The following is a 115343-nucleotide window of genomic DNA, read 5'->3' on the forward strand; positions in this document are numbered from 1 at the left end:
CATAGCAGAGAGTTCAGGTAAATCAGTAATGGAAGTAATGTACGATGAGTTGCTCAAGAATGAAGGAAAAACTTTTGTTTGGGCACCCTTTTCTCCTTATCCCGACCATAATCTAGATACATACAAAATGATGATGGAGTTTGAAAGTTCTGTTGCTGGCCTTAGCGATGGAGGAGCTCACTGTGGCCTTATATGCGATGCAAGTATGCCGACATGGAATATAGCTCACTACACAAGAGATAGAGTAAAAGGAGATAAGATTCCTCTGGAATTTCTCATAAGGAAACAAACTAAAGAGACAGCAGAGACCTTTGGTTTAATGGATAGAGGACAAATCAAAGAAGGTTATCTAGCTGATATTAATATCATTGATCATGAAAATTTATGTGTATACAAGCCTGAGATGGTTCATGACTTACCAACCGGCAGCAGAAGAATTATTCAAAAGGCGGGGGGATATATAGCAACTATCAAGAGTGGAGTTGTAACTTTTAAGAATGATCAAGCTACTGGCGAGCTTCCTGGAACCGTTTTAAGAGGCGAAAGAACTGCTGAAGCAATTAGCGCATAAATCTGACTTTCCATGTCATTTAGCACCCCCGACTTGTCTGATGCAAATCCAGAGGCTCAGGCCCTTTCCCCTATTCTTAAAAACTTAGGAGGTAAGGAAATTTTCTGGGGGAAAATTGAAACGCTTCGATGTCCTGATGACAATTCCTTTGTTAAAGAGCTTTTAAATTCTGAGGGTGGAGGAAAAATTCTTGTTGTGGATGCAGATGCTATAACTACAGTCGCATTAATAGGAGATATGATCGCAGAAGCTGGAGTGAAGAATAATTGGAGTGGAATTGTGATAAATGGCTACGTCAGAGATATAGATGTCCTGAGTAAGCTTAATTTCGGTGTTCAAGCTCTTGGTACAATGCCAGTCAGGAGTGAAAAGAAAAACCAAGGGAAAATAGGGGTAGATATTTCCTTTGGCGGGTTAACTTTTTCAAGCGGTGATTATGTCTATGCAGACAATAATGGACTTTTGCTTAGTAAAAAAGAGTTAAATCTTTCTTAGATTGATCTTAACGCTTCAGTAATATCTCTTCTAGCGGCATTCCATGCGGGGAACACCCCACCTATAAAACCTACAAGTAATGCCAAGGTGAGTCCTTGTTGAATGATCTCTCCTGTAACTGCAAAGGCAAATGCGGTCTGGGAGAAAGAAGCGCCAGCTAGCGTTGAAACAGTGTATCCGTTGAATAATATATAGGCTATAGCACCTCCTAATAAACCACCAATCGTGGCAAGTAATAAAGCCTCTATCAGTAGCGCAAGTAGAACGGTAGTGCCCTTAAATCCCAGAGCTCGGAGCGTTCCTATCTCGACCAATCTTGTAGATACAGCACTATACATGGTATTTAAAGCTGCAAAAACTGCACCGATTGCCATTATGTAACCTACTACTTGGCCAAAAACCTTAATCAAATCTGCTCCAGAGGACTGATTTTCATAAAAGTCACTTTCAGACTGAACTTTGAGCTCTAAGTTTGGGTAACTTTCCACAAATAATCCAACCTCATTGAATGAATCTGGAGAATCTAATTTTAAGATCATGCTTGATGCCGAGGCTCCCCTTCTGAAAAGGCCTTGAGCGGTTGCTAAATCAGCCCAGATTTCTGACTCGTGAACATCACCATTACTTGAAAAAATTCCTACAACTGTGGCAAAACTATCTCTTACTTTAATCTGATCTCCAATCTCAAGTCCTTCGTATTGATTATTAGCTCCTTTTCCAACTATTATTTCTGCTGTTCCAGTAGTAAAGTTTCTACCCTCGATGATATTAACTTCAGGACGAATTCTAAAACTTGCAGGTTGAACCCCTCTGATTGGTAAGTTTGATGTCGATTCCGCACCTTTTTTCTTAAGGTCTATAATTGCAAATAACTCGGCCGCAATCATTGGCTCGCCATCTATAGATTTAATACCTGGAGAACTAGAGACAGTATCAAGCTCTGTCATAGCAACTCCACTGCTCAACTCCGAACTTGATCCATCTCTTAGAATAATTACTCTATCCTTTTCTCCTGTACTAGAAATTGTAGAACTTAGGCCCTCAGCCATGGCTAACAAGGAAACCATGACAGCTACCGACCCAGCTATCCCCACAATGATCACTAGTGAAGAACCTGATCTTTCTAGAACAGAGCGTAAATTCATATTTGTAACCAATAATACTTGCCTAATAAAACTCATATTAATTTTTCCTCAAAGCATCGACCACGTTTAATCTCATAGCCGAAAGAGCCGGTAAAACTCCTGATATTAAAGCAGTGATAAAAGCAACTAAGATTGCACTTATTACAATAGATATAGAAAACTCTATCTCTCCTGAAAAACCTATGGCCACTCCAGAAAACATAGGGAACAATAGATAAGCTATCAAAACTCCTATTATCGCTCCAGCTACACACAACAAGAAAGACTCTGCTAAGACAAAGAGCATTATTAATCGATCAGGAAAACCGACTGCCTTCAATGCACCTAGTTCGGGAGTTCTCTCTCTAACTGCCTGGCTCATAGTATTTCCTGTTAATAAAAGGATTGTGAAAAAAGAAGCAGCCAAAACTGAATTAATAATTAAGCCTATATTTCCAATTTGTTCAGCAAACATACGACTGAAAGCTTCCTCTGTAGACGTCTTTGTTTCATCTAAAGAGTTCTTAAATAGCTCATCTATCTCCTTTGCAATAGATTCAGCCTGCTCTGGATTTTTTATTTTCACTATATAGTTACCAGGTCTACCCGTTTCGTAAAGTCTAGCCTCATCAAAATATTTCCAATTAATAAATGCTTCATCTTGTTCGCCACTGGTGTTATTTATATATGTGCCCACAAGATCAAACTCCCAAACACCTCCGCCCTTCTTAGGCCATATGTCAGCAATAATAGGAATCCTATCTCCTATTTTCCATCCAAACTGATCAGCTAAATCTTTCCCGACGATCATCCCTGTAATGTTTCGTGAAAAGGCTTCTTGCGCTCCTTCACTCAACTCCCATTCAGGATAAACATCAAAATAATTATCTGGAACAGGCCATTTTGGAAAAAAGTTTTGTCTTTCTTTGTAAGTACCTCCAAACCATTGACGCCAAACAACAGTATCTACACCTTCTACCATTTCTATTCTATTTTTATGAGCCATTGGAAGAGATTCAGTAAAAGCAAGCCGAGACACAACTATGAGTCTATCTTGTCCGGCAAAATCTACCTCACTATTAAAAGCTACGGCAACTGATCTTCCCAAAGAAAACAACAAGAATGCAGTGGCGATTGAAAAAATAGTCATAAAAGTTCTAATCTTTTTACGATTTATGCCTGATTTAACGATCATCCAATATTTCATTATCCCTCCCTAAGTGCATCTACAACTCTTAAGCGCAAGGCTTGATAAGCTGGAACAACAGCAGACATGAGTGCAATTAATAATCCTATCAGGAAACCACCTAAAACTATTTCTAGCGATATAGAAACTGTATCTTCCAATATACCACCCGACATTATTTCTATGGCCGGAATAATTAAAGCTGTAACCAATAAACCCATCAGTACAGCAGAGAAACAAATTGTGACAGCTTCTAAAATGACCGAGATAAAAATAATATTGTCTTTATAACCAAGGCACTTAAGCACTCCTATGTCGCTTGTTCTTTCTCTTATAGATTGAGCAAGCGTATTTGAGGAAACCAGCAATATGGTAAAAAATACAGATAACAGTATTGAATTCACAATTAATTCAACATCTGCAATTTCTCCTGCCATTTCGACTGCAATCATTGATTCAGGACCTGATCTTGTAGCATAAGAAGAATTCATGAACTGCTCATCAATTTGTTTGGAAATTTTTTCACCCACTTCAGGGGAAGTAGCTTTGACCATAATCGTGCCTAAAGTTCCCTTTTCACTCATTCTAGCTTCATCAAAAGCAGGCCAATTAATTATCGCTCCTAACTCATCTCCTTTAATTTGTTTTGCTGTGTAAAATCCCACAACCTCAAAGGACCAATTGTAAGTTCCATCTATATTTAGCGATGATGATTCTGTGTTTAATCTATCTCCTATTTTTAGACCCTTCTGATCTGCCATCAACTGACCAACTATTGTGGCATTTGGATTACTTTTTAAAGCAAGTATGGCTTGTTCCGTTGCTTCAAATCTATCATATACATCGAAAAAATTTGGGCTAACGGCATAAGCGACTCCTTCCATCATACTTTCTATGCTATCTGATATAAGAAAATCCATGTACATCACTTCCTCAACGCCTTCTAGTGTTTCTATGTAATTAACGTGAGAATAAGGCAGTTTTCCAAGCATATTGTATCTAGGCATAACTATTATGTTATCCGCAGAAAGGCCCTCTATAGAACCTGTAAAAAGGCCAGAAAGGGTATTTAAGGATCCGTACAGTACGAATGCAATAAACATAGACATTATTGTCAAAAAAGTTCTTAGTCTTTTTCTTATTAATCCTATCTTTACTAAGGTCCAATACATTAAGATGTCAGTTTTCCTTTGTCTAAATGTAAAGTCCTCTTGGCGGATTCAGCAGCTACTGGATCATGAGTCACCATTAAGATGGTTTTGCCATGGTCGCGGTTTAATATCTGCAAGAGTTCTAATATTTCAGTAGCAGTATCTCGGTCCAGGTCACCTGTTGGCTCGTCACAAACCAATATGCCAGGATCTGAAACAAGCGCTCTAGCAATTGCCACTCTTTGTTGTTGCCCGCCAGAAAGCTCATTAGGCTTATGACCTCCTCTATCAGAAAGACCGACAACATCAAGAGCTGTAGTCACATGTTCCTTTCTTTGAGAGCTAGAAAGATTGGTTAAGAGAAGAGGGATCTCTATATTTTTATTGGCAGTTAAAACTGGAAGAAGATTATAGAATTGAAAAATAAAACCTATATTAGTTGCTCTCCAGTCACTTAAGCCAGATGGGCTCATTTGTTCGAGGTGCTCTCCATTGACAACAACCTGTCCAGAAGTGGGTGAATCAAGTCCACCTATAAGGTTTAAAAGGGTTGATTTTCCCGAACCAGAAGGCCCCATAAGAGCAAGAAAATCCCCTTTGGGTACCTCTAAGCTAAGGTCGTCTAATACAACAAGCGTTTCTCTTCCTCTTTCGTATGTTTTATTTACGGACTGAACCTCAATTAAGTTAGACATGATTACCTCTTTTTTATTTTATTATTACTTGTTGATTGTTTTCTAATTCATTATCAAATATCGCTACCACAGTCATTCCTGATTTCAGACCATCTATTACTCTTGCATAATTTGCAGTTTCTTCGGCAACCTCTACTTTTGTGAGCCGAATTTTTGATCCTTCGAGCGCTTGAACAACTGACTGATCATCTTTAATAGCCACAGCTGCTAAAGGAATCATTACACCCTCTTTAACAATTTCAGGGCTTTTATTTTCTACTTTCCTCAAGAAAGACACTCTACTGCCCATATCGGGGAGAACCCTTTCATCCTTTTCAAGAAGAGCAATTCTAACTTTTACGGTTGCTTTGTTTCTATCAGCCGTAGGAATAATTGCTATAACTTCAGATGGTATGTCCCATTTAGGATATGCATTTAAATTTGTTATGACAGGTTGGCCTGGCTTTACTCGATTTATGAAGGCTTCATTTACATCTACTTCAACTTCAAGAGAATCCATGTCAACAATTGTACAGATACCTGTATTAGTAAATCCGCCTCCAGCTGAGACTGGAGATATCATTTCGCCTGGCTGAGCTGCTTTGTATACAACCACTCCACTAAATGGAGCTAATATTTTCATATCTTGCACAACTTGCTTCCTAATAGCATTCAAGGCCTCTAAACCCTCTACAGAAGCCCTAGCTGCATCTAAAGCGGCTTGACTAGCTAGCTCATCTTTTGCCAATTCCTGAGTTCGATTAAATATTCGCTTAGCTTCATTGAGTTGCGACTGTGAGTAATTCAAATCAGCTTGCATTGTACTATCGTCGAGTTGAGCTAATATTTGACCTTCCTCAACATACATACCTTCCTCAATAAATACCTTCATAACCTTTCCAGTCATTTTAGAAGAAACTGTTGCCCTCCTTCTAGCGACTACATAGCCTGAGGCATCAAGAATACTTGTAGCTGAAGCATCTGACATTTCAAGAGACTTAACTGTGAAAGTAGTCACTTCTTTAAGTTCATCATCTGATAAAAATAACCACCAAAAAAGGCCTACGATCAGAACAGATATGGCAAGTAAATATAGTTTACTAGACTGTTGTCCTCCAGCTGCAGGAGGAGCAGATCTATCTATCTTTAAGTTATTGAGTAAATTTTCTCTATCACTCATCTAAGTATCCATATTATCAATCCACTTCTCTATGAGCTCAACAGCCTCATGATGCATTAAGGATCTACCAGACTCTGGCATCATGACTCCGGGATCAGTTGAAATCATTCTATGCAAAAGTATAGATTCTCTAGAATTTCCAGGTGCAATGGAAAACTTATGTCCTCCACTTCCCCTTCCTGTAGCAACTGGCTTTTTATTAATTCCTAAATGCTTAGGTCGACTTTCAGTTAAATCTAAGTAAAGTCCAGTAGAGTTAGCCCCTCCCGTTGAAATATGACAATGGCCACAATTAATATCTAAATAAGATCTAACTCTGTCGTCCAAAGAATAAGTTTGGTCACTCCAATCTACAGGTGTATTAAGATCAATTTCAATACCATCTATGTAATCAAGTCTCATCCATTTAGTTAATTGATTAATTGATCCGTCTTGATAATCAAATACTTTATTGAGATTCCTTGCTTTTGGTCCAATTGGCATTACGGCATCATTATAAGAATGACATTCTTTACACTGATTTTTATTAGGTACTCTGTATCTTACTGATCGCTTCTCCCCTTCAAAATCTATCCATTCATTAAGGATTGTTTTGCCGGCTTTTTTTATAAATGCCTCATTTTGTTCATCATTCCAAGCGTAAGATACAGCTTCCCAGCCTGTTTGCTTTCTAAGTAACAATCTTGTCTCCATAAGTCTCTTTCCAAGGGATAAATTTCTTTCATCAACTGGATAATAAAAGGTTTTGATCAAAGCTGATCCTACAGGAAAGTTAAATACCTGATCTTTTCTAAAGGATGCCTTTTTACCCTCTGGTATATATACCCATCTTTGTTTATATGAGTAGTCAGAAAAAAGTGAAGAAATTAACTCATATGGAACAACTCTTTCAGACGGGATTTGAGCTTGAGAATCTTTAAAGAATGAAAATTCTGATAGTTTTTTAGGAAATTTTTCCTGCAAAATTATTTCATTTTCAATAGCATACAGAAAATTTATAGTAAAAGTTATTAGAAAAAATAATGTCAATTTTTTCATAGCTCTTAATTCAAAATCACCTCTGGTAAGGGCCTAACTTTCCCTTCATAGGCTTTTATATCTCTCTCTACTGGATCAAAAAAAGGAAGGATATATTTGATTGGATTAAGTGTTAAAAAAGTTGCATCTCCATTATTTGAAATAACAAGTCGTTCATCATCGGGTTGTCCGAATATGATTTGGTTCATTGGCAGGATCCCATCCCAAAATATATCGGGCATGTTTCCATCAGAGAGTTCAAATAGTATTGCTGCAAGTTCTCCCGTATCTATATCTGGATCAAAACCGCCGTCACCAAATCTATTTCCGTGAATCTGAATGGACTTAGGGTGAGGATTATAGTTTTCATCGTCAGTTGCATAACCATAAGTGACTATCGAGAGATTCACAGTGCCATTTCCGTATATGTCATTATCAAATACTTCAACATCAGAATTAGCTTGAATTATTATTCCAGTGCCCCTTGGCACTTCTCCGACTATGTTGCCTTCTGGAGCAAAGTTATCTGTATCATTATTAATAGCTTTATTTCTAAAGACTCTTACATTATGACCACCTTGTTGGGGTAAATCAGGAAGATCAAACACCAAGATCCCTCCTGTATTATGTGAAGCTAAATTATCAAATACATCCGCGTAATAAGAATTTTCTATCTCTATTCCAGCCACATTATATTGTGCAATACTATTTTTGACGATTATGTTCCTAGACTGTCCAACGTAAATGCCCGCATCTGAGGCCCCTATGGCCACACAACCGTCTATAAGGACATTTTGCGACTCGACAGGATAAAACCCATAGGCTCCATTAGTTTCCTTTGGTCCGCCAGTCCATTCCGTTCGTAGACGAATCATATTTATTCCGTCAGCTCCAATTACCTTAATAGCATCTCCTGTAGCATCCAAAATGGCAAAGTCTCGAAGAGTAACTCTGTCAGAAGTAACTAAAAGACCTTGAGCTCCAGATATTTGATTTCCAAAGTTTAATATTGTGTCGTTTATTCCAGATCCCTCAAAAATAACATCATCAATATCTAAAGAAATACCATCCTCAAAAAAATATTCTCCAGGCTCCAAGGTAAGCACATCACCAGGTTGCATTTCTATGAGCGCTTCTTGTATTTTCTCGGAAGAATTCTCGCTTGGACCAAGCAAAAGTTGTCTTGCTTCCAAGGCAAAAGAAGAGACACTAAGTAAGAAGAATAGAAAGAAATTTTGCATTTTTCCCCATTTTTACAATATTTATATGTTAATTATAGTAGATTTATATAAAAGTTATGAGTTATAAAATTTACAGAACTTTTTTATTTCTATTTTCCTGATAAAGTTTGTAAAAGTAAGGATTAGATAATATGAACTTTGAGACAATAATAATAATTTTGCAAACTGTTGGACCATTTACAGTATTAGTTACTGTCTACTTTCTTGTAACAGAGTTAAAAGAGCAAAATAGAGTAGCTAGAGCAAATGCAAGGCAGAATATTGCAGATAGCCACCAAAAACTTACATTAGCGGGCCTGAATAAAAGACTAATTGAAATTAAAGTAAAACTGAGAAAAGGAGAAGAGCTCACTGAAGAAGAAGATGCAGCTTACTTAACCCACTTTTCAGCGATACTTAGAGCAAGACAAAGCCAACACTATCAATACACTATTGGAATGCTCGATGAATCAGAATGGTCAGCAATGCTCTCCTCTTTTAGAACGCTTTTAAAAGATCAAAAAAATTTAGAGATATGGACATGGGTATCGCCCACCTTTCCAGAAGACTTTGTTGAGTTGGTAGAAAAAGAAAGAATGAAAATATAGGTAACGCAAATAATGAAGAATGAACATCTGGATTACTTATTTAGATCCTTAAAGCATCATCCAAGCCCTTATATAATTTACGATCTCGATGGCTCTATTAGATGGATAAATTTAGCTGCTGAGTATATTTTTAGAACAGAAGATATTTCTGAAATAGGAATAAAAAAGATTAACCTCGAAGAAAATGAGGTCAGTAAAGATCTTATTGCTCAATCTTATTCTACTCCTGTTGAAGTCAGACTGAGAGAGATTGAGTTTTTTATGAAGACAAGAGTTCACTTAATACCCTCTGAATCTTCTAAAGACTTTATGTTGGTTGAAGTTTTATGTAATTCAAGACTAGGTTTAGAAGCTCTTAGGCAAACAATTTCTTGTATAGAGTATGACAGAATCGATCTAGCTTATCAGAAGCAATATGACTTAAAAACTGGCCAAATTACTGGTGTGGAGGCCCTACTCCGATTAAGAGATGAAGAAGGTCAAATTATTCCAAATGATGTGATCATTCCTGAAATAGAAGGGGAAAGTTTATTTTCATTAGTTGTAAAGTCTTCGTTAGAAAAACTCAAAGAGATATTTGCTATCAAATCAGAGATAGGACTAGAAAACGCAACCATTTACCTCAATGTCTCTGCTCATACAATAATGCATCCTGAATTTAGTTCTATTTTTTCTAATTTTGTAGACGAAATGGGATTTAAAAAGAATGATTTTGGCCTTGAGGTTACAGAAACAGCTGAATTAAGTAGCACTGAACAAGCCGGGTTATACCTTCAAAGATTGAAGGATAGTGGGATCAAAATAGCACTAGATGACTTTGGTGCAGGCTATGCGTCTTTGAGGTATGTAAAGGATTTACCTCTAGACGTTATAAAATTGGATAAACACTTCACAAATGGTTTAGATGACCAAGCAACAGCGAAATTAATTGGTTTTGTTGTAGAAGTTTGCAACTCCCTTTCTTTAGAAATGATAGGAGAAGGTATTGAAACCGAGGAGCAAAAAAAACAAATGCTTGAAATAGGATGTGCTATAGGACAAGGATATCTGATGCACAAACCTGAATTTATTGAAACACTTAAGAATCAGAATGGATAAGATATCAAAAAATAAAACCTCTAAAGGTGCAGAAGAAATTTTACTAGCACAAATAAAACAGGAATTTACTACACCTGCAGACGCGATTTCTGATTATCTAGAACTTGTAGAAAAAACACTCCTTGAAGCTCAAATCTCAATGGAAGACGAGATTGAGCAAATAAAATCAGGCTGCAAAAGATTAATTGATCAATACGAAGAAGCATTTACAGAAAATACTGGCCCAAATGCAACTACTGTAAAGAAGACCCCCGAAGAATATTCTGAATTGAGACACAATTTAAGAACTCCTTTAAATGCAATTATCGGTTATAGCGAAATACTCATAGAGGACTTAGAAGATGACTTGAGCGAAGAATCTTTAAAAGATTTACAAAGTATTATCGAGTTATCAAGAGAAACAGAAACGGCAATTGAAAACTTTGTTGATTATATTCGTGGAGAAGCCATTAAGACTTCGGAAGGAGATTCTCAGCTTGAATCTGCTGAGTCACTATTTAAGTCTTTAGGAGATATTAACTATTCTCTTGAACTAGATGAAAGCCTCGAAGGGGCTGACATTTTAATCGTCGATGATAATAAAACAAATTGTGAGGTTCTTGAAAGACGTCTAACAATGCAAGGTTTACAATGCAGAACTGCCTATGACGGAACAACAGCCATCAAGAAAGTGGAGGAAAAATTACCAGACTTAATTCTTCTTGATGTTATCCTTCCTGATATAAATGGACTTGAGCTTCTTAAGAAATTTAGAAGCGAGAATACCAGCGAGAATCTCCCCATCATAATGGTTTCGGCATTCAATGATGTAGATGGTATTGCAAAATGCATTCAGCTAGGTGCACAAGACTATCTTCCAAAACCGCTTAATGGAACTATCTTACTTGCAAAGGTAATTTCGTCTTTAGAAAGAAAATTTTTTAGAGAAAGAGAGAAAGAGTTAGTAAATAAATTACACATACAGGCTACTACAGATCAATTGACAGGTATTTCAAATAGAAGAGTAGTCTTTGAAGAGCTCGAGAATTCATATGCTGAGTTACAATCTGGGCATAAAAAGGATTTCTCCGTAATAATGATTGATATTGATTTCTTCAAATCGGTTAATGACACATACGGACACTCAGGAGGAGATGAAGTCCTCAAGGCTATGGCGAATGTTTTAAAAAATTATGTAAGTGAACCTAATATAGTTGGAAGAATTGGTGGTGAAGAATTCCTTGCGGTAATATTTGATCAAGAAGATATAGAAGCCTACTGTGATAACTTGCGTAGGGAGATTCATACCATAAAAGTTTTCTATGAAGATCATGAAATCTCCATAACTGCTAGTGGAGGCGTCGCAATTACTTCAGAGTCTGGAAACGCGTCAGATGTTATAAACAAAGCTGATGAAAGGCTGTATGATGCTAAGAAATCAGGAAGAGATAAATTTGTTATTAGTTAAGAGTGGAGATGTAGATGGCAAAAATTTTGTATGTTGAAGATAACGAAATGAATAGAGATATGTTGTCAAGAAGATTACAGAGAAGAGATCACGAGATATTACTAGCATTTGATGGAAAAGAAGGGCTCGATATGATGAAATCTGAAAAGCCTGATTTAGTCCTTATGGACATGGGTCTTCCCGTGATGGATGGATGGGAAGCAACAACAACAGCCAAAGGGGATCCAGAAATAAAAGATATACCAATAATAGCTCTAACCGCACATGCCTTGGAATCTGATAGAGTCAAAGCCTTAGATTGCGGTGCTGATGATTTCGATACTAAACCGGTAGACTTCAAAAGGTTGCTGGAAAAAATTGAAGGACTTCTAGGATAAGATTCTTATTGATTGTAGATATTAGTAACTATAGTTGAGAGTTCGTCCATAGAAACCTCGTCTTTCTTAACCATTCCTGCCACATTCTTTTCAAGCATCTCTCTTTGTACTTCTGTTAAATCTTTACCTGAATATACAAGCACAGGTGCCCTTTCCGTTTCATTAAATTCCTTCATATAATTCTCTAAGAACTCAAATCCATCCATTCGTGGCATCTCTAGATCAAGAACAATCAAGTTAGGATTTTTATTTAGTTTTTCTAAGCCTTCTTTACCATCTTTGGCAGTATCAAATTTAAAGCCAGCATCACTTAGCATTCGAGACAGTAAATCACGAACATCGGTATCATCATCAATAATTAGAACGGTTCCATCGTGATCAGTTAAAGAGATATGTTTAGATACCGTTTCCAAGAATAAATCTCTATTGATTGGTTTTGTTAAATAATCATCGGCTCCTAGTGATTGAGATAAAACATCTTGTGACAATTGGCTTACCATAACTACAGGCATTTCCTTTAGTTCAGGATCACTTTTACATTCCTTCAATATTGACCATCCATCTCTTCCGGGCATCAAAACATCCAAAAGAAGTAACTTTGGTTTCATCTCTCTTACAATCTGCATACCCTTTTCACTATCTACAGCGCCTACTAGCTTTAAACCAATTTTTGATAGGGTTCTACGTATAAGATCATGCATAGCGACATCATCATCAATCAGAACTACTATCTTTTCTTCTTCTGTAAGTTTGTCGATAGTATTACCTTGCTCTAATTCATCATAACCTTGAGGACATTCTCTTGGTACATATAATGTAAAGACTGATCCAACGCCGAGCTCACTGGTTACAATCACATCACCCCCCATCATCTCAGCTAATTTTTTAGTGATAGGCAGTCCAAGTCCTGTTCCGCCATGCTTCGCTGATGTTGATCTTTCAGCTTGTTCGTATTCTCTAAAGACTTTGCTTAAACCCTCTTCAGACATTCCTTCACCAGTATCTGATACAGAAAATCTGATCATCTCTACATCTTCCTCAAAAAAGGTATCTACATCTAGGGTAACAGTACCATTTGAAGTAAATTTAAATCCATTACTCAAAAAGTTAGTCAGACATTGTCGAATTTTTGTTTCATCTTGAGTCATGGACCCAAGAGCATCTTCTAAATTAACTTTGAAACCATTGTCATTTGTAGCAGCAAGAGGGCCTGTAACATCCTTTATCGTATCAACCATCCCCTCTATCTCGAAACTAGTCAAGTACAGCTCCATTCTTCCAGCTTCTATCTTAGAAATATCTAGAATGTTGTTAATAAGAGATAACAGGTGACTTCCGGCTGAAGTGATTTTTTTTAGATCAGGAAGTAAATCATCATAACCAAGGTCCTCACAATCCTCTGCTAACATTTCTCCATAACCTAGGATGGCATTTAAGGGTGTTCTGAGTTCGTGGCTCATGTTAGCAAAAAATCTAGTTTTTTCTGCATTTGCATCCCTTGCTTCATCCCTAGAAGTCTCCATTTCACTCGTACGGGCAGAAATTAAAGCATTCACCTCATCCGACATTCTTGAGAAGGCTAAAGACATTAATTCAACTGAAGCTTCTTCATTACCTGCTCCATCACCTTCTTTGGCTAACTCGGTCATTTTCTTGATATCTTCGAGAATAAGCTTCTGAGCATCACCTTCTAATTGATCGGCTAGGAAAGACATTTTTTCAATGATTACCCTATCTCTTTCTTTCCTTCTTTTTGCCTGTTGTTTTCTAATGTCTTCCATCTCCAAAAGATGACCTCTGTAACTGTGAAGAGCTGTAGAAAGGTGACCTACTTCATCATTTTTGGATGCTAAAAGTCCATGGCGTTCTGGCATCTTCTGAGAATGATCTCCTTGTGTTAAACCTTCTAAGACTGCAATTGCGCGTGTGATTCCTCCAAAAGTTCTATATGTAATGTAAGCAGTTAATCCGACAATGAATAAAATCATAAGAGCTGAAACAAAATAACTCCTTGCAAGAACTTCAGAAGCCCTTTCCATGGCTAACTTTTCATCTTTAAATATAAATAATTCTGCTTTATCTGACGATAAGTAAGTACTCAATGGAATTAAAGTAATAGAAGTTCCGAGATCAGAATCCTTCGAGCTGTGCCTGCTTCCATTTTCTGTCATCAACAAATTAGCTTTTTCTACGTTTTGAGAGTAATTCTCAATACCGAATCTTGACTCAGAGCTGAAATCATCTGATGAATAGTCTTCTTCAAGAGAAATCAGTCCTTCGGGAGTCTTGATACCTGTTCTGACCTCAAATTCATCTTCAAAAATCTCAATTGCCTTTCTCACATCCACTCCTAGAATTATGTTGGCAAAAGTTTCTTGATTAACTTTTATGGGAAATGAATAAGTTTGATTTAAAGTAGCCGTTTGTACATTATCAGCATCCAATATCTTTAAGGTCGATTGTCTTGGTCTCTCTGATATATCTTTTATGTGAGAATCTAAATAAGAAAAAAATTCAGGTCTGGCTTTAGGACTACAGGCATCTATGCCAAGTAAATCTAGTGCGCTTCCACAATAAAATCTTTGACCGTTTGGAAAGTAAGCCATTACAAAACTTAACTCGCCATCATCCAATTCCTCTTCAAATATATATTCAATTAAGTACTGAAGATCACCAAGAGATCGGTTTTCTATAGTGTTGAAAATTGGATTCAAATAGTTACCTGAAGAATCAACTTCATCTACGAAAGTTTCATCATCTGGATCCCAGATATCTCCTTTTTCTCCAAAACCCGGAAGCCAGCTTGCCATAGACTCGTAAGTACCATTGAAGGTTTGGTACCAAGCTGACTCATAAAGCACTACCAAGGATTCACCCGCAGCATCTTCTTGAATTGAGTCTCTACTGTCTGTAGAAAAATAGAAGACTACCGTTACTAGCAGATACCCTACTACCACGAACAGCAGAAGTTGCAGTCTAATTGACATATTTGAGAGAAATACTAGAAAACTTTATTGTAGGTCAAAATTTAATCTTACTTGAACGTTGTTAGCTTTGACAGATTGACCATTAAATGAAGGAGGCATATATACCCATTTTCGTACTGCTTTAATTGCAGATCTTTCAAAAACACCTTGAGGTGCGGCTTCAACAACATAAGGATCTAAGACTGCTCCATCTGTATCAACATCAAATTCGACAACTACATAACCTTCTTTGCCTAGCCTCAAAGCTTTTCTAGGGAAAGAAGGTAACTTTGCATAATTTCTCTCAACAGTTATCTCTGTTTCGTCTTCTCCAACATATCCTATATCTGTAATTGCGGAGATGCTTGAAGCAAATATTACTGCCATAAAAATAGCTAAGCCTCTTGCTGATAGTTTATAAACTTTATTTAAAGACATTATGGTTTACTCCTGTATATGTCTATATTATACACCTTTTATAAATCTTAAGATCACAATGAGTAAATCGAAGAAAGTAAAGCACTACTTAGCTGGACAGCGCTACTGGGAAGTGTTTGTAATTGATAAAGAGGAAACAGTAGGACATGCTTGCGAATTGATGGACAAAAATAGAATCGGAGCTTTGATCGTAGTTGATAAAAAAACTGATGTTGAACACAGTCATGTTATTGGAATAGTCACAGAAAGAGATATTGTCAAAACCATTTCGCATCATCTAGATAATATTGAAGATAGAACAGTTGATCAAATAATGACAAATTCTGTTGTCAGTACAACACCTGATGCAACATCTGAAGAAGCTGTAAATTTAATGGTTGAAAATCAAATTAGACATTTAGCTGTTATGGAAGAGGATATATTGTTGGGCGTTATTTCAATGCGTGATCTTTTCTATTCATTGAATTACCTAAATAAGGAATGAAAATTCTTTTTGCATGCATTGAAAACTCATGCAGAAGTCAAATAGCTGAAGCCTTAGCAAAAAATATTTCTCAAGGTGAGATTAAATTCTATAGTGCTGGCTCCAAACCTAGTGGTGTTGTAAATCCGATGGCAATAAAATTACTTCGCTCACAAGGGGTTCATTTATCAGATCACAAATCAAAACATGTTTCAGATTTTGAAGGTATAAAATTAGATTATCTAATTTTAATGGGGTGCGGAGACGAATGCCCTAATTTAGTTGCTGATGAGAGAATTGAGTGGGATATTCCTGATCCTAAAGACATGGAAGAATCTGAATTTCTTAGAGTAATAGAGCAAATAAGATGTGAAGTACAAAAATTAATTGAAACTATCTATATCGAACATTCTCTCTAGAGAGTTCTTTTACAGATTTTACTCCCATCAATCTCATGTCACGTTCAATTTCTTGTTTCATCAGTTCTAAAGCCCTTTCTACTCCTTCTTGTCCAGCGGCTGCTAAGGCATATAAATAAAATCTACCTCCACCGACTGCCTTTGCTCCAAGTGAGAGTGCTTTCAACACATGAGTGCCTCTTTGTATCCCGCTATCCATAATGACATCTATATCATCCCCTACTGCATCTACTATTTCTGCTAATTGATCAAAAGGTGACCTACTTCCATCTAATTGTCTTCCGCCATGATTAGAAATAACAATACCAGTACACCCTATTTCAACTGCTTTTCTTGCATCTTCGACACTCATGACACCTTTTAAGCAAAATTGTCCATTCCAATATTCAACCATTTTTGCCACATCATCCCAACTTAAATTGGGGTCTAACATTTCAGTAAAGTATCTTCCAATTGAAATAGGCCCATCAGACATATCTACATGATCGTCTAATTGAGGAAGTGAAAACTTCTCATGAGTTAAGTAATTTAAAGCCCACATTGGTTTAACTGCAAATTGAAAAATACCATTTAAGCTTAGCTTAAATGGAATAGAAAAGCCTGTTTTTAAATCTCTTTCTCTGTTTCCCCCTGTTATTGTATCGACAGTGAGCATCATGATATCGATATTCGCATTTTTGGCATTTTCCAACATCACTTTGTTAAGTTCTCTGTCTTTATGAAAGTAAAACTGGTAACACTGAGGTCCTGGGTATCTTTTCCTTACATCAGCGAGGCTCACAGTCCCAAGAGAGGAAACGCCAAATAGGGTTCCATATTTGTCTGCTGCAGCGGCTACTGCATTCTCTCCTTGATGATGGAATACTCTTTGCAATGCTGTTGGAGAGCAGTAAATTGGCATATCTAGTCTTTGACCCAAAATTTCAACTGACATGTCAATATCCTGAACACCTCGTAATACATTAGGAATTAGATCACAATCTTCAAAACTCTTTGTATTTCTATCATAGGTGCTCTCATCATCGGCTGCGCCGTCGATGTAATTGAAAATCGGACTGGGCAAGCGTCTACGCGCTAACTCTCTGAAGTCAGTGAAACTATGGCAATCTTTCAAACGCATAACATTTGGATGTAAAATCCTACAAAAAGCTATTTTATTTCTAGAGTATTATTTTTTGCTTTCTTGTATAAGGGTAAAAGCCTTCATTGATTGGTCGCCACCCTGATAACAAAGAGTTGCATCTGCCATATCAGAAATTTGATCCCAACTTGATTCAATATTTTCAGCTGTCAATTCATCCCCAGTACCTAGATAGACACCTTTAGTTTCATGAATCATTACTCTTGTAAATACACCTGCACCTGCAGCGATAATCACTCCAGTTGGGGCATCTTCGGAAACCATATAAGTTACAGCAGGAGTAACATATTCCGGCTTAATTTGTTCTATAACGTCTTCCGGCATCAAACTTTCCGTCATTCTTGTTCCCGCTAATGGCGCCAAAGTATTACACTTAACATTATACTTAGCTCCTTCAAGTTTAAGAGTATTCATTAGGCCAACTACACCCATCTTTGCAGATCCATAATTAGTTTGACCAAAGTTACCATAAAGTCCACTAGATGAAGATGTCATAACTATTCTTCCATAGTTCTGTTCTTTCATTATTTCCCAAACCGCTTTAGTACAATTTACACTTCCCATGAGATGAACTTCCACAACCATTCGAAAATCTTGGTCTTCAACCTTTGAAAAACTTTTATCTCTAAGAATACCAGCATTGTTAACCAAGATATCAATACGACCATAGGCATCCATGGCTTGGTCAACCATTGCTTTAACCTGGTCTGCATCAGTAACACTAGCTCCATTAGCTATTGCTTCACCACCGGCAGCCTTGATTTCTTCAACGACCATTTCTGCTGCAGTAGAGGAGCCATCATCAGATCCATCTACATTTCCACCCAAATCATTAACTACAACCTTGGCGCCTCTTCGTGCCAGGTCCAACGCATGACATTTTCCTAATCCTCCACCTGCACCAGTTACGATTGCAACACGATCATTAAATGTAATTGACATAATATCTCCTCTTTATAAATTTAAGGCGCACATATTAACTTAACCTAGTTTCTTTGTGAAAAGGCTTTTTCTATTCTATTTATAGCCTCTTCTAATATAGACTTAGGACATCCAAAGTTTAAACGCACGTAGTTTTTATCTCCAAACCAAGCGCCATCATAAACACCAACTCTTGCTTCATCTATAAAAAAATTGGCAGCATTATCTAATCCGGATTCGCTACAGTCTATCCATGCTAAGAATCCCGCCTCAGGTCCCTTTAAGGAGAGTCCATCTATATTATTTAATCTTTCCATTAATAAATTTCTATTGGTTTTTAAATACTGTAGCAATTCTAAATACCACTCTTGAGCATCTCTATAAGCTGCTTCTGCAGCTACAAATGCAATATTATCTATATGGGCAACAATACCTTTCGTATTCCTCTTGAAATCTTCTCTCAGTTCTGTATTGGGTATTATTGCAGCTGCAATGGGAAATCCTGCAAGATTAAAGGTTTTGCAAGGTCCCATGATAGTAATAGAGTTATCTTCATTATATTTATTTAAACTTGCATATGGAATGTGCTTTAAACCTTCCTCTAAAATTAAATCAGAATGTATTTCGTCGCTACAAACAATAATATTTCTATCTTCACAAACTTTAGAAATTTCTTTTAATTCGCCTTCACTGAAAACAGTTCCACCTGGATTTTGAGGATTACATAGAAAAAATAACTTAGTATCATCTGTTAGAAGCGTTTCGATAGCTTCCATATCAAATTCGAGCCTTCCTTGAGAATCAAATAAATGAGTTTTTATAAATCCCCTTTCCATATTTTCGGGTGCTTCAGTGAATGGAGCATAAATTGGAGAAGGAACCATAGCTATTTCTCCCGGTGCCAGAATAGTTTTACAAGTCACATTTAAACCCACAACTCCTCCTGGTATCCAGACAACCCAATCTTTTTGTATTGACCATCCAGAATTGTTTTTTACATTATCAACAAATACATCAGTCAAATTACTTGGAATTTCAGAATAACCAAAAATTCCTTGAGATATTCTGTCAGACATAGCACTAGTTATTTCAGGAGGACAAATAAAGTCCATATCTGCTATCCACATGGGTATTACGTCAGCATTAGAGAACTTCAGCCACTTAGTGCTATGAGTTTCTTTTCTCGATATTATCTGGTCAAAATCATATTTCATAAATAAAAATCATATTACTCTAAATTTTGGTTGATACCTATTGCTCAGTGCTGTCTCAGTGGTTAGACTGCGATTCCCAATATTCTAAATTATGACAGATATCTCATATTCAAACGTTAATGATAATACCCCAGTTTTAGTCGGGAATAGTCAACTCACTGATAAAAGAGGGATTAATGGTTTTAACTACTTAGAAATACTGAAAGAAGTTTCTGAAAAAGCTATTTTAGATTGTGGTGCTTCAATGCAACTCAATGAACATATTGATACCGTGGCGGTGATTAGATTTGTAGCAGATACACCTCATAGAGACTCAGCAACTTCTAACTTGTGGGGTTATCCAAATATGCCAAGAAGTTTGTCTAATTCATTAAATATACATGCCCAAAATGAAATTTACACTACAACAGGCGGTAACTCTCCTCAATTGGCGCTAAATGAATTAGCAACTAGAATAAAGGATGATCAAATAGAATGTGCTTTATTGGCAGGAGGTGAAGCTCTAGATACTTTTGTAGGTAGATTGAAGCAAGGATTAGAAGTAAATTGGTCAGACGATCCAGGAGGCAAACCTGAATTAATAGGAAAGTCTTTAGACGGAACAAATGATCATGAAAAACTTCATGGATTATTTGATCCTTCTTCTGTATACCCTCTTTTTGCTAATTCACTAAGGGGTAAGAATCACCAAACTATCAGAGAACATATGCAAGAAACGGGTAGATTGTTTGAAGAATTTTCAAGAGTAGCCTCAAAAAATAAACATGCTTGGTTCCCAATTCATCGTTCTGCTGAAGAAATTGCTGAAGTTAAACCTGAAAATAGAATGATTGGCCTTCCCTACACAAAGTACATGAATTCTATAATGCGAGTAAATCAATCTTGTGCATTGATTATGATGTCTGCCAAAAAAGCAAGAGAACTGCGTATTCCTGAATCTAAATGGATATTCATGTATTCAGGAGCATGTTTAAATGACATTTGGAATGTCTCTGAGAGAGTTGATTATCATTCCTCACCTGCTATCAAAGCATGTACCGATAGTGTCTTTGATTTAGCAAATATTTCAATTAATGAAGTCGATTTTATAGACTTATACTCTTGCTTTCCCTCTGCAGTGCAAATTGCCATGAAAGAACTATCTTTAGAGCCAAATGATCCAAGAGGCTTAACGGTTACCGGTGGACTTCCTTATTTTGGAGGTCCAGGAAATGCTTATGTTATGAACTCAATAGCAACTTTGATGGATAAGTTGAGATTAGAACCTGGAAAATTTGGTTTTGCGACTGCGAATGGTTGGTACATTACAAAGCATGGTGCAGGTATATTTTCCTCAAAGCCCTTTGAAGGCGAATGGAACCAAGTTGCTGATACTTCTCATATACAAAAGGCAATTGATTCAGCAGATAATCCTGACTTTACAGAGACTCCTCAAGGAGATTGTTCTATAGAAACTTATACAATCACCCATTCACGAAGTGGTCCAGATAAAGGAATTGTTATAGGTCGGCTTAAAAACGGAACAAGATTTATTGCAAACACTGAAAGGGATGCAGCTACTTTAGAATATATGTGTCGCGAAGAGATGCTAAATGCCTTTGGTACAGTTTCTAATGATGGAAAAAGAAATATTTTTAAGCCAAATTTATAAGGAGAAATATATGAAAGAAATCAATGTTGCAGTTACAGGTGGAGCAGGACAGATAGCTTATTCACTTTTGCCCAGATTAATAAGCGGTGAAACTTTTGGGCCTGATACAAAAGTAAATTTAAGACTCATCGAAATACCTCAAGTTGTAGATAAGTTGCAAGGCACAATTATGGAATTAATAGACTGTGGTTTTGAACAAACAGGTGAACTTGTCGCTACCTCTGACATCAAAGAAGGAGTAAAAGATGCTGATTGGATTCTTTTGGTAGGCAGTATTCCTAGAGGGATCGTTATAGATGGGAAGAAGATTGAAGAAAGAAGTGATCTTTTAAAAATAAATGGTGGAATCTTCACGGATCAAGGAGCAGCCATAGGAGAACTAGCTAAGTCGGATGCAAAGATATTAGTAGTGGGTAATCCAGCCAATACCAATGCACTTATAGGAATGAACTCAGCGAATAATTCTACACAACAGTGGTTTGCTATGACTGCTCTTGATGCTAATAGAGCCAAAGCACAATTAGCAGAAAAAGCAGCTGCCGAAATTTCATCTGTAAAAAATATGATCATATGGGGTAATCACAGTCCTACCATGTATCCCGATCCTTATAATGCAACTATTAATGGCGCTAGTGCTGTTGAAATTATTAATGATAACCAATGGATTGAAGATAGTTATTTACCTTTAGTTCAACAAAGGGGTAAGGCCGTAATAGATGCTAGAGGAGCATCATCTGCTGCTTCCGCTGCTAATGCTGCGATAGATACGGTCAAGGCAGTAATCAATCCTACCAAAGAAGGTGATTGTTTTAGCGCAGCTGTTGTTAGTGATGGAAGTTATGGAATTCCAAAGGGTTTAATATTTGGATTTCCTTTAAGAACTAATTCAAACGGAAAAATCGAGATAATTCAGGGGATAGAACTGAATGAGTTTGCTCAAACCAAGATAAAAGTCACTACCGAAGAATTAGAGTCTGAAAGAGAAGCTGTTTTAGATCTAATTGGCTAATTTTTAGGCTTCATTTGCGGGAATAGGAGTACATCCCTGATGGATTGAGCACCTGTCAGTAACATCACCAATCTATCAATACCGATACCAACCCCTGCACAGGGCGGTAAACCATACTCCAGAGCCTCGATGTAGTCAGAATCGAATTCCATAGCTTCTTCGTCACCCGCTGATTTTTGAGATACTTGATCTTGAAAACGATCTGCCTGATCATCAGGATCATTCAGTTCCGAGAATCCATTAGCTATTTCCTTGCCTCCAATAAATAACTCGAATCTATCTACTTCATGAGGGTTTTCATCCGAAGCTCTTGATAGAGGCGATACATCTTTGGGATATCCAGTAATGAATGTTGGGTTGATCAATTCTGATTCAACAAGCTCTTCAAATAATCCAAATAGAATTTTGCCATTTGACAGATTTTCTATATCTTCAAACTTATATTTTTTTCCTAAATCTAGAAGGAAACCTCTATCGTCAAATGAGATAGGGTCGATAGAAAGTTTCTTAGAAACTGTTTCTTTCAAACTAATCCTTTGAAATGGTTTAGAAAAATCATAGCTTATATTTTCAGTTTCCAATTTTGATGAGCCCCATACTTCTTCTGAAACAAATTTAAAAAGTCTCTCTAAAAAATCCATTTGATCATTAAAATCAGCGAAAGCGGTATAGTACTCTAGCATTGTAAATTCAGGATTATGTTTTGTAGATAACCCTTCATTTCTAAAATTTCTATTTATTTCAAAAACTTTTTCCATTCCGCCAACCACAAGTCTCTTCAAATATAATTCGGGTGCTATACGCAAATAAAGGTCCATATCCAATGCATTATGATGAGTTGTAAATGGTTTAGCTGCTGCGCCACCGAGAATCGAGTGCATCATTGGAGTTTCTACTTCCAAATATTCATGATTTATAAAAAACTCTCTTATTGAGCTTATTATTTGACTCCTTTTCTTGAAAATTTCTAAACTTTCTGAGTTTGTAATCAGATCTAAGTATCTTTTTCTATATCTTTGCTCCGTGTCAACAAGTCCTGAATGTTTTTCAGGTAATGGTCTTAAAGATTTAGTTAACATTTGTATTGAATCTGCATGAACAGTTAATTCTCCTGTTTTTGTTAGGAATAATTTTCCCTTTATTCCTACGATATCTCCAAGGTCCCATGTTTTAAATTCATCATATTGCCCTTCAGGAATATCATTCGATCGGATATAAGCTTGGATTTGTCCTTTCATATCTTGCAAAGTTATGAAACTAGCTTTACCCATAATCCTCTGCAACATAATCCTCCCGGCAATAGCAACTTCGTGAGATTGTTCTTCTAATTCTTCTTTAGATGTTCCGTCAAATTGAATTTTTAAATCTTGAGATAAAGAATCTCTTCTAAAGGAATTTGTGTAGGCAACCCCCCTCTTCCTTAGTGCATCAAGTTTTAATCTTCTCTGTTCGAGAAGCTCATTTTCCGTAAGTTTTTCTGTCATATTTGATACTTTAACTAAATATTTTCTTTTAAGCTTGCTTCGATGAAATAATCTAGCTCGCCATTAAGTACCGCTGAACAATTTGTGGTTTCTACCCCAGTTCTTAAATCTTTAATTCTTGAGGAATCAAGCACGTACGATCGTATTTGACTACCCCAACCAATGTCAGCTTTCGACTCTTCTAAAGATTGTTTTTCTTCATTACGCTTATTCATTTCTATCTCATATAGTTTAGCTCTTAGTTGAGCCATGGCTTTATCCTTATTCTGATGTTGAGATCTTTGTGACTGACATTGTGATACCACACCCGAAGGTTCATGAGTAATTCTTATAGCTGAGTCGGTTTTATTTACATGTTGCCCCCCTGCACCGCTGGCTCTATAAGTATCAATCCTTAAATCAGCAGGGTTTATTTCTATCTCTACTGTTTCATCAACCTCTGGTGAAATAAAAATAGATGCAAATGATGTGTGTCTTCTGCTTCCCGAGTCAAATGGAGATTTTCTGACTAATCTATGAACTCCCGTCTCTGTTCTCAACCATCCATATGCATAATCACCATTAAATTTTATTGCCGCACTCTTTATACCGGCCACTTCACCTGGAGAAACCTCTATTACTTCTGTTTCAAAACCTTTAGATTCACCCCATTTCAAATACATCCTCATGAGCATCTCTGCCCAGTCCTGTGCTTCTGTTCCGCCTGAACCTGACTGAATATCTAAATATGCATTATTCGGATCCATGTTATTTGAAAACATTCTTATAAATTCTAAATCACTTAATGCTAATTCATTTTTCTCTATTTCTTTAGAAATCTCTTCGAGCGCAGATGAGTCATCTTCTTCAATAGCGATTTCCGTTAGCTCTATAGAATCTTTAATAGCAATATCTAGATTGTTGAACTTCATTAATTCCTTTTCTAAATAGACCTTCTCCTTATTGATTTCTTGAGCTTTTTGAGGATCGTCCCATATTTTTGTGTCACTTAATTTAAGAATTAATTCTTCCAGTTTTAAGGTCTTATTTTCAACGTCAAAGATACCCCCTTAGATCTTCTATTCTTTGAGAGTGATCTTTTAGCTCTTCATTAAGTGATGTAATTTCTATCATGTATTAAAGTGCTTTAGAGAGAACGAAACTTTTAATCTCTTCGTAATTTTCTGCCAAAATATTGAATTGCTCTTCCTGTTGAAGTGTTTTTTCAACTTTCTTAGGAAGAGATGAATGATAATCTGGAATAGCTTTCTCAATAGCCTCTGAAAATTTAGCAGGATGTGCAGTTCCCATTGTTATGACAGGTTCATTTGAAGGTGATATTTCATTACTTGCCCTAACACCAGTGGCTGTGTGTGGATCAAGTAAGTAACCGATCTTTTGATGTGTATTGATAATTTGTTTAATTATCTCTTGATCATTGCTGCAATGACTTTTAAAAAAATTAGAAACTGCATCTATCTTACTATCAGGAATATCAATACTTTTTTCCGGAAAGGAGCGCATATTTTTTGCAAGTAACGATGAATCATTATCATATAAATTATATAGCAGTCTCTCAAAATTACTGGCAATAGAAATATCCATACTGGGAGCAAGGGTCTGAACAACATTTGTTTTGGCATAGAGGTTGTTAGAAAAAGTTTGATGCAAAACATCATTTTCATTTGTCGCTATGATAAGCCTTTTTATCGGCAATCCCATTTCTTTTGCAGTCCAGCCAGCATATGCATGACCAAAATTACCCGAAGGTATTGAAAAAGTAAGGTCTTCTTTTATTTCTTTTAGTCTTAGATAGGACCAAAAGAAGTATACTGATTGAGTCATACACCTTGCCCAATTTATAGAATTTGCAGCAATAAACCTTACTTTAGTATGTAGGAAATCCTCATCAAGAAACATTTTTTTAACTATGTTTTGGCAGCCATCAAAATCAGTTTCTATCGCTAGTGGGTAAACATTTTGAGATTGAGTTGTTGTCATTTGTTTCCTTTGAAACTCAGTTACCTTTTCATGCGGATAAAGAATGTAAACTTCAACATTTTCATGTCTCGCGCAAGCAGATATTGCTGCTGCTCCGGTATCTCCAGATGTAGCTCCAAGAACAACTATTTTTTCACCCTTCTCTTTTGCAAAGTGATTAAGTAAAACTCCCAATAGCTGCATAGCAACATCCTTGAAAGCTAATGTGGGACCATGAAATAATTCTAAGACCCAGTGATTCTCTTCAATCTCCTTTAACTTAACAACATCTTCTTCATCAAAAGATGTGTACGCCTCCTCTAATAGTTTTAAAAAACTACTTTCGTCTATTTCACTTTCTACATAGGGATGCAGAATTTTTGCAGCTAATTGGTAAAAAGGAAGATTTGACCAACTTTCAATTTCTTCAATAGAGAATTTAGGGAATGTTTGAGGCATATATAGGCCTCCGTCTGGGGCCAGTCCTCCCAATAGCACCTCTGAAAAAGGAACTATTGGGCTTTCTCCTCTTGTACTGTTATAAAGCATTGTAGATTCTGAACTGTTTGACTGAGCCTGATGTCTCTTCCATTAATTCCAAATTATTCTTTAACTGTATAGCTTCGATCTCTGTTAGGGGACCTGAAATTATAACTACTGGAACATATGTATTTTCTTTATTATTGGTTTTGGTTTCTTTCTGGATAAGAGCCTCAATACTAATTTGGCTATCCGCAAAAACTGAGGAAAGCTTAGCTATAGCTCCGGCTTGATTGATGACGTTTAAATTAAAATATCTTCCAAAATTCTGATTATCTTCCTGACCAAAATTATTTTTATTTCGCTTTTTATCAGATACAGGCCATCCTCCATTAGAAAGATCAACTAAATCAGCTATGACTGCAGATGCGGTAGGCTTAGGACCAGCTCCAGGACCATAGTAAACAGTGGAGCCGATTTCTTCACAAAAAATCTCCAATGCATTCATTTGTTGTCCTACTTGAGATAGTAACTGACCTTTAGGTACAAAGGTTGGAAATGCACTTACATTTACTTCACCATCTACCATAGACCCATAAGCTATATGTTTGACTGAATATTCCAACTGCTCCGCGTAAACAATATCTTCGGGAGATACATTTTCTATTCCTTCATAAGATACAGAGTTAAAATCATATAGAGTATTGAAAGCTAACGCAGACAGTATAGAAGCCTTTTGAGCTGCATCAGTTCCATCTACATCCATTGTTGGATCAGCTTCAGCAAGACCTAAGTCTTGTGCTTCTTTCAAGGCATCTTTAAAAGAGGATTGATTTTCAGACATTTTTGAAAGAATAAAATTGCTCGTACCATTTAATATACCTGCAAACCAGTTTACTTTGTTTGCAACCAAACCTTCTCTTAAGGCTTTTATGACCGGTGTACCACCAGCAACAGAGGCTTCAAATCCAATCTGTACCTTTTTTTCTTTTGCAAGCTCAAATAGTTCGTCTCCATGAGTTGCTATTAATGCCTTGTTGGCTGTAACAATGTGTTTTCCGTTTTTAATAGCTTCTTCAATCAAGTCTTTCGCTAGATCACATCCTCCAATCAACTCTACTAAAACATCTACCTTAGGGTTTCTAGCTACCTCCATAAGATCAGTCACAACATCTAGTTCATAAGGAACGACTGATTTACCTTTACGAGCGCCAACCTGTATGATTTCTATCCTTACTCCACCATTATCCTCAACTATATTGGGAGAATTGGAGAGGATCTCAAGAACTGCTCCGCCCACATTTCCGACGCCACAAACGCCAATCTTTAATGTTTTCATTAATTTATTGCTTGTACGTTAGATGAATTAGATAAAAATTTCTTTATATTTCTTATAGCCTGTCTCGATCTATGTTCATTTTCTATAAGTGAAAAACGTACGTATCCCTCACCATAACTCCCGAAACCAACTCCTGGTGAAACAGCGACCTTAGCGTGAGCGAGTAACTGTTTACTGAACTCCAAAGAACCGAGATGTTTATGAGTAATTGGTATCTTTGCCCAAACAAACATGGTTGCCTTTGGACTTTCCACATACCAACCAGCATTGTTCAAACCTTTAATCAAAACATCTCTTCTTGATTGATACATAGTTTTAATTTCATTTACATGCTCATCTCCTTGATCTAATGCTTTTATTGCAGCGACTTGTATCGGAGTGAATAATCCATAATCAAAATAAGACTTTATTCTTGAGAGAGCGGCTAAGAGTTCTTTGTTGCCACAGCAAAAACCAACTCTCCAACCTGGCATATTGTAACTTTTAGATAGAGTAAAAAACTCTACAGCAACATCTTTTGCACCTTTTACCTGCAGTATCGATGGCGCCTTATAATCATCAAAGCATATATCTGCATATGCAAGATCTTGAATTATCCAAATCTTATGTTCTTTAGCAAAATCTACTATTTTTTCAAAAAACTCAATATCTACGCATTCTGTGGAAGGATTGCTAGGAAAATTCAGAACTAACATCTTAGGTTTTGGGAAAGAATTAGTCATTGCTGACTCTAGTTCAGAAAAGAAATCTATATCATCGCCAATCGGAACATGCCTTATGTCAGCTCCAGCAATCACAAATCCATAAGGATGAATAGGATATGAGGGATTTGGCACTAAAACTGCGTCACCTTTATCTAACGTTGCCAAAGCAAGATGTCCAAGACCTTCTTTTGAACCCATAGTCACAACTGCTTCACTTGCTGGATCTAGAAAGACTTGATATCTCCTCTCATACCAATCACAAATTGATTTTCTCAGTCTTGGTATACCTTTGGATTGTGAATATCTGTGAGTGCTACCATCTAAAGCAGACTCTCTTAACTTATCTACTATTTCTGTTGGCGTTGATTGATCAGGATTGCCCATGCCGAAGTCGATGATATCTTCACCCCTCTTTCTTGCAGCAGCCTTCAAGTTTTGAATTTCATCAAATACATAAGGTGGCAATTGATTAATTCTAGGAAAATTACTGTCCATAGAGTAATTCTAGCTGTTAGTACCGAGAATATTAAGTAAATCTTGAGGAGGCAGATAACCAGGAATCATTTTTCCTTCATCAGTAATAATTGATGGAGTGCCTTGAACTCCTATTGTATTACCAAGATTGAAGTGCTTTTCGACTGGATTATCTTCACATAACTTCGTTTCAATATCTTTACCCTGCTTTAATAAAGTTAATGAAAAATTAGGATCTTCATTGCACCATGCTGAAGAGATTTTATTAAAAGAGTCTGACCCTATACCAGCTCTTGGATATGCAAGGTAATTAACTTTTATCCCTAATTCTAAATAATCATCAATTTGATTGTGAAATTGCCTGCAATATCCGCAATCAACATCTGTGAAAACGAATATATTATGATTTATTTTTCTAGGCTCAAAAGTTATAAGTTCACTTTCGCTCAAACCCCCAATTAAAGTTTTTCTTTGGTAGTCTCTTCTTGATTCAGATTTATTTACTAAGCCATCTTTTGTAATAAGATAAATATCTCCAGATACTAGATAATTACCATCAGATGAAACATAGAGAGGTTCTATTCCCTCAAAATTTACTTCAAAAAAGCCATTCAAATCTGTTTCCTGAATCGAAATCAAATTAATTTCATTGGGAAGAATGTCCGTGAGCTTTCTTTTTACTGCTTCAATTTCCTTTATGTCATCTGATGAGTTGGCCGAACAACCTGCCGAAAATATCAAAATTATGAAAAAAGTAAAAATTTTAAATTGCATTGGCATACTTAACCTCTAGGGTGATGCTCATTATGTAATTCTTTCATTCTATGTCTAGCAACTTCTGTATAAATTTGCGTCGTTGAAAGACTTGAGTGACCCAAAAGAAGCTGAACTGTTCTGAGGTCAGCGCCATGATTTATTAAATGTGTAGCAAAAGCATGTCTAAGGGTATGTGGTGAAAGGTCTTTTTTTATGGAAGCTTTTAGAGCATAGTCTTTAATTCTGTACCAAAAAGTTTGACGGGTCATGGATTTTCCTCTTTTACTTAAAAAAAGTTCGGAAACTTTGTTGTTTTCTTTCAGCAAGTTGGGGCGACTTTCGTTAATATACTTCTGTAACCAATAAAGAGCCTCCTCGCCCATAGGAACTAATCTTTCTTTCTGTCCCTTACCAATAACTCTGATAACTCCCTGTCTTATATTTATGTTTAAGATGTCTAAGTTTATTAACTCCGATACCCGCAAGCCACAAGCATAGATTAGTTCCAACATTGCTCTATCTCTTAAACCAATAACCTCATCAACATCTGGGGCATTTATAAGTTTTTCTACTTCATCTTCAGAAAGTGTCTTAGGGAGTGAATGACCTAACTTAGGGCTATCCACTCTAGAAGTGGGATTTTGAACTAAATTGTGTTTGATGGTCAGGTGTGAGTAGAAAGCTCTAAGGCTTGAGAGAGATCTTGCGGTTGATCTGCTGCTATAGCCCTCTTTTAGTCTTGCAGCTAAATATTCTAATAAATCTACCCTGCTGACATCTAATAGCGATGAACCTTTGTACCAATTAGAAAAGGAAATAATGTCATGTCTATAAGCCGATAAGGTATTCTTGCTCAAACCCTTCTCAAGCCATGAATCATCAATGAAAGTATCAATGAGAATTTTTGAATTTATATCTACAGTGCCCATAGCCGAAATGAGCAAGACAGCAATTAGCTTAGCTTCTCTTTAATCCTTGCTGATCTGCCGGTTCTTTCTCGCAGATAAAAAAGTTTTGCCTGCCTTACATCTCCACGTCTTTTAACCTTTATAGAGCTTATAATGGGACTGTGAGTTTGAAAAGTTCTTTCAACACCGACTCCGTTAGAGATCTTTCTCACAATAAATGATGACCCTAATCCTCTCTTTTTGATAGACAGAACAACGCCTTCAAATGGTTGAAGTCTCTCTCTGGTACCTTCAACGACTCTCACGTCCACAACAATCGTATCCCCAGGAGAAAAACTTGGAATATCATCTCTAAGTTGAGATGCCTCTACAGTTTGTATATATTTGTTCTTATTCACTATGAAATAACCTAATTAGGTTGCGCATTCTATCAGATAAATATTCGATTATTCATCATTAATTTCATTTAATAGTTCAATCTCCAAGTTAGACAGATCTTTACTTTTTATAAGATCGGGTCTATTTTTAAGTGTTATTCTTAGTGATTCTTTGAGTTTCCATCTATTAATTTTTTCATGATTTCCGCTGATTAATATTTCGGGCACATTACCATGAGGTGTTTTTTCAGGTCTTGTATACTGAGGATGTTCTAAAAGTCCATCACTGAAAGAATCATTTAAAGATTCCTCATTTCCAATGAAATCCTTATGTTGTCTTGCTATCGCCTCCATTAGAACTAGAGCTGCAAGCTCACCACCATTTAATACGTAATCTCCTATAGAAATTACTTCATCAATACAAGTTTCTTCAATTCTTTTGTCTATACCCTCATATCTACCGCAAACTATCGTTATATTTTCATTAGCTTTCAAGTCAATAACTTTTTTTTGGTCAAAGATAGTACCGTGAGGTGCAACGAATACGACATGCGTTTTATCGTGCTTTTTTATCTCATTAACAGTCTTGATGATTGGTTCTGCCTGAAAAAGCATACCTTGTCCTCCACCAAAGGGCTTATCATCTATTCTTCCATCCCTATTTCCGCTGAATTCTCTAGGATCCCAAGTCTTAACTTGAATCAAACTATTGTTAATAGCCTTAGCGAATAACCCATGTTCAATAAAATTATTAATTAAATCAGGAAAAATAGTAACTAAATTGAATTTCATCAGTTTAAAAGTTATCAGGCCAGTCGACTAATAGTATGCCATCTTCTAAAGAAATTTCTTTTACTACTTGAGGTTTTATATAAGGCAAAAGTCTTTCTTTATCATCTATACTTTCTTGAGTACTTTGAATAATCAGGACTTCATTAGATTTTGTGCCAAACGATCCCTGAACTATACCGAGAATTTTATTTTCTAGATTTCTTACTTTTAACCCTTCCAATTGATAAAGGTAATACTCTCCTTCTTTTAATGCAGGTAGATTTTCTTCATGAATATAAACTTCTTTATTTCTAAGTTGCTCTGCAAAATTGCGATCATCGCATCCCTCAAGTTTTATTATCAATCTATCTGATTTCTCAAGTGTCTTTTCTAGTTTGTAAGACTTTTCTTGTTCAACAATTAACTCTTCATAACTTAAAAGAGTAGATAAATCTTTTCCGTAATAATGAAAGTAAATGTAACCCTTTATTCCATGAGGCTTACCAAGTTTTCCTATAAGTATTTTTCGGCCTTCGGACCGCATGGATCAGTTAAGGATTATGAATCCTTTTCTTTATCTTCTACTGGAACTTCTTCTACTGGAACTTCTTCTGCTGGAGCTTCTTCTGTTGCAGCCTCTTCTGCTGGAGCTTCTTCTGCTGGAGCTTCTTCTGTTGCAGCCTCTTCTGCTGGAGCTTCTTCTGTTGCAGCTTCTTCTGCTGGAGCTTCTTCTGTTGCAGCCTCTTCTGCTGCTGCTGCTGGTGCTGGTGCTTCTTCTTCTGCTGCTGCTTCTTCTACTGCTGGTGCTTCTTCTGCTGCTGCTTCTTCTTCTACTGCTGGAGCTTCTTGTGCTGGAGCTTCTTCTAATGGTTCTTTATCAGCCAACTTCTTTGCAAGTTTTTTTTGTCTCTTGAGCTCTTTAGTAGCTAGTCTTTTTTCAGTTTGTTCTGGCGTCTCTTTATTTTGCTTAAGAAGATTCAGTACTCTACTGCTAGGTTGAGCACCTTGTCCTATCCAATAATCTATTCTTTCTAAATCTAACTTTAATCTAACCTCCTGACCTGAGGCTATTGGATTGTAATAACCAACTCTCTCCACAAATCTTCCGTCTCTAGGCATGCGAGAGTCTGCAACGCTTACATGAAAAAAGGGTCTTTTTTTTGCTCCAGATCGAGCTAGTCTAATTGTTAACATTTAATAAAATACATATTTATATTTAAAAAGGCGGTCATTCTAGTCCATAAGCTGACTCTTTCAAGCGAAATTTGTATGTTTATTTGCCTTCTGATGCCTACAAATGGTTATAATGCAAACTTTAGAGTAATATTTATATTTCTTGTACACACTTTTCACATCTAAAATCCTGATTAGGATATCTTAAATTGAACGAAATTCCCCTATGGATTCTTTTAGCATCAATAGCTTTTTTAGTATTGATGTCAGCTTTTTTTTCTGGTTCTGAAACCAGCATGATGGCCATCAATAGATATCGCTTAAAGCACTTGGTTAAGGAAAAAAATAAGTCTGCTAAGAGGGTTTCAAAATTATTAGAAAAAACAGATAGACTCTTGGGAGTTATTTTAATCGGAAATAATTTTACTCATACCTTATCTACAGCCTTAGCGACTGTAGTTGCCATAAGGATATGGAGTGATAATGCTGTTTTAGCTGTGACTGTGTTTATGACTATCATTATGATCATATTCGCTGAGGTAATGCCAAAAACAATTGCCGCGCTCAAACCAGAAAGTATTGCATTCCCATCTTCATACTTACTAAAACCTTTATCTAAAATCTTAAGTCCCTTAATTACCCTAGTTAGTTTTGTTTCCAATAATGTAACCAAGCTAATTGGGATAGATTTAGATAATGCAAATAAAGACGAATTAAAACCAGAAGAGTTGAGAACTTTACTACAAACTTCAGGTGTGCCAAAGAGACAGGAAGAAATGTTAATGGGCATTTTTGACATGGATAATCTATCTGTTAATGACGTGATGATTCCCAAAAATGAAATCATTGGTATTGATCTTAATGACGAAATAGAAGACATAGTGAAGCAATTGCAAGAAATTGATTTCACGTACATACCATGTTTCGAAGATACCATTGAAAATATTCAAGGTTTTTTGTCTTTAAATAAAAAGGCAGAGTTTCTAGGTAGCGAGGACAAATCAATTCGAAGTTTAAAAGACGAACTACGTGAACCTTTGTTTGTTCCTGAAAACACTCCTTTATACAAGCAACTTGCCAATTTTCAGTCTTCAGGTAGAAGAGTTGGATTAATTGTAGATGAATATGGAGATATCGAAGGGATAATCACCTTGAGATCTATTCTTGAAATAATAGTTGGAGAAATCACAACCGAATCTATAGAAAAGATGGATATCATGCCACAAGCAGATGGTAGTTATTTAGTGGATGGAAGCATGATGATTAGAGAGGTCAACAGAAGACTTAAATGGGAGTTACCCACCGAAGGACCAAAAACATTGAGTGGCTTAATACTTGAAGAAATTCAAACTATACCTGACACCAATGTTGGCTTGAGCATAGAAAACTATAAAATTGAAACAGTGCTTATCAAAGATAACGTTATAAAGCTGGCTAAAGTCAAAGTAATCAAAGAAATAGTTGAACAAAATGAGGAGCAAGAATGATTAATGAATTTTGGAACCTCGTTTTAGAGATCTGGCAACAAGGGATTAGAGGAATAGGTATTGATAATATAATTATCTGTTTGCTAATTATTTTGGGATCTTTAGTGGCAAGAGCCCTTATGAATACTTATCTTCTAGATAAGATAGCAAAACTGACTGAGAAATCAGAAACTACATTAGATGATGAAATTATAGAATCATTGAGAGGTCCTTTTGGGCTAATTCCTGTAGCTTTTGGACTTTATCTCATCACAGCCTACCTTCCATTAAGTGGGTCTTTAGATTTAATAGCAACAAATCTGGTAAAAATGCTTGTCATTTATACTATCTTCAGCGCACTAGCAAACCTAACTAAACCTTTATTAAACTTACTCAGTGATACTTCCTGGTTAACACCAGCTATGACAACTTGGCTAAGTCGAGTTGCAAGCGTACTTGTCTGGATAGTCGGTATAACAATGATGCTAGATATATGGGGAGTAGAAATCGGTCCAATTATCGCAGGACTAGGACTTTTTTCAGTAGCCGTGGCTCTCGGTGCACAAGATATGTTTAAAAATATCATTGCTGGTATATTTATTCTAAGCGAAAAAAGGTTCCAACCAGGAGATAGAATAAGGATTGGGGATGGGCTGCATGGAATTGTCGAGTCAATCGGCTTTCGTTCAACTCAAGTAAGGTTACTAGATACTTCTCCAGTATTTGTTCCAAATACAGACCTTTCTGATGCTCAGGTTATAAATCATCAAAATATGAATTATAGAAGGATATTTTGGACAGTAAATCTTGTATACAGTACTACAGCTCAACAGCTCGAAAGTATTTGCAAGGATGTAGAAGAATATATAAATACAAGCAAGAATTTTATTCAAAATCCCGGGCAAGAGAATTTTGTAAAAGTTACAGAGCTTGGTTCTAGTTCGATAGATTTAACAATTTTGTGTTACATGGATGTAATTGACTACACACAATTCTCGCAAGTGAAACAAGAGCTGATCTTTAAGATCATGGAAGTAGTAGATACTTATGAATCAGATTTTGCTTTCCCGAGCAGGTCGCTATATATAGAAAAACAAGACTAGCCTCCTATAAAGGAAATCTCAACATACTAGTAATAGGTCTTATAGAATCATTTTTATCTAAAATAAAGTTTTGGGCTGTTAAAAGCAATGCACGTTCATGATCTCCCATGAACTTTGAAACGAAACATTCTTCTACCTCCTCTTCATCAGCTAAACTCTCCAATTCTTCGTAAAGCGGGAGGTAATTATTCTTTATAGATTTCTCCATGTCTTTCATCAATTCTTTAAAGGGGACTTCTTTTAGTGAGTGTCCAATTTCAATTCCACGTTCGCGAGAAACAATCTCCTCTCCCATTGGTAAGTCTAGTTTGCAAAGCAAAGGTCTCATGACTGCTTTTGCTTCTGTTTCAAACTGTAACATCGAGCCATAGATATATCTCTCTTCTTTGTTTTTTGCATACTTAAGTAAATATTCAAATATAATTTCTCCTGTCTGCTCGCTGTGATAAACCTCCAACAGACATTCTTTAAATTTCTTATTCATAAATCTTATCTAAATTTATACTTTCAAAAGATAAAAAAAGGGAGAAAAAGCTCCCTTTTTTATACTCTAATTCTATAAGTAATAAGCAACGCTAGACAAAGCTATGCACAGAACAAAACTAGACACTATTACACTCCTTACTGAAGTGATAGCTGGTAGCATTTTCCCCCAAATTGCATTTGCTTGAATTGCAAAAATAATTGCCAAGCCTACTAGCAGTCCTGTCATTTCTAGATTGGCGCCTAAAATCTGACCAGAAGCTGGATAATGTGCAGATGCGACCATGAAATAAAGCATACCAACAGAAAAAAGTGTATTTGTCCTGGAGGCTAAGGCTGCTTTAGGACCAGCCACTGCAGCATCTCCTTCCTTTATACCAATTACTATTTTTTGATTAGGCCAAATGATACCCCAAACATTAAGCATCATCAGTGTTCCCATCGTTGCCCCTAGAATAATTTCGAGAGTTATTTTTACAGAAATATAGTGCAAGAGTGCTAACCCGGTTAAGAAAGTTAAAAATGCTGCCCACCTGAACCACCAAAGAGCTCTAGGTGCTAATTTTGCTACTGCATCCTTTCTTGCATCATCTTCAGCTTCCTTGAAATATTCTGTTTGTACGAAATTAAAATAGTACAAAAGGCCAATCCAAGCAATTCCGACCAGTATGTGACCGAATCTGAATAACATATTAAATAGTTCGTCCATAATCCCTCCCTTAAAAAAGTAAATGATACCTAATTAGCTAAGACTTATAAATTATTTCTTTCAAGCAAGAAAAAAGCCCCGAAGGGCTTTTTCTTTACATCATGCCGCCCATGCCGCCCATGTCCATTCCTGGAGGCATTCCGCCCGGCATACCACCAGCAGCTCCACCTTCATCTGGAGCATCAGCAATCATAGCTTCTGTAGTGATCATCAAACCGGCTACAGAGCCTGCAGCTTGAAGTGCAGTCCTCGTGACTTTTGCTGGATCAAGAATACCCATTTTGATCATATCACCATACTCACCAGATCCTGCATTAAAGCCGAAGTTTCCTTTTCCTTCCTTTATTTTATCGAGGACAACAGAGGCTTCTTCTCCAGCGTTATTTGTAATCTGTCTAATAGGTGCTTCCATTGCTCTAAGAGCAATGTTGATCCCTACATTCTGATCTTCGTTATCTCCTTCAAGGCCTAGTATCTTCTGTTGAGCCCTCACTAACGCTACACCACCACCAGCAACAACTCCCTCTTCGACGGCAGCTCTAGTTGAATGAAGTGCATCTTCTACTCTGGCTTTTTTCTCTTTCATTTCTATTTCAGATCCAGCTCCAACCTTAATAACAGCAACTCCACCAGCTAGTTTTGCTACTCTTTCTTGAAGCTTTTCTCTGTCATAGTCAGATGAAGTATCTTCTATCTGTGCCCTGATTTGATTAACTCTTCCAGAAATACCATCGGCAGAGCCTGCTCCGTCGATGATAGTAGTGTCCTCCTTATTTAGCTCCACTTTTTTAGCCTGACCTAAATCTTCTATGGTGGCTCCTTCTAGAGAGAGTCCGACTTCCTCTGATATAACTGTTCCACCAGTCAATATGGCAATGTCTTCAAGCATAGCTTTTCTTCTATCACCAAATCCAGGTGCCTTACAAGCAGCTACTTTAACTACGCCTCGCATATTATTCACAACTAAAGTAGCAAGCGCTTCACCTTCTACATCTTCAGCAAGGACGAGTAGTGGTCTTCCTGCTTTTGCAACAGCCTCAAGTAAAGGCAAAAGATCTCTAATATTTGAAATTTTCTTGTCATGCAAAAGGATATAAGGATCATCCAGATCTGCAGTCATTCTTTCTTGATTATTGATGAAGTAAGGAGACAAATAGCCTCTATCAAACTGCATACCTTCAACTACTTCTAATTCGTTTTCTATACCAGAACCTTCTTCAACGGTTATGACACCTTCTTTTCCAACTTTTTGCATTGCTTCAGCAATAATTTCACCTACGGCAGTGTCGCTATTCGCGGATATAGTTCCAACTTGAGCTATCGCTGTATCATCCTCACATGGCTCAGAGGCATCCTGAAGAGTTTCAACTGCAGCAGCTACCGCTTTGTCTATACCTCTTTTAAGGTCCATTGGGTTAAATCCAGCTTGAACAGATTTTAGCCCTTCATTGACTATAGACTGAGCTAATACTGTAGCTGTTGTTGTGCCATCACCAGCTTCATCTGACGTTTGAGATGCAACGGTCTTCACCATTTGTGCACCCATATTTTCAAATTTATCTTGAAGTTCGATTTCTTTGGCAACCGAAACACCGTCTTTTGTTACCGTGGGAGCCCCAAATGACTTATCTAAAATTACGTTTCTTCCTTTCGGACCTAATGTCACTTTTACCGCATCAGCGAGAATATTTACTCCTGCCAACATACCTTGGCGAGCGACATCACTAAATTTGACTTCTTTGGCCATTATATTCCTCTCTTTTTAAATTAATTTTCTAAAACACCAAGGATGTCTTGTTCATTAAGAATTACAAGTTCATCCCCATCTACCTTTACCGTATTGCTTCCGGCATACTGACCGAAAACAACTAAATCGCCCTCGCTCACTGAAACAGCTTGTGAATCACCGTTATCCAAAGTTTTTCCAGGCCCTACAGCTATTACTTCACCTTGAGACGGTTTTTCTGCTGCCGATCCAGGTAGAACAATACCACCTTCAGTAGTTTGCTCTTCATCAGTGCGTCTAACTAGGACACGATCTGCTAGTGGTCTAAATTTCATTTATTTTCTCCAAAAATTTAATAAAAATTTAAATTGTTATTATGAAAGGCTCGACATTCTAATCAGTTGAAAGCACACGTCAATGCTGAATTTTGAAAGTCCTAACCTCTCACATTGAATATCTTGGGGTTTTCAAAGATTTTTCAAGTTTTTTTTCTACTTATCTTTCCTATATTCACCTTCTATCCAGTCCCCATTATTTTTATTTGTACCATTTCCTTGCCCAATCGGCCTGAGATAACTGAAGAGAAGCCCTAAAATGAATATACGAGTTACAGGTAAAAGAACTAAAATACCGATAACATCTGTTATGAAGCCCGGAATTACAAGAAAAAACCCTCCTATAGGTGTAAAAATTGTCTTTAGAAAATTATCTGCGGTTGGCTCAAAAACAGATTTTTTTGATTGTATATCCAGCAGTTTCTTTAAGCCTTGATTACGCAATAAATACAATCCCATTATTCCCGAAAAGAAAATCCAGAGCATTGTGGTAAAAGCACCAATGCTTCCTCCAATAACTATAAGTGTATATATTTCTATTAAAGGAAATATTATTAAAAATAAAAAAAAGTATCTCATCACGTATGACTTATATTTATTTTTGGGGCGAAATATAAATAAACAAGTATACCTAGTAAATCTGAAATGAAATCGAAAAACTCTGCGGATCTATAAGGTAAAAAATATTGTGCTAATTCTATTAATAAAGCATAGAAGATAAGAAAGATTAATGCTGCTTTGCTCGATAATAGGGTTCTTTTTATTGAAAGGTCCAAAAAAAGGCTAAGTATTATGAAAGCAGAAAAATGAAATAGTTTATCAAGATATGGTACAGAAATATCACCTTGCGGAGTAAGTGCGGTATAACTGATTAATAAAACAAGGACCAGAAATACAATTCTATATATTCTTATCATTGAGATTATTACGTTTAATGTAATAAAACAGTAGCAACAAACTAGGTAATGTCAAAAAGGATGTGAAAATAAAAAAAGCCATCCATCCATTTACTTCACCAAATTCGTATTTAAAAAAATTCGCTAACATTCCTGAGAAACCACTAAATAATTTACCTGGTAACATCATGAAGGAAGTCAAGAGAGCATATTGAACAGCTGTATATTTTTTTGAGACTAGACTTGTGAGGAAAGTTATATTTGCCGTGCCTACAACTCCAGCTGCCAAACTATCCGCTCCAACGACCCAGCCAAGAAGATGTAAGTCCTTTTCAAGTATAGCTACCAAAGAGAAAGATAGATTAGTCATCAGTACAAGAAAAGCGCCGATAACAAGAGTGACTTTTACTCCTAGCCTTTTAACCAAGAGGCCCCCTAAAAAAAACCCAAAAATCGAAGCAATGACAGCAACAACCTTAACAATATAACCAATTTCCTTTAGTGAATAACCCTTTTCTAAATAGAACGGACTAGCCATTGGACCCATAACGATATCGGTCAGCCTATAGGTTGCAACAATCATTAGAAGAAAGGATGCAAAATATAGTCCAAATCGTGTAACAAAATCTTTCAGGGGTTCAACAATAGAATTCTGTAGCGTTAATCTTTTTAAATTCAGATTTACTTCTTCAGGACAAATCAAAACACCTATGATGCCGATTAACATCAAAAGAGACATTACTTGGTAAGTTAAAGTCCAACCATAGTCTGAAGCAAAAATTAATGCGAATGAGCTTGAAATTAGAATCGCCATTCTATAACCAAATTGATAACTAGCTGCTAAATTTCCTTGCTGATGTAAATCAGCAAGCTCAATTCTAAAAGCATCAATAGCAATATCTTGTATTGATCCTGAAAAGGCTATGAGAAACGCAATTAACGCAAACACCTGCAGACTATCAAGTGGGTTAACAATAGAAAGAAGCAGCAAGCAAATCGCTATAGATATTTGAGATAATAATATCCAACTCTTTCTATAGCCAAGTCTACTAAGAAAAGGAACTGAAAAATTGTCTACTAATGGTGCCCATAGAAACTTTAAGGAATATGTTAAGACTATCCATGCAAAAAACCCTATGAGGGAGAGGTCGATACCAATATCCGCTAACCAAACGCCCAATGTTGAAAAAATGAGAATATAAGGCAGGCCCGACGAGAAGCCTAAGCTACCTATAGTAAAAATCTTTAGCATTTAGAAATTTAATCTCTGAAGTTTACAAACTGCAAAGGAATATCATAATTCTGATCTTTTATGAGCTGGATGATAGCTTGTAGCTCATCTCTTTTTTTTCCAGTAATCCTTATGCTATCTCCCTGAATAGAGGCTTGAGTTTTTGACTTTGATTGCTTGACCAAAGAAGTTATTTTTTTTGCAAGCTCTTTATCAATCCCTTCTTGCAAGTCTATGATTTGTTGGGCTGATCCTCCAGAGACTTGAATTTCTCGGTGTTTTAAGCTTTTTAGATCTATTCCTCTTTTGGCAAGAGATTCGTTAAGTAGAGGAGACATTTGATGAATTTGGAATTCTTCATTTGCAGACAAATCTATCTGGTTTTCACTAAGACTAAACTCAGCTCCAGTACCTTTAAAGTCAAATCTATTTTGTAAAATTCTATTAGCCTGATCTACAGCATTAGTAATCTCATGATGATCAAGCTCAGATTTAATATCAAAAGAAGCCATAATGTTTACCTCCAAATTACTTTTAGTAAAAGTCTGCCAATCACATTTTGAAAATAATTAGCAAACTATCGAAGTGTAACACTCTCATGAGTTACCAAAAAGATTTAGTCAAGGTTAGACAAGTAATATTGCCAGTCAAATGCCTCTCCGGGATCCGTTTTTCTGCCAGGTGCAATATCAGAATGCCCAACAATGTTCTCTTTTTTTATATCTCGAAAAACAAACATTAACTCTTTAGTTACATCTATTAGGGCACGATACTGATCCTCTGTATATGTAGTCTCATCTGTACCCTCAAGCTCAATTCCTATGGAAAATTCATTACAATTTTCGCGACCTTTAAATGATGACACACCAGCATGCCAAGCTTTCTTATCGAATGGTACAAACTGAACAAGTGATCCATCTCGCTCTATTAGAAGATGACTAGATACCTTTAAATCATATATTTCACTAAAGTAAGGATGATCGTTTGGATCTAAATCATTAGTAAAAAGTTTTTGGATATGACCTCCTCCATATTCACCGGGAGGTAAGGTGATGTTATGAATTACAAGAAGTGAAATTTCTTGTGTCTCTCGCTCTGAGCAATTTTCAGACAAGCAGATTTTCGCTTCTTTTAAATAAAATGATTGATCAATATGCAAAGGAATTCCTCTATTGCTTTATGAAAGGTTTTGGCTGTTTTTTGCCTCTAACATCATTAGTCTTCTTATCTTTTCTGGCTTGCTTTAAACCTTTTCTTATTTCTCTTCTTTTGAGTACTCCATCAGAATTTAAATCCATTCTCTCAAAACGTAAATTGCTCGATGCAAGAAACTCATCTTTTGAAAGAGTTCCATCACTATCTAGATCCATCAAGCTAAAACGGTTTAAAGTATTTGAATTAAACTCTTCTAGACTGATGGACCCATCTTTATCAATATCCATTTCATTTAGTTGTCCTGACATATTGGAAGCTGTGCTGACCTTTAAAGAGAGCAGTCCAATTAATAATGTCCCAAAAAAATATTTTAATTTCATATTCTTCACCTCTTTAATTCTTAGGCACCTTATGTGCGAGAAAGTTCCAAGTAGCTTATCTTAAGCCTTTGGGTAATCTAAAAGATATTCCTTCGTCAGTTCTTTTTTTATTTCCTACCAAATTAAACCCATAAGATGAAGTAAGCTTATCTATAACTTCTGACACAAGATGTTCTGGAGCAGAAGCTCCTGAAGTAAGGCCAATTTTAGATTTGCCTTTTAAGCAATCTGAAGGTAAATCATAGATAGTATCAATTAGATAAGCTTCAACTCCTGATCGTTCAGCTATTTCTCTCAGTCTATTGGAATTAGAACTATTTTCAGAACCAATAACCAACACTAGATCCGACTCTAGAGCTAATTGCTTAATTGCATCCTGTCGATTTTGGGTTGCATAACAAATATCATCTTTTTTTGGGCCCTTGATATCTGGGAATCTATCAATCAGAAAATCTTTTATTTCTTTTGTATCATCTACAGATAAAGTGGTCTGCGTCACAAATGCCAAACGAGACGAATCTTTAAAATTGAGCTTTTTAGCATCTGATATATCTTCGATAAGAGTAATTGTTCCACCAAATGATGTATCAAACTGTCCCATCGTTCCCTCTACCTCGGGATGATTCTTATGACCGATTAGCAAACAATCAAACCCCATCTTCGCATAAGTATTAACTTCAGCATGTACCTTACTTACTAAAGGACATGTCGCATCAAATACATCTAGTTTTCTTACTTCAGATTCAAATTCAACTGCTTTTGAAATACCATGAGCACTATAAACAACGACCTCCCCTTCTGGTATCTCTTTAATATCTTCTACAAAAATTGCACCTAATCGCTTCAATTCTTCAACAACGGTTTTGTTATGGACTACCTCATGTTTTACATATACTGGAGCACCATGCATTTCGATAACCTTCTTAACGATCTCTATGGCTCTGTCAACTCCTGCACAGAAACCACGAGTATTAGCTAGTCTTATTTCCATTTAGTCTAAGTTTTGAAATTACTATATCAAGTATATAAATTATTACTCCAATTGTTATAAATGAATCCGCAAAATTAAAAATATAGAATGAGTAGTTTTCATAGTAAAAATTAATGAAATCAATTACATGACCTCTTAAGATACGATCTATTAAATTTCCAATCCCCCCTGATAGTATGAATAATAATGCTAAGGATTCATATTTATTTAAAGTTTCAAAAACCAAAATATAAACCAGATATAAACAAACAAATAAAACTAAAGTGACTAGAATCCATCTCCCTAAGTCTCCTCCATCATCAAATAAACTGAAAGCTATACCGGTATTGAATATTAAATAAATATCTAAAATGGGTAGCAAGTTTAAACTCTCTCCTATGGAAAAATTTTTTACTACAAGGTACTTACTGAGTTGATCTAAAAAAATGAGAGATACAAGGAAAATAATCTTTTTCATGTGAATAAGTCACAATTAGGCAAAAATCCTTATTTCACCATTTCCTTTGACATTGTCATAGCATCTCTGACAAATAGATTCATGTCCTTTAATAGTTCCAATTTCTGGTCTGCTATGCCAGCAACGAACACATTTTTGGTGATTAGTCCTCTTAACTTGAACCCTCATTCCTTGGATGGCTGAATCATTGCCTTCTTGTCCAATATCTGAGACTTTTGCTTCGGAAGTAATAAAAATAAACCTTAGTTCGCTAGAAAATTTATCAAGAAGATTTTTAATATCTTTTTCACAAAATAACTCCAACTCCACTTCTAATGAAGATCCAATGATTTCTTTATTTCTTGCATCTTCTATATGCTTATTCACTTCTGATCTAATTTCTAAAATCTTAGTCCATTCATCATTAGAGAACATTAAGTTACCTACCTCATCCCATTCCTCGAACCACTCAAGTAGATGCACTGATTTAGTATCATTATTCAATAGTTGCCATGCTTCTTCTGCAGTAAAAGAAAGAATTGGACTAATCCATCTTAATAATGCTTGCAAAATATTGGAAAGAGCAATCTGCGATGAGAGACGAGCATCTGAAGTTGATTTAGCTGTGTAAAGTCTATCTTTTAGTATGTCTAAATAAAAACCACCTAAATCATTGGCACAAAAATTATGGATTTTTTGAAACGCATGATGAAAGTCATAATTTAGATAATCTTCTATGATCTCCTCTTGAAGATTTTTAGTTTTGAGGATCATCCACTTATCTAATTCTGTAAGTTTTTCAGGGGCCAGTTTTTGGCCCGAATAATCACTTAAGTTCCCTAATAAAAATCTTATTGTATTTCTTATTCTCCTATAGGAATCAGATGATCTTTTTAAAATATCATCAGAAAGAACAATTTCTTTGGTGTAGTCAGTAGATGCTGCCCATGTTCTTAAAACGTCAGCACCCATTGTCTCCCATACTTTTTGAGGAGAAATGACATTTCCAAGAGATTTAGACATCTTCTTGCCCTCAGAATCAACTACAAAACCATGGGTCAAGACTGCCTTGTAAGGCGGAACCTCTTTCATCGCGATACTTGTAAGTAATGATGACTGAAACCAACCTCGGTGCTGATCAGAACCTTCTAGATATAGATCAGCAGGGAAATGTAAATCTTCATTTACATCTAATACACAAGCATGAGTAACTCCAGAATCAAACCAAACATCGAGGCAATCTGTTATTTTTTCGTAAGACTCATAATCGTTAGTTAGATCTTTGATTTCTATATCATGCCAGGCTTGGATGCCGTCTAATTCAACTAAATCAGCTACTTTTTCTATAATTTTTTCAGTTTCTGGATGTAGCTCTCCTGTATCTTTGTTTATCAGTAAAGCAATCGGTACACCCCAAGACCTTTGTCTAGAAATACACCAATCTGGACGTTCTTCCAACATTGAATTCATTCTGGCCTGACCCCAAGTTGGTGCCCAGTTTATTGAATCTATAGAATTTTGAGATTGTTTCAAGAGATCTTTTTCCTCCATAGAAATAAACCATTGTGGTGTTGCTCTAAACATGACAGGACTTTTATGCCTCCAACAATGGGGATAGCTATGTTCATAAGACGATTTCGATAATAAAACTCCTCTTTCTTTAAGGAGTGTTGTTATATTTTCATTTGCTTTGAAAACAAATTGCCCTGCAAAATGCTCCACATCTTCATTATAAGTTCCATTCCCTTTTACTGGATTCAGAACATCAATACCATTTTGGATGCTTACAGTATAATCTTCTAATCCATGACCTGGTGCGGTATGTACTATTCCCGTTCCTGCATCGGTTGTAACATGATCTCCAGATATTATTAACGAATTTCTATCAAGATATGGGTGAGTAGCCTCAAAACCGAGTAGATCAGAGCCTTTACAAGTTCCTAGGGAAATAAACTTTTCTACCTCAATTCTTTCTAAGGTCGAATCTATTAAATCTTCAGCGATAATTATATTTATTTTTCTTGTTTCATGAATTATCTCGATCAAAGCATAGGTAAATGATTCATTTATCGTCAAAGCCATGTTGCCGGGCAATGTCCATGGAGTAGTCGTCCAACTTGCTACATAGGATGGGTTCTTTAATGAGCATGAGAAAATCTTTGACACAATCTTATTATCTATGGGAAAAATAAAATCTATGGAAGTTGATATCTTGTCTTGATACTCTACTTCAGCTTCAGCTAGGGCTGAACCACAATCAACACACCAGTGAACAGGCTTATCTCCTCTTCGAAGATGTCCCTTTTTGATTATTTTGCCTAACGATCTGATTATGTTTGCTTCAAAAGTAAAGTCCATAGTTACATATGGATTTTCCCAATCTCCAATAATTCCCAATCGCTTAAAATCTTTCTTTTGCATATCAATCTGGGATTGAGCATATTCTCTACAAGCTTGTCTAAACTCGGATAGTGGAATCTTATGACCTGCTTTGCCCTTCTTCTTTTCAACGTTTAATTCAATAGGCAGTCCATGACAATCCCATCCAGGGACATAAGGAGCATATTTCCCACTAAGAGTTTGAGATTTAATCACTATATCTTTGAGAACTTTTTGCGCAGCATGTCCAATATGAATTTGTCCATTAGCATATGGCGGGCCATCATGAAGAATAAACTTTTCCCTACCTTGCCTTGCATTAGCTACTTCCTTGCGTAGATCTATTTCTTCCCAAAATTCGATCATTTTGGGCTCTTTTGAAGGCAAATTGGCCTTCATAGCAAATCCAGTATTGGGTAAATTCAGTGTATCTTTGTAATCAGACATGTTTTAAATTTTGGCACTTTAACTTAAAAATTCCTGCGCGTAAGAAATATCTTTAAAAATTTGCTCTTTCAAGGCATCCAATCCATCAAATTTCTTCTCCTCTCTTACTTTTTTTAAGAACTCAACCGTGATCTTTTCTCCGTACAAGTGACCTGAAAATTCAAAAATATGAACCTCTAAAACTGGATTCTGTCCATTGACTGTTGGCCTTGTGCCCATATTCGCAATGCCACCATAATGCTTACCTCCTAAATATACTTTAACAACATAGACTCCTGCTATTGGAAGCTTATTTTTTGGTAGCCATAAGTTTGCTGTAGGTACACCTAATTGAGTTCCAAGTTGTTGACCGTAAACTACATTTCCACTGAAAGTATAGGGCCTTCCCAAAAGTTCTTTTGCCTCTATAAAGTTTCCTGCGATAAGAGAATTTCTAATTCTTGTGCTACTTACTCTTTCTCCACTTACTTCGAAAGTTTCTGTATTTTCTACTAAAATATCATTTTCACTACCCCAGCTCTTTAAGAAATTAAAGTCACCCTCCCTATTGGCACCAAACCTAAAGTCATCCCCAATAACAATCTTCTTTATTGATAATCTTGATAAAACCTCTCTTATGAAAACTTCAGGAGTCATTTTTCTTAGCTGGTTGTTAAAGTTTAGGAAAAATGAAAACTCAACACCTAATTCTTTTAATCTTTTAACTTTTTCAGGCCAAGGAAAAATTCTAGGCGGTTTTTCTTCTTCGGTTCCTAAGGCCTCAGCAAAAAACTCTTTTGCATGTGGCTCAGTAAAAATTACAAGAGTCTGCCAATTATTCTGAGCAGCATCTTTTTTCATATTCTTAATGATGTGCTGATGGCCAAGATGAAGTCCATCAAAATTACCAATAGTTGCTATAAGATCAACTTCTTTATATTTAGAAAGATAAAGATCTATATTCTGTATTCCTCTTATTAGATACATGCTAATTCACAAAGCTCTTAATTTTTAATCCTGTTAATCTTAAAGCAATCAAATATAAACCTATACCAATGATGATCATCTTTAAAAGATAGAGTATTTGTTCAAAATCACTTGAGTTTCTTAAATAGGCAACTTCTTGACCAAAAAAATTTAAAAATAGAACTAGCAGCAGAGAGGCAAAAACCAATCTTAACCAAAATAAAAGCCACCCTTCTGAAGGCCTGTAAACATCATCGCGTTTAAGAAGAATTAATAAGGTTAATACAGTGAAAAAGGCTGATATGGAGCTTGCTAATGCAAGACCTACATGACCGTAGCTAAGATTAAAGCCTAAAAACCAGGCTAGAAATGCATTCAAAATCATTGAAGCCAAAGCGACATACATCGGTTTTTTAGGCTCTTGTCGAGCAAAAAAACTCGGTGTCAGGATTTTAATGAGCATAAATGCAACTAAACCAAATGCTAAAGCAATCAAGCTATATGAAGCTTGTAAAGTATCTTGAGAATTAAAAGCACCTCGTTCAAATAAAGTTAAGATTATCGGCTCTGCAAGCATAATTAAGCCTACAACTGCCGGTATCCCTATGAGCAATATTAATCTTATAGACCAATCTAAAGTATTAGAGAATGATGTTTTGTCTTCTGTCACAAACAATGATGATAGTCTAGGCAGAATCACTGTGCCTATAGCAATAGCAAATATTCCCAAAGGCAATTGCATTAGCCTATCAGAAACATAAAGCCAACTTGGGCTTCCTGTAGGTAGTAGTGAAGCCAGTATTGTGTCGACGAGCATATTTATTTGACTTACTCCTCCAGCAATTATTCCTGGAATCATCAAATACATCACCTTCCTTACACCCGGATGACTCATATTTAATTTGAATTTAGGCAATAAACCCATACTTACTAATGCAGGTATTTGAATGAAGACTTGAATGATACCCGCAGCAAATACTCCCCATGCAATAGCATAGATTGGAAGTTCAAATTTAGGCGCGAACCAAACGGTAGCTGCAATAAGACTGAGGTTATAAAATAAAGGTGTGAGCGCTGGTAGAGAAAATTTCTGATAAGAATTTAATATTGAGCCGGAAAAAGCTACTAAAGAAACCAAAAATAAATAAGGGAAAGTAATCTGAAGTATATCTATGGCCAAATCCTTTTTTAAAGGCTCCATATAAAAACCAGGTGCAAAGATCATTACAAAAATTGGTGCAAATAAAAGAGCTAAAGTTGTTACTAATAATAAAATGGCAGATAAAGCACCAAAGGTATTATCTATGAGGTTTTTGATCTGGCTGGGATTATCTTCTTTATATTCTGCAAGCACTGGAACAAATGCTTGATTAAAAGCTCCCTCAGCAAATAATCTCCTGAAAACACTTGGTATTTTCATGATGACCACAAAGGTGTCTAATGCCACTCCTGCTCCAAGCAAGCCGGTAATGACTATATCTCGAATCAATCCGAGTATTCTTGATACAAAAGTCCAGAATGAAACTAGTCCGCTGCTTGCTAAGAGCTTTAAAGATTTCTTTTGAGATGGGTCGTCTTGGCTCAGGCCTAATCCTCTTCGGAAGGTGTAAAATCCATTGAGACCGAATTGATACAATATCTTAGTCCTGTAGGCTGAGGCCCATCGGGAAAAACATGTCCAAGATGGGCCTTGCAATTATTGCAATGAACTTCTGTTCTAATCATCCCAGCTGAGCGGTCTTCTTGAGTTTCAATATTACTCTCAACCGAAGGCTGAAAAAAACTCGGCCAACCTGATCCAGAATCATATTTTTCTTTGGAACTGAAGATTTCTGCTCCGCATACCACGCAGTGATATGTACCGGGCATTTTATTAGAGTCATATTTTCCACTAAATGCAGGTTCAGTCCCATGATTTTGGGTTACGTAATACTCTTCAGGTGTTAGCTTATCTTTAAGATTATCTTTATTTTGACTCATAGTTAGGCACTCACTGCTTTCATTAAAACACTTCTGTAAGAATTTGCGATACACATTCTATCTTCATATCCATTTTCAATCATCATGGAATGTGCCTTCGGTAAGTTATACCAAGGACACATCATGAATAAGTGATGTTCAAGATGATAATTCACCCTATGCGGAGCCATTAAAAACCTCACCAAAGGGTTTGTTAATGTTGTTCTTGTATTATCAAAGTTATTATTACCAGGCGTTACGGAGTGTTCCGCGATATTTCTAATCCTGATTATTAAACTATAGTATGTAAATGCTGGAAGCCACCATAGTAAAAAAAATAAAGACCAGTGAAAGAAGATAGAAATCATGAAAAATATGATCGTGTTTGTAATCAAAAAACCATGTATTTTATGCCATACTCTATTTAGTTTTTCCTTAGAATTTTTAGCTTCAGTGTTCAAGATTGAATTCAGAGCTTGAGAGTATCTTTTGTATCCTGTTATTCCTGTTAAATCTCTAAAAATTTTTCTGTAGAAACTGTCTTTTTTTATCGGAAAAGGTGCGCTCAATGATAAATCTGGGTCATCTTTTGTTTCCGTAAACCTATGGTGCTTCAAATGATATGGCCTATAAACTCTATTATCTTGGAAAATGGGGTATGCACAAAACCATTGAGAAATGAAATCATTTACTTTTGGATCTGAGAATAAAAGATTATGTGCTCCATCATGGACAAGTACTGCTAAAGCAAACTGTCTCGAACCAATTATGATCAGGCTCACGATAAAAGTGATAAAGCCGGGGTATAAGTAAAAGAAAGCAAGAGAAGATACAATTAATCCCCAATCAAAAATTAGGGCGAAAACATTCTTCAGATCACTTTTTGATCTAATGATGGCTAACTGTTGTTCGTTAAGAAGATCAGAAGGCTTAATTCTGGAACTATCCATCTTCTAATTATAACTAAGGCTAGCGAGTCTTAGAAATATTTATACAAAGATAAATATCTGATAATTATGAATTTTCTAAATAATAGATTAAATTTAATAAAAAAACGGCCACCAAAGTGACCGTTTTATTCAATAAAAAGTATTAGTTCATTACTTTTATATTATTTGCTGCATAAACCCTAGGAGCATCACAATCAGCAATCTGTTCTGGTAAAGAACCATCAGACATAGCTTGTTTTCGAGCATCTCTGTATTTTCCATACTCATTCATGCTGCTAAAAGAGATATTGATATAGAAGTCGTTAGTAGCTGAAGTGTCTGATCCACCTGCAGCCCACCATCTCCAAGCTCCTCCTGAATGCCCAATACTATCAAAAAATGCATTCCATTCTTTATCATTATCTCTGAAGTCAGAAACACCTTTTCTTTTCTTGAAATTACAGCTATGAAAAGCCCAAATGTTTGTGTCCCCTTCTTCAAAAGTTGATGAAGGTTCTCTTGCTTCCCAGATGTCCCAATGACTCCAAGAGGCACATTCAACTAAATTCTCCCATTTACTGAAAACTTCTGTTCCATTTTCAAAAAACCAATCAAGAGAGGTGCCCATATCGGCATTATCTGCCGTAAATCCAACCCAAAATAAGTCATATCCACCGTCATTATCAGCAAATAATGTCGGAGTAGTAACCCAGCCATCGTATGGAATAGGATAATCTAACTCATACCAGTCTGTCCTGACCATATTCATTACATCCTCAACACTCTTTCCGTCCTTCAGATTACACTGTAGAACTTCTCCTGTATAAGTTGTCCATTCATGATCATCAGCAAAACTCATAAGGCTAAAAGAACTTAAGACAAAAATTTGTAGAATTTTTTTCATAATTTATCCTTTTAATTTATTCAACTAATCTTAGTCTTACATTAGTTGACTCATAAAGCCTCGGTGTATTGCAGTTATGCACTTCCTCTGGTCTCGTATTATTCATCATAGCTACCAGCCTGTTGTCTCTTGAAGCTCCATATTGCTCAATACTCGAAAAACTTACAGCAACTAAATAATCATAATCTGTCTCTGTTGGAGATCCAGTTTCGGGCCACCATCTCCAATAACCACCTTCAAATCCTGAGTCATCTAAATATTTATTCCAAACCTTATCATTAGATTCTAAGTCATCAACTGACTTGCCTTCTTTGAAAGAGCAAGATTGAATCATAGTATAACCAGTCGCACCTTCAACCCATTCGTTTTTGGGAGTTCTTCCTTCTACATTAAGATTAAGTGACATTCCAGAACAGTTAGTTACCCTTTCCCATTTTTCAGCAATCTTTTGGCCACCAGCCCTGAATTCATCTTCAGCTTTGCCAACACTAGCAAGAGTCTCAGCAAATCCTAGAAAAACAAAATCTAGATCAAAATCTGTATTTGACATGTATACCGGAGTCATAACCCAAGCACTAAAGGGTTCTGTAAAGTATTCATCACCATATTCATTCCATTCATCAAGCACTTTCATGACATCATCCATATCTTTACCATCTGTAAATTGACACTGTAATGCTGCCATACCACCTATCTCAACATGATCATCTGCATTAGCAAAGTTCAAAAAAGATAAGCATATTGATATTAAAATAATTTTAATTTTCATTTTTTTCCTCATTGGTTTAGTTAAAAGGTCTGTTTCTAGCATTCATTGCAGTATAAACTCGTGGTGTGTCGCAACTTAAAATGCTTTCTGGTTGAGATGCACTATTCCAAAATCTGTCATCTAATGATTCTCCGTACTCTTCCCATGTGTTGTAAGTAACATTTAGTAAGAAATCTATGTCCAAAGAATTGGAAGTTCCTGGACCCGGCCACCAGCGCCATACGCCTCCGGTGAATCCTCTCTTATCATTGTAATCATTCCAAGCTTCATCACTTGCTTTTAAATCTTCTACTGATTTACCTTCAATGAAAGAGCAACTTCTGATTTCCCAAAAAGTGGTTCCCCCTTCTTCAAAGGGGATTGTTGGAGCTCTAGCTTCAACAGCCATATAATATCCTTGAGAACCACAGTCAGAAATTGAATCCCATTTTGCAAATGTGCTAGCCGCTTCATCTGAGAACCATGAATCTTGAACAATGCCCATATCTTTATGAGAATTAGTGAAGCCAACCCATCCAAAATCAAAGTTAGATTCATTAGCAGATCTCAGAAATGGTGTTAATACAAATCCGCTGTAAGCAGCTTTCCAGCTCTTATCAGCATAGGGATTCAAATCTTCAGAAATGAAATCAATCACATCATCCATGTTCATGTCTTCTTCAAAATTACATTGGTAACCTTCCATTCCATAACTCACCGGCATGTGGTCATCGGCCAGAAGATTATTCAATCCAAAAAATATCAGCGATATTAGTAAATACTTATTCATATTTCTTCTCGTTCTCAAAAATTAGTTACTTGGAGATCTAACATTATTGATCTGATAGAGTCTTGGTGAATCACATGAGAGCATTTCGCCATATATCTCTAATTGCGCTAGCAAGCCTCCTTCATTGATGATTGATCCCATTCCATCACCCCATTCATTCATTGAAGAGGCAGTAAATACATTTTTAAAATCATAATCGGCCTCAATTGAATCACCAACAGCCGGATACCATCTAAATATGCTTCCTTTCCCCTCATTTGAATCAAGATAGGCATTCCATTTAGCATCAGCCATAGCAAGATCAACCGGAGTAATTCCTTCAGATACCGAGCAATTACTTACCATCATTACACCTTCTGAATCTTGATCAGGAATTGATTGTCTTATTACTTGAGCAGCAAATATTGTTTGCGTATTGCAAGTTCTAATTTTGTCAAACTTTGCACCCAGAGCAGCAGCTTCTTCAAACCAGATATCATAAATTTTTCCAAAGCTCGACCAGGAGTTTGATCCACCTAGCCATCCAAAATCAAAAGAATTATCACTTGCTGATCTGTAGTGAGGTGTAACAACCCAACCTGCGTAAGGATATTCACTGTGTTCATTCAGGAAGTCGTTCCATTCATCAATATGCCTCATGAAATCTTCCATGTCATTGTTGCCATTGAAATTACATTGCTGAATTTCAATGGGGAAAAAATTAGGCATTTCAGGAGTATGATCATCAGAATATAGCCAGAAAGATGCCGAAAGTGCAAAAAGTAAAGTTAAAGTTTTATTCATAATATTTCCTAATTATTTGACCTGACCTGAAGAACGTCATAAACAGCTCTGTTATCACAAGTCATAAGATCTCCGTAAATTGATTGCATGGCTTGATTGCCACCACCGTTGACAGCCATGTCAACTGCTTTACCCCACTCTACGAGGTTATCTGCAGTTTGACTCCACAAGAAATCAGCCGTGAAACGAGAAGGCAAACCAGATCCAGGCCACCAGCGTCCAGCTCCTCCTGTCATGCCCTGAGAATCTGAATAATCATTGTATTTTTTGTCAGCAGCTAAGACCTGATCATAAGTTGTCCCTTCTGTAAGAGTACACCAAACAATAGTTGATACTCCTGTATCATCACCATCACTTGATTCAGATTGTCTAACACTTTCGTAACCCCAATTTACATGATCAAAGCAAGGCGTTACTCTATCAAACTTAGAGTTTATTTTTACTCCTTCAGGTTCTCTCATTAATTGTTGTGCCTTTCCGAGCTCCTCCCAAGTTGGTGAAGCTCCTACCCAGAAAAAATCAGCTTCTTCTTCGTCGCTGTAAAAATTTACTGAAAAAATCCAAGCACTGTATTGGAAATCAGTCTCATCGGCATATTCATTCCACTCTTCAGTAACCTTTAATAAGTCTTCCATATCTTTGCCATCTGCGTAATTACAAGCAAAACTCTCAACTGGAATAAAAGTAGGCTGGATATGATCATCTGAAAGAATATTAAAAGAAAATAATATTGATACAGCAGATATAGCTGCGCTTAATTTGAGTTGCATTAACCTCTCCATTTAACACAAGGTTTATTCCTTGAGTTCTTAGCCATGTGAGAATGCTCCCCAACTATCTCCGACCGGACAAATACAGTATTTGGTTTTTGAGTTCTCGTCAATATGTTTATTTAATGTTTCCTGCCTCTCCAAAATTTACTCTTTAGAAAATTTAAAAGCGTATTATTTTTTAATGTATAGATATCTATTTGGTCATAAAGATCTCTTAATCCCTCTGGATCTTCAAAAAGTTTGATCCGTGTAACTCCATCAATAGTTGGATCAAGTTCTTTAATGATATTTGCAGGGTTTCCTCCAACTATTACATTATCTGGAACATCCTTTACAACAACAGCTCCTGCAGCAACTATGCTATTTTTTCCTATAGTCACCCCCTTTCCTATCATGGCCCTATCTCCAATCCATACATTATCTTCTAGAGTTACAGGAGATGATTTACCGACAGGTGTTGCTCGATCGTATATGCCGTGCCAATCTGCATCTGAGATATAAGCACTATTAGCAAACATACAGCCATCCCCTATTGTTATCTTTGATGCTGAAGCAATCCTAACCCCTGGAGTTAATAAGCAATATTTCCCTATAGATATTTCTCCTTCATGATCTTCCAAGCTCCATGTGGTTAGGTGAATATAGTTATCAGGAGAAGCTACCATAGTAGGATAATCATCAATTGATATATTGCTTCCATATACATCAAAATATCGAGCTCCCATAATATTGTGACCCTTTCCGAAATACTCAAATTGGGGAGCTAAATAGTTATCTACATAAAAATTATTGTATTTAGCAAATAGCTTTTTTAGCCAATATGGTCTGTGATCTTTTCTGATGTCTTGCCTCTTGCGTACATGATAAGATAGGCACCTTCTATGGAACAACCCTTGGACTCAAAAAAGAGCTTTTTTTCTGAAAGATCTCTTACAGAAGCTAGTAGTTTTTTTAAGCTAGCCATACCTATGTTCCTTACTCAGCTAGCCCTTCAATTTATTCAAGTTAACTCAGTTATACAAAGTGGAAACTACTCTACTGATGTGCAAGCTGGAATTATGTTAGCTGGTAATATCTGGTTTCCAATTATGGTAGGAATTGGCGGAGTGCTTTTCTTCGTAACACCCATGGTAGCTCAATTCTATGGCGCAAGAAATCTTAAAGATATAGGGCCCTTAGCAAGGCAGGCGATATGGTTGTCAATTCCAATAATTTTAGTAGGAATGTTTATTCTATCTCAGGCCTCTTTCATATTGACAGTTGCAAAAGTTGATCCATCGATTATCAAGTACTCAGAAGAATACTTGGATTATTTTATGTTCGCTCTCCCAGCCATTCTCTTGAGTCAACCTCTGCGTTCTTTGTGTGAAGGCGTAACCAGGCCCTTACCAATAACTTTATTGAATATTTTGATGTTAATCATCGCCATAATTGGAAATTATACTTTCATCTATGGAAATTTCGGCTTCCCTGAAATGGGAGCTAAAGGAGCTGGTCTTTCGGCTATTATCGGAACCTGGACTACTTTTTTACTGCTAATCATTTATCTCAAATTTAAATCAGGCTTTGGTACTGAACTTTTCTCCCGATTTGATCTGCCAAATATAAAAATTCTTGGAGAAATACTTAGAGGCGGTATTCCGGTTGGGTTTGGAAATTTCATCGAACTAAGCATGTTTAGTGGAGCAGGAATCATCCTTGGACGATTTGGCAGTGAAGTTATTGCTGCTAACGGCATAGCAATGACTATCGGTGGGCTCTTTTTTATGATTCCCTTATCTATTGGAAATGCAGCTGCAGTTAGAGTGGGAAATAATGTCGGTGCCAATGACATGAAAGGAGCCAAATACAGTTCTTATTTCTCTCTTAGACTAGCAACAGTCAGTGCTCTCATAATGAGTTTAATTATTATCCTAAATGCTGAGTTCATGTCGAGTTTGTTAAATAATAATTCTGAGGTGATAGCTTTGGCAGTAATATTGTTGAGCTTTGCTGCATTCTTTCAACTCGCTGATGGTTTAGCTATGGCTAGTATCGGAAGTATGAGGGGTTACAAAGACACTTTTGGACCAATGAAGATTATGGCTATTTCATATTGGGGTGTCGGATTGCCTCTAGGTATTATCCTTTCTATTACAGATATTGTGACTACTCAAATGGGCGCTGTGGGCATGTGGACAGGCATGGCCTCAGGCTTATTAGTTGCCGCCGTATTGATGGTAAGAAGGGTACGAATAATATCTACAAAATTTATTAATGAAAATTGAAGTAAATGCGCTGGGTTTAATATGTCCTGAACCTATTATGCTCTTGCATAAAGCTATCAGAGATTCAGACTCTGGAGACTTAATTGAGTTAGTTGCCTCTGATAAGAGTACCGAAAGAGACGTTGAAAAATTTTGCGAATTTCTGGGTCACAAACTTGTAGAAAAAAAAGTTACAAAGGATAGTCTTTATTTTGTTGTTCAAAAGAGAGATAAGAATATAATTTAAAGAGGAGGGTTAAATGACATATATAAATAAACAATGGTTACTTGATCAAAGACCTAAAGGAATGCCTGGGGATGAGTGCTGGAAACTTAATGAAGAAGAAGTCCGTCCTTTAGAAAAAGGAGAAGTGTTAATAAAAATTCTATATCTCTCAATTGATCCTTATATGAGAGGAAGAATGAATGATGGAGAGTCCTACGCTGATCCAGCAGCACTAGGAGAGCCTATGACAGGTGAATCAGTTGGAGTTGTAGTTGAAAGTGAATCAGACAAGTTTATGAAAGGTGATTACCTTTGCGTTCATAAAGGTTGGCAAACTTATATTATTGCAAACGATGAAGAACCTGCTTTATTTAAAGCTGATCCTTCTATTGTACCTCTGCAAACTTATCTTGGCACTGTTGGAATGCCAGGAAGAACAGCATATTTTGGACTCTTGAGAGTTGGTTTACCAAAATCAGGTGAAACAATAGTAGTTTCAGCAGCATCGGGAGCTGTTGGAACAGTGGTTGGGCAGATGGGTAAAATACTCGGATGCAGAGTTGTAGGAGTTGCTGGCGGGGAGAAGAAATGTGCTTATGTAAAAGATGAGCTAGGCTTTGATGAATGCATAGATTATAAAGCAGGAAATATTCAAGAAGAGCTATCTAAAGCTTGTCCTGATGGAATTGATATTTATTTTGAGAACGTAGGAGGTCCTGTCAGTAAAGCAGTAGCGACTCTTTTAAATGAAGGATCTCGTGTTCCTATTTGTGGTTTTATATCAGCTTATAACTCTGAAGATATGACAAAAGAAGAAACACCTTTTCATATTTTTGGAGCATTAGATCCTGCTCCTGAACATAGATTCTTTGTTGTAACAGAATGGTTCAAGGAATGGAGAGAAGCAACGGAAGAGTTATCTAAGTGGATATCCGAAGGTAAAATCAAATATGAAGAGACGATTACTGAAGGTTTCGAAAATGCTCCTCAAGGTCTTAGGGATGTTTTAAGTGGAAAGAATTTTGGTAAGCAACTTATTAAAGTTGCAGAAGAGTAATTATTCCCCTTTCCATTCAAATTTTATTTCGTTTTCGATGTTTTCCTGAGCATTAAGTAGGGACCTCATTGCTCTAGCTGCATCTTTAGAATTCATAGTTACATCGAAAGCTTTCTGCTCTAGAAGTAGACTATCTTCTAAAGACATTTCTAGTCCTTGGTGAATGATTTTCTTTACCTGGCTCAATGCTATCGGTGCTCTATTAACAAGATCCTCGCAATACTCATCGAGCTCTTCTTTAAATTTTTTCTCAGTTAAAAGTTTATTAATTATTCCCAAATTATGAGCCTCTAAAGGTTTCAAGAGTTTCGCATGTAAAATTAAGTCTAATGCCCTTGAAGAACCAATGAGTCTGGATAGTCTTTGCGTCCCACCTCCTCCAGGAAGGATACCTACTGATGTTTCCGGAAGGCCAATTAAAAAGTCTCCATCCGCCATTACTCTCAAATCACAACCCAAAGAAAATTCGCACCCACCTCCTGCTGTATTTCCGTTGATTCCAGCCACTACTATTGCGTCTAACTCTCTCAGTCTTAAGAGCATTCTATGGAATGCATGAAGCTCTTTAGGATTTCTAGCTTCTTTATTCGATTCAATATTCTTTTCCGCTGAGTCAGCTAGCTCTCCGACTTCATAATGTCTTATGAATACATTTTCTCCTTCTCCTGTAAAAGCCAGAACACGTAAGTCATCTTTTTTTTCAATGATGTCTAAAAATTTATGGATTTCTTGGACTCCAGATGAGTTTAATGTATGTGAAGGCGGATTAGAGAGATAGCAAATCATGTAATGGCCTCTATCCTCAATCCGTAAATGATCAAAATTATCTACCATCCTGTAACCTCAGCTACTCCTTTTCCTATTTCTGCAGGACTCTTTACAGTATAAACACCTGCCAATTCTAACGCTTTAAATTTTTCCTCTGCTGTTCCTTTTCCACCAGCGATTATAGCCCCTGCATGCCCCATTCTTTTACCGGGAGGAGCTGTTACACCTGCTATATAAGATACGACAGGCTTAGTCACATTAGATTGTATAAACTCTGCTGCTGCTTCTTCAGCTGTTCCTCCGATCTCGCCCACCATTACAATAGCCTCAGTTGACTTATCTTTTTCGAATAAATCCAGAACATCTATAAAACTGGTTCCAGGTATAGGATCACCTCCTATTCCGACACAACTTGTTTGTCCAAAGCCAAGATCTGTTGTCTGCTTTACCGCTTCATAAGTTAAAGTCCCTGATCTAGATATAATTCCAACCTTACCAGGTAAATGTATATCTCCAGGCATAATGCCCATCTTAGCTTCACCAGGTGTGATTATGCCAGGGCAATTTGGTCCTATTAAGCGGGCACCAAGTTCATCACATCGTACCTTTACCTCTAACATATCTATAGTAGGAATGCCTTCAGTAATGCAAACTATTAAAGAAATACCAGATTCAGCAGCCTCAAGAATTGAGGCCTTACAGAATTTTGCAGGGACAAAAATTATACTTGCTGATGCACCTGTAGCGTCTACGGCTTCTTTTACCGAATTAAAGACAGGAAGATCGAGATGAATTTGGCCGCCTTTTCCAGGTGTCACCCCTCCTACAAGCTGCGTGCCGTAGTCAATACATTGAATACAGTGTTGTGTGGCCTGTCCTCCAGTAAATCCTTGACAAATAACCTTAGTACTTTCATTGATAAGAATACTCACCCTATATCTCCCTTTGATGCTCTTACAGCTAAACTTGCTGCCTCCTCTAAATTTGATGCAGGGATGATATTCAGGTCGCATTCGTCAAGTATCTTCAATCCTTTGTGAGCATTATTTCCTTCTAATCTAACTATGACAGGGACTGAAACTCCCGTTACTGTTAAGGCCTCTACTATCCCGTCAGCAATAACATCACAACGAACAATCCCACCAAAGATATTTATCAATACCGTATTAACATTTTCATCTGAGAGGATTATCTTAAACGCCTCAGCAACTCTTTTTGAATCAGCTGTACCACCGACATCCAAAAAATTAGCAGGCTCGCCACCGTGTAACTTGATGATATCCATGGTACCCATTGCCAAACCTGCACCATTGACCATACAGCCAATACTTCCTTCTAAAGCAACGTAACTTAGATCCCACTCTGCTGCACTTGCCTCTCTGGGATCTTCTTGAGAGGGATCTCTTAATTCCAGGATTTGTTCCTGTCTGTAAAGAGCATTTGAATCTACATTTATTTTTGCATCCAAACAAATTAGATCTCCTGAGGATGTAATCACTAAAGGATTCACCTCAACTAGGGATAAATCTTTATCTATAAACAATCTCACTAGACCATTAAAAATCTCAATAAATTGTAAAGTTTGTACTTCATTTAAGTTCAAGCTATTAGCTAATTGTTCTGCTTGCGGTTGATTTGGACCTTGAATAGGATCTATTTCAGCTTTATGTATTTTTTCTGGTGTCTCCTCGGCAACCTCTTCGATATTCACTCCCCCCTCCGTCGATGCCATAACAACGAGCCTTTGGGAAGCTCTATCAATCACAGCACCTAAATAAAGCTCTTTATCAATATCTGTTACTGTTTCTATTAGGATTTGGTTTACAGGTTGACCTTTCTCATCTGTTTGGAAAGTTACTAAATTTTTTCCAAGCCATTTATCAGCAAAAGCTTTAACTTTCTCAATGCTATCAACTAATTCAACTCCTCCAGACTTACCTCTTCCTCCAGCATGGACTTGTGCTTTTACTACCCACTTATCAACATTTAGAGATAAAGCTATCTTTTCAGCCTCTTGGCTAGAGGAAGCCGGCAAGCCTTCTGAAACGGATATGTCATAATCCTTAAATAACTTCTTAGCTTGATATTCGTGTAGATTCATCTTTTCTCCCTTAAATTCAATCTATAGAATTTTTATACATAGCATCTCCGCAATGCATTGTAGAGGATAAATGAAGAACTTAGGAGTATGTTATTAAGAAAGAAATTTTTCTTAAGCTTTTTTTCGTGTAAGAAGTTTATTTCTGATATTAGAGATAGCTTCTGTAGGATTTAACCCTTTTGGACAGACAGATACGCAATTCATAATTCCATGACACCTATAGAGGCTGAAGGCATCTTCCAAGTCATCTAATCTTTCATCAGTAGCTTCATCTCTAGTGTCAGCAATGAATCTCCATGATTGTAATAAAGCTGCGGGTCCTAAAAATTTATCAGGATTCCACCAAAAAGAAGGGCATGAAGTTGAACAACAACCACAAAGAATACACTCGTACAGACCATCCAGTTGTTCTCTTTCTTCAGGTGATTGCGTCCTTTCAATTTCGGGTGAATCACTCTTGGTAATTAAATAAGGTCTAACCTTTTCTAGCTGATCATAGAATTGTTTCATATCGACTATCAGATCTCTTACAACAGGAAGTCCAGGCATTGGACGCAAAGTGATCTTATTCCTCTTAACCACTTCGGATAAAGGAGTGACACATGCAAGTCCATTTTTCCCATTTATATTCATGCCATCTGAACCACATACTCCCTCTCTGCATGATCTTCTATAAGATAAGGAAGGTTCTTGTGCTTTTGCGAGATGCAAGGCATCTAGTACCATAATATCTTTATCAGTTGGCACCTCTACAATGATATCTTGCATGTAAGGTTTCTTGTCCAAAGTTGGATCATAACGATAAATACTCATCGTTATGGTTTTAATTTGAGCGACGGGTATTGATGCCGCACTCATTAATAACTCCTAACCATTGGTTGAAAAGCTTGAACTGTTTTAGGTCTGTAGTTCACATCTCTTTTGCTAACTTCCTTTGTATCAGCGTAGTAAATTGAATGTTTTAGCCAATTTTCATCATCACGTTCAGTGAAGTCATCTCTCGCATGAGCGCCGCGGCTTTCTTTTCTCTCATTAGCGGTTATCGCTGTAGCTTCTGCTACTTCAAAAAGATTTTGCATCTCTAAAGCTTCTATCCTGGCTGTATTAAAAGCCGCAGACTTATCTTGAAGAAAAATGTCATTTACTTCTTCCCTAGTCTTAGCTAATTCCTCGATGCCTTTTTCCATCAAATCCCCTCTTCTAAACACACCAAAATTATTCTGCATATTTTGTTGCATTTTCTCTTTAAGAACAGCTACTTGATCACCTTCTTTTGAAGCGTTTAATTTGTTTAGTCTTTCAAGTGCTTTTTCAATGTCGTCATTTGATGCGTCTTTCAACTCGACACCTTGCTTCATAGTCTCTTCTATATATAAACCAGCAGCTCTTCCAAAGACAACAAGATCTAAAAGAGAATTTCCACCTAATCTATTTCCTCCATGAACTGATACGCACGCTACTTCACCGGCTGCATATAAACCATTGACTATTTTGTCTTCACCATGCTCTACCGAAATAACCTGTCCATTTATATTAGTTGGTATTCCTCCCATCATATAATGACATGTAGGCACCACTGGTATTGGTTGAACTGCAGGGTCAACACCTGCAAAAGTCTTAGAGAGTTCTGTTATTCCCGGTAATCTCTTATGAACCACTTCAGGTCCGAGATGATCTAGTCTTAGGAAAATATGATCAGCGTTAGGTCCACAGCCTCTTCCCTCTAAAATTTCCAATGCCATAGATCTTGCAACGACATCTCTACTGGCTAAATCTTTTGCATTTGGAGCGTACCTTTCCATGAATCTTTCACCATCTTTGTTTAAAAGATATCCACCTTCTCCCCTGCATCCCTCGGTAACTAAAGTTCCTGCTCCGTGTATTCCTGTAGGATGAAACTGCCACATTTCTATATCTTGGACAGGCATGCCGGCCCTTAAAGCCATTCCAATGCCATCACCTGAATTAATTAAAGCATTGGTAGTAGATGAATAAATTCTACCTGCTCCTCCTGTTGCTAGAACAGTTGCCTTTGATTTTATGTAATAGATTTCACCTGTTTCAATTTTAAAGGCAATAACCCCTACAACCGCTTTATCAGCATTAAGAACTAGATCTACTGCAAACCATTCATTGAGGAAGTTGGTACCAGCCTTAAGATTAGCTTGAAAGAGAGTATGAAGCAGGCTGTGTCCTGTTCGATCAGCTGCTGCACATGTTCTAGTTGCTTGACCGCCCTTACCATAATCCTTAGATTGTCCTCCGAAAGGTCTTTGATAAATTCGTCCTTCTTCTGTTCTAGAAAAAGGTAAACCCATATGCTCTAGTTCAAAAACAGCTTTAGGGCCTTCACTACACATATATTCTATAGCTTCCTGATCACCTATATAGTCAGACCCTTTTACAGTGTCGAACATGTGCCATCTCCAATCATCATCCGGATCATCACTCTGTATTGCACAGGTAATACCGCCTTGGGCTGAGACAGTATGTGACCTAGTAGGAAACACTTTAGATATTACTGCAGTATTTAGTCCTGACTCAGCAAGTTGAAGAGAAGCCCTCATGCCTGCCCCGCCACCACCGACAATAATTCCATCAAACTCCATCACAGGAAGATCTTTTGCATTTATAACTTCATTAACTAACATATATTCACCAGATTATTATTATGGCCCAAGTCAACACGAGGGCTATTATGCCAGCAACAATACCTCTAAAAATAACATATAAAGCTCTGCCTAAATTCCCAAATATTCTTGGTGTAAGGTAATCACTTGCTACAGCCCAAGTACCCAACCAAGTATGAACTGCAAAAGCCATAAAGAATAGCGATGTAAGTATTTTATTTATTGTATTGCCAAAAAATGCTGACCATTGATTAAAATTCACTTCATCTGTAATTAAAATAAAACCGCTCAGATAAAGAGTAAAGAGTAGAAGAAAAACAGCACATATTCTTACAGTTAGAAATTCTATAGATCCATGTCCAAGTCTTCTAAACATATCTAAAAGATATTGAAAATAAATAAAATTGCTAAAAGGAAGGTCGCGCCAAAAACTACCCAAGACAAGATTCTTCCAGACTCTAAGGTTTCACCTATTCCAAAAGCATCGCTCAGAAGTTTCTTTAAACCTGCGAGCAGATGATAACTAAATCCTACTAAAAAAAGATAAATCATAATCTTCAAAATAATAGAAGTTTGGTAAAGACTGGAAAGTAATGAAAAACTCTCCTCTGACTTTAGAGAAATGCTAAGCATCCATACAATTAGTGGAAAACTAAAAAAAATTGCCACACCAGATATTCGGTGGAGTATAGAAGAAACTCCTATAATGGGCAGGCTAATGGTTAGTAAATTGAGATTTACTGGTCGATTATCGTTTTCAGTCACTTGTCTATTTAAGAATCTGCTTTCTGAGCGCGTAAAAGCTTGGCTATTATAGTTATTTGGAGTGGCAAATACCAGATTCCTGATTAAATTAATTGTTCTAATTTTTTTATTAAAATTGCTAAGATTATAAAAAGCGGAAGTATAAAAATAAATGGTAAATTCATTGAGATGCTGTAAAGAAATCCACTTATAAAAGGCCCAAGAGCAAATCCAATGCCTGGCGCAATCATTGCCAGACCAACAGCCGCTCCTTGGTTGTCTTTATCTGCATTCAAAGAAGCTGCAGATGTATATCCTGGGGAAGCAAGACCCATTCCAAGACCCATTAGAGCCATTCCTAAGTAAAGAAACAAGAAATTCGGTGACAAAATGATGGATAAACAACTTAATATGAAAAGAGGAAGTGAGAATTTTATTAAGTTTAAAGGATTGCCTTTGTATTTTTGGACAAATGTTAATTGAGAAACGATAGCCATAAATGCCATAGTTCCTAATAGCAATGCTGTAGTTTGCGCTGTCTCATCCAGGCTTACATCAAATCTATCCTGAACATAATAGGCAGTAATTGATTGCACTAAAGCAAAAGCCGTAAAAATAATCACGCCAATTGAAATAAGTATCTTTAAGTTTCTGTCAAAGACAACCTTTTGTCTTACAACGGCTGTATTTAACGATACTGGCTTGTTTGGTAGGAATAAATACACAAGAAATGTCGCAATTGCCATGACGAAAGACATCACAATAAGTGGAGTCAGAAGCCCAAATTCAGGTATCTGAACATTAAAAATATTAATACCTACCAAAGAACCTACCATGACAGGACCTAATATAGTTCCGATATTATTTGCCGCTCCGAACTTCCCCATTCCAGATGACCTTTCTTCTTCTGAAGTAACATCAGCGACGTAGGCTCCAGAGGCTGGCCTTGAAGCAGCTCCAATTGCAGAATTAACTATACGAGCCATCAACAAAATTAATAGTAAAGATAAGCCTGTAAAAGTACCTATCAAGCCTAATGATGCAGAATAAAGGAATAGAATATTTGATAATACATAACCAAACAAGCCAATAAGAAGGACTGCCTTTCTACCTATTCTGTCACTTAGTTTTCCCCAAAAAGGGGTAAATACGATAAACATTGCAGCAGAAATAGATACCACCGTATTAATCTCCACCTCGGTGAAGTTAAACTCTCTGCCGATAATAGGCATCGTTTGCCAATACACTGATTGCCCCATGCTCACAAATAAAATTATAAGCATGAGTATGGAGAGAATCTTTGCGTTATTTTCTTCTTGGGACGCTCTGTTGAGTTCCATTAATTAGAATCCAGCCTTAGAAGGAAAGCATATTCCATAGCTAACTCTTTTAGACTTTCAAATCTACCACTTACACCACTGTGTCCTGCTGTCATATTAACCTTCATCAAAATGGGGTTTTTACCTTTGTTGTAATCTCTTAACTTAGCAACATATTTAGCTGGTTCATAATACTGAACTTGAGAGTCCCATAAACCAGCAGTCACTAAAATGCTGGGGTATTCATGTTCAGAAATATTATCATAAGGCGAATACTGCAAGATGTATTCAAATTCTTCTTTAATGTCTGGATTACCCCATTCGCTATATTCTCCAGTTGTTAGAGGAATACTTGGATCAGACATAGTAGTGATAACATCAACAAAAGGAACATTAGAAATAATGCCTTTGTAGAGGTTAGGTTCCATGTTCACAATGGCACCCATCAATAATCCGCCAGCACTGCCTCCGCCAGCATAGATTCTGTCTTTATTTCCATAACCTTTATTGACCAGTCCTTTCGTTACATCAATGAAGTCATAAAAAGTATTCAATTTGTTGAAGATTTTTCCTTCTTCATACCAAGACCTTCCTAATTCTTGACCACCTCTAACGTGCGCAATTGCAAAAATAAATCCTCTATCGAGCAACGAAAGTCTTGAAGAACTAAATCCTGCGTCAATGGAATTTCCATAGGAGCCATAACCGTAAAGAAAAATAGGATTCTCATTTTTTTTAAATTTATTTTTTTTATAAACGATAGAAACGGGAACTTTAGTGCCATCCCTTGCGGTAATGAACTCTCTTTCTACCTTGTAATCGCTACTTGAAAAAACTCCTTTAACTTCTGCCTGTTTGAGAAGTCTTTTGCGACCATTTGATAACACTACAGAAAATAAACTGTCAGGCGTTCGCATACTTGAATAACCAAAATAGAATCTATCGACGTAATATTCTGGATTCGAAGCTAAATAAGCTGTGTAGGTAGGATCATTAAAGTTAATTTCTTTAACTGCTTTTGATTCTTTATGTAGAATTTTAAGCTTTCTCAGACCATTTTCTCTTTCCATGATGATTAGGTGATTTGGAAATGGTATTACTGATTGAAGTAAAACTTGTTCTCTGTGTGGAATTAACTCTTTCCATTTATTTTTATCGGAAGAATTATTTAAATCAGTTTCAAGCAAACGGAAGTTTAAAGCTTTCCAATTTGACTCTATCAGAAATCTTGTGCTAGCTGGATCATGATCTATAGAATAAAGATGATCTTGTTCCCTAGGCAAAAAGATTTGTGGAGTCATATATGGACTATCTGACTTTATTAGACGAACTTCTGAACTAGTTGTAGAAGAAATATTTATTTCTATGTATTCCATTGATCGCGTATTACCAACCGAAAGATAGAATGTAGTATCTTTTTCTTCGTAAATGGCTACATCTTTATCTTGAGACGTTCCTATCTCGTGTCTAAATAACTTATAAGGCAGAAGAGTTTCCTCATCTCTGATCACATAAAAAAGGTATTTTCCATCTGAAGACCAAGCCATATCTCCAGAAGTATTTTCAATGAAAAAACTTGAGATTTCTTCATTTTCTAGATCTTTAAATTTTATTCTGTATTGCCGCCTACCACTTGTATCTTCAGCATAAGCTATCAGATTTTCTTTAGGAGAAATACTCCAATTGGCTAACTGATAAAAATCCTTATTTTTGGCTAGTTCATTTACATCAAGTAAAATTTTTTCTTCAGAATTTTTATCTTTTCTTCTAATGTAGATGCCGTGCTCATTCCCTTGTTTGTAACGTCTAAAATATTCGTAATTTTTTAATCTAACTGGAACAGAATCTTCATTCTTAGGGATACGATCAGTTATTTCTTCAAAAAGAGCTTTCCTATTGTCATTTCCTGAAACAAACCAATTTTCAAGGTAACTATTTTCTTCATTTAGATGAGCAATGATCTCGGGATCTTTTCTAGAATCATCCCGCATCCAATAATAGTTATCGACCCTTTTGACTCCATGAGCTTCAAAGGTTACAGGTAGTTTTTTTGGAGAGGGTTTTAAATCTTTCAAGGTTTCAATCTTGTTTTCACTAGTAAATAGCAAGGTCGTGAAGATTAACAGAAAAGTAAGAAGATACTTAATCATTATTTTATTTTTTTCTCCGCTTTATCATCCTTTTTCTCTTTTTTAATTGTCGTTCGTTTAATTGATTAGGTTTATTTTTGAAAGGATTTGCTTGGTCTTTATAGACTACTTCAAGTGGAGTAGATCCTAATTCAAGTTCATTCCTAAAATAGTTTTCCAAATATCGTGTATAGCTATCTTGGATTTGCTTAAGGTTATTACCATGAATGATAATTCTTGGAGGATTCTTCCCGCCAGAATGCGCATATCTTAATTTAGGTCTAAATCTCCCCGACATGGCAGGTTGTTGATTATAAATTGCAGACTTCAGTATTTTATTAATAATGGATGTATCTAAATCTCTTAGTGATTCTTTATAAATAGTATCTGTCAATTTAAGGAGTTTTTTCAGACCTCTTTTATTTTTTGCTGAAATGTAATGCAATTTTATATAACTAGCGAATTTTAGTTTTCGATTAATCTTGCTTTCAAGATTTTCTCTATCCTGCTTACTCAGAAGATCAATTTTATTGGCGACCACAAGAACAGGTCGACCTATGGCCAATGTTAGTCCTAACAAATGTATATCTTGATCAACAATATTTTCGGAAGCATCTATTAGAATAACGACTAGATCTGCCCTTTTTATTGAATCGACTGATTTTGACACAGAAAATTTTTCTGTCTCTTCTTTGATAGACCGCTTTCGCCTCATTCCGGCTGTGTCAATCAAGGTAAATTTTTTACTCCCAGTTTCCAGCGGTACATCAATAGAATCTCTAGTAGTACCCGATTGCGAAGAGACAACTAACCTCTCTTTCCCGATTAAAGCATTTACTAGAGTTGATTTACCAGCATTTGGTCTTCCAATTATTGAAATTTTTATTGAGTTATCTTGATTGATAGAATCTTCAGTTATATATATTTCGTCATAAGCGCTCAATAAATCACGTAAATCTCCAAATCCTTTATTATGAGATGCAGATAAAAAAATTGATTTTTTAAATCCTAAACTATTGAATTCTGCTGAAGACTCTTCAAGCCTTGAATTGTCGGCTTTATTTATCAATAAAGTAATTTCTTTATTTTGCTTTCTAAGAGACTTGGCAATTTCTTTATCTGTTGGCAAAAGGCCATCGATTGCATCAACAACGAACAGAAGATAGTCCGCCTCCTCAATAGCTAAATCTGTCTGTTCTTTAATAGCTTGAGACATATCATCGGTATCCTCATTCAAGCCTCCGGTGTCGATTAGAGTTAACTGGCTATCTTTTAGACGACCATATTTTCTGTCTCTAGTTAACCCTGAAAAATCTGCAACAATAGCTGACTTTGAGGCCGTTAAGATATTAAAAATTGTCGATTTCCCCACATTAGGGCGACCAACAATTGCTACAACAGACATGACTAATTAAATACCTTTGAATCTTCATTTAATGGATAGCTTTTGAACACGTCCGGAGGTATCAACTATTAAAAGGTTATTTCCTACTGACTCAATTTCACGGGTTATACCGAAGATGGGGTTAAAAATGCTGAAATGCTTACTAGACTGGTAAAGAAATTTCAAACAGCATCTTCTTTAGTTCCTAGTCCAGTATTTAATCAAGAAAAGAATACTAGTTCGATGGGAATTATTTATTTCGGAAGTACTGATTGCTCTATGCAAGAGGCTTTAGATGTCCTGGATGAACAGAATTTAAGTATTGATGCAATGAGAATTAGAGCTTTCCCATTTAATCTTGAAGTTTGGGAATTTATTGAGGATCATGATCTTCTTTTTATAGTTGAACAAAATAGAGACGGTCAAATGAGAACATTAATTATGGCAGAAGGTGGAATAATTCCTGACAAGCTTGTATCGATACTTTGTTTTGATGGCCAACCTATAACCGCTGAACATATTATAAATAAAATAAATGCCCATATATCGGGTAAACCGGCATTAGCTGTATCTTAAGGAAATTAAATGACTTATATAGTAAAACCAAAAAATCACCATCCTCTTCTTGAAAAAAATGATTTGGGCCTAACACGTAGAGACTATGAAGGTGCCGTTTCTACACTTTGCGCTGGATGTGGGCATGACTCAATAAGCTCAGCAATAGTTGAGGCTTGCTTCCAACTCAGTATAGAATCTTATAAGGTTGCAAAATTGTCAGGTATAGGTTGTTCATCTAAAGCTCCTGCATACTTTTTGAATCAATCTCATGGATTCAATTCAGTGCATGGGAGAATGCCATCAATCGCCACCGGTGCAGCTATGGCTAATCATGAGCTGCTATATTTAGGAATTTCTGGAGATGGAGACAGCGCATCAATAGGTATTGGTCAATTTATTCACTGTGCCAGAAGGCAGCTTAATATGACATATATAGTCGAAAATAATGGTACTTACGGACTTACAAAAGGTCAATTCTCAGCTACAAATGATTTGGAGTCTAAAAGTAAGTATGGAGATGACAACTTATTTCCTTCAATAGATTTGCCTTCCATGGCCATTCAGTTAGGCGCAAGTTTTGTAGCAAGAAGCTTTTCGGGAGACAAAGATCAATTAGTACCTCTGCTAAAAGCTGCCCTTTCCCATAAAGGTTTCTCTTTTTTAGACATAATTTCTCCTTGTGTAACCTTCAATAATCATAATTCTTCAACTAAGAGTTATGACTACATCAGAGAACATAATGATGCCTTGTCTAGACCTGACTTTGTACCTTCAGGAAGGGAAATACTCACTGATTATCCAAGAGGGTCTTCGGTGGATGTTCCTTTGCATGATGGTTCATTACTTACTCTTGAAAAAATCTCCGAGAACTACGACCCTGCAGACAAAATCAAAGCTATTCAAAATATTCAAGAGTCTCAAAGAGATGGAAAGGTTCTAACAGGTCTTCTTTACGCTGATCCAGAAGCGAAGGACTTAAAAGAAATTTTAAATGTCTCTGATAAACCTTTAAATGAGATGAATCTTAATGATCTATGTCCTGGTTCAGAAAAATTAAAGGATATAAATTCTGGTCTCAAATAGATCTAGATGACTCCCAGTCTCTTTGCCATTATTTGATAAGACTCAACAACATCACCCAGTCCTTGTCTGAATCTGTCTTTATCAAGTTTCTCTCTAGTTTCTTCATCCCAAACTCTGCAACCATCTGGAGTAAATTCATCTCCTAATAGAAGCTCACCTTTGAAATCTCCAAACTCTAATTTGTAATCAACTAAAATCATCCCAGCTTCGGAAAATAACTTCTTCAACGCATTATTAACTTGAAAAGTCTTTGTTTGCATTTGAGTCACTTGATCTTCAGTAGCCCAACCAAAAGATTTAATATGGTATTCATTTATCATTGGATCGCCAAGTTCGTCATCTTTATAAAAGAATTCAAATGTAGGAGGATTTAAGTCCACCCCCTCCTCCAAACCTAGTCTTTTACAAATACTTCCAGCAGCTACATTTCTTACAACACACTCTACAGGTGCCATTTCAAGTCTTTTAACCAGACTATCTGTTTCACTTATGAGTTTTTCAAAGTGAGTAGGAATTCCTTCCCCTTCAAGATACTCCATTATGAAGGCATTAAATTTGTTATTAATGGTCCCTTTCCCATCTAAACTTTCAATCTTCTTGCCATCGAATGCAGAGGTATCATCTCGATAATGCATAATGAGGTAATCTGATTCACTAGACTCATACAAAGATTTAGCCTTTCCGGTAGTAATGAGTTCGCCTTTTTCAATATTTTCCATAAAATTTAAGATAATGATTGGTTTATCTCTGAAAGAAGCTCGCGCTCATAAGCTTGAGCTTCCTCCGCATCTGTACTTATTGTAACTCTACATGTGTTTTCATCAATTTTTGTAACTAAGATTCTAAAGTCTCCATTAAATGAATTTCCAGAAAAGATTCTTCTAATAAAACCCTTTTGATCTTCTCTAGAAAAGTTTACGTAAAAAACTCCTTCATCTCTGTCAAGGTCATTTACATTGATTAAAGCTTCCTTTAATGCTCTATCAACAGCTGCCCAAGCACGCGCATACTCTAGGTTGAGCTCTATAAAACTCTCTTGACTGTCATCTTGAATGAGGGCAGCTTTCTGGCCATAATTCAAGTTTAAGGCTACCAATGAGGTACCTCCGCTTGGCGGAGTAGTAGCGAAGTAATCCAATACCTTTCGCATAGTTTCTTCCTCAAGATTATTGTCCCCCACTACTCGCACCCATTGACCATCAATTTCTTCTAAATGAGAAACAAAAATTTCGGAGCTAGCTTGTCTAATTCCATGTTCAACTTTCATAACAAGTTTGGACTTTATTTCGCTATCTCCGATATTAGTAATCTCAATAATTCCTGATGTAGGATCTGATTTTGCCAGGTTATAACCACTTGTAATCCAAAAATCATTCATCATTGGCCATGCACTACTGGGCAAAGTTTCAACATAGACCCATCTAATTTCACCTAATTTATGCATCCTTACCTCATTAGAGGTACCTGAAGAAAATACTTGTTGTGGCATTGGGATGTTATATTCATTTCCAACAGTCTCAGGGTTTGAAGAATTAATGGGGTAGTAATCAATGATCGGTCTAGTGGTCAAATTTTCTGGTAACTTTAATGACTTTTCTTGTCTTTCTTTCAGGTAGTCATTCTTGTGATCAGTTAAAAGGTAACTACAAGAACTTAAAAAGACAGAAACCATCAGTACGTATGTAAATTTATTCATATTCACTAATTTAATAAGTTTAATTCGGACAAAACTTCCTCGGCTTTATCATGGAACTTTGCGTCTAAATGAGACAAAGGTAATCTTATGCCGTCAGTTATTCTTCCTATTCGATTAAGCATCCATTTTACGGGAATTGGGTTAGATTCTATAAATAGAATTTGATTAAGCCTGACCAGCGTTGTATCTAAGTCTCTAGCTGCCTTGGCTTCTCCGCTCAGAGCATGATCACATATATTAGATATTATTTTGGGAACAATGTTGGAAGTTACAGAAATTGTTCCCGTTCCACCATTTATCATAAATTCAGTAGCAGTTGGATCGTCTCCGGAATATAAAGCAAAATTATCTTTTTGTTCTGAATCTAAATTGGTCACAAAATCTTCTAAGCGACCAAGATCGCCAGTAGCATCCTTCAGACCAACGATATTTTGATGATCCACTAACCTCATAACAGTGTCATTCAAAAGATCACATCCTGTCCTTGAAGGCACATTATAAAGAATTTGAGGGAAGTCAACTTCATCTGCAATTAATTGATAATGTAAATATAAGCCTTCTTGTGTCGGCTTGTTATAATAAGGTGTAACTAAAAGTGCAGCATCAGCACCGGCAGATTTGGCTGAAGAAGTAAGATATATAGCTTCTTTTGTAGAATTAGCTCCAGTTCCGGCTATAACTTTTATTCTGCCATTTGAAATATCTACAGCTCTTTCTATAAGTTGTACATGTTCTGAAACATCTAAGGTAGCTGACTCTCCAGTTGTTCCAACCACTACTAGTCCTGATGTATTAGAACTAATGTGCCACTCAATAAGATCTTTTAATCCTTCCCAATTTATCTCCCCATCCGATTCCATCGGAGTAACCAGAGCTGTAATAGAACCTTTTAGATTAAACATTAATTATTTTTTAACTCAATGTTAGAATCTTAATATTATAGAATGTTTCTAACGGAGGAGATATGCCAACACCTAAAATAAATAATAAAGCGCCGATTTTTAAAGGCGAATGCACTGGAAATAAGAATATAAGCCTTTCTGATTTTAGAGGTAAGAATGTGGTATTATATTTCTATCCTAAAGATAGCACTCCTGGCTGCACTACAGAGGGTCAAGACTTCAGAGACTTAAAATCTCAATTTACTAGAGCAAATACTGTAATTTTTGGCCTATCTAGAGAATCAATAAAATCCCATGAAAAATTTAAAAAGAATGAGAAGTTTAATTTCGAACTGATATCCGACCCTGATGAAAAAATATGCAAACAATATGATGTCATTAAGGAAAAGAGCATGTATGGTAAAAAATACATGGGAATAGAGAGGAGTACATTTTTGATTGATTCAAAAGGGAAGTTAGTCAATGAATGGAGAAAAGTTAAAGTTACTGGTCATGCCAAGGAAGTTCTTGAAGCAGCAAAACTTCTTAAGAGTTAATCAATCGGATCTGGCCAGGAATTAATAATTGCTTTTATGAATGTTGCCAAAGGAATGGCAAAAAATAGCCCCCAAAAACCCCAAATTCCTCCGAAAAATAGAATTGCAATAATTATAACTGCAGGGTGAAGATTATTTCTAGTTGAAAATAGTATAGGAACAAGAACATTACCATCTAAAATTTGTATTAATAGATAGAATCCCAGTAGCCAGTAGAAATTCTCAGATACACCCCACTCATAAAGACCAATCAAAACAACTGGGACGGTCACTAAAATAGCGCCAAATATTGGGATAATTACTGAAAGACCAACAAGTATTGCAATTAGCACAGCATAAGGAAGTCCAAGTGCAGCAAATAAGATATATGAGGCACTGGCAACAATAATCATTTCCAAAAATTTACCAGTAACATAATTAAAGAGTTGATTATTCATTTCTGAAAAAACAGATTGCATAAATCCATTTTCTTTAGGTAGTAAAAATGAAGCAATTGGTAGTAATTCATTTTTATCCTTCAGGAAAAAGAAGACCATCAAAGGGATCATTATTGCGTATAAAATAGCATTAAACATTAAAGAAATTGTCCCTGCTAATTGGCCCAAGGCTGAGCTTAATAAACTATTAATCTGATTGCTCAAATTAGCGAAAATCAAATCGATATCTTCTTTTGAAAAATAATTATTCATCTCTACTAGAGTTTGTTGAAAAGAGCTCACAATTATCGGAAGATTTTGCAATAAATTATTAATTTCTGTGCCAATTGAAGGAAGAGCAAAAAATAAACTCATATAACAGCCGAAAAAGACTATAAGGGTTATGGTCAATGATAGTTGTTGAGAAATATCCATCTTTAGCAAGGCATTCATTAACCCATTTAAAAGAAAAGCTATTACTACACTGATAATTACTGGTAATAAGATGTCGCCAAAGAAAATTATAAAAAGGAAAGAAAATATCAATAGGACGGCAAAATATACAGATTCCTCATTGGAAAAAAACCTTTTTATAAATTTATCTAATAAACTCTGCATTATAATTGTGGAATTAATAATATTTTAGGAAATCTTATTCTTTAACTAAATATAATTAGCGTTATAAAAATTATATGTATAGCATTATAGCGAAATTCATAATCTATTTGTTGATCTTGGTATCTAGCAACTTGTCTTCTTCTGAGGAGGACCTCCCTGTTATAGGAGATAGCTCGTCTTCGGTAATATCTATTGCATCTGAATATAATCTAGGAAGGCTATATATGGCCCAACTTCGAAGAACTTTACCGGAATATATCGATCCAGTTTCTCAGGATTATACCGAACATTTAGTTTACAGATTATCCGAATTTAGTGAATTAACTGATAGAAGATTGGAGATTGCACTAATAGACGAAAAGTCTGTAAATGCTTTTGCTGCCCCTGGCGGTATTATCGGTATCAATGCTGGTCTTATTTTCCACGCGGACACTGAAGGTCAACTTGCTTCTGTTCTATCACATGAATTAGCTCATTTAAGTCAAAGACACTTCGCAAGGCGAATGCAGAGGCAAAAAGATAGGAGTTTAGCCAATTCCCTAATGATATTAGGAAGTATAGCCCTTGCTGGGGCAACTAGTAATCCAAATGCTCTCCTAGTAGGCCAACAAGCAATTACTCAGCAGAATCTCTCCTTTAGTCGAGGTGATGAGCAGGAAGCTGACAGAATTGGATTTAAAAATATGGTATCGGCAGGTTTCGATCCAAAAAGTACTTCTTATATGTTTGAAAAGTTACAATCGTTAAGTAGGCTTTCTGGTTCGAATGAACTTGAGTTTTTAAGGTCTCACCCACTTACTAAAAATAGAATCGCGGATGCTCAAGCAAGGGCACAGGGTTTTGAAAAGAAAAATTATAGAAATTCACTTGATTATGATCTTGTTAGGAATAGGACAATAGTACATTTTTCCGAAATGCCTCGACAAGCTGTAACAATATTTCAAAAAGAGCTCACAAATTCATCTGATGAAAGAGATAAATTAGAAGCGCACTATGGACTTGCCCTAGCATATTCTAGGGACAACAAACATTCCCAAGCATTAAATAGCATGAGGCAAGCATTGGAGATGGATAGTGAAAATCTCATACTTCAAATAGGTCTCTTAGAACTCCATATTGAAGCAGAAAATTATTTTGAGGCTGAAGCATTGGCATCGTCTTTGTTAAGCACTAATCCTTACAATTATCCTGTATCTATGCTTTACAACAGAGTGTTGATGAATAAAGGTGACTATAAATTGGGAGAAAAGATACTAAAGGATCTTACATTGAAAAGACCTAAAGATCCTCAGGTTTGGTATTGGTTAGCAGAGGTACAAGGGCTTGATAAAAATTTAATAGGATTGCATCTATCCAGAGCAGAATATTTTTTCTTAACTGGGTCTTACGAAACATCAATAAAACATCTAAGGATGGCTCTGGATTTAACTGGAAATAATTTTCAACTTACAGAGTCTATCCATAATAAGATTGAAAGATCCCATAAATCAATTGAAGCACTCAAGTCCTTCTCTTAACCAGGAGGCCAGGAAAATTCTCTTTCAGCTATAAGATGTATATGGAGATGAAAAACAGTTTGTTGTGCTCCTGCGCCATTATTCACAACAAGTCTAAAAGCATCTTGTATTCCTAATAGTCTTGCTACTTCTCCTGCAACAAGAAACAAATGTCCAAGAAGATCCTGATCATCTTTTTGTGCATCAGATATTTTTTCTATTTGTTTTTTTGGAATTATTAATAGATGAGTGGGTGCAACAGGATTGATGTCTCTAAAAACTAAAGATTTATCATCTTCATAAATTATATCTGCTGGTAATTCCCTATCGATGATCTTTTGAAAAATTGTATCGCTCACTATTACAACTCCTTTGCCTCATCATATGAAATGACCTCACCTTGCTCTAATTCGGATCCTTCCTTCAAAATAACTTCATAGCCTTGAACATTTGAAATCTCTTTAATCCCATCAATGTGCATCGATTTTGCCTGAAATTCCTCTAAGGAATGTGCCTTAGTTTTAGCTTCTTTAGCATTTTCAGCGGCTATAAAATAATTCAAGTGGGTCTCGTAAAGCCCCTCCCCAATAGATCTGTCATAAAATCCAACATGTACCATAAATAATTTCATACTATTTCTTATTTTAAATTAATTCCAAAGAATCCTAATATAATGAAATATATCCAATACACAAAGGCTGTAAGCAAAATTGATAGAGATAGACTTGAATAGAAAGATATATCCCATCCTATTAAGCTGTATAAAGCGATAAAGAATGTTAAAGAAGGAGGTATCATTAAAAGTATATTTCTAGATAAGTCTCTTATGGAGTTAGGGTCGTGTGTATCAAGGTATAGCCACATAAAAGCTAACAAGGACGTTAATGGAATAGAAGCTACAATACCCGCAATAAGTGTTGACCTCTTAGCTATTTCAGAAATGATTACTATCACTAAGGCAGTAAAAATAATCTTAATTATTGTGTACATAAAGGTATTTAATAATTAAACAACAATGGTTAAGATAAAAAAATATATGAAATCTAAAGAATCACATCTAGATATTTCTTTAACTCAACTTCAAGAGGCAGTTGAAGATCTTGATCCAAAAAAGAACTTACAAAATATTGCCGCCGCTGCAGCTGAAATTTTAGCTGAATCTGATTTTTCTACCAAATGGGATGATGTAATTTCTATGTTAGATAGTGAAAATATATCGGAGAGGTTAAGGTTAGCAGCCCATATAATTTTTAGGGCAAAACTTGTACTTGATGAAGTGGATAGAAATCCAATATCAAAAACCATTGTATACAATACTATGTTGATGATGGATGCACTTGAAGTCTCAAATTTAAAAGGTTACATGACTGATAAGTGCTCTCCCAAATACAAAGAGCTCAATAATAGTAGTCTTTCAATGGAATCAGCTCTAAAAAAAGAAAGGGTTGTGAACGTCATAAAGGAATTACAAACAGATAATCCTGGAAAAGGAATAACTTGGCTTCGCAAGGAGGCATCAAAACTTTTAACCTCTGAAGGTTATAGAGGATATAGTTATAGGCAAATAATGAGGGATACTAGAGGACTAAAAGTTAACTAACTCTTGTAAGGTACATTCCTAGCCATGTTGCCCCTAAGCATGTTGATACTGACAATATTATATATAAAAGGGCCATTAAAAAATTACCTTGATATAACAACTCTAAAGACTCCTTTGAAAAAGCAGAAAAGGTTGTAAATGCACCCAAGAATCCGATGAAAAGGAATGGTGTCAGGTATCTTTCTAGATTAGAATCCATTAAGTGGTAAAACAGACCCAATAAGAAACAACCTGATATATTTACAATTAAAATTCCTAAGGGTATTTCAAAATTCTCTGACTTTTCAAATAGAATGGATAAATAAAACCTGCTCAGAGCCCCTATAGAACCTCCTAAACAAATTAAAAAGATATTCATCTTGGGTTGGTGGGCCGTCTGCGACTCGAACGCAGGACCAATTCGTTAAAAGCGAACTGCTCTACCGACTGAGCTAACGGCCCGAAAATTGCGTATTTTAAAGGTTTACTCAAGTAAATTCGACTCTTCTTTTAAAATTTCTTGTGATTTTTTTGATAGTTGAGAAGCTCCTGAATCAGGAAAATCTTCATTGACCCTATTATAAAATCCTAATGATCCAGCAATATCACCTTCTATTCTATAAATTTCACCTAATTTAAACAAAGAATCTGGTGCTCTAGAATGTTGATAAAAATTGTCTACTACATTTTTAAAGCTTAGTTTGGCATCTTCGTACATCTCTTGAGCCAAAAATAATTCACCAGACCAGAAATATGCATCAGCGGTAAAAGCTCCATTAGGGAAAGTAATTATAATTTGAGAGAAAATTTCTAGGGCCTCAGCGAATCTTGATTCTTCAAATAAAATTAACGCTGACTTAAATAACTCTTTTTCTTCAGAATCTGAATACTGGCCCTCCTCATCAACTGAGCTTAGCTTTTCTGATGAGATTTTCGATATTTCTAATATTCTTGAATCTAAGTCTAAATATCTCTGCTGTTGAAGTTCAAGAGACCTATCAACCAGAGTGGAATTTTCCTCAAGTATATTTCTTAAATCTCTAATTTCCTCTTCAAGTACTTCTATCTTTTTATAGAGAAGTTCTAAACTTTCATTTTCTTCAGAAAAAATCGTAAAGGTAGATAGAAGAAAAAAACTAAAAAAAATATTTTTCAAATTAATCAGAATGTTTTAACTAGTGCCCTTCTATTCTTTGACCAAGAGCTCTCATTAGAGCCAGATACGGCTGGTTTTTCCTCACCATAACTTACAGTAGAAATTTTTTCTGAAGAAACTCCATTGATAATTAATAATTCAGCGACTGTTTTAGCTCTTTGTTCTCCAAGGGCTAAATTATATTCACGAGTACCTCTCTCATCACAATGTCCCTCAACCCTTACACTTAAATTATTTTCTTTTATAACATTAGCTAGAGATCTAATTTTCGCCCTGCCTTCAGAATTGATATCTGATCTATCATATGCAAAGTAAAGAATATTGTTAGATGTAAGACCGCTATCGGAGTAAGCACCTGATGCAGATGCGGATATGGCTGTTGAATCGCTTGTCCTATCCATTGAGACAGAACTGCATGAAGCTACAGTAATTACGAGAAAAGTTATTAAAGATTTTTGTATGATGTTCATTTAAGCCTCCTGTTTCTATTATACTTCTATTTTGATTCTAATCTATCAAAGGAGACCAGGACGGTTCTCTCGCCTCTCCCTTCAATGAAGGCATAATAAATTTTGTCTTACCATCTAGAGTAATACCAGCCAATATATCCTTATCACCATCCTTAGTTGCATAAATAACCACATTTCCATTAGGTGAAACTGTTGGAGATTCATCTAATGAAGTATCGGTTAATATATTTATATTTCCAGATCTAAGGTTTTGCTTGGCTATGTGGAAGATACCATTTCTTCTATGAACAAAGACAATATCCTTTCCGTTGGGTAGATACCTACCCCTCGCATTATAAGTTCCATCGAACGTAATTCTTTTTATTCTCTTCGTTTTTACATTTGCTTCATATATTTGCGGTGAACCGGATCTATTTGAGGTAAATAAAATTTTTCTAGAATCAGGTGACCAATCTGGTTCAGTATCAATTCCAAAGTGATTTGTAACTTGGATCCAGTTAGAAAGTTTAAGATCGTAAATAAAAATATCCGGATTACCTGTCCTGGATAGAACAGCAGATAATTTATCACCATTTGGTGACCAATTTGGTGAGCTATTAATACCTCTTTCTAGTTTAAGACCAAACCTTTCGGCATTAGAAAGCTGCTGTATGAAGATACGCGATGTTCCTTCTTCAAAAGATACATATGCAATTTTTTTCCTGTCCGGAGACCAACTTGGAGACATCAAAGGTTGAGGAGAAGAAAAAAGAGATAAACTCTGAAATCCATCTAGATCTGAAATCATTAAGTTATAGTTAGGATCACTGACAGACGGCTTATCTATATAGGCTATTTGAGTTGAAAAAATACCTGGTATTCCATGTATTTTTGAATAAATGTTATCACTGATTTTATGACTGATTCTTCTCAAAGATCTTTTGGTACCAAATACTACCCCTCTATGTATTAATCTTTCTTTCACAACATCAAAAATGATAAATGAAACTTTTATTTCATTCTCTACCTCCGAAGGACCTACATTTCCTATCACCAAGAAATCTGTTCCTAATATTCTCCAGTCTTTAAAAAAAACTTCTTCTTTAGAACTAGGTAGGCTCAACATATTCTTAGGAGGCAATACATCGAATTCTCCGAATGATTCTAGATCAGACTTTATTACCTCATGAATAAATAAATCTTGAGGGGTATCTAAATTCCATTTCATAGGAACTACCGCCACATTAATTGGGTCCTCTAGTCCACCTTTGATCTCTATTCTAAGCTGTCCAGAAAGTGTTGAAAGAAAAAATAATGATGCAGTTATTAAAATGATATTTTTGTAAAACATTGCGTCATTCAAATTAATTAGGGCTAAATATTAAAATAAATTCTCTAAAGTGCTGATCAAATAGATTCATCTGCATGTTTAAACCTTCAAAAGATCTAACCTTTAAAACTGCAGACAAAGCTGAATCATCAAAAATTTTGTTGCCACTCCCTTTTATTATTGTTGAAGATATAATCTCACCCGTAGGCACAAGATTAATTTGGATTTCAGTCTTTAAATTAGAATTTAAATTTTTAGGTCTTTTCCAGTTAGCCATGACTTGTTTTTTTATTACATAAGAGTATTTCTCAACATCGGATTGAGATACTTCCACTCTTTCTCGATTATCGGAAGTTTTAATATTTTTCAGAGCTTCAATTGCTTCTATGACTGAAGTACTGCTAGTGATCTCTATCTTTTCGGCCTCAACTTCCAAGATAGTCTTATTTGGAAGATCTTGTGTAATTTTGATGGGTTCTTTTTGGGTCTTTTTATTTTCAGCAAAGATAATATATGCAGTAATAGGTTTTTCCGCTTCAATATTAAATTTATCAAAGTCTATGGTGAAAAAATTTGAAAAGGATAAAACTATACCAAAATGAATAAATACTGATAAAAAGAGTGGAGCAAAATAGTTCACTTAGATGTTATAGGTTGTGAGATTAATCCTATGTCACTAGCTCCGGCTATTTGTAACTCAGCCATAACAGTCATGACTCTATCGTACTTCACTTCACGATCACCTCTTATGACGACTTGTAAACCGGGACTAGCTTCAAAAATCTTCGACACAAAATTGTTCATCTCCTCAAGACTTAGAGATCTGTCTTTGGTGGATTCAGTTTCTAGAAAGATAGCACCATCTTTTTTAATGGAAATAATGAGAGGTTCATTATTCTTGACTGGTAGAGCCTCTGAGGACGATTCGGGAAGGTTTATTTGAATTCCTTGAACCATCAAAGGTGCAGATATCATAAAGATAACTAACAAAACCAGCATAACATCGATATAAGGAACAACATTAATATCAGATATTAGATTTCTTCGTTTCATTTTTTATCAGACTGCATATCTCGATGAAGAACCGATGAAAATTCCTCTTTAAATCCTTCAAAACTTGAAATGAGTCTATCAGAATCAGATATATACTTGTTGTAGGCGATTAAAGCAGGTATCGCTGCAAAAAGTCCTATCGCAGTTGCAATAAGAGCTTCAGAAATACCAGGAGCTACTGCAGATAATGTTGCTTGAGATGAACCGGCTAACCCTCTGAACGAGTTCATTATGCCCCAAACCGTTCCAAACAAACCTATGTAAGGACTCACAGAAGCAATAGTGGCTAAAAAAGGTAAATGTTTTTCAAGCAATGATTGCTCTTTTGTCAACGCAGCCTGCATATTTCTCTGCACACTTAATATGATAGTATCAGAATCAATTTTTTCTGCAATGAGACGTTTGTAGTCAAGATATCCAACTTGAAAAATATATTCAGCCCCAATTGGTTCATGCTCCCCTTCTTGACTTGTTAAAAGTAAAGCTTCTAGTCCTGAATCTGACCAGAATCTAGTTTCAAAATCGAAGAATTCCTGATTTACTTTTTTTATGTAAATCCAACGCTCGAAAATTATCATCCATGAGACAAGAGATGCAAGAATTAGAATCACTATGACAGATTTAACTACAATGCTTGCATTTAAAAATAATTCTAAAATTGAGAGATCCATATAATTATAAAAGTAATTTTTTCATTCCTTTGTATAAATATTCAGGAAGTGCTGAAGGAGTAAAAGTTATAGGATCTAAGCTACCGCATTTAATATTCGCTTCAGTAATCAAGGAATCATTTACATATGCGGTTTGTTTAAAATCAAAACTTACTTTTCCAAGCTTTGACAATTCAGTTCTCACTTTAACAGAGTCATCTAACTTTGCTGGCTTTATAAGTTTTAGCTCGAGACTCCTGACAATAAATATAATACCTTCCTGCATAAGCTTCATTTGTTCGTAACCAACTTCTCTTAAATACTCGGTTCTGGCTCTTTCAAAAAATTTCAGATAGTTAGCATAATATACAACACCTTGTGCATCTGTATCTTCGTAATAAATTCTTAAGTGATAATCCTTCATTAGTCTATTTGTTCATGATCAGCTATATCGTTAGCATAAAGTTCTTTTAGGAGAAAAATAAAGTCATCCCATAATAGATCTGCTGTAAAAGGTGAATCTAAATGAAGTGAAGGATTAATGGCTCCTAGAGGCACTCTAACTTTAATTGGCCTTCTATCGAATTTGTATACTAAAGCAGGGATTCCTTTATTTTTTGTAGCCTCTAAGACTTGCTTCCACCAAGCATCTAATGGTTCAGCTCCAGATCCATATCTCTTACATTCGAGATACCACCTTCCCAATATTAAATCAGGTAAATGCTTCTCTCTGGTTTGCTCGAGTACTCTTCTAATACTATTTCTCAAATTCAAATCATTAGTCAACAAATTAGCCACTTCTCTTTCGAAAGAAGCCCCTTTATTTCTAGAATTTGTCATATTAATCCAATTGATCCAGCATGCCTTCAGCAAACTCTATATTGGAGGTAACATTTTGAGTATCGTCAAGGTCTTCAAGCATTTCAAGCAGCTTAAACACCTTCAAAGAGGTATCTAAATCGGCTTTGACAGTTGTCTCTGGAATTAAGGCTACATCAGAATCAATAAGATCAATTTCCTTCTCCAACAGAGCTTTTTTTATATTTTCAAAATCTTCTGGTGAGGAGCTCACTGTTATACTATCGTCTTCATTTACTTCAATATCTTCAGCTCCAGCTTCAATTGAAATCTCCATTACCTGGTCTGCATCTTGATCAGGGGCAGTATTTATTAAGCCTTTTTTTTCAAACAGGTAAGATACGGACCCGTTAGTTCCTAGATTACCACCTGATTTTGTGAATGCATGTCTTACTTCAGCTACTGTGCGATTATTATTATCTGTCATAGATTCTACAATTATTGCTATTCCGCCTGGTCCATATCCTTCAAAACTTACTTCCTCTAAATTTTCACCTTCTAAGCCACCAGCTCCTCTTTGAATAGCTCTTTCAATAGTATCTTTAGTCATATTTGCAGCTAAAGCCTTATCAACTGCAGTACGCAGTCTTGGATTATCATCTGTTACCCCACCACCAAGCTTTGCCGCAACTGTAAGTTCTCTGATTAATACAGAAAAAATCTTGCCTCTCTTAGCATCCTGTCTCCCTTTTCGATGCTTAATATTTGCCCACTTTGAATGACCAGCCACTTAATCCTCCTTTTCTAGTCCATGGAACCTAATATGTAATTCTTCAAGTTGTTCCTGCGCAGCTTGTCCTGGTGCCTCAGTAAGTAAACAAGATGCTGTTTGAGTTTTAGGAAAGGCGATTACATCCCTTATAGAATCCGAACCAGTCATAAGCATAATCATTCTATCAAAACCAATTGCCAGTCCTGCATGCGGCGGACAGCCGTGCTGTAATGCTGCAATTAAGAAACCAAATTTCTCTTCTGCCTCTTTCTCATTAATACTGAGAAGCTTCAAAACAGTCTCTTGCATCAATCTATCATGTATTCTTACAGAACCGCCTCCAAGCTCAGTACCATTTAAAACAATATCATATGCCTCTGTTAAAGCGCCAAGCGGGTTGTTTTTTAGTTCATCTGCAGTACATTTCGGAGCAGTAAATGGATGATGTAATGGCGTTAAATCTCCACTTTTATTTTTCTCAAACATTGGAAAATCTACTACCCAGCATGGTGCCCATTCACAAGTAAGTAAATCAAGATCTTTTGCGATGAGATCCCGCAACGCAGCCAATGAATCATTCACAATATTTCTTTTTCCTGCTCCAAAGAAAATAATATCTCCTTCCTGAACTTCTAAAGATGATACTAAAGACTCTATGATGGAATCCTCTATAAATTTTATAATTGGCGACTGAAGTCCCTCTTTTCCTTTCGAGGGATCTTCTACCCTTATGTAGGCTAGTCCTTTTGCACCATAGTTTCCAACAAACTCTGTATAGTCATCTATTTGTTTCCTAGTTAATAACCTACCATTAGGTACTTTAATCGCTGCAATTCTCGAATCTTTGTCATTCGCTGGTTCATTAAAAACCTTAAAATCACATTCTTTAAACAATTCTTTTACTTCAATTAACTCTAGAGGATTTCTTAGGTCTGGTTTATCAATACCATATTTCTCAATAGCTTCACGGTATGTGATCTCTATAAACTCTCCTAAATCAACTGACAATGATTCTTTAAATACTTGCTTAATCATCTTGGTTATTAAGCTCATAACCTCTTTAGAATCTACGAAGGACATTTCTATGTCTAATTGTGTAAATTCTGGCTGTCGATCAGCCCTTAAATCCTCATCTCTGAAACATTTAGCAAATTGAAAATACTTTTCAAAACCGGAAGCCATTAATGTTTGCTTAAATAATTGTGGAGACTGAGGTAAAGCAAAGAATTGACCTGGAAATGTTCTGCTGGGAACTAAATAATCTCGTGCACCTTCCGGCGTTGCTTTAGTTAAAAGAGGTGTTTCTATTTCAATAAAATCTTCATTATCTAGGTAGCTTCTGAGTGAGGTTGATACTTTTGATCTTAGTCTGAGATTATCTTGCATTTCAGTCCGTCTCAAATCCAAGAATCTAAATTTTAAGCGTGTCTCTTCTCCAACCGATGAATATTCATCTAATTGAAAAGGTATTGGCAAAGATGGGTTTAGAATCTCAAGATCAGAAGCAATAATCTCTACCTCTCCCGTTACTAAATTATCATTAGCCGTGCCGACTGGCCTCTCTCTTACTACCCCTTTTGAGAATATTACAAATTCATTTCTACAAGTCTCTGCCAAGGAAAATGTGTCTTTAGATTCTGGGTTATAGACAACTTGAACCAATCCGTCTTCATCTCTTATATCAAAAAAGATTACACCGCCATGATCCCGCCTTCTCTGAATCCAGCCCGAAATTGCAATCTCTTGGCCTATTAAGTCTGCAGTAACTTGGTTACATTTATGCGTTCTTTTCATTTCTTTTCAGATGATACTTTTTTTGTCGATGAATCTTTTTTTTCTTTAGGCTTTGGAGATGACTGAGTTTCGTTATCGCTTTTAGCAATATTTTTTTTATTTCCTGTTTTAAAGTCTGTTTCATACCATCCTGTTCCTTTAAGTCTAAATGATGGAGCTGTAGGCATCTGAATCAGATCAGGATTTTCTTTCTTAAATTGGTCTAGCTCTGAAATTCGCATTTGTTTCTCAAAAACCTCATCGGTTTTTGTATTCTTAAATATATATGTCGGCATAAACGATAATTAAATAAATAATGTTGAATCTCAGTTCAATTGGTAATTATAGCAATTTTAATTATATAGATTCTCGAAAACTAGCTATATGTTAGTATTACCAAGCTACTTTATGAAAGCTTCACACTTAATCTTAGGCACTCAAAGAGAAAATCCTGCTGATGCAGAGATAATTAGCCATCAACTCATGATTAGGGCTGGTCTGATTAGACAAGTTTCATCTGGAATATATAACTGGCTTCCATTAGGAAAAAAAGTACTTCAAAAAGTAGAGAATATCATCAGAAAAGGTATGAACGATTCAGGAGCCCAGGAAATCTTGATGCCTATGGTCCAGCCAGCTTCGCTGTGGGAAGAATCTGGAAGAATTGATAAGTATGGACAAGAGCTTTTAGTATTTTTTGACCGACACGAGAATAAATTCTGCCTTGGGCCAACCCACGAGGAAATAATTACTGATTTATGTAAAAATCTCATAACCAGTTATAAACAACTTCCTTTAAATTTATATCAAATTCAAACCAAATTTCGGGATGAAATAAGACCTAGATTCGGAGTTATGAGATCCAGAGAATTCATTATGAAAGATGCGTATTCTTTTGATCTTGATAAAGAAGGTATGGATAAAAGTTACTCTATTATGAAGGAAGCATACATACAAATATTCGATGCCTTAGGATTAGATTACAGAATTGTCAAAGCAGATAGTGGCGCTATAGGTGGCTCTGATTCAGAAGAATTTCACGTTCTTGCAGATTCGGGGGAAGACCTTCTAGCTTTCAGTGACAAAAGTGATTACGCAATTAATGCAGAGCTTTTGGCGGAACTTCAAGAAGGCCAAGACCCTGCTTCACTAGAGGGTATGCTCAGTCCAGATGGTAAAGGATTGCTAAAGTTAAAAAGAGGAATTGAAGTTGGACATATATTCAAACTTGGAAGTAAGTACTCTGAGGTTCTAAACCTGAGGATTCAAGGTGAAGATAAAGATATATATCCTGAAATGGGATGTTACGGAATCGGAGCTTCAAGAATAGTGGCAGCTTCGATTGAACAAAACTATGATGATAGAGGAATTATATGGCCAAAATCTCTAGCTCCTTTTGAAGTAGCTATAGTTGAAGTTAATCAAAAGAATAAAGAGGAAATAAAACTAAAATGCTCAGAAATATATCAATTACTAATAGATAATGAGATTGACGTGCTTTGGGATGATAGAGATAAAAGGCCCGGAGTAAAGTTTGCAGACATGGAAGTTATAGGAATTCCTGTCATAATAATTATCGGTGAAAGAACTATAGAAACCGGTGAAATTGAATTGAAGGGGAGACTTGATGAGAAGCCTAGGTTAGTTTCTCATCAAGATCTTGTTTCAATTATTAAAAGCTAGCTGATTCTTTCAATTATCATTGCGTTGGCAGTGCCTCCGCCTTCACAAATCGCTTGTAAACCAAACCTAGCTTCCCTTCTTTCTAATTCATGTAACAAGGTAGTCATAAGTTTTGCTCCTGTTCCTCCTAATGGATGACCAAGAGCCATTGCTCCGCCGTTAACATTTAATTTGCCTAAATCAGCATTTAATTCTTTTGCCCAAGCCAACGGAACTGGAGCAAAAGCCTCATTCACTTCATACAAATCTATATCTTCGATAGACATAGATGCCTTTTCTAATACATTTTTTGAAGCAGGTATCGGTCCAGTCAACATAATTACTGGATCATCGCCTGCTAAAGCTAAAGCTACTACCTTTGCCCTTGGTTTAAGTCCAAGCTTTTTAAGACCAGCATCATTTACAAGCATAACTGCAGCTGCTCCGTCACAAATTTGGCTTGATGTTCCGGCTGTTAAAACTCCTTCATCAGTTAGAGTATTCAAACCAGAAAGACTTTCTTTACTTGCATCAAATCTAATGCCTTCATCCACAGTGACCATCTCCTTCTCACCATTAGGAAGATCTCCCTCTACAGGAACTATTTCTCTATCAAAAAAGCCACTTTCTGTTGCATTAATAGCTTTTTGGTGACTCGCCAAAGCAAAGCTATCCAATTCTTCTCTTGGCATTTTCCATCTTTCAGCCATCATTTCAGCCCCAGTGAATTGGCTAAATTGCACGCCAGGATATCTCTTACTAGTACCCTTGCCTCCAAAAGGTTGACCATGCCCTGCATTAAAGCTATCAATGATTGCTGCCCCAATGGGCACTTGACTCATTACCTCTACTCCGCCAGCTATAACTATATCCTGCGTTTCAGACATGACTGCCTGTGCAGCAAAGTGAATTGCTTGTTGAGAAGAACCACATTGCCTATCAACTGTTGTACCTGGAACTGATTCAGGTAAAGAAGAGGCTAATACAGCTGTTCTTGCTATATTTCCTGATTGCGCACCAGACTGACTGACACACCCAAAAATTACATCATCAATCATTTCGGGCTGAGCTCCGGTTCTTTCTACTATTTCATCCAGAACGAGTGCTCCTAGATCAGCAGGATGCCACTGACTAAGCTTTCCATTTTTCCTACCGCCTGGTGTTCTTACTGCACCGACTATATATGCATTCCCCATAATATCTCCTTAATTTTCATAAAAGTGGCGACTCAATTGGTCGCCACATTTGAATCCTATAACAAAATAGGTATTTTGAGAAAGAGTAATTAATCCTCCTTGTTAATGGAATCCATTACACGCTTTTCTATCGTCTTCAGTAATTTAGGATTTTGTTCAAGAAACTCGATGGAGTTAGCCTTGCCTTGTCCTATTTTCTCACCTTCGTAACTATACCAAGCACCTGCCTTTTCTATGATATCTAGATCAGCTCCTTTATCAATTAGCTCTCCCAATCTATTTATCCCTTTGTTGTAAAGTATCTGAAATTCTGCCTGTTTAAAAGGTGGTGATACTTTATTTTTGACGACCTTCACTCGAGTTTCATTGCCTACAGCCTCATCACCATCTTTAACAGTGCCGATTCTTCTTATATCCATTCTCACAGAGGAATAAAACTTGAGAGCATTTCCTCCTGCAGTCGTTTCCGGACTTCCAAACATGACTCCTATTTTGTGTCTTATTTGATTTATAAATATGACCAAGGTATCAGACTTCTGAACATTTCCAGTAATCTTCCTAAGAGCTTGTGACATTAATCTTGCTTGCAGACCAACATGATGGTCTCCCATCTCTCCTTCTATTTCAGCTTTAGGAACTAATGCTGCTACAGAATCAATAACCAATATATCGATCCCGCCAGATGAAACCATAATATCTGCAACTTCTAAAGCTTGCTCACCGGTATCAGGTTGCGAAACTAACAATTCATCAACGTTTACTCCCAGTTTTTCAGCATAAATGGGATCTAATGCATGCTCAGCATCTATAAATGCCGCAGTACCACCTAATTTTTGGCATTGTGCTATCACTTCAAGAGTAAGTGTTGTTTTACCAGAAGACTCCGGGCCATAAATCTCAACGATTCTTCCTCTGGGAAGTCCACCTATGCCCAATGCAATATCTAGCCCTAATGATCCAGTTGGAATAGCAGGAACTTTTTCATGCCTCTTTTCTCCCATACGCATGACAGTCCCTGAACCAAACTGTCTCTCAATTTGGCCTAATGCGCTATCTAGCTGCTTGGATTTATCTACTTCTTTTATGTCAGTCACCTTTTTATGAGCCATAATATTTCTCCGTTTAGAATATTATTGCATTATACAAAATACTGTATAAATGAACAGTATTATTTAAATTTTACTTTAATAAGTCTATAGCCCCCTCTAAAGCTTTTAAAACAGTTCTGTATCTTACTTCGTTTCTATTACCATGAAATAGGAATGTTTCTTTAATTTCTGCTCCTTCATTGAGTTTCCAGGCTATACATACAGTTCCTACAGGTCTTTCAGGAGAGCCTCCACCTGGTCCCGCTATACCGCTTATTGCAATACCAAGATTTGCTCTGCTTTCACTTAGAGCTCCATTAACCATTTCTCCGACTACTTCTTCGCTTACAGCTCCATACGACTTAAGTGAATCCTTTGAGACACCAAGCATCTTATGCTTAGAGTAGTTTGAATATGTAATAAAACTACACCCAAACCAAGCTGAACTTCCAGACACAGAAACTATAGATTGAGATAATAATCCACCTGTGCATGACTCTGCGCATGTAAAAAACATCTTCTTTTCAAGAAGAAGAGCTCCTAATTTTGAGCTAAGATTTTCTAGATCAGTTAATTCCAATTTACTAATTAGTGTTTTTTGTTATTAGAACAGAAATCATATCTTTGTCTAGGAGGTGGTTACTCAAATATTGGTTAGCTGGTAAAATGTTGCTTAATGGCTTTTATTGTTGGAGATGCATGTGTCAAATGCAAGTTAACAGACTGTGTAGAAGTTTGTCCTGTAGACTGTTTCTACGAAGGTCCCAATATGTTAGTTATTAATCCAGATGAATGTATCGACTGCGCATTATGTGAACCTGAATGTCCGATAGATGCTATTTATTCAGAAGATGAAGTTCCAGAAGATCAAATAAGATATATAGAACTGAATGCAGAGTTCTGCATGGAATGGCCCAATATAGTTGAGCAAAAAGATCCTCTTCCTGACTCAGAACAATGGAAAAAAGTAAAAGATAAATTTGATATGATCGAACGCTAATTTCTCGTAATCTTTTTAAATAAAAAGATTAAGAGAAAACCAAGCGCACCTCCAATTGCGACAGATAAAAATTTAAAGTCAGTAGTTGAATTACTGGTTTCATTGATCCAAATAAGTGGTATGCAAAAAATCACTAAACCAAAGAAAATTGAAAGGAGTAAGTGTCTTTCCTTTTCATATAGAAACTTGATAAATCTGACTGTAACAAATAAACCAATTATTGATCCTAATAGAAAGATAAAAATTAGATAGAAATTTAAATCCCTTACAGCCATTAACATGGTGGTATATGTGCCAAGTAAGAGAAGAATAAAACTACCAGATATACCTGGAATTATTAATGCTGTAACGGCAATGAAACCTGAAAAGAATAAGTACAAAAGGTTTATATCCACGAATTCTCTAGAAGGTAAAAGATACAGAAAACTGCAAATACAAATTGAAAGGGTTAATCCTAATAAAAATCGTGCTGACATTTTGGGTTTCAGTGGCTCTAAAAAAGCTGAATAGAGCAAAATGCTCGACAAAAAGGACTTGAAAAAAAAAGGATATTCTTCCATGAAGAATAATATGAGAGAAGAAAAGATGAAAATCGAGGTTAACATACCAATGACAAGCAATGTTATAAAAGTTCCATCAACTTGATCCCAAGCTTCAAATATTCTTTTATCCTTGAGCAAACTAATAAGGTCTAGATTAAAAGAGCTGATAGCGTTTATAAGTCTCTCGTATATACCCAAGATAAGGGCTAGAGTGCCTCCAGAAATACCCGGAATAACCTCTGCTACTCCCATTGCAATTCCTTTGCAGAATAGAGAGAATTTACCTTCTTTATTTATGAAACTACTCCTTTGAGCAAAGGAACGAACATAACCTCTTCAAGTTTTTCTTCTAAAAATTTATCTTCTGAAATTCTTTTTACCAAGGTAAGAACTTGTTGTTCATTATTGCCCACAGGTAAAATTAATTTACCACCAATAGTAAGACGCTCTTTAAGGTTATGTGGAACTTCTAAAGGAGCTGCTGCTGAAAGAATGGCATCGTAGTGTTTCTGACCTAAGTTGTTACCATCACCAAACTTAAAAGATACATTATTAACCTTTAGATTCTTAAGAATATTCTTAGCTTTAATTTGAAGAGGCTCAATTCTTTCAATAGTTGTAACCTTTTTTGAAAAAATAGACAAAAGATATGTTTGATAACCGCAACCTGTTCCAATTTCTAGAGTATTTTCAAGTGGAATTTCTGATAAACGCTCATCTGAAATCAGACATTCTGTCATCCTAGCTACGATGTAGGGCTGAGAGATTGTCTGCTGATAACCAATTGGTAAGGACAAATCTTCATATGCCCTTGTTGCGAGAGCTTCATCTAAGAATAAATGCCTAGGGCTATCTCTCATTGCCTCTAATATTCTTACATCTGATATACCTTTCTCAGTCAGTCTTTCAATTAGTCTTTGCCTTGTTCTTAAGGAGGTCATGCCCTGACCTTGCAAATTTTCATTATCTAGGCTCATTTCATTTTCAAATTGAAGTTTCCATTCGATTCTTCGTCAAGAGTGAAACTGGGATTAATTGGGGAAATAGAAACTTTACTATCTTGTAATGTTGCTATATCGGAATTCTTTATATTCTCTGGAAATTTATCCCTATGAGTGGTCCAGTAAGTTTGATTACCTTTTAAATCTCTCTCTACACTAGGAGGATTTCTTGCTCCCCATGTCCCTACTGAGGTAATTACGTATCCAAGATCCTTTGAAAATTCAACATTAGGTGTATTGATATTTAAAACTAGAGATGGATCAATTTTAGCTAATTCATAATTTTGAAGGAGATCTAGAATTACATTTGCAGAAGTTTGATAATTAGGTTCCATGAAATCTTCAGAGCCTGGTTGATGAAACGCAGCGGCAGATATAGCTATTGAAGGATACTCTAAGCCCCTAGCTTCTAATGCAGCACCTACTGTTCCAGAATAAAGTAGGTCTTCTCCCATATTTGCACCAAGGTTTATACCACTAATCACAATATCTGGTTTCCACGGAGCTAACTCATTTATTCCAAGATAAACGCAGTCTGCGGGTCTGCCACTAACAGAGAAAAAACCATTTTTTTGTTTGGTTACATGCATAGGTTTATTAGTTGTTATGGAACATCCTGCTCCGCTGTTATTTTCTTCCGGAGCTACGACACAAAGTTCTGCAAAATCCTTGAGCGTCTCAAAAAGCACTTCTAGTCCTGGAGCATCATATCCATCATCATTTGAAAGTAGAATTTTCATTTTTTATCTTTATTGACGTTCTATTAACACAACACAGTGACAAGATATTCCTTCCAGTTTTCCTTCAAATCCTAAATGATCGGTTGTTGTAGCTTTACAACTTATATTTTCGATGTCCATGTTAATGAAGGTAGACAAATTTTGTCTAATTTGTTTACTGTAAGATAATATTTTAGGCACTTGCCCCACATAAGTGAGGTCAATATTAGAAATCTTGTAACCATCTGAATTAAGTTTCTCTAAAACTGTAGATAACATAGATAGGCTAGAAATATTCTTAAGTGACTGATCTTCAGAAGGAAAATAAGTTCCGAGATCACCGTAAGCTGCTGCTCCCAGTAAAGCATCAATCAAAGCATGTACTAAAATATCTCCGTCAGAATGAGCTTCAAGAGAGTAATCGCATTTAATTTCAATGCCTCCCAAAGTCATTCCACTGCCTTGAACCAGCTTATGGGCATCATATCCATGTCCAATACGCATATATCTATTCCTGAAAACTCCTTATTAAATGCTCTGCTAATTGTAAATCGCCTGGGTTAGTTATTTTCATATTATTGGAAGGGCTTTTGAATAAAAGTATATTCTCTTTTTTGTTATCGAAAAGAGATGATTCGTCTGTAACCTTACTTAAATCTCCAACGTAAGAATGATAAGCTTCAGATAATTTCTGGGAATTGAAAATTTGGGGTGTTTGTGCCTCCCAAAATAACGATCTATCGACCGTATTATCAATGACTTTACCATCTTTTGAAGACTTTAATGTATCTGTACTAGGTTTTGCAAAAATCATCCCATCTGCTTTTGAAGATGAAAAAATATTCAAAAAACTTTGGACGTCGGCCAACTTTAGACAAGGTCTAGCAACATCATGAATCAATATATGCTGTTTATGTCCTAACGACATCAACATGTTAAAACCTTCCCTTACAGAGTCTGCCCTAGAATCTCCTCCTTCAATAATTCTTATTCTCTCATCTTTTTTAAATTTTTCATCCAATGAATGTATATCAGGCAAGGCTATGATTATTCTTTTACATTCATTAAAAGTTAAAAAAAGATCTATGGAATAGTCAATAACTAACTTTCCTTCTATTCTTTGAAATTGCTTTGGGGTATCTGAGTCAAAACGCAATCCTAATCCTGCGCCGGGTAATATTACTACGAATGGTTCTATCAATTTAATTTTCTTTTAATGAGTCAACAGAAGCCTCTTCTTTAAAAACATAAAACTTTTCACCTTGTTTTATCATTCCAAGCTCTATTCTAGCTGCTCCTTCTAGGGCTTCCTTTCCAGAGCTTAATTTTTGTTTTTCTATTAGCAATTCTTGATTTTGTTCCTTTATCAAATTAGTCTCTGATTCGACTAAAGCAATATCTTCTTTGAGAATTTGTAGGTCGCTCCTACTAAAATCTCCAAACCAAAATTGATATTGAGTTAGTCCGATTATAAAACTTAATATGATAAATGAAGCAAAGAAAATAGGTTGCACCTTTAAGATTAGGATTACTTTTTTTATCATCTAATATATATTTTAGAATCCGACTCTATCATCAATAGTCTATTGTATTTAGCTACCCTGTCTGATCTTGATGGTGCTCCTGTCTTTATCTGACCTGAAGCCACTGCTACAGCTAAATCTGCAATAAATGTATCTTCAGTTTCACCAGATCTATGAGAAATAACAGTAGTAAAATTATTATCCAAAGAAGTTTTAACGGATTCAAAAGTTTCTAGAAGTGTTCCAATCTGATTTACCTTAACTAGAACTGAATTGGCAGAATTACTTTTAATGCCTTTCTTAATTCTCTCTGGGTTGGTAACAAACAAGTCATCACCGACTAGTTGAATTTGTGAACCTAACAATTCAGTCAGTTTTGTCCATCCGTCCCAATCATCTTCATCAAGCCCATCTTCAACTGAGCTTATAGGATATTTTTTACACAATTCTTGAATGTATCCTATCATGTCAGCAGAGCTAAAATCTTTATTCATGCCTACGAGGCTATAAACTGAATCCGAATAAAATTCAGTTGCAGCTATATCCAGACATAACGCAACTTGTTCGCCTGGAACATATCCTGCCTTTTCTATTGCCATCATAATTAGGTCAAGAGCCTCTTCAGGTGATTTTATGTTTGGAGCAAAACCTCCTTCATCACCTACTGATGTATTTAGACCTTTTGTAGAGAGGATATTTTTTAGAGTATGAAATATCTCCACTCCGGCTCTTAACGTTTCAGAAAAAGAATTGAACCCTCTTGGTTGAATCATGAATTCTTGAAAATCGATTGGATTATCTGCATGGGCTCCGCCGTTAAGAATATTCATCATGGGAATTGGAAGAGAGGGTGAAATATCTGTATTACAGAATTCTGAATATTTATTATTTAAAAAGGTATAAAGAGGAATATTATTTGCTATCGAAGCAGCTTTTGCAGACGCCATTGAAACAGCCAGGATTGCATTTGCTCCAAGATTACTTTTATTGGAAGTGCCGTCTGCATCTATCATCAGCTTGTCATTAGCTAGCAGGTCAAATATACCCTTACCTTTTAGTAAGGAGGATATCTCTGTATTGATTGCATTAACCGCACCTAAGACACCCTTGCCAAGATATCTGTTTGCATCTTTATCACGTTTCTCATTTGCTTCATGCTGACCAGTCGAAGCTCCAGAGGGTACCATCGCTAAAGCAGATATTGAGCCTTCAAGGTTAACTCTTGCTGCTACTGTTGGATTGCCTCTTGAGTCTATAACTTCAAAACCTTCTATGTTTTGTATTTTCATAGAAAACCCTTATTTAAACTCCTTAATTAAGTTATCTAAGTTCTTGACTTTATTCAGGAATTGATCAAGTTTTCGTAAAGGCAAGGCACATGGACCATCACATAAAGCTTTTGTTGGATCAGGATGTACTTCAAGGAATAATCCAGCCAGACCCAGGGACATACCTGCTCTTGCTAAGTCTAAAACGCTAGATCCTCTTCCATCCGCTTTATCGCCCAAACCTCCTGGTTTTTGTAAAGAATGAGTAACATCAAAAATTACAGGAGAGTTATTTTTAAGTTCAACCATTCCTAACATATCAACAACTAAATTATTGTATCCAAAAGAGGTTCCGCGCTCGCAAATCATTATATTTTCGTTTTGAAAATAACTACATTTTTTTAATATATTATTCATGTCTGATGGAGCAAGAAATTGACCTTTTTTTATATTTATAGGCAGGGAGGTGGCGCATGCAGCTTCAATCAAATCTGTCTGTCTACTTAAAAATGCTGGAATCTGGATCACATCTAAAACATTAGAAGCTAATTCAGCCTCTTCCGAATTGTGTATATCTGAAATAAGAGGGACTTTATAATCTTTTTTCAACTCGAGTAATTTTTTTAAACCTTTTTCAACACCAGGTCCCCGATAAGAATCTATTGAAGACCTATTAGCCTTATCGTATGAAGCTTTAAAGATATAAGGTATGTCATATTTTTTGGTTAGCTTTATACATTCCTCAATAACATCCTTAATGGTTTCATCATCCTCTAAAACATTTAAGCCTGCGATAAGTACAAAAGGCTTATCATTAGCTACCTCTAAGTTTCCTATTTTTATAGTTTTCATTTACTTATTTTATTCTTCTTGGCAGCTTTAATAAATCCTGTAAATAATGGATGTCCACTTCTTGGGTCGGATGTGAATTCTGGATGAAATTGACAGCCAATAAACCAAGGATGTTCATCTATCTCAATAACTTCAACCAACATTTTATCTGCAGACTTACCTACAACCTTTAATCCTTTAGAAACTAAAATATCGATAAGGTTATTATTGACCTCATATCTGTGTCTATGTCTCTCTTGAATCCTGCTCTTTTTATATAGAACCTTAGTCAAAGAATTATTTTCTAGAATACACTCTTGGGAGCCCAGCCTCATAGTACCGCCTAAATCGGAATTAGAATCTCGTCTCTTTATTGAGCCCTCGGAATCTAGCCATTCGCTTATAAGACCGACAACAGGATAATTAGTAGTCTTATCAAATTCAGTACTATTTGCTAACTTCAGTCTCGCAACATTTCTAGCAAATTCAATTACAGCTATCTGCATACCAAGACAGATACCTAGGTAAGGTATTAATTTTGTTCTGGCATACTTAACAGCGGTAACCATACCCTCTATTCCTCTTTCTCCAAATCCTCCCGGAACAAGAATTGCATCAGATTTTCCTAGTTTCCTATGAACGTTTTTTGAATCCAATTTCTCTGAGTCTACATAGTCTATATCTACCTTAAGGTTATTTTTAAAACCTCCATGTTTAAGTGCTTCATTCAAGGACTTGTAGGCATCTGCAAGCTCCGTATACTTTCCAACCATAGATATTTTGACAAATTCTTTTGGTTCGAGATCTTCTTTAATTACCTTTCTCCAGTCTCTTAAATTGGGTTTCTTAGAAGAATTTAATTTGAATTTTTCTAATACTATTTCATCGACTCTTTGATAATTTAATTCGATAGGGATCTTATAAATCGAATCTACATCTGGCATTGAGATGACTGCATTTGGTTTTACGTTAGTGAATAATGCAATTTTCTTTCTTTCCTCTTCTTCCATTGGTTTATCAGATCTACACACCAAGATATCTGGTTGTAAGCCATGAGATAACATCTCTTTCACAGATCTTTGTGTAGGTTTTGTCTTAGTTTCCCCTGCAGATTTCAAGAACGGTAAAAGAGTCAAATGCATATATAAGGTTTGATAGGATTGAAGATCTATCTTCATCTGCCTAATGGCTTCTAAAAAAGGTTGAGATTCTATATCACCTACTGTCCCACCTATCTCGACTATTGCCACATCGGAATTCCCTGCCCCTTTTATAATTCTTTTTTTTATTTCGTCAGTTATGTGTGGAATAACTTGTACCGTACCTCCTAAATAATCTCCTTTTCTTTCTTTTCTCAGAACTTCTTCATACACTTGTCCCGTAGTGAAGTTATTGGATTTAGACATCTTAGACGTAAGAAACCTTTCATAATGTCCTAAATCAAGATCAGTTTCAGATCCATCTTCAGTGACGAAAACTTCTCCATGCTGAAATGGGCTCATAGTTCCAGGATCAAGGTTGATATATGGATCTAATTTAAGAATAGTGACAGAAAGCCCTCTGCTTTCGAGAACTGCACCGAGAGAGGCAGCAGCAACACCCTTACCAAGTGAGGAAACTACTCCACCTGTTACAAATAAAAATCGTGTTTGTTTATTTCCCATCTAAGACACATTAGAAGCGTAATGATTAATTGCTTCACAACGATGGGATTACAGGTTAACAAAATCCTGTCTGAGGAACAATAGAAATATAATATTAGGCAGATAAATCGAGAGGTTTCTCTAACTCAGCCCAAGAGATATCACCATCAGGATCATGACTTTCGAATTCGAGTACCCCTAGTTTATCGTATAGAGGTCTTACCTTGTCTGTGAGCAAACCTATCCTTGAGAGGTTAGGTACGACTCTAGAGAATAAAAGCCTCTGAAATTCAGAAGCAAAACCTGCATTATTTGAAAATTCTCTAGCTTCGTCTTCATCCCAGCCAAATTTTCTAAATACATCCGTAGGAAAAAGTCTCTCCTTACTTATAACACAAGCTTCGTAAGCGAACATAGCTCTATCTTCCTTTTCTTCATGAGAAAGATTTTCAATAAAGTCTTCGAGGTAATTGACACCGAAAGTTACATGTCTAGCTTCGTCCCTGATAATCAAATGCAGGATATCCTTCAATACTGGATCTGGAGTAACTGCCTTGGCAGTATTGAAAGCAGCTAAGGCCAAGCCTTCAATAATAATCTGCATACCTATAAGTTTAAGATCCCATCTTTCGTCTGTCAGGATCTTATCTAGCAGGCTTTTTAAGCCTGATCCAACAGGATACATAAGCTTAGATCTATTTTGAATATACTTTGTAAAAGCTTCAACGTGCCTAGCCTCATCAAATGCCTGTGAGGCTGCGTAAAGTTTTGCTTGATAGGTAGGCGCGCATGACACCAACTGAGAGGCGACTAAAAGTGCCCCCTGTTCTCCATGTAAAAATTGACTAAATTGACTAGCACCTCTGTGTCTTAAGAATTCTCTCTTTTCTTCTTGACTCAATTTTTTGTAAGGTGGATATTCATCCCAAAACATAGGTGGTATTTCATCAGATACAACCATGGGTCTATCCCAATCTATATCCATAGAAACATTCCAATTGAGCTTCTTCCCTAGTTCATAAAGCTTTGCTATGCGGTTATCTTGTACCGTGTAGTCCCAATTATAGGTTCCTGTTAATGGTGTTTTAAATATCTCAGCAATATCTTCAACTTCTTCAGAACTTAAAACTGGTTCTATGTCTTCATAATCTCTAATTTTTCTGGGTGTTTCTTCTGTATATTTAATTTTCATCTCAAATAAAAAATTTAATCAAGGTAATCTTTTTAAGATTATACATTAACTTTAAAAAGGTATTTTGAAATATCCTCTTAGATACTTATGCTGTCATTCTATGAAGGGAAAGGATCGTCATTCTCATCATAGTATTGAGGTGGAAATCTATCGCTCCTAGCTAAATTTTGAAACGTGGCTGTATTTTCAACGAAAGCTACTTGAACTGCCTTTGTAGGGCCATTTCTCTGTTTAGCTATATTTACTTCAGCCTTGCCCTTACTCTCTAAGTCAGTTGGATCGTAGTATGAGTGTCTATAAAGAAATGCAATTACATCAGCATCTTGCTCTATAGCACCTGAGTCTCTCAGATCGGCTAGAATTGGTCGTTTATTTGGTCTAGTTTCAACGGCTCTGTTAAGTTGTGATAAAGCTATGACTGGAACATTCAATTCTTTAGCTAATGCCTTTAATGAGCGGCTTATCTCACTAATCTCTGCGACCCTATTATCTCCCCTTCCAGGTATCTGCATAAGTTGTAGGTAATCAATTACAATCATAGCAAGATCATCATTCTCTCTCTTTACCCTTCTTGCTCTAGCTCTTATTTCAGATGGAGATAGTGCCGGAGTATCATCTAGCAAAATATGTTTCTGACTCAAGACTGTCAGAGCCTTATCGATTCCCTCCCAATCTTGATCTTCTAGTTGACCCCTCATCAACCTTTGTAGATCGATATTTGAAATGCTTGAAATAAATCTTCTTACAACTTGCTCAGATGACATTTCCATACTGAATAATAAAACTGTCTGATCAGTTTGGCGGGCAACATTCTCAGCGATGTTAAAAGCAAATGCTGTTTTACCCATTGATGGTCGTCCCGCAATGATAATCAAGTCAGACTTTTGAAGGCCAAGAGTTACTTCATCTATTTCGGTAAAGCCGGTACTAGCTCCTACTAGTGAGTTACCACTCTCGGATGATTCTTGTATATCTGTATAAACTTGCCCGAGGAGCTCTTTAACTTCTTTAGGGCCAACAGATCGATTTAAGTCATCTCTCAAGCTTAATATCTTTTCCTCTGCCTCATCAATAATCCTATCGCTACCAGATGCATCGGATTCTTTCGCAATTTTTGAAATATTATCTGCAGCTATTATTAAACGTCTTAAATTTGATCTTTGCTTAATTATGTCTGCGTAGCTTTGAATGTTAGCTACGCTAGGCGTTTCTCTGGCTAAGAACGTAAGATAATCCTTACCGCCTGAATTTATTAACTTAGGGAGATCTCCATTGCCTTCAATAGCTTCTTGAACTGTTATTACATCTACGGGTTTACCTTCGTCTTGAAGATTGTTGATAGTTCTATAAATTAGCTTATGTTCTTCTTTATGAAAATCATCCTCTTTAACTAAGTCAGAAATAATATCCCAAGTCTCATTCTTAAGCATGATGCCTCCGAGAACAGCTTTTTCTGCTTCGGTTGAGTATGGTAATTCTCTACTTGGTATATTTTCTGAGGCCATATTTCTTTTTAGAAAAGGCTTCAATTCTCCCACTGGAAGAGGCCCATGACAAGTTACTTTTTAAGTTTCTTGACTTGCAATTATTTTAACTGTGATTGGTGCTATCACTTCTGGATGTAATTCGACATCAATTGAATACTCACCAACTTCTTTTAGTACACCCTCGGGCAATCTAACAGCACTTTTTTCAACTTGGTGGCCTTTCTCAACAAGAGAATCTGCGATCTCTCTTGTGCCAACAGAACCATATAAAGTCCCTTCTTCAGACACTTCCGCAGTTATTTCAATAACTAATGATTCCATACCTGATGCAAGGTTCATAGCTAAATCCTTTCTTTCAGCTTCCGCTGAAAGTAGTGCTTCTTTTCTTTTCTCGTATTCAGCTTTATTCTCTTCATCTGCCCTTACAGCCTTTCCGTTCGGGATAAGAAAATTTCTTCCATAACCTGCTTTTACATTTACAAGATCACCAGGATCTCCTAGTTGAGCTACTTTTTCTAATAAAATTACTTCCATGACTTAATTATAGTGAGAATCTGTATAAGGAATGAGTGCAAGATGCCTTGCTCTTTTAACGGCTTTGTTAAGTTGTCTTTGATACTTCGCAGAAGTCCCTGTCATTCTAGCAGGTATAATCTTACCAGTTTCGGTTATGTATTCCTTAAGAAGTTTTATATCTTTAAAGTCTATTTCTTCGATGCCAAGGGTCGTAAACTTGCAGTACTTAGGTCTATTATCAAAATCACTTTTTCGTTTGAAATTTTTCTTTTGCTTCTTCGCCATTACGCTTCCTCTTCGCTAACTTCGGTTGATGTTACGTCTAATTTTTTAGACGTTTCTTTTGGCTCTTCACTTTTATTGGAAGCTGCTCGTGCCTCTTGATCGACAGCATTATTTGCTGCTTCCCTTGCTTCCTGATAAGAATCTTTCTCATTATCCTCTTTGGTTTGTACAAGTAGGGCAGAAGGTTCACTATGCGCCTTCTTAGTGTTTAAGACGATATTTCTTATTATTGAATCATTAAACTTAAACGAGTTCTTTATCTCATCAATTGCTTCTTGATTGCATTCCACATTTAAGAGTCCGTAACTTGCCTTAAATTGATCTTGGATAGGATAGGCTAGTTTTCTATTTCCTATATTTTCAGAACGATGAACTTTACCGTTTGAGTCTTTTATAAGCTTTTCAAGCTTGGAGATTATAGAAGAGGTTTGATCAGACTGATCAGGATGCACTAGGAATACTATTTCGTAATTTCTCATTATTTTCCTCTTGGTTAATAGCTCCCATATTAATATGTGGAGCAAGGAGGGAGCATTCTATTTAGAAGTAATATTATTTGCAAGACAAATGAAGGACTTTGATAATTAATTCATCGAAGTCTATACCTTCGTAAGATGCAGCCTTGGGAAAAAGACTTGTTTCGGTTAGTCCGGGAACAGTATTAACTTCTATTATCTGAAAATTACCTTCCTTGTCTTCAATAAAATCAACCCTACCCCATTTACTGCAACCAAGCGAGGAAAACGCATGCCACGCATAGTCTTTAATTTCATTCAGTTTCTCGACTGAAAGGTCAGCTTTTATATATTCCGTACCTTTATTATTATATTTAGAATCGAAGTCATAAAAATCTCCTGACGGCTTTATATGAATTGGATGAAATACATCGTCTCCAAGTATCGAAACAGTAAGTTCTCTGCCATCAACAAATGCCTCTACCAGGATTGAGGAATCAAACTTAGAGGCATCAAGCATTGCTTTTTCAAGAGTGCCATTATCCGGTCTAACGATAGTTATACCAAAGCTGGAGCCTTCATTCGCAGGTTTAACTACATAGGTCTTATCTAATGCAGTTATATCATTTTCTCCCGAAAGATGCGGGGTCAATTTCATCTCAGGTCTGCCAACATTTAAAATTTCAACAAAATCTGGGGTAGGTAATAACAAGTCTCTCCAAATTTTCTTTGATTCAATCTTGTTTAAAGAAGTTTTACATGAAATTGTATCGCTACCTGTGTATCTAATATTCTTTGATTCAAGAATCTCTTGAATAAAGCCATCTTCTCCCCCTCTCCCGTGTAAGGCTATAAAAGCAAGGTCGTAATCAGTAGATAAAAGTTTAGCGTCTTCTTCAGAGGTTAAATCATACTCTGAAAAACTTATACCATTTCTTTTTAAAGCTCCTGCTACTGCAGTTCCAGAATTAATTGATATGTTTCTTTCAGCCGACCATCCTCCGTACAATAATAATATTTTTTGTTGTTGAAGAATTGCAATAGGATCCATTTTATTTGAATTCCTCAACTATACTTCGGCTAATGGAAGATATGTCACCAGCACCCTGGAAAACAAATATAGTATCTTTAGTTAAATCTTTATCAAATTCTTTAGCTACTTCTTTTTTATTCAATAACTTTACATTATCAAAACCAGATCTAATTAAGGAACTTTGTATGTTTGAACTATTGATCCCTTCTATTGAATTTTCTCCAGCAGAATAAATATCCAAAAGAAATAATTCATCTACATGGCTTAAAACTTCAATAAATTCTTCATATAGGTCTTTAGTTCTTGTAAATCTATGAGGTTGAAAAACCATTTTCAGCTCAAAGTCAGGAAAAGAATTTCTTATTGCCTGAATTGTTTTTCTAATTTCAGTTGGATGATGTCCGTAATCATCAATGTAAACGCAAGTACTATTTCCAATTTTCCTTTCCCCTAAAATTTGCATTCGTCTATCTATGCCCATAAAGTTAGATAGAGAATCCTGAATGACTTCAACTGCTATCCCTTCTTGTAAACATAATACAATAGCTGCAGCTGCATTAAGAACATTATGCTTACCAAGCATATTAAGCCTAAAGTCAAATGAATTTGTATCTGAAGATAATTTAAAGTAAGAGTTCCTCCCATCTGTGCTGTAATTCGATAACACATAGTCATTTGAAGGTTCAAAACCATAACTAATATGAGGTCTTTGAAAGTTGATCTTCAACTCTTTCACTACAGTGTCGTCACCACAAACAATTGATACTCCATTGAACGGCAGTTTTTTTATGAATTCCAAGAAGGCTTTTTTTAGATTATCAAAACTACCATCATAATTAACTAAATGATCTGGCTCTATATTCGTAACTATAGACACAGAAGGTTGCAGGAGCAAAAAAGACTTATCACTTTCATCTGCTTCAGCAATTAAGTAATCTCCCTCTCCTAACTGTGCATTGGAGTTGAAACTATTTATTATTCCACCATTAATAAAAGTTGGATCTAGATTAGCGTCAGTCATTATTGATGCTACTAAACTTGTAGTAGTTGTTTTGCCATGCGTACCTGCAATAGCTATTCCTCTTTTATTATTCATCAAACTTGATAGCATTTCTGCCCTAGCTAACACTGGAATTAAATGTTCCTTGGCATAGACTAATTCAGGATTATCATCAGATATAGCGCTCGATATAACCACCATTTCAACATTTGTTAAGTTATTTGGATTATGATCATAGCTAATACTTATGCCTAACCTCTCAAGCCTATCGGTATTTGATGAAGAGATACTATCTGAGCCCGAAACTTTGTAACCAAGATTGTTCAGCACCTCAGCTATACCGCTCATACCGCTGCCACCAATACCTATGAAATGGATATTGTTGAGCTTATATTGTGAGGTATTCATTAATAGATTTATAAATATTCTTGGAGGCAAACTGAGGAAAAACTTTAGAAGCAGAATGTGCCATTGTATTTAATCTATTATGGTCGTTTTCCAAATTAATTAATAGTTCCAGTAGTTGAATAGAATTGGAGACATCAGAATCGATAATTTCAGCTGCACCCCTATTTTTCAGATATTCGGCATTTGTATATTGATGATTTTCTGAAGACCAAGGAAGAGGTAAAAGTATAGAAGGTTTTTGAACTGAGCAAATTTCACTAACGGTCATAGCACCAGAGCGAGAAATAATTATATCGCAGAATTGATAGGCTTCAGATATATTTTCTAAAAACTCCTTAATCACAAATTCATTACCAGATTCAGTATAAGCATGCTTCAATTCATTTGAGATTAACTTACCCGCCTGATGAACAAAAGACCAATGAGAAGGTATCTTTTTAGTCTGTAAAATATTTATCAAGATATCATTGATTTGTTTTGAACCTTGGCTGCCTCCTAGAATTAAAATATTAAATTTTGCTTCATTAGATTTATTTATAGAAGGTGTATTTAATATATCATCACGAATTGGGTTACCGACGCACTTTACCTTATTTTTTAGATTATTAAATGTATCTGGAAAAGCTTCAAAGGTAATTTTAGATCTTTTGTGTAATATTCTATTAGTAAGTCCTGGGATACTATTCTGCTCATGAATAAATAATGGACAGAACAAAGAACCTATCAAACTGGGAGCAAGCGAGAGATAACCCCCTGTTGATATGATAATGTCAGGCTTTATGTTACTCATTAAGAAAAAACTTCTGATTAGGGCCGCAAAAAGATAGAAAATAGAACTTATTTTTGCAAAGAAATTTTTGCCAAGAAAACCTAGAGCTTTAATTGGATAAAATGAGAAATCTTCTCTTAAAGCTATGTTTTCTTCCAAACTATTTTTCTTTCCTATCCAAAAGATAGTATTTCCGTCATCTTGAAATTCGTTGGCAATACTTAAGGCTGGATAAACATGACCACCTGTTCCACCGGCGATTATAAGAATATTCATCAGAATTGTGCTCGTCGTTTAATCATCGGTATTGGCATTGAATTTTTATTTTCATAGTCTATTCTCAAAATCAGTCCAATCATTAGACAAACAATTATTAGACTAGTGCCTCCACCGCTGATTAAAGGTAAGGTTAATCCTTTTGTAGGCAAAAGACCTGAAGAAACTCCTACATTTATAAAGGTATGTAATCCTAGTAGTAGAGCTACTCCAAAAGAGAAATAGAAACCAAAGAAGTTCTTTCTTGCTAATGACTCCCTTCCAATAAAAAAGATCCTAAATGACAATCCGAAAAGTAATGAAATAATAGCAAAACCTCCCAATATTCCCATTTCTTCAACTATTACGGAAAATATAAAGTCTGTATGAGCATCAGGGAGATAACCCATTTTCATTAAACCTTGTCCCAGTCCAACTCCAAACCAATCCCCCCTTCCGATAGACATAAGTGATAAGGTCAACTGATAACCGCTTCCCCAAGGATCGCTCCAAGGATCGATGAAAGATATTATTCTTTCCCATCTCCATGGTACAAAAATAATCATCATCGTAATAGCGATAACACCTAGAAGAGCAACAACTATGAATTGTTGAATTTTTACTCCAGCTACAAATAAGATTCCTAATACGGATATAAATATTACTGCCGAGGAACCTAAATCAGGCTGAATAAGAATAATAGAAATAATACTCACAATGATTACAGCAGGCCTAAAAAATCCTAGCCAGTGCGTTTGTATCTCTTTTATTCTTCTTACTGAGTAGCATGAAATATATAGGATACTCAGAAATTTCATTATCTCTGAAGGTTGTAGGCCAAATCCAGCAATCCTTATCCACCTATTTGCCCCATTGACTTCAATACCTATCCCAGGAATAAAAACTAAAAAAAGCAATAAAATACCAAAAGTTATGAATAATCGATCATAAGAGGACCAAAACTTTAGAGGAACAAAAAAACATGCGAAAAGACCGATAATGCCAAAGATAAAGTAAAAAAACTGTCTGTTAAAAATAGCAGACGGATTACCGTAAATAGAATCAGAAAAATGTGCCGAGGCTGAAGAAAGTATTAATAATCCGAAAAACCCAAGCACTAAGAACAATGTAAGCAAAACAAAATCAAGTTTAGAAAAGTCAAAATCCTTCATAAAATTGAATTTATTCATCATTTAAGTCTTTTATTAAGCGTTTAAAGGTATCGCCTCTATCTTTATAATCTTTAAACATATCCAAACTTGAGCAAGCTGGAGAAAATAAAACACAATCATCATGTTTACAAAATTTTACCGCCTCTTTTAGAGCCTCCTTTAAATCTTGAACGATCAAGCAATGGGCATATGGTTTTAAAGTATCGAAGATTAACTCTTTATCTTTACCAAAGATAAAGACCTTTTTTAGACTTTTTATTTCTTGCAGTTCTTTTGAAGCAATTTCTTGTCCTTTCAAATCACCACCACATATTAAATATATATCCCCAATCTTTTCCAATTCATTTGCAGCACTTATTGCTTTCAACGTAGCATCTAAATTTGTTGCCTTAGAGTCATTTATAAAATTTAGTCCTCCAACCATCTCTAAATGCTCAAATCTGTGAGGAAATTTTTTAAATTTGTCGAAAGCTTTTTCTAGTTCTGCTAACAAGTTTATATTTCCTAAAGAGCTTTTTCTGAATCTTTCTAAAAGAGCCTCTAAAACTGCAACACTTGCCTTTAGATTTTCGATATCATGGCTGGGCCAATCTTTAAATATTGGTGATTCAGCAAGTTCAATAGGCAATATGATTGCCTTATAATTTATGAATGTTTTAGAAAAAAGATTTTTATCATTATAAGAAATATTTATTTCAGCTTTTTTTAATACTGAATTTTTTACGGACCTATAATCTTCAATATCTAAATGTCTATCTAAATGATCTTCTTCTATGTTCAATAATAAACCTATATCAAACTCAACTTCATTTAAAATTTCTAATTGGAAGCTCGAAACTTCTATGATTGATACATCAATATCATCCTCAATATAACTAAGTACAGGCTTGCCGATGTTTCCTATGGAGACTATTTTTAAATCCGACAAAACTGATCTAAGCAAAGTCTCTAAAATCTGGCAGGTAGAGGTCTTACCATTTGTACCTGTAATAAGTATTTTTATACTCTTGTTTGTTTTTAAAAACTCTTCAATGTCTGAGGAAATATTTATCTTATACTGAGAAGCAAGAGACAAGGCCTTATGTTGAATAGGTATGCCAGGACTGGAATAAACACCTGATACTTTGCTAAATAATTCGCTGTTTATTTGAGGATTAACATGAACTTTAATTCCAAATCTATCTATCTCACGAAGGCTTGGGTTTTCCTCCCAATCTTCTATTAGATAAATCTCATTAAATTTTTTTGAAAGATAATTTAATATTGATTGACCTGTCATTCCAAAGCCAAGAACTAAAGGTATCCTTTTCTGCACTTGATTTATCTTAGTCTAAGTAAAGCTAAACCTAGCAAGACAAGCATGAACGTAATAATCCAGAACCTAACAATTACTCGTGGCTCGGGCCAACCTTTTAGCTCATAGTGGTGATGTAAAGGTGCCATGTTAAAAACTCTCTTACCAGTTAACTTGAATGAAGAGACTTGAACGATAACCGAAAGCGCCTCAATAACAAAAAGTCCACCCATAACTAGCAAGACATATTCATGCCTTATAATAACGGTAACTATTCCTAATGCAGCACCAAGCGACAAAGACCCGACATCTCCCATAAATACTTGAGCAGGATAAGTATTGAACCAAAGGAATCCAATTCCAGAACCTACTAAAGCACCGCAAAATACAATCATTTCACCCGTACCAGGTAAATAAGGAATATTTAAAAAATCTGAATATATGGCATTTCCAGCTAAGTAACCAATAATTCCAAGACCTGCTGCAACCATAACGCAAGGAAGAATAGCTAATCCATCCAGTCCATCAGTTAAATTTACTGCATTACTAGTCCCTATTACTACAAAATATGACAAAACAATAAAACCAGTACCTAAAGGTATAGAAATATCTTTAAAGAATGGAACTATCAAACTGGTTTCAGAAATATTTTCTTGAGTAATATAAAGATAAGAACATGCCAAAATAGTTATAACAGACTGCCAAAAAATTTTATTTAAAGGCGACAAGCCGTCACTGGATTGATGTTTTATTTTTGAGCGATCGTCAATCCATCCTAGAATTCCAAAAGATATAGCCGTTAAAAAGGCAACCCATAAATATCGGTTTTCTAGGTCTCCCCATAAGACTACACTTAAAAATATAGAACTTAGGATCAAAGTACCACCCATTGTAGGTGTGCCCTGTTTTGATAGATGACTATCAGGGCCTTCCTCTCTTATAACTTGTCTAACCTGTATATCTTTCATCTTATTAATGAATTTAGGTCCTAATACCAGAGAAAATAAGAGAGAAGTTAATGTGGCTAGAATTGCTCTTGTAGAAAGAAATTCTACAACTCGAAAAGGTCCAAAAAATTCAGATAAGTATTCAAATAAAGGTAGTAACATTATTTTTTTAGTTTATCAGCTAATAAATCCATTCTAGTTGATCTAGAGCCTTTTACTAATATTATAGTTTTCTTATCGATAGCAGAAATTAAGTGAGAATAGAGATCATCTTGATTTTCAAAAATAGATAAATCTCTTTTTTCATTTGGACTACATGTTGACCACTCATCTCCTATGCAGAAAACCTGATCAACCCTTTCGCTTATGTAGTCATACATTTCTTGGTGAATCTCATGGGAATCTGAACCTAGCTCTTTCATATCTCCTAGGATACAAATTTTTTTTCTCTTAAGGCCTTCAAGTAAATCAACGGCATTTTTCAATGAAGCAGGATTTGAATTATAAGAATCATCAATTAGTATTGAACCCCTCAAGGAATTAGAAATAGCTAATCTCCTTTCAGGAAGATCGATAAATTTTAATCTTTCTTTGATATTGCTAAGTGGACATCCACAGTACATTGCAATCGCAACTGACAATGCTGCATTCAAGGGACTATGACGACTAGCTCCATTTATAGAAAATTTTTCTTTTTTACCATCAAACCTTAAATAGAAATTGGTGTAATTATTGATAATATCTATTTCTATATCTGAAACTTTAAAGTCAGAATTCTCTTCAAAACCGAAACTTATTACTTCTTTTGCATTAGTTTTTTTTGACCAAAAATCAAAAAAGAAGGAATCTTTAGGTAAGACAGCAACTCCATTATCATTATAAAAATTAAGAATATTCCCTTTTTCTTTTGCAATTGACTCTGTATCTTTTAAACCATCGAGATGCCCAATGGAAACATTAGTTATTGCAGCTATATCTGGTCTTACCTGATTATTCAAAATCGCAATCTCTCCTGACTCACTAGTCCCCATTTCAATTACTGAAAAATCATAGACATTTTTTAAACTAAGGAGAGTATATGGAACTCCTATCTGATTATTTTTATTGCCTAGAGTTTTATGACAAGAATTACCATCATTTAAAAGATTAGAGAGTATTTGTTTTGTCGAAGTTTTGCCGTTAGTTCCAGTAATGCCTATTACCTTGCCTATGAATTGACTGCGATTATAGTTAGCAACTCTATCCATGAATTCGTATGTACTTGCAACAACTATGTTTGGTATGTCATGTTCGATCGGATTATTAGAGATAATTCCTACTGCACCTTTGCTTATTGCCTCAGAAATAAATTGCGCCCCATCATAATTCTTTCCTTCTAGAGCAATATAAAGGTCATTTTGCTTAATCGTTCTACTGTCTATACTGAAGCTATCAATGCTAGTTGCTTCTCCAAAGAGCTGACCATCTGATATTTCTGCTAGTTTAGATAGATTCATTTATTCGAAAATTTTATAAAGAATTAACAATATTTTTATCATTCAACTCATATAAATTATCATTAACTTCTTGGTAGTTCTCATGACCCTTTCCTGCTATTAATAAAACACCATTTATATGGTTTCTTTCCATTTCCAAGATAGATGATTCTATTGCATCCTTTCTATCTAAATTTATAGATATTTTTTCCATTTCCTTTACTTCAGAAAGGATGTCATTAATTATATCCATTTCATCTTCATCTCTTGGATTATCATTGGTTAATATTACGTGGTTTGAATATTTTTGCGCAATCTTACCCATTAAAGGCCTTTTATCTCTATCTCTATTTCCTCCACACCCAAAAAGACACCATATTGGCTCGTTATGTATGTTGTTCAATTCTTTCAGTGTGCACTCTAAAGCTTCAGGTGTATGTGCATAATCTATATAAATAACTTGCTGATTTTTAATTATTCTTTCAAGCCTACCTTGAGGCAGAACTATATCTTTTGCTATTTTTGATATCTCAGAAAGCTTAACTCCATCCAAGATCAAAACAGCCATTGAGCATATTATGTTTGAAGCAAGATATCTTGAGAATGTTTTTAGTTCAAAGGTAAGATTTTTCTCGAAAGCTTTTAAATTAACCTTCAATCCAATTGGTGATTTCTCAAATGAAGCATGAAAATCAGCATTTTCTTTTATAGATATGCTGTAAGTTTCCTTATCATTTTTTAAAAGTTTTGAGTGAAGTTTTTTGCCGAAAGAACTATCTATGCAGACTATATTTTTTTTTGGATTTAAATCTAAAAATAATTTTTCTTTTGCTGATTGATAACTTTGTATATCGCCGTGATAATCTAAATGATCATGCGAAAAGCTTGTCAATATAGCATAATCGATATCAAGGCCAATTAGTCTATCCTGTTCTAAGCCATGAGAAGATGCCTCCATGGCAATGTAAATAGCATCAGATTCTAATGAATCATTAATATTTTTATGTATTTTGATGGCATCAGGGGTAGTTAGATCTGATTTCTCTAATATTAATCCATCTTTAGAAAAATTTATCGAACTCATAAAACCGGATTTATAGCCAAGTAAATTACTCATATTTGCAAAAGTTTCAACAGCGGTAGTTTTTCCGTTTGTACCAGTAACACATATGGATTTTATTTTTGAACTTGGAGAGTTATAAAACCTTGATGCAAAAATACCAATATATTTTTTAAGTTCTTCAAAATAAATTACTCTTTCCTGATGTTTTTGGTATGTATCCGAAATGACAAGCGAGGCTCCATTTGATAAAGCTGAGGAAATAAAATCGCTACCATCCTTATCATGACCCTTTATTGCAAAGAATAAACCTCCCTGTTTTACCTCTCTGCTATCCAAGTGGATACTTCTAATCTTAATATCTTTAAAATTTTCTAAATCTTTCAGTTCTTGTAAGAAATTTGAAGAATACATTTATATTTTTAAATCTTGTAACATAAATATCTGCTGCATTAATCTTGAAAATACAGGAGCAGAGACCCTTCCACCTGAATAGTCTTCTCCAGATAGACCATTTAGCACAACAACTGCAAGTAATTCAGGTTCATCATGAGGCACAAATCCGGCAAATGTTGCTGAATAAGTAGTTTCTTCTTCTAGACTCTCTTTCGCAGTACCAGTTTTACCTGCAACTATCTTCTCTTGCAGTCTGGCTTTAGAGGCAGTTCCGTCAGAAGAGTTTACAGTCTCAACAAGCATACCTAAAACAATGTCATTAGTTTCCTTTTGTAAGACTTTTTCATGCAGGGGTTCATCAAAACCATGGTCTTTAAATAAATTTAGCTCAATGAAGTTTCCCTCATTTGCAAATACTGAGTAAGCTTGTGCAATTTGGAGCGCAGACAAAGTCATTCCATATCCGTAACAAGAGCTAACTTTATCTCTCAATGTAAATTGAGATGAATGTGGAAGGAAACCCTCTCTAGCAGGAAGCATGATTGAAGTAGGATAACGCCCAATACCAAACTTTTTATAATAACTTGTGAGGTGTTCTATATCTTGATATTGACATAACTTTACCATTCCGACATTACTAGAAAGGGAAATAATCTGAGAAAGGCTCAGTGTTCCGTAATCCTTAAAGTCACTTGTTTTGAAGCCTTGATACTCTATCCAGCCAGGCGATGTATCTATTTTAGCAGTTTTGGGTAGATTATCTGATTCTAATATAGCAGACATCGCAAGCGGCTTTAAAACTGAACCAGGTTCAAATATATCTATTGTTGCTCGATTTCTCAATTTAGACATATCCACTAAATTTTTTCTATTAGAAGGATCAAAAGAAGGGTAGTTAACTAATCCTAATATATCACCTGACTTTGGCTCTATTACGACTATAGATCCTGCCTTCGCATCGTTTTCTTTTATTGCCTCATTTAATTGGTGATAGGCAATGGACTGAATATTGATATCAATAGTTAATGTGATATTTTTACCAGAAACAGCTTCAACCCTTTTTCCTTCGAGCTTAGTATTTTTTGCACCCTTAATACCTTCGAAGCTTCCCTCTTCACCGCGCAGTTCGTTATCAAAGATTAATTCAACTCCCTGAATACCTTTTCTATCGATATCAGTTAGACCAACAACATGTGATGTTATATTTCTCTCAGGATAACTCCTTCTTAAATTTTCCCTAAAATATACACCAGGTATCTTTTTTTCTTTTAGCTTTTCTTTTGTCTCTAAATTGATATTTCTGCTTATCTCTTTGTAACCAGAAGTCTTTCCATAAAGTATATTTGAAAGACTAAAAAAATCTTTATCTAACTGCTCCGAAAGAAAAGTAATTGTTTCCTCTTCGAATTTAAATTTCTCTAGATCTATTCCAACACTATATCCTTTTATATCAAGAGCTAAAACATTACCATTTCTATCTAATATTTTTCCTCGAGGGGCCAAAAGAGAATATTGGGAATCTAATCTATTAAAAACTTGATCATCTAAAAAAATATCTTGATAAATTTGAAGATAAATTAATCTGCCCAAAAGAGACAGGAATCCTATAAGGATAATTAATTGGATAGAAACTATTCTTCCCGAAGAATAGAGAATCCTTGTAGACATAATCTCCTAATTAATCTAACTGAGTTCTTACAAATGACGGTATATCAAGATATTCGTCTTCATTAGATGCCTTTTTCACAGCTTTTTCTATTGAGGGAGGGTTATCAAGTAACTGCTTTGCAGCATCGCTTAATGGTAAAGGTTGCCTTTCACTCACAACTCTCACTCTTTCAGGTTTATTAGATGCTGTTTGTACTGAAGAATTTAGACCAGTAGCAATTACTGTAACCGTAAGATCATTCGCAGAAGATTCATCTAAAACTGTTCCAGTAACAATTATCGCTTCAGGAGAAGCAAAACTATTTATACAATCACCGACGGCCTTAATTTCACCCAAAGATAAGTCAGGACCAGCGGTAATATTTACTAGAACACCTTTTGCATCTTTTAAACTAATATCCTCTAAAAGCTTACTTGCTACAGCCTGTTCTGCAGCTATTCTAGCTCTGTCCGGACCACTTGAAGTACCTGTACCCATCATAGCTGTTCCTTTTTCAGACATTACAGTTTTTACGTCTGCAAAATCAACATTTATTAAGCCTGGTCTAATAATAATGTCTGATATTCCTCTAACTGCCCCACCAAGAACATCATTAGCTTGTTTAAATGCCTCAAGCATACTGCAATCTTCTCCAAGAACTTCAAGTAATTTTTGATTGGGTATAGTAATCAAAGAATCAACCTCCTCAACAAGCTCCTTTATACCTTCTTGAGCAATCTTCATTCTCTTAGCACCTTCAAGCTCAAATGGCTTCGTTACCACAGCAACAGTAAGAATACCAAGTTCTTTAGCAACCTGAGCGACTATGGGAGCAGCTCCAGTTCCTGTTCCTCCGCCCATACCTGCCGTTACAAAAACCATATCGGTCCCTTTGAGCATATCTCTCAATTTATCTCTGTCTTCAAGCGCTGCCTCCCTTCCAATAATCGGATTTGCGCCTGCTCCTAAGCCATCAGTTATTTCCTTCCCTAATATTAATTTAGTGCTCGCGTCGTTTTTATCTAAAGCCTGCTTATCAGTATTTATAGATATGAACTCAGCACCTTCAATGCCGCATTCAACCATATGCTGAACAGCATTGCCTCCTCCCCCACCGACTCCTATAACTTTAATTGAAGCATTCTCTTTTATTTCTTCGATTATTTCCCACTCACTCATAATTAACCTCTCTTTTAATTAAGTACTAAAGATTTCCTCCAAACCATCTAGAAATTCTATTCAAGATATTCTTGTCTCTATGAATATAATTTAAATGATCTTCTTGCATTTGCTTTTGTCCGTAAAGTAGTAAGCCGACTGAAGTTGCATAAACTGGGTTATTTATTATTTCGGAAAAACCATCTACTGAATGTGGAGATCCCATCCTTACTGGAGAATGGAATATTTCCTCTGCTAACTCAGTAGCACCTTCAACTTTTGAGGCCCCTCCTGTTAAAACTATTCCTGCAGGTATCAGCTCATCGAAACCACTTAAGCTCAATTTTTGTTGAGCCATACTAAATATCTCTACATATCTTCTCTCCAAGACATCAGCTAAAGCTTGTCTAGAAAGTTCTCTTTCAGGCCTTCCACCCATACCCGGAACCATCATTATTTCTTCAGGTCTAGTCATTGAGCTTACTGCA

General features: G+C 35.9%; 124 protein-coding genes and 1 tRNA gene (2 of these 125 cut by a window edge). 22 read left to right on the forward strand and 103 right to left on the reverse strand.

Annotated features, from left to right (window positions below; all coding sequences use genetic code 11):
• Nucleotides 1-571, forward strand: partial view of an amidohydrolase family protein gene (locus tag M9C83_04910; protein URQ65998.1) — the end only. It extends 1145 nt beyond the left edge of the window; only the last 571 of its 1716 coding nucleotides appear in the window; its start codon lies beyond the left edge, outside the window; the stop codon is at nt 569-571.
• Between the two features lie 12 nt (nt 572-583).
• Nucleotides 584-1066 carry a ribonuclease E activity regulator RraA gene (gene rraA, locus M9C83_04915; GenBank protein URQ65999.1) on the forward strand — a complete coding sequence of 161 codons (483 nt, stop codon included), beginning with the start codon at nt 584-586 and terminating at the stop codon, nt 1064-1066.
• Here rraA and M9C83_04920 read toward each other — a convergent pair.
• Genes M9C83_04920 through M9C83_04950 form a run of 7 tightly spaced genes read right to left on the reverse strand, consistent with a single transcriptional unit; the run spans nt 1063 to nt 8639 of the window.
• Nucleotides 1063-2247: an ABC transporter permease gene (locus M9C83_04920; protein ID URQ66000.1), complete on the reverse strand. Its 1185-nt coding sequence runs from the start codon at nt 2245-2247 to the stop codon at nt 1063-1065. The two genes, rraA and M9C83_04920, sit on opposite strands and share 4 nt — an antisense overlap.
• Nucleotide 2248: 1 nt before the next feature.
• Nucleotides 2249-3397 carry an ABC transporter permease gene (locus tag M9C83_04925; protein URQ66001.1) on the reverse strand — a complete coding sequence of 383 codons (1149 nt, stop codon included), beginning with the start codon at nt 3395-3397 and terminating at the stop codon, nt 2249-2251.
• Entirely contained in the window at nt 3397-4548 is a 1152-nt protein-coding gene (locus tag M9C83_04930; GenBank protein ID URQ66002.1) for an FtsX-like permease family protein, read from the reverse strand. The genes M9C83_04925 and M9C83_04930 overlap by 1 nt, the downstream gene beginning before the upstream one ends.
• Nucleotides 4548-5222, reverse strand: a complete 675-nt coding sequence (locus M9C83_04935) for an ABC transporter ATP-binding protein (protein ID URQ66003.1) — start codon at nt 5220-5222, stop codon at nt 4548-4550. The genes M9C83_04930 and M9C83_04935 overlap by 1 nt, the downstream gene beginning before the upstream one ends.
• 13 nt (nt 5223-5235) lie before the next feature.
• Nucleotides 5236-6381 (reverse strand): efflux RND transporter periplasmic adaptor subunit, encoded by a 1146-nt coding sequence (locus tag M9C83_04940; GenBank protein URQ66004.1) that lies wholly within the window; start codon nt 6379-6381, stop codon nt 5236-5238.
• Nucleotides 6382-7419, reverse strand: coding sequence for a hypothetical protein (locus tag M9C83_04945; protein URQ66005.1), 1038 nt, complete (start codon nt 7417-7419; stop codon nt 6382-6384). It abuts the gene before it with no gap.
• 5 nt (nt 7420-7424) lie between these two features.
• A complete protein-coding gene (locus M9C83_04950) occupies nt 7425-8639 on the reverse strand; it encodes a right-handed parallel beta-helix repeat-containing protein (protein ID URQ66006.1) in 1215 nt (404 codons plus the stop codon).
• Between the two features lie 131 nt (nt 8640-8770).
• On the opposite strand from M9C83_04950, the gene M9C83_04955 reads away from it, so the two are divergent.
• From M9C83_04955 to M9C83_04970, 4 genes are read left to right on the forward strand one after another with little or no spacing between them, the layout of a single operon-like run.
• Nucleotides 8771-9226, forward strand: coding sequence for a hypothetical protein (locus tag M9C83_04955; protein ID URQ66007.1), 456 nt, complete (start codon nt 8771-8773; stop codon nt 9224-9226).
• A 12-nt stretch (nt 9227-9238) separates the two neighbouring features.
• Nucleotides 9239-10324 carry an EAL domain-containing protein gene (locus tag M9C83_04960; GenBank protein URQ66008.1) on the forward strand — a complete coding sequence of 362 codons (1086 nt, stop codon included), beginning with the start codon at nt 9239-9241 and terminating at the stop codon, nt 10322-10324.
• The gene (locus tag M9C83_04965; protein URQ66009.1) at nt 10317-11771 is read left to right on the forward strand and encodes a diguanylate cyclase; all 1455 of its coding nucleotides are present in this window, start codon (nt 10317-10319) and stop codon (nt 11769-11771) included. The genes M9C83_04960 and M9C83_04965 overlap by 8 nt, the downstream gene beginning before the upstream one ends.
• Nucleotides 11772-11785: 14 nt before the next feature.
• Nucleotides 11786-12148, forward strand: a complete 363-nt coding sequence (locus M9C83_04970; protein URQ66010.1) for a response regulator — start codon at nt 11786-11788, stop codon at nt 12146-12148.
• Nucleotides 12149-12153: 5 nt separating this feature from the next.
• On the opposite strand, the gene M9C83_04975 is transcribed toward M9C83_04970, so the two are convergent.
• Nucleotides 12154-15135, reverse strand: coding sequence for a response regulator (locus M9C83_04975; GenBank protein ID URQ66011.1), 2982 nt, complete (start codon nt 15133-15135; stop codon nt 12154-12156).
• 24 nt (nt 15136-15159) lie between these two features.
• Nucleotides 15160-15552, reverse strand: a complete 393-nt coding sequence (locus tag M9C83_04980) for an energy transducer TonB (GenBank protein URQ66012.1) — start codon at nt 15550-15552, stop codon at nt 15160-15162.
• Nucleotides 15553-15610: 58 nt separating this feature from the next.
• Here M9C83_04980 and M9C83_04985 point away from each other — a divergent pair, with 58 nt between their 5' ends.
• Nucleotides 15611-16036 (forward strand): CBS domain-containing protein, encoded by a 426-nt coding sequence (locus M9C83_04985; GenBank protein URQ66013.1) that lies wholly within the window; start codon nt 15611-15613, stop codon nt 16034-16036.
• Nucleotides 16033-16434: an arsenate reductase ArsC gene (locus M9C83_04990; GenBank protein ID URQ66014.1), complete on the forward strand. Its 402-nt coding sequence runs from the start codon at nt 16033-16035 to the stop codon at nt 16432-16434. The genes M9C83_04985 and M9C83_04990 overlap by 4 nt, the downstream gene beginning before the upstream one ends.
• Here the strand turns inward: M9C83_04990 and M9C83_04995 are convergent.
• Genes M9C83_04995 through M9C83_05005 form a run of 3 tightly spaced genes read right to left on the reverse strand, consistent with a single transcriptional unit; the run spans nt 16409 to nt 19710 of the window.
• Nucleotides 16409-17554, reverse strand: coding sequence for an alpha-hydroxy-acid oxidizing protein (locus tag M9C83_04995; protein URQ66015.1), 1146 nt, complete (start codon nt 17552-17554; stop codon nt 16409-16411). The two genes, M9C83_04990 and M9C83_04995, sit on opposite strands and share 26 nt — an antisense overlap.
• A gap of 48 nt (nt 17555-17602) precedes the next feature.
• Nucleotides 17603-18517 carry an SDR family oxidoreductase gene (locus M9C83_05000; GenBank protein URQ66016.1) on the reverse strand — a complete coding sequence of 305 codons (915 nt, stop codon included), beginning with the start codon at nt 18515-18517 and terminating at the stop codon, nt 17603-17605.
• A 44-nt stretch (nt 18518-18561) separates the two neighbouring features.
• A complete protein-coding gene (locus tag M9C83_05005) occupies nt 18562-19710 on the reverse strand; it encodes a PatB family C-S lyase (GenBank protein ID URQ66017.1) in 1149 nt (382 codons plus the stop codon).
• A gap of 91 nt (nt 19711-19801) precedes the next feature.
• On the opposite strand from M9C83_05005, the gene M9C83_05010 reads away from it, so the two are divergent.
• Together M9C83_05010 and M9C83_05015 are read left to right on the forward strand one after the other, a co-directional pair.
• Nucleotides 19802-21361: an acetyl-CoA acetyltransferase gene (locus M9C83_05010; protein URQ66018.1), complete on the forward strand. Its 1560-nt coding sequence runs from the start codon at nt 19802-19804 to the stop codon at nt 21359-21361.
• A 10-nt stretch (nt 21362-21371) separates the two neighbouring features.
• Entirely contained in the window at nt 21372-22370 is a 999-nt protein-coding gene (locus M9C83_05015) for a malate dehydrogenase (protein URQ66019.1), read from the forward strand.
• Here the strand turns inward: M9C83_05015 and lysS are convergent.
• The 11 genes from lysS to rpsP all read right to left on the reverse strand — a co-directional run bounded on the left by lysS (nt 22367) and on the right by rpsP (nt 32816).
• A complete protein-coding gene (gene lysS, locus M9C83_05020; GenBank protein ID URQ66020.1) occupies nt 22367-23854 on the reverse strand; it encodes a lysine--tRNA ligase in 1488 nt (495 codons plus the stop codon). The two genes, M9C83_05015 and lysS, sit on opposite strands and share 4 nt — an antisense overlap.
• Before the next feature lie 14 nt (nt 23855-23868).
• Nucleotides 23869-24967 (reverse strand): peptide chain release factor 2 gene (gene prfB / locus M9C83_05025; protein ID URQ66021.1). Its coding sequence is split into 2 segments (ribosomal slippage): nt 23869-24891 and nt 24893-24967, totalling 1098 coding nucleotides; the frame shifts between segments, so codons are not numbered across the junction.
• 3 nt (nt 24968-24970) lie between these two features.
• Nucleotides 24971-26362: a threonine synthase gene (thrC, locus tag M9C83_05030; protein URQ66022.1), complete on the reverse strand. Its 1392-nt coding sequence runs from the start codon at nt 26360-26362 to the stop codon at nt 24971-24973.
• Nucleotides 26352-27632 carry a homoserine dehydrogenase gene (locus tag M9C83_05035; GenBank protein ID URQ66023.1) on the reverse strand — a complete coding sequence of 427 codons (1281 nt, stop codon included), beginning with the start codon at nt 27630-27632 and terminating at the stop codon, nt 26352-26354. Before M9C83_05035 ends, thrC begins: the two co-directional genes overlap by 11 nt.
• Complete coding sequence (gene alaC, locus M9C83_05040) at nt 27632-28831, reverse strand: alanine transaminase (GenBank protein URQ66024.1); 1200 nt, start codon at nt 28829-28831, stop codon at nt 27632-27634. The genes M9C83_05035 and alaC overlap by 1 nt, the downstream gene beginning before the upstream one ends.
• Before the next feature lie 9 nt (nt 28832-28840).
• Entirely contained in the window at nt 28841-29590 is a 750-nt protein-coding gene (locus tag M9C83_05045; GenBank protein URQ66025.1) for a thioredoxin fold domain-containing protein, read from the reverse strand.
• A gap of 2 nt (nt 29591-29592) precedes the next feature.
• The gene (xerD, locus tag M9C83_05050; protein URQ66026.1) at nt 29593-30495 is read right to left on the reverse strand and encodes a site-specific tyrosine recombinase XerD; all 903 of its coding nucleotides are present in this window, start codon (nt 30493-30495) and stop codon (nt 29593-29595) included.
• Between the two features lie 23 nt (nt 30496-30518).
• Entirely contained in the window at nt 30519-30875 is a 357-nt protein-coding gene (rplS, locus tag M9C83_05055) for a 50S ribosomal protein L19 (protein URQ67397.1), read from the reverse strand.
• A 45-nt stretch (nt 30876-30920) separates the two neighbouring features.
• Nucleotides 30921-31643, reverse strand: coding sequence for a tRNA (guanosine(37)-N1)-methyltransferase TrmD (trmD, locus tag M9C83_05060; GenBank protein ID URQ66027.1), 723 nt, complete (start codon nt 31641-31643; stop codon nt 30921-30923).
• 4 nt (nt 31644-31647) lie between these two features.
• On the reverse strand, nt 31648-32166 hold the full coding sequence (gene rimM / locus M9C83_05065) for a ribosome maturation factor RimM (protein ID URQ66028.1): 519 nt from the start codon (nt 32164-32166) through the stop codon (nt 31648-31650).
• A 14-nt stretch (nt 32167-32180) separates the two neighbouring features.
• Nucleotides 32181-32816, reverse strand: a complete 636-nt coding sequence (gene rpsP / locus M9C83_05070; protein URQ66029.1) for a 30S ribosomal protein S16 — start codon at nt 32814-32816, stop codon at nt 32181-32183.
• Nucleotides 32817-33004: 188 nt separating this feature from the next.
• Between rpsP and M9C83_05075 the strand changes: the two genes are divergently transcribed.
• Both M9C83_05075 and M9C83_05080 read left to right on the forward strand, forming a co-directional pair.
• Complete coding sequence (locus M9C83_05075) at nt 33005-34282, forward strand: HlyC/CorC family transporter (GenBank protein URQ66030.1); 1278 nt, start codon at nt 33005-33007, stop codon at nt 34280-34282.
• Nucleotides 34279-35364, forward strand: coding sequence for a mechanosensitive ion channel family protein (locus tag M9C83_05080; protein ID URQ66031.1), 1086 nt, complete (start codon nt 34279-34281; stop codon nt 35362-35364). Before M9C83_05075 ends, M9C83_05080 begins: the two co-directional genes overlap by 4 nt.
• A gap of 4 nt (nt 35365-35368) precedes the next feature.
• Here M9C83_05080 and M9C83_05085 read toward each other — a convergent pair whose 3' ends face one another.
• From M9C83_05085 to M9C83_05190, 22 genes are all read right to left on the reverse strand, one after another.
• Nucleotides 35369-35848 (reverse strand): hypothetical protein, encoded by a 480-nt coding sequence (locus M9C83_05085; GenBank protein URQ66032.1) that lies wholly within the window; start codon nt 35846-35848, stop codon nt 35369-35371.
• Nucleotides 35849-35920: 72 nt separating this feature from the next.
• Nucleotides 35921-36556 (reverse strand): urate hydroxylase PuuD, encoded by a 636-nt coding sequence (locus M9C83_05090; GenBank protein URQ66033.1) that lies wholly within the window; start codon nt 36554-36556, stop codon nt 35921-35923.
• 94 nt (nt 36557-36650) lie between these two features.
• Complete coding sequence (gene groL, locus M9C83_05095) at nt 36651-38303, reverse strand: chaperonin GroEL (protein ID URQ66034.1); 1653 nt, start codon at nt 38301-38303, stop codon at nt 36651-36653.
• A gap of 20 nt (nt 38304-38323) precedes the next feature.
• A complete protein-coding gene (locus M9C83_05100; GenBank protein URQ66035.1) occupies nt 38324-38617 on the reverse strand; it encodes a co-chaperone GroES in 294 nt (97 codons plus the stop codon).
• Nucleotides 38618-38773: 156 nt separating this feature from the next.
• Nucleotides 38774-39196 (reverse strand): FxsA family protein, encoded by a 423-nt coding sequence (locus M9C83_05105; GenBank protein URQ66036.1) that lies wholly within the window; start codon nt 39194-39196, stop codon nt 38774-38776.
• Between the two features lie 321 nt (nt 39197-39517).
• Nucleotides 39518-40765 (reverse strand): MFS transporter, encoded by a 1248-nt coding sequence (locus M9C83_05110; protein URQ66037.1) that lies wholly within the window; start codon nt 40763-40765, stop codon nt 39518-39520.
• Between the two features lie 8 nt (nt 40766-40773).
• Nucleotides 40774-41256 (reverse strand): YajQ family cyclic di-GMP-binding protein, encoded by a 483-nt coding sequence (locus M9C83_05115; GenBank protein URQ66038.1) that lies wholly within the window; start codon nt 41254-41256, stop codon nt 40774-40776.
• 104 nt (nt 41257-41360) lie between these two features.
• Nucleotides 41361-41864, reverse strand: coding sequence for a 1,6-anhydro-N-acetylmuramyl-L-alanine amidase AmpD (gene ampD, locus M9C83_05120; protein ID URQ67398.1), 504 nt, complete (start codon nt 41862-41864; stop codon nt 41361-41363).
• Between the two features lie 49 nt (nt 41865-41913).
• Nucleotides 41914-42279, reverse strand: a complete 366-nt coding sequence (locus tag M9C83_05125; GenBank protein ID URQ66039.1) for an EF-hand domain-containing protein — start codon at nt 42277-42279, stop codon at nt 41914-41916.
• Between the two features lie 55 nt (nt 42280-42334).
• The gene (gene ispH / locus M9C83_05130; GenBank protein ID URQ66040.1) at nt 42335-43270 is read right to left on the reverse strand and encodes a 4-hydroxy-3-methylbut-2-enyl diphosphate reductase; all 936 of its coding nucleotides are present in this window, start codon (nt 43268-43270) and stop codon (nt 42335-42337) included.
• The gene (gene lspA, locus M9C83_05135) at nt 43251-43727 is read right to left on the reverse strand and encodes a signal peptidase II (GenBank protein ID URQ66041.1); all 477 of its coding nucleotides are present in this window, start codon (nt 43725-43727) and stop codon (nt 43251-43253) included. The genes ispH and lspA overlap by 20 nt, the downstream gene beginning before the upstream one ends.
• Nucleotides 43728-43742: 15 nt before the next feature.
• A complete protein-coding gene (gene ileS / locus M9C83_05140; protein URQ66042.1) occupies nt 43743-46532 on the reverse strand; it encodes an isoleucine--tRNA ligase in 2790 nt (929 codons plus the stop codon).
• A gap of 18 nt (nt 46533-46550) precedes the next feature.
• On the reverse strand, nt 46551-47498 hold the full coding sequence (ribF, locus tag M9C83_05145) for a bifunctional riboflavin kinase/FAD synthetase (protein URQ66043.1): 948 nt from the start codon (nt 47496-47498) through the stop codon (nt 46551-46553).
• A gap of 1 nt (nt 47499) precedes the next feature.
• Complete coding sequence (gene murJ / locus M9C83_05150; GenBank protein ID URQ66044.1) at nt 47500-49113, reverse strand: murein biosynthesis integral membrane protein MurJ; 1614 nt, start codon at nt 49111-49113, stop codon at nt 47500-47502.
• Nucleotides 49065-49457 (reverse strand): peptide-methionine (R)-S-oxide reductase MsrB, encoded by a 393-nt coding sequence (gene msrB / locus M9C83_05155; protein ID URQ66045.1) that lies wholly within the window; start codon nt 49455-49457, stop codon nt 49065-49067. The genes murJ and msrB overlap by 49 nt, the downstream gene beginning before the upstream one ends.
• A 2-nt stretch (nt 49458-49459) precedes the next feature.
• The gene (locus M9C83_05160; protein ID URQ66046.1) at nt 49460-50386 is read right to left on the reverse strand and encodes a fatty acid desaturase family protein; all 927 of its coding nucleotides are present in this window, start codon (nt 50384-50386) and stop codon (nt 49460-49462) included.
• Between the two features lie 142 nt (nt 50387-50528).
• A complete protein-coding gene (locus M9C83_05165; GenBank protein URQ66047.1) occupies nt 50529-51269 on the reverse strand; it encodes a hypothetical protein in 741 nt (246 codons plus the stop codon).
• A 16-nt stretch (nt 51270-51285) separates the two neighbouring features.
• Nucleotides 51286-52038 carry a hypothetical protein gene (locus M9C83_05170; protein URQ66048.1) on the reverse strand — a complete coding sequence of 251 codons (753 nt, stop codon included), beginning with the start codon at nt 52036-52038 and terminating at the stop codon, nt 51286-51288.
• A gap of 16 nt (nt 52039-52054) precedes the next feature.
• Nucleotides 52055-52807 (reverse strand): hypothetical protein, encoded by a 753-nt coding sequence (locus M9C83_05175; protein ID URQ66049.1) that lies wholly within the window; start codon nt 52805-52807, stop codon nt 52055-52057.
• A 21-nt stretch (nt 52808-52828) separates the two neighbouring features.
• On the reverse strand, nt 52829-53590 hold the full coding sequence (locus M9C83_05180) for a hypothetical protein (protein URQ66050.1): 762 nt from the start codon (nt 53588-53590) through the stop codon (nt 52829-52831).
• A gap of 8 nt (nt 53591-53598) precedes the next feature.
• Nucleotides 53599-54360, reverse strand: a complete 762-nt coding sequence (locus M9C83_05185; GenBank protein ID URQ66051.1) for a hypothetical protein — start codon at nt 54358-54360, stop codon at nt 53599-53601.
• 122 nt (nt 54361-54482) lie between these two features.
• On the reverse strand, nt 54483-55253 hold the full coding sequence (locus M9C83_05190; protein ID URQ66052.1) for an acyltransferase: 771 nt from the start codon (nt 55251-55253) through the stop codon (nt 54483-54485).
• Here M9C83_05190 and M9C83_05195 point away from each other — a divergent pair.
• From M9C83_05195 to M9C83_05205, 3 genes are read left to right on the forward strand one after another with little or no spacing between them, the layout of a single operon-like run.
• Nucleotides 55245-56630, forward strand: coding sequence for an MATE family efflux transporter (locus M9C83_05195; GenBank protein URQ66053.1), 1386 nt, complete (start codon nt 55245-55247; stop codon nt 56628-56630). The genes M9C83_05190 and M9C83_05195 overlap by 9 nt on opposite strands.
• Nucleotides 56620-56856: a sulfurtransferase TusA gene (gene tusA / locus M9C83_05200; GenBank protein URQ66054.1), complete on the forward strand. Its 237-nt coding sequence runs from the start codon at nt 56620-56622 to the stop codon at nt 56854-56856. Before M9C83_05195 ends, tusA begins: the two co-directional genes overlap by 11 nt.
• Before the next feature lie 13 nt (nt 56857-56869).
• Nucleotides 56870-57892, forward strand: a complete 1023-nt coding sequence (locus M9C83_05205) for an NADP-dependent oxidoreductase (GenBank protein URQ66055.1) — start codon at nt 56870-56872, stop codon at nt 57890-57892.
• Here the strand turns inward: M9C83_05205 and M9C83_05210 are convergent, their stop codons facing one another.
• The 10 genes from M9C83_05210 to der all read right to left on the reverse strand — a co-directional run bounded on the left by M9C83_05210 (nt 57893) and on the right by der (nt 68988).
• Complete coding sequence (locus M9C83_05210) at nt 57893-58726, reverse strand: enoyl-CoA hydratase/isomerase family protein (protein URQ66056.1); 834 nt, start codon at nt 58724-58726, stop codon at nt 57893-57895. It abuts the gene before it with no gap.
• Nucleotides 58720-59592, reverse strand: coding sequence for a succinate--CoA ligase subunit alpha (gene sucD, locus M9C83_05215; GenBank protein URQ66057.1), 873 nt, complete (start codon nt 59590-59592; stop codon nt 58720-58722). The genes M9C83_05210 and sucD overlap by 7 nt, the downstream gene beginning before the upstream one ends.
• Nucleotides 59589-60761, reverse strand: coding sequence for an ADP-forming succinate--CoA ligase subunit beta (sucC, locus tag M9C83_05220; protein URQ66058.1), 1173 nt, complete (start codon nt 60759-60761; stop codon nt 59589-59591). Before sucC ends, sucD begins: the two co-directional genes overlap by 4 nt.
• Before the next feature lie 111 nt (nt 60762-60872).
• A complete protein-coding gene (locus tag M9C83_05225; GenBank protein ID URQ66059.1) occupies nt 60873-61619 on the reverse strand; it encodes a succinate dehydrogenase iron-sulfur subunit in 747 nt (248 codons plus the stop codon).
• Nucleotides 61619-63412 (reverse strand): succinate dehydrogenase flavoprotein subunit, encoded by a 1794-nt coding sequence (gene sdhA, locus M9C83_05230; protein ID URQ66060.1) that lies wholly within the window; start codon nt 63410-63412, stop codon nt 61619-61621. The genes M9C83_05225 and sdhA overlap by 1 nt, the downstream gene beginning before the upstream one ends.
• Before the next feature lie 4 nt (nt 63413-63416).
• Nucleotides 63417-63767: a succinate dehydrogenase, hydrophobic membrane anchor protein gene (sdhD, locus tag M9C83_05235; GenBank protein ID URQ66061.1), complete on the reverse strand. Its 351-nt coding sequence runs from the start codon at nt 63765-63767 to the stop codon at nt 63417-63419.
• A 2-nt stretch (nt 63768-63769) separates the two neighbouring features.
• Entirely contained in the window at nt 63770-64156 is a 387-nt protein-coding gene (sdhC, locus tag M9C83_05240; protein URQ66062.1) for a succinate dehydrogenase, cytochrome b556 subunit, read from the reverse strand.
• An 83-nt stretch (nt 64157-64239) separates the two neighbouring features.
• Complete coding sequence (locus tag M9C83_05245; GenBank protein URQ66063.1) at nt 64240-65475, reverse strand: MFS transporter; 1236 nt, start codon at nt 65473-65475, stop codon at nt 64240-64242.
• Entirely contained in the window at nt 65475-67604 is a 2130-nt protein-coding gene (locus M9C83_05250) for a S9 family peptidase (GenBank protein URQ66064.1), read from the reverse strand. Before M9C83_05250 ends, M9C83_05245 begins: the two co-directional genes overlap by 1 nt.
• 4 nt (nt 67605-67608) lie before the next feature.
• The gene (der, locus tag M9C83_05255) at nt 67609-68988 is read right to left on the reverse strand and encodes a ribosome biogenesis GTPase Der (protein URQ66065.1); all 1380 of its coding nucleotides are present in this window, start codon (nt 68986-68988) and stop codon (nt 67609-67611) included.
• 135 nt (nt 68989-69123) lie between these two features.
• On the opposite strand from der, the gene M9C83_05260 reads away from it, so the two are divergent.
• Together M9C83_05260 and M9C83_05265 are read left to right on the forward strand one after the other, a co-directional pair.
• The gene (locus M9C83_05260) at nt 69124-69543 is read left to right on the forward strand and encodes a hypothetical protein (GenBank protein URQ66066.1); all 420 of its coding nucleotides are present in this window, start codon (nt 69124-69126) and stop codon (nt 69541-69543) included.
• Nucleotides 69544-69552: 9 nt separating this feature from the next.
• Nucleotides 69553-70608 (forward strand): 2-oxoacid:ferredoxin oxidoreductase subunit beta, encoded by a 1056-nt coding sequence (locus M9C83_05265; protein URQ66067.1) that lies wholly within the window; start codon nt 69553-69555, stop codon nt 70606-70608.
• A 2-nt stretch (nt 70609-70610) separates the two neighbouring features.
• Here M9C83_05265 and M9C83_05270 read toward each other — a convergent pair whose 3' ends face one another.
• Genes M9C83_05270 through dapA form a run of 3 tightly spaced genes read right to left on the reverse strand, consistent with a single transcriptional unit; the run spans nt 70611 to nt 73206 of the window.
• Nucleotides 70611-71318: a phosphoribosylaminoimidazolesuccinocarboxamide synthase gene (locus tag M9C83_05270; GenBank protein ID URQ67399.1), complete on the reverse strand. Its 708-nt coding sequence runs from the start codon at nt 71316-71318 to the stop codon at nt 70611-70613.
• Nucleotides 71319-71332: 14 nt separating this feature from the next.
• Nucleotides 71333-72304, reverse strand: a complete 972-nt coding sequence (gene bamC / locus M9C83_05275; protein URQ66068.1) for an outer membrane protein assembly factor BamC — start codon at nt 72302-72304, stop codon at nt 71333-71335.
• Between the two features lie 5 nt (nt 72305-72309).
• A complete protein-coding gene (gene dapA / locus M9C83_05280; protein ID URQ66069.1) occupies nt 72310-73206 on the reverse strand; it encodes a 4-hydroxy-tetrahydrodipicolinate synthase in 897 nt (298 codons plus the stop codon).
• Nucleotides 73207-73268: 62 nt separating this feature from the next.
• On the opposite strand from dapA, the gene M9C83_05285 reads away from it, so the two are divergent.
• A complete protein-coding gene (locus M9C83_05285) occupies nt 73269-73742 on the forward strand; it encodes a peroxiredoxin (protein ID URQ66070.1) in 474 nt (157 codons plus the stop codon).
• On the opposite strand, the gene M9C83_05290 is transcribed toward M9C83_05285, so the two are convergent.
• Nucleotides 73739-74776 (reverse strand): AI-2E family transporter, encoded by a 1038-nt coding sequence (locus M9C83_05290; protein URQ66071.1) that lies wholly within the window; start codon nt 74774-74776, stop codon nt 73739-73741. The genes M9C83_05285 and M9C83_05290 overlap by 4 nt on opposite strands.
• Nucleotides 74777-74850: 74 nt before the next feature.
• Between M9C83_05290 and M9C83_05295 the strand changes: the two genes are divergently transcribed.
• Entirely contained in the window at nt 74851-76293 is a 1443-nt protein-coding gene (locus M9C83_05295; protein ID URQ66072.1) for a M48 family metalloprotease, read from the forward strand.
• Here M9C83_05295 and M9C83_05300 read toward each other — a convergent pair.
• Genes M9C83_05300 through M9C83_05310 form a run of 3 tightly spaced genes read right to left on the reverse strand, consistent with a single transcriptional unit; the run spans nt 76290 to nt 77262 of the window.
• Nucleotides 76290-76631: a histidine triad nucleotide-binding protein gene (locus tag M9C83_05300; protein URQ66073.1), complete on the reverse strand. Its 342-nt coding sequence runs from the start codon at nt 76629-76631 to the stop codon at nt 76290-76292. The two genes, M9C83_05295 and M9C83_05300, sit on opposite strands and share 4 nt — an antisense overlap.
• 2 nt (nt 76632-76633) lie before the next feature.
• Nucleotides 76634-76903 carry a DUF1543 domain-containing protein gene (locus M9C83_05305; protein URQ66074.1) on the reverse strand — a complete coding sequence of 90 codons (270 nt, stop codon included), beginning with the start codon at nt 76901-76903 and terminating at the stop codon, nt 76634-76636.
• A gap of 8 nt (nt 76904-76911) precedes the next feature.
• A complete protein-coding gene (locus M9C83_05310; GenBank protein URQ66075.1) occupies nt 76912-77262 on the reverse strand; it encodes a DUF3147 family protein in 351 nt (116 codons plus the stop codon).
• Between the two features lie 25 nt (nt 77263-77287).
• On the opposite strand from M9C83_05310, the gene M9C83_05315 reads away from it, so the two are divergent.
• Nucleotides 77288-77872 carry a hypothetical protein gene (locus M9C83_05315; GenBank protein URQ66076.1) on the forward strand — a complete coding sequence of 195 codons (585 nt, stop codon included), beginning with the start codon at nt 77288-77290 and terminating at the stop codon, nt 77870-77872.
• Here M9C83_05315 and crcB read toward each other — a convergent pair.
• From crcB to M9C83_05380, 13 genes are all read right to left on the reverse strand, one after another.
• A complete protein-coding gene (gene crcB / locus M9C83_05320; protein URQ66077.1) occupies nt 77865-78230 on the reverse strand; it encodes a fluoride efflux transporter CrcB in 366 nt (121 codons plus the stop codon). The genes M9C83_05315 and crcB overlap by 8 nt on opposite strands.
• 7 nt (nt 78231-78237) lie before the next feature.
• Nucleotides 78238-78313, reverse strand: a tRNA-Lys gene (locus tag M9C83_05325).
• 22 nt (nt 78314-78335) lie between these two features.
• The gene (locus tag M9C83_05330; protein ID URQ66078.1) at nt 78336-79007 is read right to left on the reverse strand and encodes a tetratricopeptide repeat protein; all 672 of its coding nucleotides are present in this window, start codon (nt 79005-79007) and stop codon (nt 78336-78338) included.
• Nucleotides 79008-79012: 5 nt separating this feature from the next.
• Complete coding sequence (gene pal, locus M9C83_05335) at nt 79013-79477, reverse strand: peptidoglycan-associated lipoprotein Pal (GenBank protein URQ66079.1); 465 nt, start codon at nt 79475-79477, stop codon at nt 79013-79015.
• A 37-nt stretch (nt 79478-79514) separates the two neighbouring features.
• The gene (gene tolB, locus M9C83_05340) at nt 79515-80807 is read right to left on the reverse strand and encodes a Tol-Pal system beta propeller repeat protein TolB (GenBank protein URQ66080.1); all 1293 of its coding nucleotides are present in this window, start codon (nt 80805-80807) and stop codon (nt 79515-79517) included.
• Nucleotides 80808-80820: 13 nt separating this feature from the next.
• A complete protein-coding gene (locus M9C83_05345) occupies nt 80821-81426 on the reverse strand; it encodes a TonB C-terminal domain-containing protein (protein ID URQ66081.1) in 606 nt (201 codons plus the stop codon).
• Entirely contained in the window at nt 81423-81839 is a 417-nt protein-coding gene (tolR, locus tag M9C83_05350; protein ID URQ66082.1) for a protein TolR, read from the reverse strand. The genes M9C83_05345 and tolR overlap by 4 nt, the downstream gene beginning before the upstream one ends.
• Nucleotides 81836-82510: a protein TolQ gene (gene tolQ / locus M9C83_05355; GenBank protein URQ66083.1), complete on the reverse strand. Its 675-nt coding sequence runs from the start codon at nt 82508-82510 to the stop codon at nt 81836-81838. Before tolQ ends, tolR begins: the two co-directional genes overlap by 4 nt.
• Nucleotides 82511-82514: 4 nt before the next feature.
• The gene (locus tag M9C83_05360; protein ID URQ66084.1) at nt 82515-82913 is read right to left on the reverse strand and encodes a YbgC/FadM family acyl-CoA thioesterase; all 399 of its coding nucleotides are present in this window, start codon (nt 82911-82913) and stop codon (nt 82515-82517) included.
• Entirely contained in the window at nt 82913-83329 is a 417-nt protein-coding gene (locus tag M9C83_05365) for a hypothetical protein (GenBank protein URQ66085.1), read from the reverse strand. Before M9C83_05365 ends, M9C83_05360 begins: the two co-directional genes overlap by 1 nt.
• A 1-nt stretch (nt 83330) precedes the next feature.
• Nucleotides 83331-84077 (reverse strand): YebC/PmpR family DNA-binding transcriptional regulator, encoded by a 747-nt coding sequence (locus M9C83_05370; GenBank protein URQ66086.1) that lies wholly within the window; start codon nt 84075-84077, stop codon nt 83331-83333.
• A complete protein-coding gene (gene aspS / locus M9C83_05375; protein ID URQ66087.1) occupies nt 84078-85853 on the reverse strand; it encodes an aspartate--tRNA ligase in 1776 nt (591 codons plus the stop codon). It abuts the gene before it with no gap.
• Nucleotides 85850-86074 (reverse strand): hypothetical protein, encoded by a 225-nt coding sequence (locus tag M9C83_05380; GenBank protein ID URQ66088.1) that lies wholly within the window; start codon nt 86072-86074, stop codon nt 85850-85852. Before M9C83_05380 ends, aspS begins: the two co-directional genes overlap by 4 nt.
• 166 nt (nt 86075-86240) lie before the next feature.
• On the opposite strand from M9C83_05380, the gene proS reads away from it, so the two are divergent.
• The gene (proS, locus tag M9C83_05385) at nt 86241-87515 is read left to right on the forward strand and encodes a proline--tRNA ligase (GenBank protein URQ66089.1); all 1275 of its coding nucleotides are present in this window, start codon (nt 86241-86243) and stop codon (nt 87513-87515) included.
• On the opposite strand, the gene M9C83_05390 is transcribed toward proS, so the two are convergent.
• The 3 genes from M9C83_05390 to M9C83_05400 form a co-directional block, all read right to left on the reverse strand.
• Nucleotides 87512-88690, reverse strand: coding sequence for an acetyl-CoA C-acetyltransferase (locus M9C83_05390; GenBank protein ID URQ66090.1), 1179 nt, complete (start codon nt 88688-88690; stop codon nt 87512-87514). The two genes, proS and M9C83_05390, sit on opposite strands and share 4 nt — an antisense overlap.
• A gap of 89 nt (nt 88691-88779) precedes the next feature.
• A complete protein-coding gene (recA, locus tag M9C83_05395) occupies nt 88780-89799 on the reverse strand; it encodes a recombinase RecA (GenBank protein URQ66091.1) in 1020 nt (339 codons plus the stop codon).
• Nucleotides 89800-89869: 70 nt separating this feature from the next.
• Entirely contained in the window at nt 89870-90295 is a 426-nt protein-coding gene (locus tag M9C83_05400; protein ID URQ67400.1) for a CinA family protein, read from the reverse strand.
• A 159-nt stretch (nt 90296-90454) separates the two neighbouring features.
• Here M9C83_05400 and M9C83_05405 point away from each other — a divergent pair, with 159 nt between their 5' ends.
• Nucleotides 90455-90778, forward strand: coding sequence for a ferredoxin family protein (locus M9C83_05405; GenBank protein ID URQ66092.1), 324 nt, complete (start codon nt 90455-90457; stop codon nt 90776-90778).
• Here the strand turns inward: M9C83_05405 and M9C83_05410 are convergent.
• From M9C83_05410 to ftsA, 25 genes are all read right to left on the reverse strand, one after another.
• On the reverse strand, nt 90775-91572 hold the full coding sequence (locus M9C83_05410) for a DUF368 domain-containing protein (protein ID URQ66093.1): 798 nt from the start codon (nt 91570-91572) through the stop codon (nt 90775-90777). The two genes, M9C83_05405 and M9C83_05410, sit on opposite strands and share 4 nt — an antisense overlap.
• Before the next feature lie 41 nt (nt 91573-91613).
• Nucleotides 91614-92297: a protein-L-isoaspartate(D-aspartate) O-methyltransferase gene (locus M9C83_05415; protein URQ66094.1), complete on the reverse strand. Its 684-nt coding sequence runs from the start codon at nt 92295-92297 to the stop codon at nt 91614-91616.
• Nucleotides 92294-93061: a 5'/3'-nucleotidase SurE gene (surE, locus tag M9C83_05420; protein ID URQ66095.1), complete on the reverse strand. Its 768-nt coding sequence runs from the start codon at nt 93059-93061 to the stop codon at nt 92294-92296. Before surE ends, M9C83_05415 begins: the two co-directional genes overlap by 4 nt.
• Before the next feature lie 9 nt (nt 93062-93070).
• Nucleotides 93071-93544: a 2-C-methyl-D-erythritol 2,4-cyclodiphosphate synthase gene (gene ispF, locus M9C83_05425; protein URQ66096.1), complete on the reverse strand. Its 474-nt coding sequence runs from the start codon at nt 93542-93544 to the stop codon at nt 93071-93073.
• 4 nt (nt 93545-93548) lie between these two features.
• On the reverse strand, nt 93549-94241 hold the full coding sequence (locus M9C83_05430) for a 2-C-methyl-D-erythritol 4-phosphate cytidylyltransferase (protein URQ66097.1): 693 nt from the start codon (nt 94239-94241) through the stop codon (nt 93549-93551).
• Between the two features lies 1 nt (nt 94242).
• Entirely contained in the window at nt 94243-94584 is a 342-nt protein-coding gene (locus tag M9C83_05435) for a septum formation initiator family protein (GenBank protein URQ66098.1), read from the reverse strand.
• Entirely contained in the window at nt 94581-95852 is a 1272-nt protein-coding gene (gene eno / locus M9C83_05440) for a phosphopyruvate hydratase (protein URQ66099.1), read from the reverse strand. The genes M9C83_05435 and eno overlap by 4 nt, the downstream gene beginning before the upstream one ends.
• A 9-nt stretch (nt 95853-95861) precedes the next feature.
• Complete coding sequence (gene kdsA, locus M9C83_05445) at nt 95862-96683, reverse strand: 3-deoxy-8-phosphooctulonate synthase (GenBank protein ID URQ66100.1); 822 nt, start codon at nt 96681-96683, stop codon at nt 95862-95864.
• Nucleotides 96680-98326 carry a CTP synthase gene (locus M9C83_05450; protein URQ66101.1) on the reverse strand — a complete coding sequence of 549 codons (1647 nt, stop codon included), beginning with the start codon at nt 98324-98326 and terminating at the stop codon, nt 96680-96682. Before M9C83_05450 ends, kdsA begins: the two co-directional genes overlap by 4 nt.
• Before the next feature lie 94 nt (nt 98327-98420).
• Nucleotides 98421-99497 carry a diiron oxygenase gene (locus M9C83_05455; GenBank protein ID URQ66102.1) on the reverse strand — a complete coding sequence of 359 codons (1077 nt, stop codon included), beginning with the start codon at nt 99495-99497 and terminating at the stop codon, nt 98421-98423.
• 98 nt (nt 99498-99595) lie between these two features.
• A complete protein-coding gene (gene dnaB / locus M9C83_05460) occupies nt 99596-101002 on the reverse strand; it encodes a replicative DNA helicase (GenBank protein ID URQ67401.1) in 1407 nt (468 codons plus the stop codon).
• Nucleotides 101003-101062: 60 nt separating this feature from the next.
• Nucleotides 101063-101518: a 50S ribosomal protein L9 gene (gene rplI, locus M9C83_05465; protein URQ66103.1), complete on the reverse strand. Its 456-nt coding sequence runs from the start codon at nt 101516-101518 to the stop codon at nt 101063-101065.
• A 3-nt stretch (nt 101519-101521) separates the two neighbouring features.
• A complete protein-coding gene (gene rpsR, locus M9C83_05470; protein ID URQ66104.1) occupies nt 101522-101785 on the reverse strand; it encodes a 30S ribosomal protein S18 in 264 nt (87 codons plus the stop codon).
• Nucleotides 101785-102264 (reverse strand): 30S ribosomal protein S6, encoded by a 480-nt coding sequence (rpsF, locus tag M9C83_05475; protein URQ66105.1) that lies wholly within the window; start codon nt 102262-102264, stop codon nt 101785-101787. The genes rpsR and rpsF overlap by 1 nt, the downstream gene beginning before the upstream one ends.
• Nucleotides 102265-102337: 73 nt before the next feature.
• Nucleotides 102338-103291: a D-alanine--D-alanine ligase gene (locus tag M9C83_05480; protein URQ66106.1), complete on the reverse strand. Its 954-nt coding sequence runs from the start codon at nt 103289-103291 to the stop codon at nt 102338-102340.
• 1 nt (nt 103292) lies between these two features.
• Nucleotides 103293-104681, reverse strand: a complete 1389-nt coding sequence (gene murC / locus M9C83_05485) for a UDP-N-acetylmuramate--L-alanine ligase (GenBank protein URQ66107.1) — start codon at nt 104679-104681, stop codon at nt 103293-103295.
• Entirely contained in the window at nt 104662-105726 is a 1065-nt protein-coding gene (gene murG / locus M9C83_05490) for an undecaprenyldiphospho-muramoylpentapeptide beta-N-acetylglucosaminyltransferase (GenBank protein ID URQ66108.1), read from the reverse strand. Before murG ends, murC begins: the two co-directional genes overlap by 20 nt.
• Nucleotides 105726-106898, reverse strand: a complete 1173-nt coding sequence (gene ftsW, locus M9C83_05495; protein ID URQ66109.1) for a putative lipid II flippase FtsW — start codon at nt 106896-106898, stop codon at nt 105726-105728. The genes murG and ftsW overlap by 1 nt, the downstream gene beginning before the upstream one ends.
• The gene (murD, locus tag M9C83_05500) at nt 106888-108192 is read right to left on the reverse strand and encodes a UDP-N-acetylmuramoyl-L-alanine--D-glutamate ligase (GenBank protein ID URQ66110.1); all 1305 of its coding nucleotides are present in this window, start codon (nt 108190-108192) and stop codon (nt 106888-106890) included. Before murD ends, ftsW begins: the two co-directional genes overlap by 11 nt.
• A 5-nt stretch (nt 108193-108197) precedes the next feature.
• The gene (mraY, locus tag M9C83_05505) at nt 108198-109280 is read right to left on the reverse strand and encodes a phospho-N-acetylmuramoyl-pentapeptide-transferase (GenBank protein ID URQ66111.1); all 1083 of its coding nucleotides are present in this window, start codon (nt 109278-109280) and stop codon (nt 108198-108200) included.
• A complete protein-coding gene (murF, locus tag M9C83_05510) occupies nt 109280-110614 on the reverse strand; it encodes a UDP-N-acetylmuramoyl-tripeptide--D-alanyl-D-alanine ligase (protein ID URQ66112.1) in 1335 nt (444 codons plus the stop codon). The genes mraY and murF overlap by 1 nt, the downstream gene beginning before the upstream one ends.
• 13 nt (nt 110615-110627) lie before the next feature.
• A complete protein-coding gene (locus M9C83_05515) occupies nt 110628-112067 on the reverse strand; it encodes a UDP-N-acetylmuramoyl-L-alanyl-D-glutamate--2,6-diaminopimelate ligase (protein URQ66113.1) in 1440 nt (479 codons plus the stop codon).
• A complete protein-coding gene (locus tag M9C83_05520; GenBank protein URQ66114.1) occupies nt 112068-113717 on the reverse strand; it encodes a penicillin-binding protein 2 in 1650 nt (549 codons plus the stop codon).
• Nucleotides 113718-113727: 10 nt separating this feature from the next.
• A complete protein-coding gene (gene ftsZ / locus M9C83_05525) occupies nt 113728-114876 on the reverse strand; it encodes a cell division protein FtsZ (GenBank protein URQ66115.1) in 1149 nt (382 codons plus the stop codon).
• Nucleotides 114877-114901: 25 nt separating this feature from the next.
• On the reverse strand, nt 114902-115343 hold the end of the coding sequence (gene ftsA / locus M9C83_05530) for a cell division protein FtsA (GenBank protein URQ66116.1). 785 nt of this gene lie beyond the right edge of the window; 442 of the gene's 1227 nt are visible here — the last part of the coding sequence; the start codon falls outside the window, past its right edge — the gene reads right to left on this strand; its stop codon occupies nt 114902-114904.

Source organism: SAR86 cluster bacterium (assembly GCA_023703575.1).
Classification (GTDB): domain Bacteria; phylum Pseudomonadota; class Gammaproteobacteria; order Magnimaribacterales; family Magnimaribacteraceae; genus Magnimaribacter.

Excerpts from the sequence above, each read along its gene's own strand:
- rraA (URQ65999.1), top strand. The coding sequence starts at position 584 with ATGTCATTTAGCACCCCCGACTTGTCTGATGCAAATCCAGAGGCTCAG.
- M9C83_04920 (URQ66000.1), bottom strand. The coding sequence starts at position 2,247 with ATGAGTTTTATTAGGCAAGTATTATTGGTTACAAATATGAATTTACGC.
- M9C83_04925 (URQ66001.1), bottom strand. The coding sequence starts at position 3,397 with ATGAAATATTGGATGATCGTTAAATCAGGCATAAATCGTAAAAAGATT.
- M9C83_04930 (URQ66002.1), bottom strand. The coding sequence starts at position 4,548 with ATGTATTGGACCTTAGTAAAGATAGGATTAATAAGAAAAAGACTAAGA.
- M9C83_04935 (URQ66003.1), bottom strand. The coding sequence starts at position 5,222 with ATGTCTAACTTAATTGAGGTTCAGTCCGTAAATAAAACATACGAAAGA.
- M9C83_04940 (URQ66004.1), bottom strand. The coding sequence starts at position 6,381 with ATGAGTGATAGAGAAAATTTACTCAATAACTTAAAGATAGATAGATCT.
- M9C83_04945 (URQ66005.1), bottom strand. The coding sequence starts at position 7,419 with ATGAAAAAATTGACATTATTTTTTCTAATAACTTTTACTATAAATTTT.
- M9C83_04950 (URQ66006.1), bottom strand. The coding sequence starts at position 8,639 with ATGCAAAATTTCTTTCTATTCTTCTTACTTAGTGTCTCTTCTTTTGCC.
- M9C83_04955 (URQ66007.1), top strand. The coding sequence starts at position 8,771 with ATGAACTTTGAGACAATAATAATAATTTTGCAAACTGTTGGACCATTT.
- M9C83_04960 (URQ66008.1), top strand. The coding sequence starts at position 9,239 with ATGAAGAATGAACATCTGGATTACTTATTTAGATCCTTAAAGCATCAT.
- M9C83_04965 (URQ66009.1), top strand. The coding sequence starts at position 10,317 with ATGGATAAGATATCAAAAAATAAAACCTCTAAAGGTGCAGAAGAAATT.
- M9C83_04970 (URQ66010.1), top strand. The coding sequence starts at position 11,786 with ATGGCAAAAATTTTGTATGTTGAAGATAACGAAATGAATAGAGATATG.
- M9C83_04975 (URQ66011.1), bottom strand. The coding sequence starts at position 15,135 with ATGTCAATTAGACTGCAACTTCTGCTGTTCGTGGTAGTAGGGTATCTG.
- M9C83_04980 (URQ66012.1), bottom strand. The coding sequence starts at position 15,552 with ATGTCTTTAAATAAAGTTTATAAACTATCAGCAAGAGGCTTAGCTATT.
- M9C83_04985 (URQ66013.1), top strand. The coding sequence starts at position 15,611 with ATGAGTAAATCGAAGAAAGTAAAGCACTACTTAGCTGGACAGCGCTAC.
- M9C83_04990 (URQ66014.1), top strand. The coding sequence starts at position 16,033 with ATGAAAATTCTTTTTGCATGCATTGAAAACTCATGCAGAAGTCAAATA.
- M9C83_04995 (URQ66015.1), bottom strand. The coding sequence starts at position 17,554 with ATGCGTTTGAAAGATTGCCATAGTTTCACTGACTTCAGAGAGTTAGCG.
- M9C83_05000 (URQ66016.1), bottom strand. The coding sequence starts at position 18,517 with ATGTCAATTACATTTAATGATCGTGTTGCAATCGTAACTGGTGCAGGT.
- M9C83_05005 (URQ66017.1), bottom strand. The coding sequence starts at position 19,710 with ATGAAATATGATTTTGACCAGATAATATCGAGAAAAGAAACTCATAGC.
- M9C83_05010 (URQ66018.1), top strand. The coding sequence starts at position 19,802 with ATGACAGATATCTCATATTCAAACGTTAATGATAATACCCCAGTTTTA.
- M9C83_05015 (URQ66019.1), top strand. The coding sequence starts at position 21,372 with ATGAAAGAAATCAATGTTGCAGTTACAGGTGGAGCAGGACAGATAGCT.
- lysS (URQ66020.1), bottom strand. The coding sequence starts at position 23,854 with ATGACAGAAAAACTTACGGAAAATGAGCTTCTCGAACAGAGAAGATTA.
- thrC (URQ66022.1), bottom strand. The coding sequence starts at position 26,362 with ATGCTTTATAACAGTACAAGAGGAGAAAGCCCAATAGTTCCTTTTTCA.
- M9C83_05035 (URQ66023.1), bottom strand. The coding sequence starts at position 27,632 with ATGAAAACATTAAAGATTGGCGTTTGTGGCGTCGGAAATGTGGGCGGA.
- alaC (URQ66024.1), bottom strand. The coding sequence starts at position 28,831 with ATGGACAGTAATTTTCCTAGAATTAATCAATTGCCACCTTATGTATTT.
- M9C83_05045 (URQ66025.1), bottom strand. The coding sequence starts at position 29,590 with ATGCCAATGCAATTTAAAATTTTTACTTTTTTCATAATTTTGATATTT.
- xerD (URQ66026.1), bottom strand. The coding sequence starts at position 30,495 with ATGGGCACTGTAGATATAAATTCAAAAATTCTCATTGATACTTTCATT.
- trmD (URQ66027.1), bottom strand. The coding sequence starts at position 31,643 with ATGAAATTCAATTTAGTTACTATTTTTCCTGATTTAATTAATAATTTT.
- rimM (URQ66028.1), bottom strand. The coding sequence starts at position 32,166 with ATGCGGTCCGAAGGCCGAAAAATACTTATAGGAAAACTTGGTAAGCCT.
- rpsP (URQ66029.1), bottom strand. The coding sequence starts at position 32,816 with ATGTTAACAATTAGACTAGCTCGATCTGGAGCAAAAAAAAGACCCTTT.
- M9C83_05080 (URQ66031.1), top strand. The coding sequence starts at position 34,279 with ATGATTAATGAATTTTGGAACCTCGTTTTAGAGATCTGGCAACAAGGG.
- M9C83_05085 (URQ66032.1), bottom strand. The coding sequence starts at position 35,848 with ATGAATAAGAAATTTAAAGAATGTCTGTTGGAGGTTTATCACAGCGAG.
- M9C83_05090 (URQ66033.1), bottom strand. The coding sequence starts at position 36,556 with ATGGACGAACTATTTAATATGTTATTCAGATTCGGTCACATACTGGTC.
- groL (URQ66034.1), bottom strand. The coding sequence starts at position 38,303 with ATGGCCAAAGAAGTCAAATTTAGTGATGTCGCTCGCCAAGGTATGTTG.
- M9C83_05100 (URQ66035.1), bottom strand. The coding sequence starts at position 38,617 with ATGAAATTTAGACCACTAGCAGATCGTGTCCTAGTTAGACGCACTGAT.
- M9C83_05105 (URQ66036.1), bottom strand. The coding sequence starts at position 39,196 with ATGAGATACTTTTTTTTATTTTTAATAATATTTCCTTTAATAGAAATA.
- M9C83_05110 (URQ66037.1), bottom strand. The coding sequence starts at position 40,765 with ATGCTAAAGATTTTTACTATAGGTAGCTTAGGCTTCTCGTCGGGCCTG.
- M9C83_05115 (URQ66038.1), bottom strand. The coding sequence starts at position 41,256 with ATGGCTTCTTTTGATATTAAATCTGAGCTTGATCATCATGAGATTACT.
- M9C83_05125 (URQ66039.1), bottom strand. The coding sequence starts at position 42,279 with ATGAAATTAAAATATTTTTTTGGGACATTATTAATTGGACTGCTCTCT.
- ispH (URQ66040.1), bottom strand. The coding sequence starts at position 43,270 with ATGGAAATAAGACTAGCTAATACTCGTGGTTTCTGTGCAGGAGTTGAC.
- lspA (URQ66041.1), bottom strand. The coding sequence starts at position 43,727 with ATGAAAAAGATTATTTTCCTTGTATCTCTCATTTTTTTAGATCAACTC.
- ileS (URQ66042.1), bottom strand. The coding sequence starts at position 46,532 with ATGTCTGATTACAAAGATACACTGAATTTACCCAATACTGGATTTGCT.
- ribF (URQ66043.1), bottom strand. The coding sequence starts at position 47,498 with ATGTATCTAATAAGAGGAATACAGAATATAGATCTTTATCTTTCTAAA.
- msrB (URQ66045.1), bottom strand. The coding sequence starts at position 49,457 with ATGAGTCAAAATAAAGATAATCTTAAAGATAAGCTAACACCTGAAGAG.
- M9C83_05160 (URQ66046.1), bottom strand. The coding sequence starts at position 50,386 with ATGGATAGTTCCAGAATTAAGCCTTCTGATCTTCTTAACGAACAACAG.
- M9C83_05165 (URQ66047.1), bottom strand. The coding sequence starts at position 51,269 with ATGAAAAAAATTCTACAAATTTTTGTCTTAAGTTCTTTTAGCCTTATG.
- M9C83_05170 (URQ66048.1), bottom strand. The coding sequence starts at position 52,038 with ATGAAAATTAAAATTATTTTAATATCAATATGCTTATCTTTTTTGAAC.
- M9C83_05175 (URQ66049.1), bottom strand. The coding sequence starts at position 52,807 with ATGAATAAGTATTTACTAATATCGCTGATATTTTTTGGATTGAATAAT.
- M9C83_05180 (URQ66050.1), bottom strand. The coding sequence starts at position 53,590 with ATGAATAAAACTTTAACTTTACTTTTTGCACTTTCGGCATCTTTCTGG.
- M9C83_05185 (URQ66051.1), bottom strand. The coding sequence starts at position 54,360 with ATGCAACTCAAATTAAGCGCAGCTATATCTGCTGTATCAATATTATTT.
- M9C83_05195 (URQ66053.1), top strand. The coding sequence starts at position 55,245 with ATGGAACAACCCTTGGACTCAAAAAAGAGCTTTTTTTCTGAAAGATCT.
- tusA (URQ66054.1), top strand. The coding sequence starts at position 56,620 with ATGAAAATTGAAGTAAATGCGCTGGGTTTAATATGTCCTGAACCTATT.
- M9C83_05205 (URQ66055.1), top strand. The coding sequence starts at position 56,870 with ATGACATATATAAATAAACAATGGTTACTTGATCAAAGACCTAAAGGA.
- M9C83_05210 (URQ66056.1), bottom strand. The coding sequence starts at position 58,726 with ATGGTAGATAATTTTGATCATTTACGGATTGAGGATAGAGGCCATTAC.
- sucC (URQ66058.1), bottom strand. The coding sequence starts at position 60,761 with ATGAATCTACACGAATATCAAGCTAAGAAGTTATTTAAGGATTATGAC.
- M9C83_05225 (URQ66059.1), bottom strand. The coding sequence starts at position 61,619 with ATGAGTGCGGCATCAATACCCGTCGCTCAAATTAAAACCATAACGATG.
- sdhA (URQ66060.1), bottom strand. The coding sequence starts at position 63,412 with ATGTTAGTTAATGAAGTTATAAATGCAAAAGATCTTCCTGTGATGGAG.
- sdhD (URQ66061.1), bottom strand. The coding sequence starts at position 63,767 with ATGTTTAGAAGACTTGGACATGGATCTATAGAATTTCTAACTGTAAGA.
- M9C83_05245 (URQ66063.1), bottom strand. The coding sequence starts at position 65,475 with ATGGAACTCAACAGAGCGTCCCAAGAAGAAAATAACGCAAAGATTCTC.
- M9C83_05250 (URQ66064.1), bottom strand. The coding sequence starts at position 67,604 with ATGATTAAGTATCTTCTTACTTTTCTGTTAATCTTCACGACCTTGCTA.
- der (URQ66065.1), bottom strand. The coding sequence starts at position 68,988 with ATGTCTGTTGTAGCAATTGTTGGTCGCCCTAATGTGGGGAAATCGACA.
- M9C83_05260 (URQ66066.1), top strand. The coding sequence starts at position 69,124 with ATGCTTACTAGACTGGTAAAGAAATTTCAAACAGCATCTTCTTTAGTT.
- M9C83_05265 (URQ66067.1), top strand. The coding sequence starts at position 69,553 with ATGACTTATATAGTAAAACCAAAAAATCACCATCCTCTTCTTGAAAAA.
- bamC (URQ66068.1), bottom strand. The coding sequence starts at position 72,304 with ATGAATAAATTTACATACGTACTGATGGTTTCTGTCTTTTTAAGTTCT.
- dapA (URQ66069.1), bottom strand. The coding sequence starts at position 73,206 with ATGTTTAATCTAAAAGGTTCTATTACAGCTCTGGTTACTCCGATGGAA.
- M9C83_05285 (URQ66070.1), top strand. The coding sequence starts at position 73,269 with ATGCCAACACCTAAAATAAATAATAAAGCGCCGATTTTTAAAGGCGAA.
- M9C83_05290 (URQ66071.1), bottom strand. The coding sequence starts at position 74,776 with ATGCAGAGTTTATTAGATAAATTTATAAAAAGGTTTTTTTCCAATGAG.
- M9C83_05295 (URQ66072.1), top strand. The coding sequence starts at position 74,851 with ATGTATAGCATTATAGCGAAATTCATAATCTATTTGTTGATCTTGGTA.
- M9C83_05305 (URQ66074.1), bottom strand. The coding sequence starts at position 76,903 with ATGAAATTATTTATGGTACATGTTGGATTTTATGACAGATCTATTGGG.
- M9C83_05310 (URQ66075.1), bottom strand. The coding sequence starts at position 77,262 with ATGTACACAATAATTAAGATTATTTTTACTGCCTTAGTGATAGTAATC.
- M9C83_05315 (URQ66076.1), top strand. The coding sequence starts at position 77,288 with ATGGTTAAGATAAAAAAATATATGAAATCTAAAGAATCACATCTAGAT.
- crcB (URQ66077.1), bottom strand. The coding sequence starts at position 78,230 with ATGAATATCTTTTTAATTTGTTTAGGAGGTTCTATAGGGGCTCTGAGC.
- pal (URQ66079.1), bottom strand. The coding sequence starts at position 79,477 with ATGAACATCATACAAAAATCTTTAATAACTTTTCTCGTAATTACTGTA.
- tolB (URQ66080.1), bottom strand. The coding sequence starts at position 80,807 with ATGTTTTACAAAAATATCATTTTAATAACTGCATCATTATTTTTTCTT.
- tolR (URQ66082.1), bottom strand. The coding sequence starts at position 81,839 with ATGAAACGAAGAAATCTAATATCTGATATTAATGTTGTTCCTTATATC.
- tolQ (URQ66083.1), bottom strand. The coding sequence starts at position 82,510 with ATGGATCTCTCAATTTTAGAATTATTTTTAAATGCAAGCATTGTAGTT.
- M9C83_05360 (URQ66084.1), bottom strand. The coding sequence starts at position 82,913 with ATGAAGGATTATCACTTAAGAATTTATTACGAAGATACAGATGCACAA.
- M9C83_05365 (URQ66085.1), bottom strand. The coding sequence starts at position 83,329 with ATGACAAATTCTAGAAATAAAGGGGCTTCTTTCGAAAGAGAAGTGGCT.
- aspS (URQ66087.1), bottom strand. The coding sequence starts at position 85,853 with ATGAAAAGAACGCATAAATGTAACCAAGTTACTGCAGACTTAATAGGC.
- M9C83_05380 (URQ66088.1), bottom strand. The coding sequence starts at position 86,074 with ATGCGAATTTCAGAGCTAGACCAATTTAAGAAAGAAAATCCTGATCTG.
- proS (URQ66089.1), top strand. The coding sequence starts at position 86,241 with ATGAAAGCTTCACACTTAATCTTAGGCACTCAAAGAGAAAATCCTGCT.
- M9C83_05390 (URQ66090.1), bottom strand. The coding sequence starts at position 88,690 with ATGGGGAATGCATATATAGTCGGTGCAGTAAGAACACCAGGCGGTAGG.
- recA (URQ66091.1), bottom strand. The coding sequence starts at position 89,799 with ATGGCTCATAAAAAGGTGACTGACATAAAAGAAGTAGATAAATCCAAG.
- M9C83_05400 (URQ67400.1), bottom strand. The coding sequence starts at position 90,295 with ATGTTTTTTACATGCGCAGAGTCATGCACAGGTGGATTATTATCTCAA.
- M9C83_05405 (URQ66092.1), top strand. The coding sequence starts at position 90,455 with ATGGCTTTTATTGTTGGAGATGCATGTGTCAAATGCAAGTTAACAGAC.
- M9C83_05410 (URQ66093.1), bottom strand. The coding sequence starts at position 91,572 with ATGGGAGTAGCAGAGGTTATTCCGGGTATTTCTGGAGGCACTCTAGCC.
- M9C83_05415 (URQ66094.1), bottom strand. The coding sequence starts at position 92,297 with ATGAGCCTAGATAATGAAAATTTGCAAGGTCAGGGCATGACCTCCTTA.
- surE (URQ66095.1), bottom strand. The coding sequence starts at position 93,061 with ATGAAAATTCTACTTTCAAATGATGATGGATATGATGCTCCAGGACTA.
- ispF (URQ66096.1), bottom strand. The coding sequence starts at position 93,544 with ATGCGTATTGGACATGGATATGATGCCCATAAGCTGGTTCAAGGCAGT.
- M9C83_05435 (URQ66098.1), bottom strand. The coding sequence starts at position 94,584 with ATGATAAAAAAAGTAATCCTAATCTTAAAGGTGCAACCTATTTTCTTT.
- eno (URQ66099.1), bottom strand. The coding sequence starts at position 95,852 with ATGAAAATACAAAACATAGAAGGTTTTGAAGTTATAGACTCAAGAGGC.
- kdsA (URQ66100.1), bottom strand. The coding sequence starts at position 96,683 with ATGAAAACTATAAAAATAGGAAACTTAGAGGTAGCTAATGATAAGCCT.
- M9C83_05450 (URQ66101.1), bottom strand. The coding sequence starts at position 98,326 with ATGGGAAATAAACAAACACGATTTTTATTTGTAACAGGTGGAGTAGTT.
- M9C83_05455 (URQ66102.1), bottom strand. The coding sequence starts at position 99,497 with ATGAAAATTAAATATACAGAAGAAACACCCAGAAAAATTAGAGATTAT.
- dnaB (URQ67401.1), bottom strand. The coding sequence starts at position 101,002 with ATGGCCTCAGAAAATATACCAAGTAGAGAATTACCATACTCAACCGAA.
- rplI (URQ66103.1), bottom strand. The coding sequence starts at position 101,518 with ATGGAAGTAATTTTATTAGAAAAAGTAGCTCAACTAGGAGATCCTGGT.
- rpsR (URQ66104.1), bottom strand. The coding sequence starts at position 101,785 with ATGGCGAAGAAGCAAAAGAAAAATTTCAAACGAAAAAGTGATTTTGAT.
- rpsF (URQ66105.1), bottom strand. The coding sequence starts at position 102,264 with ATGAGAAATTACGAAATAGTATTCCTAGTGCATCCTGATCAGTCTGAT.
- M9C83_05480 (URQ66106.1), bottom strand. The coding sequence starts at position 103,291 with ATGGATCCTATTGCAATTCTTCAACAACAAAAAATATTATTATTGTAC.
- murC (URQ66107.1), bottom strand. The coding sequence starts at position 104,681 with ATGAATACCTCACAATATAAGCTCAACAATATCCATTTCATAGGTATT.
- murG (URQ66108.1), bottom strand. The coding sequence starts at position 105,726 with ATGAATATTCTTATAATCGCCGGTGGAACAGGTGGTCATGTTTATCCA.
- ftsW (URQ66109.1), bottom strand. The coding sequence starts at position 106,898 with ATGATGAATAAATTCAATTTTATGAAGGATTTTGACTTTTCTAAACTT.
- mraY (URQ66111.1), bottom strand. The coding sequence starts at position 109,280 with ATGTTACTACCTTTATTTGAATACTTATCTGAATTTTTTGGACCTTTT.
- murF (URQ66112.1), bottom strand. The coding sequence starts at position 110,614 with ATGAATCTATCTAAACTAGCAGAAATATCAGATGGTCAGCTCTTTGGA.
- M9C83_05515 (URQ66113.1), bottom strand. The coding sequence starts at position 112,067 with ATGTATTCTTCAAATTTCTTACAAGAACTGAAAGATTTAGAAAATTTT.
- M9C83_05520 (URQ66114.1), bottom strand. The coding sequence starts at position 113,717 with ATGTCTACAAGGATTCTCTATTCTTCGGGAAGAATAGTTTCTATCCAA.
- ftsZ (URQ66115.1), bottom strand. The coding sequence starts at position 114,876 with ATGAGTGAGTGGGAAATAATCGAAGAAATAAAAGAGAATGCTTCAATT.